113 protein-coding genes and 1 riboswitch (2 of these 114 only partly in view) are annotated in these 110,574 nt (G+C 64.9%); of the genes, 55 read left to right on the forward strand and 58 right to left on the reverse strand.

What is annotated here, in order from left to right:
- A protein-coding gene (locus tag JQ572_RS19210) for a winged helix-turn-helix domain-containing tetratricopeptide repeat protein (RefSeq protein WP_211384386.1) crosses the window boundary here: on the forward strand, positions 1-655 show its end. Its footprint begins 881 nt before the window's first position; 655 of the gene's 1,536 nt are visible here — the last part of the coding sequence; the start codon falls outside the window, past its left edge; its stop codon occupies positions 653-655.
- A gap of 208 nt (positions 656-863) precedes the next feature.
- Here the strand turns inward: JQ572_RS19210 and JQ572_RS19215 are convergent, their stop codons facing one another.
- The 6 genes from JQ572_RS19215 to JQ572_RS19240 form a co-directional block, all read right to left on the reverse strand.
- Positions 864-1,937, reverse strand: coding sequence for a hypothetical protein (locus JQ572_RS19215; RefSeq protein WP_211384387.1), 1,074 nt, complete (start codon positions 1,935-1,937; stop codon positions 864-866).
- Positions 1,938-1,978: 41 nt separating this feature from the next.
- The gene (locus tag JQ572_RS19220) at positions 1,979-2,428 is read right to left on the reverse strand and encodes a cupin domain-containing protein (protein WP_211384388.1); all 450 of its coding nucleotides are present in this window, start codon (positions 2,426-2,428) and stop codon (positions 1,979-1,981) included.
- Between the two features lie 134 nt (positions 2,429-2,562).
- Positions 2,563-3,642, reverse strand: coding sequence for a sensor histidine kinase (locus JQ572_RS19225; RefSeq protein ID WP_262047053.1), 1,080 nt, complete (start codon positions 3,640-3,642; stop codon positions 2,563-2,565).
- A gap of 212 nt (positions 3,643-3,854) precedes the next feature.
- Positions 3,855-4,025, reverse strand: a complete 171-nt coding sequence (locus tag JQ572_RS19230) for a hypothetical protein (protein ID WP_211384390.1) — start codon at positions 4,023-4,025, stop codon at positions 3,855-3,857.
- A gap of 34 nt (positions 4,026-4,059) precedes the next feature.
- Positions 4,060-5,901, reverse strand: a complete 1,842-nt coding sequence (locus tag JQ572_RS19235) for an ATP-binding protein (protein ID WP_211384391.1) — start codon at positions 5,899-5,901, stop codon at positions 4,060-4,062.
- 129 nt (positions 5,902-6,030) lie between these two features.
- Complete coding sequence (locus tag JQ572_RS19240) at positions 6,031-6,663, reverse strand: cupin domain-containing protein (RefSeq protein WP_211384799.1); 633 nt, start codon at positions 6,661-6,663, stop codon at positions 6,031-6,033.
- Between the two features lie 221 nt (positions 6,664-6,884).
- Here JQ572_RS19240 and JQ572_RS19245 point away from each other — a divergent pair, with 221 nt between their 5' ends.
- The 7 genes from JQ572_RS19245 (at position 6,885) to JQ572_RS19275 (ending at position 16,006) form a co-directional block, all read left to right on the forward strand.
- Positions 6,885-8,576 (forward strand): peptide ABC transporter substrate-binding protein, encoded by a 1,692-nt coding sequence (locus JQ572_RS19245; protein ID WP_211384392.1) that lies wholly within the window; start codon positions 6,885-6,887, stop codon positions 8,574-8,576.
- A 27-nt stretch (positions 8,577-8,603) separates the two neighbouring features.
- On the forward strand, positions 8,604-9,554 hold the full coding sequence (locus JQ572_RS19250; protein WP_211384393.1) for an ABC transporter permease: 951 nt from the start codon (positions 8,604-8,606) through the stop codon (positions 9,552-9,554).
- A 2-nt stretch (positions 9,555-9,556) separates the two neighbouring features.
- Positions 9,557-10,432 carry an ABC transporter permease gene (locus JQ572_RS19255; protein WP_211384394.1) on the forward strand — a complete coding sequence of 292 codons (876 nt, stop codon included), beginning with the start codon at positions 9,557-9,559 and terminating at the stop codon, positions 10,430-10,432.
- A gap of 52 nt (positions 10,433-10,484) precedes the next feature.
- Positions 10,485-11,813: an NAD(P)/FAD-dependent oxidoreductase gene (locus tag JQ572_RS19260; protein WP_211384395.1), complete on the forward strand. Its 1,329-nt coding sequence runs from the start codon at positions 10,485-10,487 to the stop codon at positions 11,811-11,813.
- Between the two features lie 13 nt (positions 11,814-11,826).
- The gene (locus JQ572_RS19265) at positions 11,827-12,753 is read left to right on the forward strand and encodes a 2-hydroxyacid dehydrogenase (protein WP_211384396.1); all 927 of its coding nucleotides are present in this window, start codon (positions 11,827-11,829) and stop codon (positions 12,751-12,753) included.
- A 201-nt stretch (positions 12,754-12,954) separates the two neighbouring features.
- The gene (locus JQ572_RS19270; protein WP_211384397.1) at positions 12,955-14,823 is read left to right on the forward strand and encodes an ABC transporter ATP-binding protein; all 1,869 of its coding nucleotides are present in this window, start codon (positions 12,955-12,957) and stop codon (positions 14,821-14,823) included.
- Between the two features lie 259 nt (positions 14,824-15,082).
- The gene (locus JQ572_RS19275) at positions 15,083-16,006 is read left to right on the forward strand and encodes a helix-turn-helix domain-containing protein (RefSeq protein WP_211384398.1); all 924 of its coding nucleotides are present in this window, start codon (positions 15,083-15,085) and stop codon (positions 16,004-16,006) included.
- Between the two features lie 61 nt (positions 16,007-16,067).
- Here the strand turns inward: JQ572_RS19275 and JQ572_RS19280 are convergent, their stop codons facing one another.
- Entirely contained in the window at positions 16,068-16,994 is a 927-nt protein-coding gene (locus JQ572_RS19280; RefSeq protein ID WP_211384399.1) for a catalase family peroxidase, read from the reverse strand.
- A gap of 108 nt (positions 16,995-17,102) precedes the next feature.
- On the reverse strand, positions 17,103-18,326 hold the full coding sequence (locus tag JQ572_RS19285) for a polyhydroxyalkanoate depolymerase (RefSeq protein ID WP_211384400.1): 1,224 nt from the start codon (positions 18,324-18,326) through the stop codon (positions 17,103-17,105).
- Positions 18,327-18,495: 169 nt separating this feature from the next.
- On the opposite strand from JQ572_RS19285, the gene JQ572_RS19290 reads away from it, so the two are divergent.
- Positions 18,496-19,152: a glutathione S-transferase family protein gene (locus tag JQ572_RS19290; RefSeq protein WP_211384401.1), complete on the forward strand. Its 657-nt coding sequence runs from the start codon at positions 18,496-18,498 to the stop codon at positions 19,150-19,152.
- Between the two features lie 279 nt (positions 19,153-19,431).
- Here the strand turns inward: JQ572_RS19290 and JQ572_RS19295 are convergent, their stop codons facing one another.
- Positions 19,432-19,656, reverse strand: coding sequence for a hypothetical protein (locus tag JQ572_RS19295; RefSeq protein ID WP_211384402.1), 225 nt, complete (start codon positions 19,654-19,656; stop codon positions 19,432-19,434).
- A 183-nt stretch (positions 19,657-19,839) separates the two neighbouring features.
- On the opposite strand from JQ572_RS19295, the gene JQ572_RS19300 reads away from it, so the two are divergent.
- On the forward strand, positions 19,840-20,196 hold the full coding sequence (locus tag JQ572_RS19300; RefSeq protein WP_211384403.1) for a hypothetical protein: 357 nt from the start codon (positions 19,840-19,842) through the stop codon (positions 20,194-20,196).
- A gap of 9 nt (positions 20,197-20,205) precedes the next feature.
- On the opposite strand, the gene JQ572_RS19305 is transcribed toward JQ572_RS19300, so the two are convergent.
- Positions 20,206-21,309 carry a mandelate racemase/muconate lactonizing enzyme family protein gene (locus tag JQ572_RS19305; protein ID WP_211384404.1) on the reverse strand — a complete coding sequence of 368 codons (1,104 nt, stop codon included), beginning with the start codon at positions 21,307-21,309 and terminating at the stop codon, positions 20,206-20,208.
- Positions 21,310-21,486: 177 nt separating this feature from the next.
- Here JQ572_RS19305 and JQ572_RS19310 point away from each other — a divergent pair, with 177 nt between their 5' ends.
- From JQ572_RS19310 to JQ572_RS19330, 5 genes are all read left to right on the forward strand, one after another.
- On the forward strand, positions 21,487-22,332 hold the full coding sequence (locus JQ572_RS19310) for an AraC family transcriptional regulator (RefSeq protein ID WP_211384405.1): 846 nt from the start codon (positions 21,487-21,489) through the stop codon (positions 22,330-22,332).
- 137 nt (positions 22,333-22,469) lie between these two features.
- A complete protein-coding gene (locus tag JQ572_RS19315; protein ID WP_211384406.1) occupies positions 22,470-23,396 on the forward strand; it encodes an SMP-30/gluconolactonase/LRE family protein in 927 nt (308 codons plus the stop codon).
- A 108-nt stretch (positions 23,397-23,504) separates the two neighbouring features.
- On the forward strand, positions 23,505-24,098 hold the full coding sequence (locus JQ572_RS19320; RefSeq protein ID WP_211384407.1) for a GNAT family N-acetyltransferase: 594 nt from the start codon (positions 23,505-23,507) through the stop codon (positions 24,096-24,098).
- A gap of 111 nt (positions 24,099-24,209) precedes the next feature.
- Positions 24,210-25,856, forward strand: coding sequence for a GMC family oxidoreductase (locus JQ572_RS19325; RefSeq protein WP_211384408.1), 1,647 nt, complete (start codon positions 24,210-24,212; stop codon positions 25,854-25,856).
- A gap of 54 nt (positions 25,857-25,910) precedes the next feature.
- A complete protein-coding gene (locus tag JQ572_RS19330; RefSeq protein WP_211384409.1) occupies positions 25,911-26,198 on the forward strand; it encodes a hypothetical protein in 288 nt (95 codons plus the stop codon).
- Positions 26,199-27,137: 939 nt separating this feature from the next.
- Here JQ572_RS19330 and JQ572_RS19335 read toward each other — a convergent pair.
- Positions 27,138-27,980 carry an AAA family ATPase gene (locus tag JQ572_RS19335; RefSeq protein WP_211384410.1) on the reverse strand — a complete coding sequence of 281 codons (843 nt, stop codon included), beginning with the start codon at positions 27,978-27,980 and terminating at the stop codon, positions 27,138-27,140.
- 92 nt (positions 27,981-28,072) lie between these two features.
- Complete coding sequence (locus JQ572_RS19340; RefSeq protein ID WP_027519717.1) at positions 28,073-28,318, reverse strand: GlsB/YeaQ/YmgE family stress response membrane protein; 246 nt, start codon at positions 28,316-28,318, stop codon at positions 28,073-28,075.
- Between the two features lie 123 nt (positions 28,319-28,441).
- Between JQ572_RS19340 and JQ572_RS19345 the strand changes: the two genes are divergently transcribed.
- The 3 genes from JQ572_RS19345 (at position 28,442) to sseA (ending at position 31,140) form a co-directional block, all read left to right on the forward strand.
- The gene (locus JQ572_RS19345) at positions 28,442-29,617 is read left to right on the forward strand and encodes a vWA domain-containing protein (protein WP_211384411.1); all 1,176 of its coding nucleotides are present in this window, start codon (positions 28,442-28,444) and stop codon (positions 29,615-29,617) included.
- 131 nt (positions 29,618-29,748) lie between these two features.
- Positions 29,749-30,162, forward strand: coding sequence for a rhodanese-like domain-containing protein (locus tag JQ572_RS19350; RefSeq protein WP_211384412.1), 414 nt, complete (start codon positions 29,749-29,751; stop codon positions 30,160-30,162).
- Positions 30,163-30,288: 126 nt separating this feature from the next.
- Positions 30,289-31,140 carry a 3-mercaptopyruvate sulfurtransferase gene (gene sseA, locus JQ572_RS19355; protein ID WP_211384413.1) on the forward strand — a complete coding sequence of 284 codons (852 nt, stop codon included), beginning with the start codon at positions 30,289-30,291 and terminating at the stop codon, positions 31,138-31,140.
- A 2-nt stretch (positions 31,141-31,142) separates the two neighbouring features.
- Here sseA and JQ572_RS19360 read toward each other — a convergent pair whose 3' ends face one another.
- Positions 31,143-31,988, reverse strand: a complete 846-nt coding sequence (locus JQ572_RS19360) for a hypothetical protein (RefSeq protein ID WP_211384414.1) — start codon at positions 31,986-31,988, stop codon at positions 31,143-31,145.
- 368 nt (positions 31,989-32,356) lie between these two features.
- Here JQ572_RS19360 and JQ572_RS19365 point away from each other — a divergent pair, with 368 nt between their 5' ends.
- Positions 32,357-33,544 carry a L,D-transpeptidase family protein gene (locus JQ572_RS19365; RefSeq protein ID WP_211384415.1) on the forward strand — a complete coding sequence of 396 codons (1,188 nt, stop codon included), beginning with the start codon at positions 32,357-32,359 and terminating at the stop codon, positions 33,542-33,544.
- Positions 33,545-34,266: 722 nt separating this feature from the next.
- On the opposite strand, the gene JQ572_RS19375 is transcribed toward JQ572_RS19365, so the two are convergent.
- Entirely contained in the window at positions 34,267-35,229 is a 963-nt protein-coding gene (locus JQ572_RS19375; RefSeq protein WP_211384416.1) for a D-2-hydroxyacid dehydrogenase family protein, read from the reverse strand.
- A gap of 130 nt (positions 35,230-35,359) precedes the next feature.
- Positions 35,360-35,575 (reverse strand): hypothetical protein, encoded by a 216-nt coding sequence (locus JQ572_RS19380; RefSeq protein WP_018454129.1) that lies wholly within the window; start codon positions 35,573-35,575, stop codon positions 35,360-35,362.
- A 232-nt stretch (positions 35,576-35,807) separates the two neighbouring features.
- On the opposite strand from JQ572_RS19380, the gene ettA reads away from it, so the two are divergent.
- Together ettA and JQ572_RS19390 are read left to right on the forward strand one after the other, a co-directional pair.
- Positions 35,808-37,457 carry an energy-dependent translational throttle protein EttA gene (ettA, locus tag JQ572_RS19385; RefSeq protein ID WP_211384417.1) on the forward strand — a complete coding sequence of 550 codons (1,650 nt, stop codon included), beginning with the start codon at positions 35,808-35,810 and terminating at the stop codon, positions 37,455-37,457.
- Positions 37,458-37,464: 7 nt separating this feature from the next.
- Positions 37,465-38,691: a lytic murein transglycosylase gene (locus JQ572_RS19390; protein ID WP_211384418.1), complete on the forward strand. Its 1,227-nt coding sequence runs from the start codon at positions 37,465-37,467 to the stop codon at positions 38,689-38,691.
- 99 nt (positions 38,692-38,790) lie between these two features.
- Here JQ572_RS19390 and JQ572_RS19395 read toward each other — a convergent pair whose 3' ends face one another.
- Together JQ572_RS19395 and JQ572_RS19400 are read right to left on the reverse strand one after the other, a co-directional pair.
- On the reverse strand, positions 38,791-39,075 hold the full coding sequence (locus JQ572_RS19395; RefSeq protein WP_211384419.1) for a hypothetical protein: 285 nt from the start codon (positions 39,073-39,075) through the stop codon (positions 38,791-38,793).
- A gap of 232 nt (positions 39,076-39,307) precedes the next feature.
- Positions 39,308-39,646 (reverse strand): hypothetical protein, encoded by a 339-nt coding sequence (locus tag JQ572_RS19400; RefSeq protein ID WP_211384420.1) that lies wholly within the window; start codon positions 39,644-39,646, stop codon positions 39,308-39,310.
- A gap of 588 nt (positions 39,647-40,234) precedes the next feature.
- On the opposite strand from JQ572_RS19400, the gene JQ572_RS19405 reads away from it, so the two are divergent.
- Positions 40,235-40,507 carry a (2Fe-2S)-binding protein gene (locus JQ572_RS19405; protein ID WP_195802814.1) on the forward strand — a complete coding sequence of 91 codons (273 nt, stop codon included), beginning with the start codon at positions 40,235-40,237 and terminating at the stop codon, positions 40,505-40,507.
- Between the two features lie 133 nt (positions 40,508-40,640).
- Entirely contained in the window at positions 40,641-41,129 is a 489-nt protein-coding gene (gene bfr / locus JQ572_RS19410; RefSeq protein WP_011089420.1) for a bacterioferritin, read from the forward strand.
- A gap of 70 nt (positions 41,130-41,199) precedes the next feature.
- On the opposite strand, the gene JQ572_RS19415 is transcribed toward bfr, so the two are convergent.
- Together JQ572_RS19415 and JQ572_RS19420 are read right to left on the reverse strand one after the other, a co-directional pair.
- On the reverse strand, positions 41,200-41,802 hold the full coding sequence (locus JQ572_RS19415; RefSeq protein ID WP_211384421.1) for an MSMEG_1061 family FMN-dependent PPOX-type flavoprotein: 603 nt from the start codon (positions 41,800-41,802) through the stop codon (positions 41,200-41,202).
- Between the two features lie 31 nt (positions 41,803-41,833).
- Positions 41,834-42,235, reverse strand: coding sequence for a DoxX family protein (locus JQ572_RS19420; protein WP_249129123.1), 402 nt, complete (start codon positions 42,233-42,235; stop codon positions 41,834-41,836).
- Between the two features lie 187 nt (positions 42,236-42,422).
- Between JQ572_RS19420 and JQ572_RS19425 the strand changes: the two genes are divergently transcribed.
- Entirely contained in the window at positions 42,423-43,838 is a 1,416-nt protein-coding gene (locus tag JQ572_RS19425) for a S8 family peptidase (RefSeq protein WP_211384423.1), read from the forward strand.
- A 44-nt stretch (positions 43,839-43,882) separates the two neighbouring features.
- Entirely contained in the window at positions 43,883-44,125 is a 243-nt protein-coding gene (locus JQ572_RS19430) for a hypothetical protein (RefSeq protein ID WP_211384424.1), read from the forward strand.
- A gap of 5 nt (positions 44,126-44,130) precedes the next feature.
- Here the strand turns inward: JQ572_RS19430 and JQ572_RS19435 are convergent, their stop codons facing one another.
- Both JQ572_RS19435 and JQ572_RS19440 read right to left on the reverse strand, forming a co-directional pair.
- Positions 44,131-44,484, reverse strand: coding sequence for a hypothetical protein (locus JQ572_RS19435; protein WP_211384425.1), 354 nt, complete (start codon positions 44,482-44,484; stop codon positions 44,131-44,133).
- A gap of 132 nt (positions 44,485-44,616) precedes the next feature.
- Positions 44,617-45,678 (reverse strand): alpha/beta fold hydrolase, encoded by a 1,062-nt coding sequence (locus JQ572_RS19440; RefSeq protein ID WP_211384426.1) that lies wholly within the window; start codon positions 45,676-45,678, stop codon positions 44,617-44,619.
- Positions 45,679-45,803: 125 nt separating this feature from the next.
- On the opposite strand from JQ572_RS19440, the gene JQ572_RS19445 reads away from it, so the two are divergent.
- The gene (locus tag JQ572_RS19445) at positions 45,804-46,070 is read left to right on the forward strand and encodes a DUF2277 domain-containing protein (protein WP_211384427.1); all 267 of its coding nucleotides are present in this window, start codon (positions 45,804-45,806) and stop codon (positions 46,068-46,070) included.
- Positions 46,071-46,166: 96 nt separating this feature from the next.
- Positions 46,167-46,376, forward strand: coding sequence for a hypothetical protein (locus JQ572_RS19450; protein ID WP_211384428.1), 210 nt, complete (start codon positions 46,167-46,169; stop codon positions 46,374-46,376).
- 3 nt (positions 46,377-46,379) lie between these two features.
- Here JQ572_RS19450 and JQ572_RS19455 read toward each other — a convergent pair whose 3' ends face one another.
- Positions 46,380-46,898, reverse strand: a complete 519-nt coding sequence (locus tag JQ572_RS19455) for a collagen-like protein (RefSeq protein ID WP_211384429.1) — start codon at positions 46,896-46,898, stop codon at positions 46,380-46,382.
- Positions 46,899-47,050: 152 nt separating this feature from the next.
- Between JQ572_RS19455 and JQ572_RS19460 the strand changes: the two genes are divergently transcribed.
- Positions 47,051-47,332 carry a hypothetical protein gene (locus JQ572_RS19460; protein WP_211384430.1) on the forward strand — a complete coding sequence of 94 codons (282 nt, stop codon included), beginning with the start codon at positions 47,051-47,053 and terminating at the stop codon, positions 47,330-47,332.
- Positions 47,333-47,341: 9 nt separating this feature from the next.
- On the opposite strand, the gene JQ572_RS19465 is transcribed toward JQ572_RS19460, so the two are convergent.
- Entirely contained in the window at positions 47,342-47,590 is a 249-nt protein-coding gene (locus tag JQ572_RS19465; RefSeq protein ID WP_211384431.1) for a helix-turn-helix domain-containing protein, read from the reverse strand.
- Positions 47,591-47,806: 216 nt separating this feature from the next.
- Entirely contained in the window at positions 47,807-48,574 is a 768-nt protein-coding gene (locus JQ572_RS19470; RefSeq protein WP_211384432.1) for an SDR family NAD(P)-dependent oxidoreductase, read from the reverse strand.
- Positions 48,575-48,852: 278 nt separating this feature from the next.
- Here JQ572_RS19470 and JQ572_RS19475 point away from each other — a divergent pair, with 278 nt between their 5' ends.
- Both JQ572_RS19475 and JQ572_RS19480 read left to right on the forward strand, forming a co-directional pair.
- The gene (locus JQ572_RS19475; RefSeq protein ID WP_211384433.1) at positions 48,853-50,415 is read left to right on the forward strand and encodes an outer membrane protein; all 1,563 of its coding nucleotides are present in this window, start codon (positions 48,853-48,855) and stop codon (positions 50,413-50,415) included.
- A gap of 171 nt (positions 50,416-50,586) precedes the next feature.
- Positions 50,587-51,072: a J domain-containing protein gene (locus JQ572_RS19480; RefSeq protein WP_211384434.1), complete on the forward strand. Its 486-nt coding sequence runs from the start codon at positions 50,587-50,589 to the stop codon at positions 51,070-51,072.
- A gap of 6 nt (positions 51,073-51,078) precedes the next feature.
- Here JQ572_RS19480 and JQ572_RS19485 read toward each other — a convergent pair whose 3' ends face one another.
- The 4 genes from JQ572_RS19485 to JQ572_RS19500 all read right to left on the reverse strand — a co-directional run bounded on the left by JQ572_RS19485 (position 51,079) and on the right by JQ572_RS19500 (position 53,104).
- Positions 51,079-51,717 carry a hypothetical protein gene (locus tag JQ572_RS19485; RefSeq protein ID WP_211384435.1) on the reverse strand — a complete coding sequence of 213 codons (639 nt, stop codon included), beginning with the start codon at positions 51,715-51,717 and terminating at the stop codon, positions 51,079-51,081.
- Between the two features lie 94 nt (positions 51,718-51,811).
- Entirely contained in the window at positions 51,812-52,063 is a 252-nt protein-coding gene (locus JQ572_RS19490; RefSeq protein ID WP_211384436.1) for a hypothetical protein, read from the reverse strand.
- A 241-nt stretch (positions 52,064-52,304) separates the two neighbouring features.
- Positions 52,305-52,565 (reverse strand): hypothetical protein, encoded by a 261-nt coding sequence (locus tag JQ572_RS19495; protein ID WP_211384437.1) that lies wholly within the window; start codon positions 52,563-52,565, stop codon positions 52,305-52,307.
- Between the two features lie 155 nt (positions 52,566-52,720).
- Positions 52,721-53,104 (reverse strand): RidA family protein, encoded by a 384-nt coding sequence (locus JQ572_RS19500; RefSeq protein ID WP_211384438.1) that lies wholly within the window; start codon positions 53,102-53,104, stop codon positions 52,721-52,723.
- A gap of 518 nt (positions 53,105-53,622) precedes the next feature.
- Between JQ572_RS19500 and JQ572_RS19505 the strand changes: the two genes are divergently transcribed.
- Entirely contained in the window at positions 53,623-54,057 is a 435-nt protein-coding gene (locus JQ572_RS19505) for a hypothetical protein (protein ID WP_211384439.1), read from the forward strand.
- 216 nt (positions 54,058-54,273) lie between these two features.
- Here JQ572_RS19505 and JQ572_RS19510 read toward each other — a convergent pair whose 3' ends face one another.
- Together JQ572_RS19510 and JQ572_RS19515 are read right to left on the reverse strand one after the other, a co-directional pair.
- Positions 54,274-54,969: a glutathione S-transferase family protein gene (locus JQ572_RS19510; RefSeq protein ID WP_211384440.1), complete on the reverse strand. Its 696-nt coding sequence runs from the start codon at positions 54,967-54,969 to the stop codon at positions 54,274-54,276.
- 66 nt (positions 54,970-55,035) lie between these two features.
- Positions 55,036-55,686, reverse strand: coding sequence for a glutathione S-transferase family protein (locus JQ572_RS19515; RefSeq protein WP_211384441.1), 651 nt, complete (start codon positions 55,684-55,686; stop codon positions 55,036-55,038).
- 160 nt (positions 55,687-55,846) lie between these two features.
- Between JQ572_RS19515 and JQ572_RS19520 the strand changes: the two genes are divergently transcribed.
- On the forward strand, positions 55,847-56,575 hold the full coding sequence (locus JQ572_RS19520) for an SDR family oxidoreductase (protein ID WP_211384442.1): 729 nt from the start codon (positions 55,847-55,849) through the stop codon (positions 56,573-56,575).
- A gap of 120 nt (positions 56,576-56,695) precedes the next feature.
- Here the strand turns inward: JQ572_RS19520 and JQ572_RS19525 are convergent, their stop codons facing one another.
- From JQ572_RS19525 to JQ572_RS19560, 8 genes are all read right to left on the reverse strand, one after another.
- Positions 56,696-57,241 (reverse strand): mismatch-specific DNA-glycosylase, encoded by a 546-nt coding sequence (locus JQ572_RS19525; RefSeq protein ID WP_211384800.1) that lies wholly within the window; start codon positions 57,239-57,241, stop codon positions 56,696-56,698.
- Between the two features lie 21 nt (positions 57,242-57,262).
- Positions 57,263-58,405, reverse strand: coding sequence for a CBS domain-containing protein (locus tag JQ572_RS19530; RefSeq protein WP_211384443.1), 1,143 nt, complete (start codon positions 58,403-58,405; stop codon positions 57,263-57,265).
- Between the two features lie 203 nt (positions 58,406-58,608).
- Positions 58,609-60,507, reverse strand: coding sequence for a phosphomethylpyrimidine synthase ThiC (gene thiC / locus JQ572_RS19535; RefSeq protein WP_211384444.1), 1,899 nt, complete (start codon positions 60,505-60,507; stop codon positions 58,609-58,611).
- 168 nt (positions 60,508-60,675) lie between these two features.
- Positions 60,676-61,284, reverse strand: coding sequence for a thiamine phosphate synthase (locus JQ572_RS19540; RefSeq protein ID WP_211384445.1), 609 nt, complete (start codon positions 61,282-61,284; stop codon positions 60,676-60,678).
- Positions 61,271-62,053, reverse strand: coding sequence for a thiazole synthase (locus tag JQ572_RS19545; protein ID WP_211384446.1), 783 nt, complete (start codon positions 62,051-62,053; stop codon positions 61,271-61,273). The genes JQ572_RS19540 and JQ572_RS19545 overlap by 14 nt, the downstream gene beginning before the upstream one ends.
- A 4-nt stretch (positions 62,054-62,057) precedes the next feature.
- On the reverse strand, positions 62,058-62,255 hold the full coding sequence (gene thiS / locus JQ572_RS19550) for a sulfur carrier protein ThiS (RefSeq protein ID WP_211384447.1): 198 nt from the start codon (positions 62,253-62,255) through the stop codon (positions 62,058-62,060).
- 7 nt (positions 62,256-62,262) lie between these two features.
- A complete protein-coding gene (locus JQ572_RS19555) occupies positions 62,263-63,282 on the reverse strand; it encodes an FAD-dependent oxidoreductase (protein WP_211384448.1) in 1,020 nt (339 codons plus the stop codon).
- A riboswitch (TPP riboswitch) is annotated at positions 63,270-63,397 on the reverse strand. (Overlaps the previous gene by 13 nt.)
- A 52-nt stretch (positions 63,398-63,449) precedes the next feature.
- Entirely contained in the window at positions 63,450-63,983 is a 534-nt protein-coding gene (locus JQ572_RS19560; protein WP_211384449.1) for a lytic transglycosylase domain-containing protein, read from the reverse strand.
- Between the two features lie 235 nt (positions 63,984-64,218).
- Here JQ572_RS19560 and JQ572_RS19565 point away from each other — a divergent pair, with 235 nt between their 5' ends.
- Positions 64,219-64,437: a hypothetical protein gene (locus JQ572_RS19565; RefSeq protein ID WP_211384450.1), complete on the forward strand. Its 219-nt coding sequence runs from the start codon at positions 64,219-64,221 to the stop codon at positions 64,435-64,437.
- Positions 64,438-64,439: 2 nt separating this feature from the next.
- On the opposite strand, the gene JQ572_RS19570 is transcribed toward JQ572_RS19565, so the two are convergent.
- Both JQ572_RS19570 and JQ572_RS19575 read right to left on the reverse strand, forming a co-directional pair.
- A complete protein-coding gene (locus tag JQ572_RS19570; RefSeq protein ID WP_211384451.1) occupies positions 64,440-65,768 on the reverse strand; it encodes an ATP-binding protein in 1,329 nt (442 codons plus the stop codon).
- A 13-nt stretch (positions 65,769-65,781) separates the two neighbouring features.
- Entirely contained in the window at positions 65,782-66,552 is a 771-nt protein-coding gene (locus JQ572_RS19575; RefSeq protein ID WP_211384452.1) for a response regulator, read from the reverse strand.
- 180 nt (positions 66,553-66,732) lie between these two features.
- Here JQ572_RS19575 and JQ572_RS19580 point away from each other — a divergent pair, with 180 nt between their 5' ends.
- Complete coding sequence (locus tag JQ572_RS19580) at positions 66,733-67,284, forward strand: hypothetical protein (RefSeq protein WP_211384453.1); 552 nt, start codon at positions 66,733-66,735, stop codon at positions 67,282-67,284.
- A gap of 223 nt (positions 67,285-67,507) precedes the next feature.
- Positions 67,508-68,044 (forward strand): PRC-barrel domain-containing protein, encoded by a 537-nt coding sequence (locus tag JQ572_RS19585; RefSeq protein ID WP_211384454.1) that lies wholly within the window; start codon positions 67,508-67,510, stop codon positions 68,042-68,044.
- A 192-nt stretch (positions 68,045-68,236) separates the two neighbouring features.
- On the opposite strand, the gene JQ572_RS19590 is transcribed toward JQ572_RS19585, so the two are convergent.
- From JQ572_RS19590 to JQ572_RS19625, 8 genes are all read right to left on the reverse strand, one after another.
- Complete coding sequence (locus tag JQ572_RS19590) at positions 68,237-69,448, reverse strand: ABC transporter substrate-binding protein (protein ID WP_211384455.1); 1,212 nt, start codon at positions 69,446-69,448, stop codon at positions 68,237-68,239.
- Positions 69,449-69,749: 301 nt separating this feature from the next.
- On the reverse strand, positions 69,750-70,580 hold the full coding sequence (locus JQ572_RS19595; RefSeq protein ID WP_211384456.1) for an ABC transporter permease: 831 nt from the start codon (positions 70,578-70,580) through the stop codon (positions 69,750-69,752).
- On the reverse strand, positions 70,577-71,839 hold the full coding sequence (locus JQ572_RS19600) for an ABC transporter permease (RefSeq protein ID WP_433996201.1): 1,263 nt from the start codon (positions 71,837-71,839) through the stop codon (positions 70,577-70,579). The genes JQ572_RS19595 and JQ572_RS19600 overlap by 4 nt, the downstream gene beginning before the upstream one ends.
- Before the next feature lie 221 nt (positions 71,840-72,060).
- A complete protein-coding gene (locus tag JQ572_RS19605) occupies positions 72,061-73,119 on the reverse strand; it encodes an ABC transporter substrate-binding protein (RefSeq protein ID WP_211384457.1) in 1,059 nt (352 codons plus the stop codon).
- Positions 73,120-73,186: 67 nt separating this feature from the next.
- Complete coding sequence (locus tag JQ572_RS19610; protein ID WP_211384458.1) at positions 73,187-74,296, reverse strand: ABC transporter ATP-binding protein; 1,110 nt, start codon at positions 74,294-74,296, stop codon at positions 73,187-73,189.
- Between the two features lie 129 nt (positions 74,297-74,425).
- Positions 74,426-75,988 (reverse strand): DUF4403 family protein, encoded by a 1,563-nt coding sequence (locus JQ572_RS19615; protein ID WP_211384459.1) that lies wholly within the window; start codon positions 75,986-75,988, stop codon positions 74,426-74,428.
- 201 nt (positions 75,989-76,189) lie between these two features.
- Positions 76,190-76,828 (reverse strand): Vgb family protein, encoded by a 639-nt coding sequence (locus JQ572_RS19620; protein ID WP_211384460.1) that lies wholly within the window; start codon positions 76,826-76,828, stop codon positions 76,190-76,192.
- 30 nt (positions 76,829-76,858) lie between these two features.
- On the reverse strand, positions 76,859-78,079 hold the full coding sequence (locus tag JQ572_RS19625) for a helix-turn-helix domain-containing protein (RefSeq protein ID WP_211384461.1): 1,221 nt from the start codon (positions 78,077-78,079) through the stop codon (positions 76,859-76,861).
- A gap of 162 nt (positions 78,080-78,241) precedes the next feature.
- Between JQ572_RS19625 and JQ572_RS19630 the strand changes: the two genes are divergently transcribed.
- Both JQ572_RS19630 and JQ572_RS19635 read left to right on the forward strand, forming a co-directional pair.
- A complete protein-coding gene (locus JQ572_RS19630; protein ID WP_211384462.1) occupies positions 78,242-79,036 on the forward strand; it encodes a DUF899 domain-containing protein in 795 nt (264 codons plus the stop codon).
- Positions 79,029-79,304 (forward strand): hypothetical protein, encoded by a 276-nt coding sequence (locus JQ572_RS19635; protein ID WP_211384463.1) that lies wholly within the window; start codon positions 79,029-79,031, stop codon positions 79,302-79,304. The genes JQ572_RS19630 and JQ572_RS19635 overlap by 8 nt, the downstream gene beginning before the upstream one ends.
- A gap of 58 nt (positions 79,305-79,362) precedes the next feature.
- On the opposite strand, the gene JQ572_RS19640 is transcribed toward JQ572_RS19635, so the two are convergent.
- Positions 79,363-79,782 (reverse strand): c-type cytochrome, encoded by a 420-nt coding sequence (locus tag JQ572_RS19640; protein WP_211384464.1) that lies wholly within the window; start codon positions 79,780-79,782, stop codon positions 79,363-79,365.
- Positions 79,783-79,890: 108 nt separating this feature from the next.
- The gene (locus JQ572_RS19645) at positions 79,891-80,598 is read right to left on the reverse strand and encodes a L,D-transpeptidase (RefSeq protein ID WP_211384465.1); all 708 of its coding nucleotides are present in this window, start codon (positions 80,596-80,598) and stop codon (positions 79,891-79,893) included.
- 274 nt (positions 80,599-80,872) lie between these two features.
- On the opposite strand from JQ572_RS19645, the gene JQ572_RS19650 reads away from it, so the two are divergent.
- The 3 genes from JQ572_RS19650 to JQ572_RS19660 all read left to right on the forward strand — a co-directional run bounded on the left by JQ572_RS19650 (position 80,873) and on the right by JQ572_RS19660 (position 83,550).
- Complete coding sequence (locus JQ572_RS19650; protein WP_211384466.1) at positions 80,873-81,925, forward strand: glycosyltransferase family 4 protein; 1,053 nt, start codon at positions 80,873-80,875, stop codon at positions 81,923-81,925.
- Between the two features lie 35 nt (positions 81,926-81,960).
- On the forward strand, positions 81,961-82,650 hold the full coding sequence (locus tag JQ572_RS19655) for a class I SAM-dependent methyltransferase (RefSeq protein ID WP_211384467.1): 690 nt from the start codon (positions 81,961-81,963) through the stop codon (positions 82,648-82,650).
- A gap of 240 nt (positions 82,651-82,890) precedes the next feature.
- A complete protein-coding gene (locus tag JQ572_RS19660) occupies positions 82,891-83,550 on the forward strand; it encodes a hypothetical protein (protein ID WP_211384468.1) in 660 nt (219 codons plus the stop codon).
- A 337-nt stretch (positions 83,551-83,887) separates the two neighbouring features.
- Here the strand turns inward: JQ572_RS19660 and JQ572_RS19665 are convergent, their stop codons facing one another.
- Positions 83,888-85,552, reverse strand: coding sequence for an aminotransferase class III-fold pyridoxal phosphate-dependent enzyme (locus tag JQ572_RS19665; protein ID WP_211384469.1), 1,665 nt, complete (start codon positions 85,550-85,552; stop codon positions 83,888-83,890).
- 35 nt (positions 85,553-85,587) lie between these two features.
- Between JQ572_RS19665 and asd the strand changes: the two genes are divergently transcribed.
- On the forward strand, positions 85,588-86,451 hold the full coding sequence (asd, locus tag JQ572_RS19670; RefSeq protein ID WP_211384470.1) for an archaetidylserine decarboxylase: 864 nt from the start codon (positions 85,588-85,590) through the stop codon (positions 86,449-86,451).
- Between the two features lie 66 nt (positions 86,452-86,517).
- Positions 86,518-87,084: an NUDIX hydrolase gene (locus JQ572_RS19675; RefSeq protein WP_211384471.1), complete on the forward strand. Its 567-nt coding sequence runs from the start codon at positions 86,518-86,520 to the stop codon at positions 87,082-87,084.
- Between the two features lie 78 nt (positions 87,085-87,162).
- Here JQ572_RS19675 and JQ572_RS19680 read toward each other — a convergent pair whose 3' ends face one another.
- On the reverse strand, positions 87,163-88,617 hold the full coding sequence (locus JQ572_RS19680; protein WP_211384802.1) for a FecR family protein: 1,455 nt from the start codon (positions 88,615-88,617) through the stop codon (positions 87,163-87,165).
- 186 nt (positions 88,618-88,803) lie between these two features.
- Complete coding sequence (locus tag JQ572_RS19685) at positions 88,804-89,580, reverse strand: DUF2147 domain-containing protein (RefSeq protein ID WP_211384472.1); 777 nt, start codon at positions 89,578-89,580, stop codon at positions 88,804-88,806.
- 193 nt (positions 89,581-89,773) lie between these two features.
- On the opposite strand from JQ572_RS19685, the gene JQ572_RS19690 reads away from it, so the two are divergent.
- The 8 genes from JQ572_RS19690 to JQ572_RS19725 all read left to right on the forward strand — a co-directional run bounded on the left by JQ572_RS19690 (position 89,774) and on the right by JQ572_RS19725 (position 98,361).
- Positions 89,774-90,652, forward strand: a complete 879-nt coding sequence (locus JQ572_RS19690) for a DUF2147 domain-containing protein (RefSeq protein WP_211384473.1) — start codon at positions 89,774-89,776, stop codon at positions 90,650-90,652.
- A 299-nt stretch (positions 90,653-90,951) separates the two neighbouring features.
- On the forward strand, positions 90,952-92,154 hold the full coding sequence (locus tag JQ572_RS19695; protein WP_211384474.1) for an extensin-like domain-containing protein: 1,203 nt from the start codon (positions 90,952-90,954) through the stop codon (positions 92,152-92,154).
- A gap of 1 nt (position 92,155) precedes the next feature.
- A complete protein-coding gene (locus tag JQ572_RS19700) occupies positions 92,156-92,743 on the forward strand; it encodes a histidine phosphatase family protein (protein WP_211384475.1) in 588 nt (195 codons plus the stop codon).
- A gap of 231 nt (positions 92,744-92,974) precedes the next feature.
- On the forward strand, positions 92,975-94,273 hold the full coding sequence (locus JQ572_RS19705) for a M20 family metallopeptidase (RefSeq protein ID WP_211384476.1): 1,299 nt from the start codon (positions 92,975-92,977) through the stop codon (positions 94,271-94,273).
- Positions 94,270-95,109 carry an ABC transporter permease gene (locus JQ572_RS19710; protein ID WP_211384477.1) on the forward strand — a complete coding sequence of 280 codons (840 nt, stop codon included), beginning with the start codon at positions 94,270-94,272 and terminating at the stop codon, positions 95,107-95,109. Before JQ572_RS19705 ends, JQ572_RS19710 begins: the two co-directional genes overlap by 4 nt.
- Positions 95,110-95,131: 22 nt before the next feature.
- The gene (locus tag JQ572_RS19715) at positions 95,132-96,142 is read left to right on the forward strand and encodes a taurine ABC transporter substrate-binding protein (protein WP_211384478.1); all 1,011 of its coding nucleotides are present in this window, start codon (positions 95,132-95,134) and stop codon (positions 96,140-96,142) included.
- Between the two features lie 63 nt (positions 96,143-96,205).
- A complete protein-coding gene (locus tag JQ572_RS19720; RefSeq protein ID WP_211384479.1) occupies positions 96,206-97,585 on the forward strand; it encodes an amidase family protein in 1,380 nt (459 codons plus the stop codon).
- A gap of 47 nt (positions 97,586-97,632) precedes the next feature.
- Complete coding sequence (locus JQ572_RS19725) at positions 97,633-98,361, forward strand: Crp/Fnr family transcriptional regulator (protein WP_211384480.1); 729 nt, start codon at positions 97,633-97,635, stop codon at positions 98,359-98,361.
- Between the two features lie 15 nt (positions 98,362-98,376).
- Here the strand turns inward: JQ572_RS19725 and JQ572_RS19730 are convergent, their stop codons facing one another.
- Positions 98,377-98,712, reverse strand: coding sequence for a DUF6665 family protein (locus tag JQ572_RS19730; protein WP_211384481.1), 336 nt, complete (start codon positions 98,710-98,712; stop codon positions 98,377-98,379).
- A 179-nt stretch (positions 98,713-98,891) separates the two neighbouring features.
- Positions 98,892-99,527, reverse strand: a complete 636-nt coding sequence (locus JQ572_RS19735) for a TetR/AcrR family transcriptional regulator (RefSeq protein ID WP_211384482.1) — start codon at positions 99,525-99,527, stop codon at positions 98,892-98,894.
- A 199-nt stretch (positions 99,528-99,726) separates the two neighbouring features.
- Between JQ572_RS19735 and JQ572_RS19740 the strand changes: the two genes are divergently transcribed.
- The 4 genes from JQ572_RS19740 (at position 99,727) to JQ572_RS19755 (ending at position 106,393) form a co-directional block, all read left to right on the forward strand.
- Positions 99,727-101,046 (forward strand): HlyD family secretion protein, encoded by a 1,320-nt coding sequence (locus JQ572_RS19740; RefSeq protein ID WP_211384483.1) that lies wholly within the window; start codon positions 99,727-99,729, stop codon positions 101,044-101,046.
- Positions 101,047-101,220: 174 nt separating this feature from the next.
- Positions 101,221-102,804: a DHA2 family efflux MFS transporter permease subunit gene (locus tag JQ572_RS19745; RefSeq protein WP_211384484.1), complete on the forward strand. Its 1,584-nt coding sequence runs from the start codon at positions 101,221-101,223 to the stop codon at positions 102,802-102,804.
- A 327-nt stretch (positions 102,805-103,131) separates the two neighbouring features.
- The gene (locus JQ572_RS19750) at positions 103,132-104,931 is read left to right on the forward strand and encodes an ABC transporter ATP-binding protein (RefSeq protein WP_211384485.1); all 1,800 of its coding nucleotides are present in this window, start codon (positions 103,132-103,134) and stop codon (positions 104,929-104,931) included.
- A 55-nt stretch (positions 104,932-104,986) separates the two neighbouring features.
- Positions 104,987-106,393: an MATE family efflux transporter gene (locus tag JQ572_RS19755; protein WP_211384486.1), complete on the forward strand. Its 1,407-nt coding sequence runs from the start codon at positions 104,987-104,989 to the stop codon at positions 106,391-106,393.
- A 403-nt stretch (positions 106,394-106,796) separates the two neighbouring features.
- Here JQ572_RS19755 and JQ572_RS19760 read toward each other — a convergent pair whose 3' ends face one another.
- Positions 106,797-107,846: an AraC family transcriptional regulator gene (locus JQ572_RS19760; protein WP_211384487.1), complete on the reverse strand. Its 1,050-nt coding sequence runs from the start codon at positions 107,844-107,846 to the stop codon at positions 106,797-106,799.
- Between the two features lie 47 nt (positions 107,847-107,893).
- Here JQ572_RS19760 and JQ572_RS19765 point away from each other — a divergent pair, with 47 nt between their 5' ends.
- On the forward strand, positions 107,894-108,298 hold the full coding sequence (locus JQ572_RS19765; protein WP_211384488.1) for a DsrE family protein: 405 nt from the start codon (positions 107,894-107,896) through the stop codon (positions 108,296-108,298).
- A gap of 103 nt (positions 108,299-108,401) precedes the next feature.
- On the opposite strand, the gene JQ572_RS19770 is transcribed toward JQ572_RS19765, so the two are convergent.
- Both JQ572_RS19770 and JQ572_RS19775 read right to left on the reverse strand, forming a co-directional pair.
- Positions 108,402-109,145 carry a sulfite exporter TauE/SafE family protein gene (locus JQ572_RS19770; protein ID WP_211384489.1) on the reverse strand — a complete coding sequence of 248 codons (744 nt, stop codon included), beginning with the start codon at positions 109,143-109,145 and terminating at the stop codon, positions 108,402-108,404.
- 137 nt (positions 109,146-109,282) lie between these two features.
- Positions 109,283-110,574 carry the 3' portion of an aminotransferase-like domain-containing protein gene (locus JQ572_RS19775; RefSeq protein WP_211384490.1) on the reverse strand. 79 nt of this gene lie beyond the right edge of the window, so only the last 1,292 of its 1,371 coding nucleotides appear in the window; its start codon lies off the right edge, out of view; it ends in the stop codon at positions 109,283-109,285.

Below are 110,574 nucleotides of genomic sequence, written 5' to 3' on the forward strand. Positions count from 1 at the left end.
GCCGGACTATTCGCACGGATTCGACGGATGGGCATGGACTCACCTGGTGGATGCTTCCGCTCTCGGTCGAATGCCGGTCGACGAAGCGTGCGACCTTAGCGAGCCGCTGGTGCGCAGGGCCTTGCAGCTTAACCCAGACAATACAGGCGCACGCACCCGACTTGCCCTGACGTTTCATCTGAGGGGAAACAACCAGGCGGCGATCGAGGAGACGGAAGCGGCGTTGGCCACTGTAGCGAACTGTGCGGATGCGTTTGGAGCGCAGGGAACGGCTCTCGTCTTCTCCGGCCGGCCCGGTGAAGGCCGGGTCGCCATCGAGAAGTTTCTCCGCCTCAGTCCGCGGGATCCGGCGAAGTCGATCAGGCTGTCTCAGCTTGCCGCTTCCTACTACTTCGAGAATGATTACGAGAATGCGCTACGCGTCGCGCGGCAGACGATTCGCGACTATCCAGACATACCGATGGCTTTCCGATGGATGGCGGCCGCACTCGGCCAACTCGGCCGTCGCGCGGAGGGCTGTCGTGTCATCGAGACTCTTCAAATGCGTCATGCGGCTTCAATCGCGGCCTATGTTAGCCGACCGCCCCGATATTTTCGCCTTCAAGATCACGAGCACTTAATGGAGGGATTGGGCAAGGCCGGGTGGCGCAAATGAGACGCTGCCGTGAGGTCAGGGACTGGTTGCGCTTTCAGGCGCCGGCCGGTTGCCCCCGACGATAGAGCGGCTCCTTCTGGTCCCTTGCGACCTTTGCTGCGGTTGCACAAAGGCGGTCGGTACCGAATCAAGCGGACATTGACGAAGAATTATGAGTACGCGCCTTAGCTCGTCTTGTCGGTGTGCCAAGCGGCGAGCAACCTGCCCCTCAGCGCGGCTTGATCTCCGCGTACTTCGCCATCGCCTTCTCGAACTTCCGGTTGAACAACCACATCGCGGCGAGAATCTCGCGGAAGCTCGCCGAAGTGCGCGCCCGGTCCGCCTGCCCGAATGCGAAGATGCTGTTGTTGCGCAAGTGCTTCATGATCGTCGGACTGGATACCCGGTAGTTCAGAAGATCTCCCGATTTAAGCGCGGACCGGGTCGGGGTGGGAACGATCTGGATCAGCTCGAACAGCTTCATCTGGTCGATCGGGTCGGGCAGCGTCTTCACGATGCCGGGGATCTCCCTGAAAACATCGGCGTGCGCGTTCATCAGGCCGTCGCGCACATTGGTCCAGTGGTTGAAGCGATAGTCGGTGCCGCGGGCACGCACCTCTTCCTTGTCGTCACGCGCGCTTAGCTCGGGATTGGCCGCGGCGATCTCGCCTTTGATCGCCTCCCATTTCCTGCGGCCGTTGCGGTCCTCGGACGGGCCGGTCTGGAAGCTGCCCATATAGGTGTTCGAGCGCCCGTTGCGGACGTTCTGCTTGCCGTTGGTCTCCGCAAAGAACAGCCCGAGGCTGATGCGTCCCGCAGCTTCGGCGTGAACCGGTGCAAGCCCCTTGGCGCGTGCGATTGCGACCGCGAGATCAACGACGTCCTTGAACGGCGTCGCCGAGTTCTGCGCTCCCGCCGGCGGCGCTTCCATGACCTCGAACAGCGCGGCATATTCGTCGATCAGTGGCTCGATGTCGGCATCGAAATAGGCCGGTGGTATCTCGAACTTGTTGGGCCTGCCGATCCGCGATGGCATGGCGTCGGTGAGATCCTTGTAGGTACTGATGACGGCGACGCGTGCGAGATAGATGGCCTGACCCGGCAGGTTCGGCAGCGGCTGCTTCGCGTCTATCTGCTTGCGCCGCTCGGCGAGTATCGCCTTGAAATCGCCGAGCGCGCGCTCGTAGGCCGCCTGTGCTTCCGATTGCTTCGCCGTGAGCGTTTGTGCCTGGCTCGTCGCGAATGTCGTCAAGATCAGCCCGAGCGCGGCGATGATGGCGATGACATGACGTCGTGCAGGCATGGCCGGTTCCCCCAACGATTCGTGCATCGGGAGATCGTAGCCTAGTCGTTGGCCTCCGGCGGCAGGAAGTCGACCTCGTGCTCGGCCGAGATGCGCACGACCTCGGCGGGGTCGGTCAGATTGTGAAGCTGGTTGAACAGCGCCTCCAGCTTCTGCATCGGCGAGACCCAGAACAGCGCGCGGGCCGGCTTGTCGGATTTGTTGAAATAGCCGTGCGGAATGCCGCGCGGCAGGCGCACGAGGTCGCCGGCATGGGCCTTGACCCATTGGCCGTCGAGCTTGAGGTCGAGCGTGCCTTCCTGCACCAGGATGAATTCGTCCTGGGTCGGATGGATGTGCACCGGGACGAACTGGCCCGGTTCGCTGTTGGTCTCGAACGCGAAGGTGGACTCGGTGACGGCCTTTGGGAAATAGACCTGGCCGAGGATGTTCCAGCTCTTGCCGCCATAGCCCGTGCCAACGGCGGTAATGCCCTTCTCGAGTGTCGTCATGGCTCGCCTCCAATGAATGTTCGATGGACGGAGCATCGGCCAGGAGCGACGCGCTGTCCATCCGTGAAACGAGGCCGGACGCATCGCTGGTGGAAGCCGGATACCGCATCCGCGGGCGGGCCTGCACTCGCGCGCTAGTCGAGGGTTGATGCCAGATTTTCGAGGGGCGCCGTCAGTCGGCAGACCAGCCCGCTGGATTCATAGGACACTTCGACCGAACCGCCGAAATCGTCCTGCAGAACCCGCGATATGAGGCGCGAGCCGAAGCCCACGCCGGCCGGCTTGGACGCAGGCGGGCCGCCGGTCTCACGCCAGACGAAAGTGAATTTCGGTTCGCCCGCCTGATCTTCGGACGCCCATGTAATCGACACGTGGCCACTTGCGGCGGTCAGAGCACCATATTTCAAGGCGTTGGTCGCGAGCTCGTGGATTGCCAGGGACAGAGCGAGGGCCTGCCGGGACTTGACGACAAGCGGAGGCCCCGACACCGTGAACCGGACGTCGCCTGCCCTGTAGGGACTGAGGGCCGTGCTGATCACGTCTGGAAGGGGTGCCGCCGCCCAGTTTGCTGCGGTCAGCAAGTCGTGCGCGCGTCCGAACGCGGCCAGCCTTCCTTGATATTTGTCGAGATCGGCCTTGCTCGATGCGTCGCGAAACGTTTGCGTGGCCACCGCACCGAGCACCGTCAGCGTATTCTTGACGCGGTGCTTCAGTTCCTCGTTGATGAGGTTCAGCGCTTCCTTTCCCATGTGCTCGGACGTGACGTCCTTGCAGACGACGAGCACGCCGCCGACCTTGCCTTCGAAATCGATCGGGCCAAAGCTGTACGTCCACCAGACATTCTCGCGACGGCCGTGGCGCGTCACCGGCACCAATTGGTCCTCGTGCCAGGTCGCTCCGTGGCCCGCCATGACGTACTCGATCTGGGGACCGATGATGTCCCAGATCTCCTCCCAGCACTCGCGGCCCCGCGCGCCCAGGGCGCTCGGATGCCGTTCGGGTCCCATCGTCTCGCGGTAGGCGTCGTTGTAGAACTGGATGAGGTCCGGTCCCCACCAGATGAACATCGGATGGCGCGAGGTGAGAACGAGCCGGACCGTCACCCGAAGACTCTGCGACCATGTGTCCGGGGAACCGAGCGCGGTCTTTGACCAGTCAAATTCTCGCGTCAGGGCGCCCATCTCGCCGCCGCCCGCCAGGAAGTCGCTGACCACGTCTCCACCCACGCACAACCTCACTCGAACATTGCAGCCAAGCCTATAGTCCGGCTTTCGCAAAGTACAATGGCGCCCCTGGGCCGAAGGCCGACGTCATGGATCGGCCGTCGAGCCGGCGGCTTGTTCGCATTTCGGCTTGCGGACGTAACTGCAGCATTCGAATACCGCGTCACCGTCGACAAGCCTGCAGGCGGTCGCAATGCCGCGCGTTAGGGCTGTTTTGAGTCAGTCGTCCATTGCGGATGGCAGCCGCGACGACCGCCGCCCTCGCAGACCATATGGCACGCGTCGTCCATCGCACAAGCGAGATAGAACCACACGACATACGAGGCGATGACGATGAAGGCGATCCACAAGGTCGCCTTGGTCGATCGATCCATGTTCGCACCAGGAATTTTGCCGAATCCTATCACGCTAACGGCGGTCGCGGTCGGACGTCTGCCTGCGGAGAAAGCCCTCGACATCGGCCTGCACCGAATAGGGCGTCGGGATCGCATCGCCCGCGGCGTCGACGGCGGTGTCGAGGCTGCGGCGCAGCATGCGCGCGAGCTCGGCCTTGCGATAGGGTTTCGTCAGAAGCGGCGCGCCCATCGTGCGGCCCTGCGCGTGCAGCGAATCGTAGGCATAGCCTGACGTGAACAGCACCCGCAGCGAGGGCCGCGCCGCCACCATCTGCTCGGCGAGCTCGCGCCCGTTGAGGCCGCCGGCCATGACGATGTCGGTGAAGAGCAGGTCGAACGGCGAGCCCTCGGCGGCGATGGCCAGGGCCTCGGTCGCGTTGGCCGCAGGGATGACCTTGTAGCCGAGGCTCTCGAGCTGGACCGTGACATATTGACGGACGTCGCGGTCGTCCTCGACGCACAGGATGGTTTCCGTTCCGCCCACGATCTTGCGCTCGTCATAGCCGGTCGGGCGAAGCGTGCTCGCCTCCGCCTTCGGCAGGTAGATCGTGAAGATCGTGCCGCTTCCTTCTTCGGACGTGACCTTGATGCCGCCGCCGGACTGCTTGACGAAACCGAACACCATGCTGAGCCCGAGACCCGTGCCCTTGCCGACGTCCTTGGTCGAGAAGAAGGGATCGAAGATCCGCTCCCGAAGAGCCTGCGGAATCCCGGTGCCGGTGTCGGCGATCTCGATCTCGACATAGTCACCGGCATAGCCGGCACCGACCGCGACGGCCTCGCGCACGCCGAACACGACGTTGCGCGTCGTCAGCGTCAGCTTGCCGCCATCCAGCATCGCGTCGCGGGCATTGATCGCGAGGTTGAGCAGCGCCGAGCTCAATTGGCCGCGATCGACGAGGGCGAGCCAGACGTTGCCGTCGAGCCTGGTGACGATCTCGATCTTCCTGTCGAAGGTCGCCAGCAGCAGTTTTGCGAGCTCTTCAAGGAGTTCGTTGACGTCGATCTCGGCCGGCCGCAGCGCCTGCTTGCGGGCAAAGGACAACAGGCTCGACGTCAACGCGGCGCCGCGATCGGCGGCCTCGCTGATCAGCTTGGTGATGGTCGCAAGCGGCGGATTGTCCTTCACGGCCTCGGCGAGGATCTCGATCGTGCCGGTGATCACGGTGAGCATGTTGTTGAATTCGTGCGCGATGCCGCCGGTGAGCTGGCCGACCGCCTCCATCTTCTGCGCCTGGATCAGCTGCTCCTCGGCCGCGCGCTTCCGGGTGACGTCCTTGACGAAATTGTTGATGATGGTGCGCCCGCCGATCTTGAGCGCGGTGCTCGACGCCTCGATCAGGATCTCCTCGCCCTCCCGGTGCAGCAGGGTCGCCTCGAACCGGATGCCGGTCGGCGTATTCGACAGCTCGGGCAGCAGCCGCATCATGCGTTGCCGAAAACCGTCGCGGAGCGGCTCGGCGATGAGGAGGTTGACGACGTCGGTGCCGAGCGCCTCCTTGCGCGTCCATCCGGTCAGGGCCTCGGCCTGAACGCTCCATTCCAGGACGGTGCCGTCTGCGTCGGTCTGAACGAAGGCATCGAGCGCGGTCTTGATCACGGCTTGGGTCATCTGGGCGCTGGCCTGCGCCTGCTCGGCCAGCTGCGCGGCGGTGCGCTGTTGCTGGGCCGTTTCGATCGCACGCGTACAGAGCCGCGCGAGCAGGACCGCAACCGCGGCGCTTGCGAGCAGTGCGATGAATTGGACCGGGCCGAACCCGGCGGCACCGGTCACCGCATACGAGGTCAGAAGGGCCGCCGCGGTCACGATGACCTGCGCAGCCATCGCGAGTGTCAGAAGCCCCCTTAGTTTCATGGTCTCACACCAATGCGTCAGTCACGGGCCCTCGCGTCCGCCCTGTCGATCAGTCCGGCTCCATGTGAGCTACAGACTCCGTGCGGCGGCGTCGAGGGGCAATTTGCGGTGGTGCCCGGCGGCGGCGCGTCAACCTGCCGGCGAATCGGCCTGGCGCAGCGTGGTCACCCAGATCACGCGCGCCACCTGCTGGGTGGGGTTGTCGAACATGTGCGGCACGATGCTCGGAAAGCGAAAGCTGTCGCCGGCCTCGAGCAGGTGGGCCTGGTTGTCGAGCCACAGCCGCAGGCTGCCGGACAGGATGTAGCCGGCCTTCTCGCCGGTGTGCTGTAGGAAGTCGGTGCCGGACGAGGCGCCCGGGTTGAGCGTGAGCTGATAGAGTTCGAGCTGGCCTTTGTCTGCCGGCGTCAGGGCTTCCTTGACGACGCCGCTGGCGGTGAGCCGCAGCAGGCGCCGGCTGTTCTTGCGCACGATGTAGCGCTGCACGTCGGCGGGATCAGTGGTCTCGAAGAAATAGGAGATCGGAACGTCGAGTGCGATGCTGAGCAGGCGCAGAGATCGGATCGACGGCATGGCGCGCGCGCGTTCGAGCTGGCTGATCATGCCGGTGGAGAGACCGGTCTTGTTGGCGACGTCCTGGATCGACAGCCCGGCGCGCTGGCGCAGCAGCCGCACGGTTTCGCCGAGGCGCTGGTCGACGGCATCGTCGGCCTCGATCGTCGGGGCGTCCTTCGGTCCGTTGGTATCGCCGCGACCATCCATGTCGCTCTCTCCCATGCATCATCTCAGCCCCGGACCGCATCGGTTCCAGGCTTTAGTCGGAGTGAAAAGGTCGCGCATCCTAGCAATGTGATTGACAGCTGTATTTAGTCATGATGAAATTTTGGTAGAAAAATTTAGAAGCACTAAAGCTCACTCCTGTCCCTTTGCCGGGGTCTCGGGGGCGCGGGAGATGGTGCCGCGTGCGAAAACGGAGAGTGGTCATGACAGACGACACCGGCAGGTTCGGCACTCCGGCACTGCATCCCGGCATTCCAAATCGCCGTCAGTTCTTTCAGCTCGGCGCCGGCGCCGCGGCGGGATGGAGCCTTGCTGGCAACGCCTTCGCCCAGACCGAACGCCCGACCAACCCGCCGGACAAGCCGCGCGGGCAGGTGATCGCGGCGCTGTCGCAGGAGCCGACCGTCTTTCATCCGCTGATGCCTGGCATCGAGGTCGATCAGGGCGTCTGGTGGCAGGTGTTCTCGCTGCTCTGGTTCATCGATCCCGACGGCAATTTCGTTCCCGATCTGGCGCGCGAAGTCCCGACCATCGAGAATGGCGGCCTGTCGGCCGACGGCCTGACCTGGAAGATCAAGCTGCGCAGCGACGTGAAGTGGCATGACGGCACGCCGTTCACGGCCGACGACGTCAAGTTCTCGCTCGAGCTGATCAACAACCCCGATTTCCGCGCGCGCAGCCGCGTCGGCCACAGCCTCGTGAAGGACATCAAGGTCGTCGCGCCCGACGAGATCCACTGGCGGATGGAAGCTCCCTATTCGCCCTACATGTCGATCCTGGGATCGCTGACCTTCATCGTTCCCAAGCACATCCTGGAGAAGGTGTCCGATCCGAACGCCTCGCCGTTCCACAACGCGCCCGTCGGCACCGGACCGTTCCGCTGGGGCGAGCGCGTGCCGGGCGACCACATCCTCCTGAATGCCAACACCGGCTATCACGGCAAGGGGCCGTACGTCGAACGCGTGGTCTTCAAATACATTCCCGACCTCACCGTGCTCTACACCCAGTTCCGCACCGGCCAGGTCGATTACACCGGCCTGCAAGGTATCCTGCCGAACTTCGTGCAGGAGGCGAAGACGCTGAAGGGGCGCAAGATCTTCGTGTCCTCGACGTCCTCGGTCGAGCACATCGCGCCCAACCTCGAGTTCGGCGCGTTGGCCGACCGCACGGTGCGCGAGGCGCTGTATTTCGCGATCAACAAGCAGGCGATCATCGACGCATTGAACTACGGCCTGCCGAGGCAGACCGAAAGCTTCGTGCCGCAGCAGGCCTGGTCGTTCCAGCAGGGGCTGCCGCAGCACAAATACGATCCTGCCAAGGCCAACGCGCTGCTCGATGCGGCGGGATGGGTGCGTGGCTCGGGCGGCGTGCGCGAGAAGGGCGGCGTCAAGCTCGAATTCACCAATTCGACGACGTCGGGCAACGCGGTGCGCGAGCAGACCCAGCAGCTGCTGATCCAGGACTGGCGCGCGATCGGCGCTGCGATGCGCGTCAACAACATGCCGGCCGCCGTGATCTGGGGCGACTTCTGGCAGCAGTCGAAATTCAATTCGGTGATAGTGGGCGTGAACTTCATGCTGGGCAGCGACCCCGACGTGACGCCGCGCTTCGGCTCCGGCGCCATTCCCGCCCAGGGCGGCCGCGGCTACAATACCTATCAGTACAAGAGCCCCGAGGCCGACCGCCTTCTCGCCGAAGGCGCCAGGCAGTTCGATCTCGCGCAACGCAAGACGATCTATGGCGATCTGCAAAAGCTGATCCGCAATGACCTCGCGATCCTGCCACTGTTCCAGGGTTTCATCGCCGAGGGGGTGAAGGAAGGGCTGCAAGGCTTCCGTCCCAACATCAACACCTCCATCAACAGCTGGAACATCCGCGAATGGTACTGGGCCTGATATATCCGGCTTGCTGGATCGCCTGAGATGGCCCGCTACGTCGCCAATCGCCTGGCGCAGGCGATCATGCTGCTTGTGATCGTCTCGGCGATCGGCTTTGCCATCCTGCATCTCGCGCCCGGCGGTCCGCTGTCGCAATTTGCCGCCTCCGCCCAGATGACGCAGGAGGATCTCGACCGCGTCACCAAGCAGCTCGGCCTCGATCGCCCGTTGCCGATCCAGTATCTCGACTGGTTCGGCCGCATGCTGAAAGGCGACTGGGGCCGCTCCTATCGCGACGGCGAGGCGGTGCTGTCGGTGATATCGTCGCATCTCGGCGCGACCCTGGAGCTGATGGCGACCGCGACGATCATCGCGGTGCTGCTCGGCTGCTGGATCGGCGTGCTCGGCGCGCTGCGCCGTTACTCGCTGTTCGATACGCTGGCGACCGTCGGCGCCATGATCGCGCTGTCGATCCCGACCTTCTGGTTCGGCCTCGTCACCATCTATGTGTTCTCGGTGAAGCTCGGCTGGCTGCCGTCCGGCGACCGCGAGACCGTCGGCGACGGTTCGGTGCTCGATCTCCTCCATCACCTCATTGCGCCGGCGCTGGTGCTGGCGCTGGTCGAGACCGCGATGTGGGGACGCTTCATGCGCTCCTCGATGCTCGAGGTCATCAACCAGGACTACATCCGCACCGCGCGCGCCAAGGGCATGCCGGAATGGCGCATCCTCACCGTGCACGCGCTCCGCAACGCGCTGCTGCCGATGATCACGGTGGCCGGCCTTCAGCTTCCGACGTTGCTCGGCGGCGCGCTGGTCGCAGAGACCGTGTTCACCTGGCCCGGCATGGGCCGGCTGTTCCTCGACTCCATCGGCTACCGCGACTATCCGGTGGTGATGGGCATCCTGATGTTCTCGGCGACGATGGTGCTGATCGGCTCGCTGCTCGCCGACATCCTCTATGCCGTCGTCGATCCGCGCATCCGGGTGGGCTAGGGATGACGACTGCCGCCCTCTCCACCGACCAACTTGCGCCCGGCCAGGCTGCGTGGCGGCGCTTTCGCCGGCACCGGCTCGCGCTCGCGGGGGCGGTGATCATTTTGGTCCTCGTCTTCGGGTCGGCGTTCGGTCCTTATCTCCTGCCGTTCGACGACACCTATATCGACATCATGAAACGGTTCGCGCCGCCGCTGTCCGGTGCGCATATCCTCGGCACGGATGAGCTCGGACGCGACGTGCTGGCGCGGCTGATGATGGGCGCGCGGGTCTCGCTGTCGATCGGCATCACCGCGATGGTGATCGCGATGGCGGTCGGAATCGCGGTCGGTGCCTTCGCGGGCTTCTATGGCGGCGTGGTCGGCGCGGTCCTGATGCGGCTCGTCGATGCCGTGCTGTGCTTTCCGACGATCTTTCTGCTGATCGCGCTGGCGGCGCTCACCGAGCCCGGCTTCGTCACCACCACCGTGCTGATCGCGGCGACCGCCTGGATGTGGGTGGCCCGCGTCGTCGAGGCCCAGGTTCGTTCGCTCAGGGAGCGCGAGTTCGCGGTCGCCGCCGTCGCCTTCGGCTCGTCGAACCTGCGGATCATGTTCCGCGAGCTCGTGCCCAACGCGATCGCGCCAATCGTGGTGGCGGCGACGCTGAACGTCGCCAAGGCGATCCTGCTGGAATCCTATCTCAGCTATCTCGGCTACGGCATCCAGCCGCCGGCCGCGAGCTTGGGCAACATGCTCAATAACGCCCAGATCTACCTCACCAGCGCGCCGTGGCTTGCGATCGCGCCGGGCGTCGCCATCACGCTGGCGGTGACGAGCTTCAACTTCCTCGGCGACGGACTGCGCGATGCGCTCGATCCGCGAATGAACATCCCATGACGAGCAATATCTCGATCGAACTGAAGTCCAGGCTGACGTTAAGGAGTGCCTCATGTCCCCGCCGCTCAACCGTATAAATAGCGACGAACGCCTGCCGGCGCAGGCGGACGTCGTCGTCATCGGCGGCGGTGTCATCGGCGTTTCCGCGGCCTATCATCTGGCGAAGAAGGGCCTCTCGGTCGCGCTGGTCGAGAAGGGGCATGTCGGCGGCGAGCAGTCGAGCCGCAATTGGGGCTGGTGCCGCCAGCAGGGCCGCGCGCGTGAGGAAATCCCGCTGGCCCGCGAGGCGTTGCGGCTGTGGGAGGACATGCAGAACGATGCCGGCGTCGATGCCGGGTTTCGCCGCACCGGGGTGCTGTTCCTGACCAAGAGCAAGGATGAGCTCGCCAGTTGGGAGCGGTGGGCCGCAACGGCGCGCGAGATGCAGGTGCACTCGACCGTCCTGACGCCGGCCGAGGTCGCCGAACGGCTGCCCGGCAATTCGGACAAATGGGTCGGTGGCCTGCACACGCCGAGCGACGGGCGCGCCGAGCCCTCGATGGCCGTGCCCGCGCTCGCCGCCGCCGCACGAAAACACGGCGTCACCATTCATCAGGGCTGCGCCGCGCGCGGGCTGGAGACGACCGGCGGACGCGTCAGCGCCGTCGTCACCGAAAAGGGGACGATCCGGACGCAGTCCGTGCTGCTGTCGGGCGGCGCTTGGTCGTCGCTGTTCTGCCGCCGCCACGGCATCGAGCTGCCGATCGGCCTCGTCAATGCCACCGCATGCCGGACCACGCCGGCGCCGGAGATCACCTCCGGCGCGCTCGGCACCGACTTCTACTGCATCCGCCGGCGGCTCGACGGCGGCTTCACGCTGGCGCTGCGCAACCGCGGCACTGTGGAGCTGTCGCCCGACCTGTTCCGCTACGCCCGCACCTTCTGGCCGACCTATCTGCATCGCCGCAACGGCCTGAAGATGTCGTTCGGAAAGTCGTTCTTCGACCAGCTCATGCGCGGCACCAGCTGGAGCTTCGACAAGCCGTCACCGTTCGAAACCGAGCGCGTGCGCGATCCCGAGCCCGACATGTCGCTGGTCAATGCGGCGCTGGCCTCGTTGATCAAGTCGAATCCTGAATTGAAGGACATCGAGATCGCGGAAGCCTGGGGCGGCACCATCGACTGCACGCCTGATACGATTCCCGTGATCTCGCCGGTGGATGCACTGCCGGGCTTCTTCCTCGCCACCGGCTTCTCCGGCCACGGCTTCGGCATCGGTCCCGCAGCCGGCAAGCTCGCCGCCGACATCGTGACCGGCGCGACGCCCCTGGTCGATCCCGCGGCCTACAGCCACAAGCGCATGATCGACGGCCGCCGGCTCGCGCCGGTCAGCCCGTTCTGAGAGTTTTGGTGGCATGACGGTTCTCTACAAGGCCAACATGGTTCGCGGCGCCGAATGGGCGACCTTCTTCGCGGAGCGTGCGCCCGACCTGCCGTTCCGGCTCTGGCCCGACATCGGCGATCCCGCCGAGGTGCGCTATCTCGTGGCGTGGGTGCCGCCGGATGACATCGGGGCGACCTTCCCCAATCTGGAGCTGGTCTTCTCGGTCGGCGCCGGCGTCGACCAGTTCGACGCCACGAAACTCCCGCTGCACATTCCGCTGGTCCGCATGCTGGAGCCCGGCATCGCCGAGACGATGGTCGAATACGTCACCATGGCCGTGCTCGGCCTGCATCGCGATCTCCTGCATTTCATCAGCCAGCAGAAGGAGCAGGTCTGGCGCGAGATCCGGATCACGCCGGCAAAGCGGCGGCGCGTCGGCGTGATGGGGCTCGGCCAGCTCGGCCAGGCCGTGCTCGAACGCCTCAGGGCGTTCGGCTTTCCGCTCTCGGGGTGGAATCGCTCGCCGCGCGAGATCGAAGGCGTCACCTGTCACGCGGGCATGGAGGCGTTGCCAGATTTCCTCGCGCAGGCCGACATTCTCGTCTGCCTGCTGCCGTTGACCGACGAAACGCGTGGCATCCTCAACGCCGACCTGTTCGCGCGCCTGCCGCGCGGTGCGGGGCTCGTCAATGTCGGGCGTGGCCCGCATCTGGTCGAGGCCGATTTTCTCGCGGCACTCGACAGCGGCATGTTGTCGGGGGCGGTGCTCGACGTCACCGAGCCCGAGCCGCTGCCTTCGGGTCATCCCTTCTGGAGCCACCCGCGCATCCTGCTGACCCCGCACAATGCCAGCATGACGTCGCCGGATAGTGCCGTCGATTTCGTGCTCGACGTCATCGCACGCCATCGCCGCGGCGAAGATCTGCCGGGGCGTGTCGACCGGACACGGGGCTACTAAGGGCGAGATGATGATGGTCGCATCGGTGCAGCCGCGGGCTCCCCTTACCTCTCCCGCTTGCGGGAGAGGTCGCGCCAGAGGCGCGGGTGAGGGTTCTCTCCTCTTGGGGGCCCTCGATTGTGGAAGCACCCTCTCCCCAACCTTCCCCCGCAAGCGGGAGAGGGGGCGCACCTTGGCTGCGGTATGTACTGAGGTCTTCGCATGAGCAGCGGCGCAAGCAGACCCGACCAAGTCGTTGCCGAAGCGCAGGCGCCGGTGCTGTCGGTCGCGGGCCTCACCACCTCGTTCATGCGCGAGCGGCAATGGCTTCCCGTCGTCCGCGACGTGTCGTTCGATGTCGCTGCCAAAGAGACGGTGGCGATTGTCGGCGAGTCCGGTTCGGGCAAGAGCGTCACTGCGCTGTCGATCATGCGGCTCATCCCGAAGGAGAGCGGCCGGATCGAGGGCCGCGTCACGCTCGCCGGCCGCGATCTCCTCGCGTTGCCCGAAGCGAGCATGACGGACATTCGCGGCAACGACGTCGCCATGATTTTCCAGGAGCCGATGACGAGCCTCAACCCGGTGCTCACCATCGGCTTCCAGATCGCGGAGGCACTGATCCAGCATCGCGGCCTGTCGCGCGCGGCGGCGGAGGCGGAGACCATCCGCCTGCTCGACCGCGTGCGGATACCCGCGGCAAAATCGCGCTTCCACGAGCATCCGCATCGCTTCTCCGGCGGCATGCGCCAGCGCGTGATGATCGCGATGGCGTTGGCCTGCAAGCCCAAGCTGTTGATCGCGGACGAGCCGACCACCGCGCTCGACGTCACCATCCAGGCCCAGATCCTGGAACTCCTGAAAGAGCTTCAGCAGGAGGAGGGGATGTCGATCCTCTTCATCACGCACGACATGGGCGTGGTCGCCGAGATCGCGGACCGTACCGTGGTGATGTATGGCGGGCAGGCCGTGGAGACCGACGTGACGGCGCGCATCTTCGCGGCGCCCTCGCATCCCTATACCCGCTCGCTGCTCGCAGCTGTGCCGCGCCTCGGCTCGATGGACGGGCGTCCGCGGCCGATGCGCTTTCCGATCGTCGACAAGGTCACGGGCACCTCGGATGAGCCGACCGAGACACCGGATACGGTCTCGGCCGCCGGGCGGCCACTGCTTGAAGTCGCGGGCCTCACCACGCGCTTTCCGATCCGCTCGGGCTTGTTCGGCAAGGTCTCGGGCCGGGTCCACGCGGTCGAGAACATCTCCTTCACATTGCGGGCCGGCGAGACGCTGGCGCTGGTCGGCGAGTCCGGATGCGGCAAGTCGACCACGGGCCGCTCCATCCTCAAGCTGACGGAGCCGGACAGCGGGACCGTCCTGATCGACGGTCAGGATGTGCTGGCCATGAATGCCCGCACCTTGCGTGATTTCCGCAAGCAGATGCAGATCGTTTTCCAGGACCCGTTCGCGAGCCTCAATCCGCGCATGTCGGTGGGAACGGCGATCGCTGCCCCGCTGCTCGCCAACGGGCTCGCCACGGCGGCGAAGGCGCGAGAGAAGGTCGCAGACCTCCTCGTGCGGGTCGGCCTGACCGCGGACATGGCCGCGCGTTTCCCGCACGAATTCTCCGGCGGCCAGCGCCAGCGCATCTGCATTGCCCGCGCGCTCGCCCTCGGGCCGAAGCTGATCGTCGCGGATGAGGCGGTCTCGGCGCTCGACGTCTCGGTCAAGGCGCAGGTGGTCAATTTGATGCTCGACCTTCAGGCCAGCATGGGTCTTGCCTATCTCTTCATTTCCCACGACATCGCGGTGGTCGAGCGCATGAGCCATCGCGTCGCGGTGATGTATCTCGGCGAGATCGTCGAGACCGGCCCGCGTGCCGCATTGTTCGGCAATCCGCAGCATCCCTACACGAAGAAGCTGATGGCGGCCGTGCCGGTGCCCGATCCAGCGCGCCGCGGCTCCAGGCGCGAGGTCTCGAACGACGAGATCAGAAGCCCGGTGCGCGCGCCGGACTACCAGCCGCCGGTCCGGCAGTATCGGGAAGTGTCGCCCGGCCATGTCGTCCAGGTGTGGGGCGAGGAATGGTCAGACTGAGGCAATGCCCCCAGCTGCAAATACTTTCAAGAACGCACGATGAAATCGCGCGGTCATTCGCCCAACAGGTCAACGGCGTTGTCCTTCGCGATGCCGAGCCTCTGAAATCGCAATGAATTCACCTCGTCGCGGTCGGCGCGACGGCCTGCCACAACACTTCATGTTGATGCCGTGGAGGTGGACCGTTGGCCATCGATCCGATAATGCGTCGATCGGAAAGGCCGACGGAGACGTGCCGTTCACTAATGGGTTTACTGAGATGACACAAGCAGGCGTCTACGGACAGAGACTCGGACAGGGCCTTCACTTGAAGCAGGCACCGGCGCTGATCACGCGTTCGCTGCACAGCGCCGAGCTCGCGGTCACCGAAGCCCGCAATGACGATCCGATGCCGGATTTGTCCGGCTCCTTGCCTGCGGAGGATGCCTATCTCGTCAGCCTGAAATTTCGCGACTATCCGGATTGCGAATGCTGGGAGGAGGGCCGCTGTGTCGCCAAGGCGGATGTTCGCGCAGGTGCGACCTATCTGTACGACCTCAAGCGCGACCCGCGCTATGTGATCGACAAGCCGTTTCACTCGCTCTTCTTCTATTTGCCGCGCTCGGCCCTCAGCGACATCGCCAGGCAGCCCGGCGGACCGCGCGTTGGCGAGCTCAGCTACGAGCCCGGTGTCGGCCATGACGATGCGACTATCCGGCATGTCGGCGCCTCGTTGCAGCAAGGGCTGCGCCGGCCCGAAGAAACCAACCAGCTTTTCGTCGATCACATGATGCTCGCGCTCACCGCCCATGTCGGCCAGACCTATGGCGGGCTGAAGCCCGCCGCAGAACCGAACCGCGGCGGCCTCGCGCCATGGCAGGTCAAGCGCGCCTGCGACCGGCTCGACTCCGATCTCTCGGGCAAGATCGCGTTGCAGCGGATCGCGACCGAGCTAGGCCTCTCGGTCAGCCACTTCTCTCGCGCATTCCGGATCTCCACCGGCCTGCCGCCGCATCAATGGCTGCTCCGCCAGCGCGTGAAGGCGGCGAAGCAGCTGATGACGGTCCGCGACCTCCCGCTGTCCGAGATTGCCATCTCGGCCGGGTTCGCCAATCAGAGCCATTTCACGCGGGTGTTCTCGTCCATGGTCGGCGTCAGTCCGGGCGCGTGGCGCCGGGAAACGGATGGCGGGCCCGACGAGTAGCGTTTTCGAGCGAAGTGGAGCCCGGTTGGCGTCAAGAAAACGCGTCCAAACAAGGATCTGATCAGCGGCGCTTCGCCAGCGAGATCGCATAGGCCGCGCGGCGCGCCGCAAAGATCTCGTCGGGCGGATGGCCGATACCGTCGGCAAGATGGGCCGGATTGAAGATGGACCCGTCGCAGGCATCGTCGGCTTCGAGACTGGTGATGACGATCGTCCCCAGCCGCATCTCCTCGCGCTTGTCCTCGTCCGGCCATCGCAGCGTTACGTCCAGCGTGGGATCGCCGGGACGGTCGAGCAAGGCCATGACGTTGAAGCGGACTTCGCCGGCTGCGATCTTCCGCGCGAGATCCTCGTGCAGGAAGTCGGCGGACTTCGTCCTGGCTTCGTCCTCGCTCAGCGTGACATCGCCACCGACAGGCGCGAGCTTGAACTTGATGAAGCGGGTCTCACCCGCGGCATTCGTGGCGGGAAAGGCGTGCACGCCCCAATAGGTCGTGCCGGCGAAGCTCGCGGGCAGCCGCCGCGCGGCGATGTAATGCGCCTGGTTCAGCGTCTCGGGGTTGGCCGCGGAGAACGCCTTGACCTTCTCTGCATCAGGTTTGCCGTCCGCGCCGGGAATGCGCGCCTCGAGGAAGGCGAGCATCTGGTCGAGCGTCCTTGCGAAATGCACCGGAGCGCTTTCCACCAAAATGTCCGAGCGATGGGCCTCGTCGCCAAGCCTGAAGCTGAAGCCGCGCAGCACGAGGTTGTTGGTATCGGCGACTTTCAGGTTGCCGCCGCCGACGGAGAAGCGCGCCAGCACGCGCGACGGTCTTGTGAAGCTCGGCGACCGCGTGATCTCACCGGCGCTCTCGGATTGGGTATAGGTGCCGCGTACGCATCGACCCTTGGCGAAGCTCGCGCGTACCTTTGGCGGATTGCCCGCAACCGCCTTCAGCGCGTCGACGATCGCGGCCGGCGTGGTATTAGGGGGTGGCAATTCGGACATGGCAGGGCCTCGGGCTCGAGCGACATGCCTTGCCTTAAGCCTGGTGCAGCGCTCGCGTCTTTCCCAAAGCCGCGACGCTTTGTCCGATCCTGCTGAAGGAATCCGGTCTTACGAATTCACGTGCACGAAATCCCGCAGCAGCGGGTAGATCTCGTTATTCCAGCGCTTGCCGGAGAACACGCCGTAATGGCCGACGCCGGCCTGCATGTGGTGGACGCGACGATAGGCGCGCACGCCGGTGCAGAGGTCTTGCGCCGCCAGCGTCTGGCCGATCGAGCAGATGTCGTCCTTCTCGCCCTCGACCGTCATCAGCCCCATGCGGCTGACGGCCTTGGTGTTCACCGGACGTCCGCGATGCATCAGCTTGCCCTGGGGCAGGAGATGCTCCTGGAAAACGTCGCGCACGGTCTCGATGTAGAACTCGGCCGGCAGGTCCATCACGGCGAAATATTCGTCGTAGAAGGTCTTGATGCTGGCCGCCTTCTCCTTCTCGCCCTTGGCGATGTGGTCGGCGAGATCCATGTGCTGCTTGATGTGGCGCTCGAGATTCATCGAGACGAAGGCGGTGAGCTGCACGAAGCCCGGATAGACCTTTCGCAGCGCGCCGCGGCACTGCACCGGCACGTAGTTGATCAGGTTCTGCTCGAACCAGTCGATCGGCCTGCTCTTGGCGAACTCGTTGACCCTGGTCGGCTGGATGCGCGTGTCGATCGGCCCCGCCATCAGCGTCAGCGTCGCGGGCCGCGAGGGATGGTTGCCCTCGCACATGATCGCGGCGGCCGCGAGCGCGGAGACCGAGGGCTGGCAGATCGCGACCATGTGCGGGCGCGGACCCAATTGGCCGAGGAAGTCGATCAGATGCTCGGTGTAGTCGTCGAGGCCGAAGCGGCCCTCGCTGCGGGGAATGTCGCGCGGGTTGTGCCAGTCGGTGATGTAGACGTCGTGGTCCTGGAGCAGCGTCTTCACGGTGCCGCGCAGTAGCGTCGCGAAGTGTCCGGACATCGGCGCCACCAGCAGCATGCGCGGCTGCTCGCCCACGCCCTCCTTCCTGAAATGCAGCAGCGAGCCGAATGGCGTCGCGTAGGCGATCTCCTCGGTGACGGCGACCTCGCGATTTCCGACCATGATGCTGTCGATGCCATAGGCCGGGCGATGATAGGTGAGGGTGGAGCGCGAGATCAGCTCCAGCGCCGCCGAGAGCCGGCCAACGACCTGATCCGACAGGCCCTGCGGCACCAGATGGAGGAATTTGAGCGCGGAGGACGCCCCCGCCCGCCACGGCGCCGTCAGGTCCATTTGGTTCTGAAACGCCTGATAATACATCGACATCATACTGGAGTGCCCACCTGTCCCATGTTGCCATGCAATATCGAAGCCAGACCTGAGTCAAATCGCCCGGAAAACTGGCACGTGGCTTGCTGCTGAACGGGTGGGAAGCACAGGTAATGGGCACGCCGCGGGCCGGACGGAGTGCCGGTATCAGGCGTGAGGGAAGGGCCAAATGGCGAAGGCGACACTGACCATCAGCAGCAAGAACTACTCGTCCTGGTCGCTGCGTGGCTGGCTGCTGACGAAATTTTCCGGGCTCGATTTTGAGGAGATCGTCACCGCGCCGGACGACGCGTCGGCGCGCGCCGAAATCCTGCTGCTGTCGTCGTCGATCCTGGTGCCGTGCCTGCGGCACGACGGCGCCACCGTCTGGGACACTCTGGCGATCGCCGAATATCTCAACGAGGCGATGCCGGATGCCGGCCTGGTGCCTGATGACCGCGTCCAGCGCGCACATTGCCGCTCGATCTGCGGCGAAATCCATTCCGGCTTCACCACGCTGCGCGCCTCGCTGCCGGTGAACCTGAAGGGACATTTCCCCGGCTTCAAGATCTGGTCGCGCGCGCAGGCCGACATCGATCGCGTCTGGGCGATCTGGCGCGACTGCCTGGAGAAGTCGGGCGGTCCCTTCCTGTTCGGCGAGAGGCGCACCATGGCGGATGCGATGTACGCCCCCGTGGTGACGCGCTTCGTGACTTATGACGTCAAGCTCGAGCCGCTTCTGAAGGCGTATGCCGACACCATCATGGCCATGCCCGAGATGAAGGAATGGATCGCGGCGGCAAAGGAAGAGCCGGCCGAGATCGAGGAGCTCGAGGTCGAATATTAGGCAGGCCTGGTGCCGTCCTGCCTGTTTTGGGAGCGGGGCCCTCGCCGCTCCAACCAGGGGCCATGTCATTGAAGCCGTTAACTTTCGGCGTCGGATCCGGCGCGGGCCTGCTCACGCGCTGCGCAGATATAGTATGCGCGCACCGGCGCGTTGCGACATCTAGCCGTGAACAGGCGTGGACACTGCCTTACGGCTGATTCGGACGTGATTCGTTCGGGCCGCGTTCCGAAGGTTAAGGCGAAGCGCGGCCCCGTTGCATTTTGACACAAACCCTGACGTTCAGGCCGCGCCCGAATGCTTCGAGCGCGGCACGCGCCAGCCGATCACGGTTGCTTCGACCGCGACGCCGGCGGTGTGGTTTTGCCAGCGTCCTTCGACATAGCGGCAGGCGAACGGCAGTTGATACGTTCCGCTGTGGTCTTCGCACAGCACTTCGACTGCAAGGCCGGGCGGCGGTTCTCCGGCGCCGTCGAATTCCGCCAGTCGTCTGTCGCGCGTTGCCATTCCAAAAATCTCCCCTAAACAAAGCCGCGGAAGGAGTGCCCACTTCCTCCGCATGCGGATCATTGCTCCCCGTCCGAGGGAACAGGCCAAGCTCAACGCGAGAATGCGGTACGAGTGTGGTAGCCTCCGGCGACCGCGCGCAAAAAGCGCACATTGCCGTGATTGAATCGACGAGGAACCTGCATGCTGCTTCGAAGCGCCGGCGTCTGTGTCGCGATGTTGCTGCTCGCCATGCTGGCGATTGCGCCGGTCCGCGCGCAGGACGTGCCCGGCATCGAGATCTGCACCGTCGAGAAGACCATGGAGCGGCGCACCAGCTGCCTCCAGAGCAACGTCGATTTCCTCCAGAAGACGATCACGAAGCTCAACCTCGATCACCAGCAGAAGCTGGATGCCGCGGCTCGCCAGATCGACGCGTTGAAGGTGACGGTTGCCGGCTTGCAGAAGACGCTCGGCGATCTCCAGGCCGCGCAGGCGAAGGTCGCCGAGGACGTGAAGAAGAAGCAGGACGCGCCGCCGCCGAAGGACGCGGCGAAATAGGCGCCGCGCTCACGCGACGCGATATCGCTCCATCACGCTGCGGTCGGGCTCATAGCCGAGCCCAACTCCAGTCGGCACCGCGACATGGCCGGTGGCATCGACATCGGCGCGGCCGCCCCAGAGGCAGGCCTCGCGCTTGAGATAGAACATCTCGACGAGGCCGTCGTCACGCGTCGCCAGCAGATGGAGCGTCGCGAGCAGACCCGGACCGAAATACGGGGAGTGCGGAACGATCTTGACGCCGAGCCCATCTGCGAGCGCCGCGACCTTCAGAAATTCCGTGATGCCGCCGACCTTGATCACCGACGGCTGGGCGTGGCTGACCGCGCCCGCATCCATCATCTGGCGGAATTGATATTCCGTGCAGGCGTTCTCGCCGGCGGCGACGCCGAGCCCGCCCTTGCTGCGGACCTCGGCGAGCGCTGCAAAATCCTCCGGCGGCCAGACCGGCTCCTCCAGGAACATCGGCTGCGCGTCCCGGCATGTCCTGGCGAACGCGATCGCCTGCTCGCCTGACAGCGGGCAGTTCATGTCCACCATCAGCGGAATTCCGGGCCCGATCGCTTCGCGCGCGGCAAACACCGCCGGTGCCGTGGTCTCGTGCAGCTTGATGGCGCCATAGCCGAGCGCACGCGCCTTCCTGCATTCGGCGGCGATGTTGTCGGGCGAGCCGATCCGCAACAGGCTCGCATAGGCCGGAATGGCCGGGCGCCTTGTCTCGCCGAGCAGGCGGTGCACCGGTACGCCCCTGATCCTGGCGGCAAGGTCCCACAGCGCGATGTCGAGTCCGGAGATCGCAAACATGGTGATTCCATAGCGGCCGAACAGATGCAGATTGCGCTGGATCTGCTCCATCACCGCGGGAATGCCGGCGGCATCGGGTACCTCCAAGCCGCGGGCCTGCGGTGCGATCATCTCCTCGACGGCGCTGCGCGTGGTGCGGGGACAGACATAGGCGAAGGCATCGCCCCAGCCGGTCAACCCGGCGTCGGTGGTGACCTCGACGATCACCATGTCGAGGGCGGTGATGGCGGAGGCGCCCTGGCGGAAGCTCGCGACACCGGCATCATAGGGGATGCGGATATGGTGCGCCCGCACATCGGTGATCTTCATGACGCGGTTCCTCCTGCTTTCTTGTGAGCGGTTTCAAGGACGCACCGAGTGTAGCCGTGAACGCCCGGACGTTGCCAGTGGCTGTTCCGGCGTTATCCTCTCGCAGGACCGCAACGCCGATCAAGCGAAGCAAGCGGGCTTTCGTGCATCATGGTCACGCTTCGAACGAGAACCACCATGAACCCAGCCCAGCGCGCGCTCTGGTACATCGAGAGCCATCTGGCCGAGCCGATGACGCTCGACGAGATCGCCGCGGTTTCAGGCGTGTCGCGGTTCCACATCGTGCGCGCGTTTGCCGCAGCCACTGGCTATCCCGTGATGCGTTACGTTCGCGCGCGGCGGCTGACCGAGGCGGCGCGCAGCCTCGCGAACGGCGCGCCGGACATCCTGTCGCTGGCGCTGGAGGCGGACTACGGCTCGCACGAAGCATTCACCCGCGCGTTCCGCGACCAGTTTGGCACCACACCCGAAGCGGTGCGGGCCGCGACATGCGTCAGCCATCTCAAGCTACAGGAGCCGATCCTCATGGATTCCACCATGCTCGATCATCTCGCCCCGCCGCGTTTCGAAACCACAAGCGCCTTCCTCGTCGCAGGCATCGACGAGCGCATCTCCTGCGACAACGGCGCGGCCATTCCCGGACTGTGGCAGCGCTTCCATCAGGAGGTCGCCGACATCCCCGCGGGCATCGGCCAAGGGAAAGATCAAGTCGCCTATGGCGTCTGCTGCAACGGCGATGATGCCGGCAATTTCGACTACATTGCCGGCGTCGAGGTCGCCGATTTCTCCGACCTGCCGCGCCGGTTCGGTCGCATCCGCATTCCCGAGCAGCGCTATGCGGTGTTCACCCATACCGAGCACGTCGCCTCGATCCGCCGCACCGTCAACACGATCTGGAATCAATGGCTGCCGGCGTCCGGGCTGAGAGCCGCCGATGCGCCGAACTTCGAGCGCTATGACGAAAAATTCGATCCTGCCACCGGCAACGGCGGCTTCGAGATCTGGGTGCCGGTGACGGAGTAGGACTGCAACGCTGGCATACCATCCCGCTTGCTTGGCAAGGCGGACCTGTTTTGCCATAACCGCAGGCAAATCTTGCGTGTGGGGCCCGTGCCGGACATCCCGTGCAAGTCATAACAAGCAGCCGGGAGGGTCACCACATGTCCAACGTCCGCGTTCTCGCCACCGACCTCGAATTTCCCGAAGGGCCGGTCGTGATGCCGGACGGCTCGGTTGTGCTGGTGGAAATCCGCGGCCAGCGCCTGACCCGTGTTTATCCCGACGGGCGGAAGGAGATCGTCGCCAAGGTGCCGGGCGGGCCGAACGGCGCGGCCCTCGGCCCCGACGGCAAGATCTACATCTGCAACAATGGCGGCTTCTCCTGGATCCCGACCGGCAAGATGATCATGCCGGGACCACAGCCGGACGATTATCTTGGCGGCTCGATCCAGCGCGTCGACCTGCAATCCGGCAAGGTCGAGACCGTCGTGACCAAATGCGGCGAGCACGATCTGCGCGGGCCGAACGATCTGGTGTTCGACAGGCACGGCGGCCTCTGGTTCTCCGATCTTGGCAAGCGTCGTCCACGCGAGATGGACGTCGGCGGCATGTACTATCTCAAGCCCGGCATGACCGAGATCGTCGAAGTCGTGCACGGTGTGCTGCCGGCCAATGGCATCGGCCTGTCGCCGGATGAAAACACCGTCTATATCGCGGAAACGCCGACGGGCCGGCTCTGGGCCTACGAGCTCTCCGCGCCCGGCACGCTCAAGCCGCGCGAGGTGATCTATCGCGGCGAGCGGGGCAAGCCGATCTGCGGCCTCGGCGGCTACCAGATGTTCGACTCGCTCGCGGTCGAAGCGAACGGCAATGTCTGCGTCGCCACCCTCGTTTCCGGCTGCATCTCGGTGATCGCGCCGGATGGTACCCTGGTCGAGCAGGTCCCGACCGGCGACCGCGTCACCACCAACATCGCCTTCGGCGGCCCCGAGCTGAAGACCGCTTACATCACGCTGTCCGGCAAGGGCGAGCTGATCGCCATGGACTGGCCGCGCGGCGGTTTGCCGTTGAATTTTTTGAACAAGTGAGCCAAGCCGTCATTGCGAGGAGCGAAGCGACGAAGCAATCCAGGCTGCCGCCGCGGTAAGATTCTGGATTGCTTCGCTTCGCTCGCAATGACGTAAGGAGACTTCAAAATGCCCTGGCCTGATCCCATCACCCTGCGCGGACAGCACGCCCGTCTCGAGCCGCTGTCGCATCAGCATCGCGAGGGGCTGGTCGAGGCCGTGAAGGACGGCGAGCTCTCGAAGCTCTGGTACACCGCGATTCCCCTGCCTGAGAACATGGGCAAGGAGATCGACCGCCGCTTAGGGCTGCAGGCCGCGGGCTCGATGCTGCCGTTCACCGTGTTCGACGCCGGCGGCAACATCGTCGGCATGACGACCTACATGAACATCGACGCCGCCAACCGCCGCGTCGAAATCGGCTCGACCTGGTACGGCAAGAGCGCGCAGCGCGGCCCGCTCAACACGCAGTGCAAGCTCCTGCTGCTGCGCCACGCCTTCGAGACGTTGGACTGCATCGCGGTCGAATTCCGTACCCACTTCTTCAATCACCAGAGCCGCCGCGCCATCGAGCGCCTCGGTGCCAAGCAGGACGGCATTCTGCGCAGCCACCAGGTCACGCCGAACGGCACGCTGCGCGACACCGTGGTTTACAGCATCACCGCCGCCGAATGGCCGACGGTGCGGACGCATCTCGAATATCAACTCAACGAAAAGCCGCGCTAGAGATGATGTGCACCGGATTGGCCGCGCGCTCGATCACCTCTCCCATAGGGAGAGGTGTCGGCCCGCGCCGCTGCAATTCACTCAATTTCACGACACGCTGGGGACGGACGAATGGACAGATTTGATTATGTGATCGTCGGTGCGGGCTCCGCCGGTTGCGTGCTCACCAGCCGGCTGAGCGAAGATCCCGGCACCAGCGTTTGCGTGCTCGAGGCCGGGCCCAGCGACTGGCATCCCTACATCCATCTGCCGGCGGGCTTCATCAAGACCTTCCACATGAAGAGCATCAACTGGGCCTACCAGCAGGAGGTCGGGCCCTGGACCGGCGGGCGCAGCATCTACGCGCCGCGCGGCAAGACGCTCGGCGGCTCGTCCTCGATCAACGGCCACATCTACAACCGCGGCCAGCGGATGGATTTCGACACCTGGGCGCAGATGGGCAATCGCGGCTGGGGCTATGCCGACGTGCTGCCCTACTTCAAGCGGCTGGAGAAGCGGGTCGGCGAGGGCGACAACACCTTCCGCGGCCGCGACGGCAAGCTCACGGTCACGACCATGGAGTGGCGCGATCCGCTCTGCGAAGCCTTCATGGAAGGCGCGGTCTCGCTCGGCATTCCCCGCAACCCCGATTACAACGGCGCGAAGCAGGAAGGCGTCTCCTACTGCCAGCGCACCATCGACAACGGCCTGCGCGTCTCCGGTTCGACCGCCTTCCTCAAGCCCGCGATGAAACGGCCGAACGTGCATGTGCACACGCACGCGCACGCGACCGAGATCATCTTCGAGGGCAAGCGCGCCGTCGGCGTGCGCTACATGAAGGGCGGCCGCAATGGCACGCCGGTCGAGGTGCGCGCCAACAAGGAAGTGATCCTCTCCGGCGGCACCTATAATTCGCCGCAGCTTTTGCAGCTCTCCGGAATCGGCTCGCCGGACCTGCTCCAGGCCCACGGCATTGCCGTGCGCCATGCGCTGCCCGTCGGCGAAGGCCTTCAGGATCACTACGCGCCGCGCACGGTCGCACGCGTCAAGGATATCAAGACCATCAACGAGCTGCGCCGCGGCCTCTCGCTCTGGATCGAGGCGCTGAAATGGGCGACCACGCGCCGCGGCCTGCTGTCGCTGTCGCCGACCATGGTCTATTGCTTCTGGCACTCCGGCGAGAGCGCCGACTCTTCCGACCTCCAGCTTACCTTCACGCCGGCAAGCTACAAGGAAGGCGTGCAGGGCCAGCTCGAGGACGAGCCCGGCATGACGGTCGCGTCCTGGCAGCAGCGCCCGGAAAGCCGCGGCTATGTCCGCATCCGCTCCAGTGATCCCTTCGCGCCGCCGATCATCCAGACCAACTACCTCGACGCCGAGCTCGACCGCCGCGTCATCGTCGGCGGCATGAAGCTCGCCCGCAGGCTTTTGAAGAGTGCGCCGCTGTCGCCCTATTACGCCTACGAGGATTTCCCGGGCCCCAACATCAACACTGACGACGAGTTTTTGGCCGCCGCCACCGAACGCGGCACCACCACCTTCCACCCCGGCTGCACCTGCCGCATGGGCCCGGCGGATTCGAGCTGGGCGGTGGTCGACGACCAGCTCCGCGTCCACGGCCTGGAGGGCCTCCGCGTCATCGATGCTTCGGTGATGCCGCGCATGATCTCGGCCAACCTCAACGCCTCGACAATGATGATCGCGGATCGCGCGTCGGACCTCATCCGCGGCAAGCAGCCGATGGAAGCGGCGCGGATTCCGGATGCCGCGGTGGCGTGATATTTCGTAGGGTGGGTTGCGCTTGACGGCCAAGCCGCCCTACGAGCTCCGTTCATGGAAACGCGGCAAATGCCCCAAATCAACGATGAGCGGCAATCTGTTGGCCAGATCGCCATCTGCGCGATCGTCTTTCTCTGTACCGCCATTCCGATTGGTTTGCTGTTGCGGGTAGGGTGGCGGGATTGGACCCTGTTGGTCGGTGCCTGGGCGGCAGTGTACTTCATGGGTGGAGTGCGATGGTTTCCTTGGGGCACCCCAGTTCGAAAGGCGTTTTCAACCGGTGTGTTTGTTGGCACGGTGCTTCCAGCTCTTGAGTGGGTCTCGACGTTGCAGACCCCGTAGCCCGGATGGAGCGCAGCGCAATCCGGGACGGCCCGTCGTTTGTGGCACGATCCCGGATTACGCTTGTGCTCCATCCGGGCTACTGGATCTCGTTGCCCGTCGGCCAAAACACCCCTCACCCCCGTCAATCCCTTCCCTCAAAAATATTCCACTTTACCGAAATTCGGAATTGCGTCATAACCCAAAACAGCCCGGCCCACGAAGAGGGGCGGTTCGCGAGTCGTTCGAAACGCGGGCCGGGTTGCGGTGGACGCGGCAGCGTCGTGCGCGAGAGGCGCGGGCAGGGCGGGTAGTCCCTGTGAGCCCGAGGCTTCGTGCGGACGAGCGGCGCCGAAGTCCGGCGAAGCCTCATGGCGAAGCCGGATGAGCTGCGTACGGCAAAACCGTGTGGTCCTGGCCGTCGTTGCTACGGTCAAGCCTTTGCGGAGATGTGCGCGAGCCCAACCGGGTGGACGGCATCGTCAATTCGCAGGGCGAGGGAGGCCAGCAGGAACTCGGCTCCCGGGAGAGCATGGCATAAGCCGTCCGACCACTGCGCAGGGAAGGCCGTGTGTTTGGCTTCACCTGTATGCCGCTGTGCAGTTTTTCTGCGTGTGCTTTCGCACAGCGGACCGTGGGTGCCAGCCGGCACCCGGCCTTCCCTGCGCCCTCTTTCTTTGGGGGGGCGACGGACAGAGCAAAGCTCGGGCGAAATGCGCCGCGAGGATGCGAAGGTTTGTCTGCGATTGCGATGCGGGTTGGAGAAGCAGCGATGCCCCTTGCTCCGTCATTGCGAGCGCAGCGAAGCAATCCAGTCTGCTTCCGCGGAGGGATTCTGGATTGCTTCGCGGCGCTCGCAATGCCGAGGTGGAGGGGGCATGCGCCCACACCTCGCTCTCGCGCCCCGGACGCAGCGCAACGCTCCTTCAGCGGTGCGCTGCAGAGCCGGGACCCAGAAGCCTAAACTTCCCGCCTGCTCAAGAACGCCAGCCGCTCGAACAGGTGCACGTCCTGCTCGTTCTTGAGCAGCGCGCCGTGCAGCGGCGGGATCAGCTTGCGCGGGTCGCGCTCGCGCAATTGCTCGACGCTCATGTCTTCGTTGAGCAGGAGCTTGAGCCAGTCGAGCAGCTCGGAGGTCGAGGGCTTCTTCTTCAGGCCGGGCACCTCGCGCACCTCGAAGAAGATGCGCAGCGCTTCCTCGACGAGGCGCTTCTTGATGCCGGGGAAGTGGACGTCGACGATGCGGCCCATCGTGTCGGCGTCGGGAAACTTGATGTAGTGGAAGAAGCAGCGGCGCAGGAAGGCGTCCGGCAGCTCCTTCTCGTTGTTGGAGGTGATCATCATGATCGGGCGCTGCTTGGCCTTGATCGTTTCGCCGGTCTCGTAGACATGGAATTCCATGCGGTCGAGCTCGAGCAGCAGGTCGTTGGGGAATTCGATGTCGGCCTTGTCGATCTCGTCGATCAGCAGCACCGGGCGCTGCTCGGCGGCGAAGGCGTCCCACAGCTTGCCGCGCTTGATGTAGTTCCTGATGTCCGACACACGCGCATCGCCGAGCTGGCTGTCGCGCAGGCGCGACACCGCGTCGTATTCGTAGAGGCCCTGCTGCGCCTTGGTGGTGGACTTGATGTGCCAGGTCAGCAGCGGCGCGTTCAGCGCCTTCGCCACTTCCTCCGCCAGCACCGTCTTGCCGGTGCCGGGCTCGCCCTTGATGAGGAGCGGACGCTCCAGCACGATCGAGGCATTGACGGCGACCTTGAGATCGTCGGTCGCTACATAGTCCTTGGTGCCGGTAAATTTCATTGCGCGTCCTTGTTGGTCGTCGGCCGGGGCTCGCCCCGGTCGCGACATGGGAACGGCCGCACGCGGCGGCCGTTCCTGGTTCGGTCAGGCTTTCAGACCCGTTTTATCAGCGAAAGGATGACGAGCACAATCACCGCGCCGATGGTGGCGTCCACGATGGCGCCGACCGTGCCGGTTGCGAGCTGGATGTGCAGCTGGGGCAGAACCCAGCTTGCCACGAGTGCGCCGATGATGCCGACGACGATGTTGCCGATCAGCCCAAATCCCGCCCCATGGACAATCTTGCCGGCAAGCCAGCCGGCGATCGCGCCGATGATCAGCGCTGCGAGAATTCCCATTGCAAACGTCCCCCAAACAACCCCGTGAGGCCGCCAATTCTAGAGCAAAAAGCCTCCCGGTCCAGCGCCGAGCAGTGGCCGCCGCCCCTTGACGTCCGCCACCCGACGGGCAATCTGTCACCCATGTTCCTGCAATTCTTCACTTCTCTGCGCGACGCGCAGGTCCCCGTGACGCTGCGCGAATACCTCACGCTGGTGGAGGCGCTCGACGCCGATCTGGCGGATTATTCGGTCGAGAATTTCTACTATCTGTCGCGCACCGCGCTGGTGAAGGACGAACGCAATCTCGACAAGTTCGACCGCGTCTTCGGCACCGTGTTCAAGGGGCTGGAAAGCCTGCTCGATGCCATGGAGGGGGCCGAGATCCCCGAGGAGTGGCTGAAGAAGCTCGCCGAGAAATACCTGACGGACGAGGAGAAGAAGCAGATCGAGGCCATGGGCTGGGACAAGCTCATGGAGACCCTGAAGAAGCGCCTCGAGGAGCAGAAGGGCCGCCACCAGGGCGGCTCGAAATGGATCGGCACGGCAGGCACCTCGCCGTTCGGCGCCCACGGCTACAATCCCGAAGGCGTCCGCATCGGCCAGGAGAAGAACCGCAACAACCGCGCCGTGAAGGTGTGGGACAAGCGCGAGTTCAAGGATCTCGACGGCAATGTCGAGCTCGGCATCCGCAACATCAAGGTGGCGCTGCGCCGCCTGCGCAAGTTTGCGCGCACCGGCGCGCCCGACGAGCTCGATCTCGACACCACCATCCGCGAGACCGCCAATCACGGCTATCTCGACGTGCACATGCGTCCCGAGCGGCGCAATGCGGTGAAGCTTCTGGTGTTCTTCGACATCGGCGGCTCGATGGACGCGCATATCGAGCAGGTCGAGGAGCTGTTCTCGGCGGCGAAGAGCGAGTTCAAGCACATGGAGTATTTCTACTTCCACAATTGCCTCTATGAAGGGGTGTGGAAGCAGAACAAGCGCCGCTTCACCGACCGTACCCCGACCTGGGACGTGCTGCACAAATATCCTCACGACTACAAGATCGTGTTCGTCGGCGACGCCTCGATGTCGCCTTACGAGATCATGGTGCCCGGCGGTTCGGTCGAGCACGTCAACGAGGAGCCCGGCTCGGTCTGGCTCGACCGCATCATCCGCACCTATCCGCATTCGGTGTGGCTGAACCCGGTGCAGCAGAAGCACTGGGACTATTCGGAATCGACCACCATCATCAAACGCATCTTCGCCAACCGCATGTACCCGATCACGATCGAAGGTCTGGAAGGCGCGATGAAGGAATTGACGCACTAGCCACACACGCCGTCATTCCGGGGCTTGCGCAGCGAGAACCCGGAATCCATCGGGCGGCAGTGTCAGTGGAGGAATGGATTCCGGGCTCGCGACTGCGTCGCGCCCCGGAATGACGAGAAGAGGAGAACCACGTGCCCCAGACCATCACCCGCGGCATCAAGGCGCTGATCGACGAGGCCAATGCCGAGATCGAGACGCTCACAGCGAAGGATGCGATCGAGATATCCAAGAACGGCGACGTCGTCATCGTCGACATCCGCGATCCGCGCGAGATCGAGCGCGACGGCCGCATCCCCGGCGCGTTCGCCTGCACCCGCGGCATGCTCGAATTCTGGATCGATCCGCAGAGCCCCTATGCCAAGCCGGTGTTCCAGGAAGACAAGAAGTTCGTGTTCCACTGCGCCGGCGGCCTGCGCTCCGCACTTGCCGCCAAGACTGCCCAGGACATGGGCCTGAAGCCCGTCGCTCACATCGCCGGAGGCTACGCCGCCTGGCGTGACGCCGGCGGACCGGTGCAGCAATGGGAGCCGAAGAAGAAGGGGTGAGGGGGCTCGCTCCGTCATTCCGGGGCGCGCGCAGCGCGAGCCCGGAATCCATTCATCCACCAACACCGCCGCGCGATGGATTCCGGGCTCGCCCTCCGGGCGCCACGGAATGACAAGGAAACACCGATGGCCACCGATCCCCTCGTCTCCACCGAATGGCTCGCCGCCCACATCAACGACGCCAACGTCAAGGTGCTCGACGCCAGCTTCAAGCTGCCGGGCGTGCTGCCTCTGCCGAAGGACGACTATCTCGCCGCGCATCTGCCGGGCGCGGCGTTCTTCGACGTCGATGCGGTGTCCGATCATTCCAACCCGCTGCCGCATATGTATCCGAGCGCCGAGCAGTTCGGCCGTGACGTCGGCAATCTCGGCATCTCGAATGCCGACACCGTCGTGCTCTACGATGCCGGCGGCTGGGTCGCAGCGCCGCGCGCGTGGTGGATGTTCCTGTCCTATGGCCACGCCAACGTGCGCATCCTCAATGGCGGCCTGAAGAAGTGGCGCGCCGAAGCGCGCGCCGTGGAGAGCGGCGAGGTCAAGCCGAAGCCGGCGAGCTTCAAGGCGAGTTATGATGCGAAGCGTGTGCGCAGCATGCAGCAACTGGTCGCCAACGTCGAAAGCCGTGCCGAGCAGGTGATCGACGCGCGCGCTGCCGACCGTTTCGAGGGCCGTGCGCCGGAACCGCGGCTGGGCATCCGCTCCGGTCACATCCCCGGCGCCCGCAACGTGCCCTACAATCAGCTGTTCGATGCCGCGACCGGAACGATGAAGCCGCTCGACGATCTCCGCGCTGCGTTCACCGACGCCGGCGTCCAGCTCGACGCCCCGATCGTGACGAGCTGCGGTTCGGGCGTGTCGGCCGGCGTGCTGACGCTCGCGCTCTATCGCCTCGGCATCACCGACACCGCGCTCTATGACGGCTCATGGTCGGAATGGGGCCAGGAAAAAGGCCCGCCGGTCGCGACCGGGCCGGCGTGAGATTATTGCCGCGCGCGCGTGGTCGTTGCGGCGAGCGTCGGCTGCGGCCGTCCGAACGGATCGAGCTGCTGAACCGGCGGCGGTGGGCGCCGTACGATGCGGCGGCGCTTCTTCACCTTATGCGCCCGCGGCTTGGCCGCCTTGCTCTCCGGCGTGCTGCTGCCGGTCTTGACCTTCGCCGGCGGATCCTTCCAGGCCGTGGTCGCGGGATCGTTAAGTACGGCCATCTTGCCCGAGGTGATGTCGCGTGCCGATGATGCAAGGGCGGCACTGGGGTCGGCCGCCGCCGGCGCGCTGGCGGCCGCGGCAGGCTTGGTCTCGGGGATCGGCGCCGCGGTATCGGCCGGGGTGAGCGTGTCGGCGGGAGCCGGCGCCGCAGCGTCCGTTGTCTTCTCGGGCCCGGTCGTCTCGGGCTCGGACGTCTCGGCCTTGGTCGTCTCGGGCTTGATCATCTCGGGCTTGATCGTCTCGGGATTGGCCGGCTCGGCGGCCGGGACCTCAGCCGGAGCCACAACAACTTGCAGCCGGGCGTCGGTCCCGGTCGTCACCGTGGCCACCTGTTCGGGCTCGCTCAACGGCAGTGCGATGGTCGGCACCTGGTCGCGCAGCGATGGCGACGGCGTCGGCTCAGCGGCCGCCTCCGGCTCGGCGCGGAGGACCGCGAGCACAGGCTGGGCGGGCTCGGGAGCTTGCGCAAACACCTTCTCCTGCGGGCCGTTCCGCCAGGAGGGGTTGCTGACATACTGCTCATGGCTCGCCCGCAGCAGCGCGGCGGCGCCCAGGCCGAACACCAGGATGGAGGCTGACAGCAGGATCGCGGCAAACAGGAAGCGAAAGCCGGGAAGCATCGAGAAATTGCGAATTTCCGCCCCGGCGGCGACGTGCCAGGGCCCATGAGCCATCTGAACGCGGTGACGATACTGATTGCCGCGTTCGCCACGCAGGGATTCTGAGCTCAAAGCGGTGGCGAATCAGGCTTATTCGAACATAGCGCAACGATTCCGCGCCGTTCCGTAAAAACCGCGCCGAAAACTCCGCCGATTTGCCGCAGGAGATGATTTTCGCCCCGTGATGCAACGGGGCAACGGTAGTGTTGCGGATCACAAATCGGCAAGTCCGGCGCAAATAAGCCCGATATGTCTTGAATGTGCCGCTATCTTCGGTCATCTGGCCGTTAACGGTCCGGACGGGGCCCGGGGACTATACAAGAGCGATGATGATCAAACATTTTCTGACGATATGCGCTGCCGCAACAGTCGCTGCGGCGGGAACCTCGCTCGCACAGGCTCAGAGCTATCCGGTCCAGCAGGCGCCGAGCTATGGGGCGCCGGCTGAATACCGCCCCGGCGACCGCGCCCCGAATTTCGACGCGCTGGAAGATGACGACGATGCGATGCCGCAGGCTGCGTTGCCGCCGCCCGGCCCGGTCGACGATCCGCGTTACGGCCGTCCGGCCGGCCCTCCGGTCTATTCGGCGGCCCCGCCGCAGGGGCCGGTGATGTCGCCGGATGATCCGCGTTATGGCCGTCCGGCTGGTCCCCCGGTCTACTCGGCGGCGCCGTCACAGGGCCCCGTGATGTCACCCGATGATCCCCGCTATGGCCGTCCCGCCGGACCGCCCGCGGTGATCTATGCCGATCGCCCGGGCCAGGCACCCGGCGGCGACGGCCTGCGCCCGCCGGAGGCCGTCGGTGGTCCCGCAGCGACTGGAGCGGTTCAGGCGCAGCCCCCCGTGGGCAACGATGGCCGGCCGATGGCGATCGCTTCGCTGCCGCCCGAGGAGCAGCCCGACGCTGCGCCGGCGCAGCTTGCGCCGAACCTGCGCCGCCAGGAAGTCTCGCTGGCGACCAAGGAGCCGGCTGGAACGCTCATCGTCGATACCCCGAACACCTACCTCTATTACGTGCTCGGCAACGGCCGGGCGATCCGCTACGGCGTCCGCGTCGGCCGCGATGGTTTCACCTGGACCGGCGTGCAGAAGATCACCCGCAAGGCCGAGTGGCCGGATTGGCATCCGCCGACGGAAATGATCGAGCGCCAGCCCTATCTGCCGCGCTTCATGGCCGGCGGCCCCGGCAATCCGCTCGGCGCGCGCGCGATGTATCTCGGCTCGACGGTCTACCGCATTCACGGCACCAACCAGCCCTCGACGATCGGCAAGTTCGTCTCGTCCGGCTGCATCGGCATGCTGAACGAGGACGTCTCGGATCTGTTTGATCGGGTCAAGGTCGGCACCCGCGTGGTGGTGCTGCCGGGTGGCCCGCCGCCGGGAACGGCGACCGCTTCCGCTGCGCCGACGCCGGGTGCTGCCGGGCCGGCTCCGATGGCTGCCCAGGCTGGCCCCGTCCCGGGTACCCAGCCGACGGTGGTGCCGCCGCTGCCAGCGCCGGTCACCGTGCGCTAACCTCGCGTGGAACAATTGGATTGATTGCGGCGCGTGTGCCTCGGCCACGCGCCGCAAATGTTTGTGGCGCTGACGATGACCGGCGAGTGTGTTCGTCGGGGTGAATCCCGGCACGCGTCGACTACCTCACGGAAGAATTGCGACGACGTGAGGAGCACAGGATGCGAATCTTTGTTGCAGGCGCGACCGGTGCGATCGGTCGCCATCTGGTTGCCATGCTCATCGCCAAGGGACACACGGTCGTCGGCTCCACGCGAGCCACGGAAAAGGCCGGGATGCTCATGGCATTGGGGGCCGAACCCGTTGTCGCCGATGGCCTCGACCAGCTGCACCACCGGCGCGTGCCGCTGATCGGCGATGGCGGTGGTTACTGGTCGTTCACTCACACCGAAGATGCCGCGTCTGCCACCGTCGCCGCAGTCGAGCGCGGCCGTCCGGGCAACATCTACAACATCGTCGACGACCACCCGGCACAGGTCAGGGAATGGCTGCCGGCGCTGGCCGAGTTGCTGGGTGCCAAGCCGCCGCTTCACGTGCCGGCATGGCTCGGTCGGTTGTTGGCCGGCGAGCATATGGTCTCGATGATGACGCGTGCGCGGGGCTTCCAACGCCAAGGCCAGGCGCGAACTGGATTGGCTCCCGGCTCATACCTCCTGGCGCGACGGTTTCGCCGACGTGGCAAGGCAGCCCGTCAGCCAGCGCTCCGCCGCGTAGCCGACCGTCTAGGCCAGCTTCCGCGGCAGCTCGCCGCCCTTGGTCCAGGCATCGATCGCCTCGACCATCTGGCCGTAATGGATGCGCAGGCCGTCCTCGGTCGCGTAGCCGAGATGCGGCGTCAGCACGAGGTTGTCGAGCTTGCGGAACGGATGGTCCGTCGGCAACGGCTCGACCGAGAACACGTCGATGCCGGCGCCCGCGATCTTCTTCTGCTGCAAGGCCTCGAGCAGCGCCTGCTCGTCCACGATCGGCCCGCGCGCGGTGTTGACGAGGAAGGCCGTCGGCTTCATCCGCGCGAGATCGGCACGGCCGACCAGCCCGCGCGAACGCTCGCTCAGCACCACATGGATGGTGATGATATCGGCCTTGGCGAACAGCTCTTCCTTGCTGGCATAGCCGACGCCGGCGTCCTTGCACTTCTCCGGCGTGAGGTTCGGGCTCCATGCGATCACGTTCATGCCGAACGCTTTCGCAATGCCCGCCATCTTGCTGCCGAGCTTGCCGAGCCCGACGATGCCGAGCGTCATTCCCTCGATCTCGACGCCGGCAAAGGCCTGCCAGGGCGCGCCCGCATGCATGCGGGCGTTCTCGCGGCCGATGCCGCGGGTCAGCTCCAGGATCAGGCCCATGGTGAGCGGCGCGGTGGGGTCGCGGGAATATTGCGTGCCGCCGATCGTGACGCCCCGCGCCTTCGCGGCCTCCATGTCGATCGAGGCATTGCGCATGCCTGACGTCAGCAGCAGCTTCAGCTTGGGGAGCGACGCGAACAGGCTCTTGGGGAATGCCGTGCGCTCGCGCATCGCGCAGATGATGTCGACGTCGGCGAGCGCGCTGGCCGCGGCCTGCTCGGAGGCGAAGGGATGGCTGAACACGGTGACATCGACCCGGTCGGACAGGCTTTGCCAATCGGCAACGTCGAGGGCGAGGTTGAAATAGTCGTCCAGAATTGCACAGCGCAGCCGCGTCATCAGCGTTCATCCATGGCAAGGGGCGATGGCACCGGCGGGAGCGCCATCATCGGAACCCGGCCATGGTTGCGCGCAATCACACCTGCGCGCAAGCCGCCGACATTTCAAAAATCCGCTAGGGAAGAAGCGCTCAGAGGTCGCGGGGCTTGAGCCGGAACGGCGCATTCATGCCGTGCTTGGCGCGCCAGGCCGGGCCGGGGCCGCGCATGTAATGCAGTTCGGGCCGGTAAGGGTTGAAAGCGGTGGCGAAGAAGCGCTTCCAGAAGCCCTTGATCTCCGAGGCGAACGCGGAGGCGCTGCCGGCTTCTGCCGGAACGGGAAGGGAATTGGTCTCGATCATGGCCATGACGCTGTCTCGCTGTGCTCCCGTTCATTCTGAGCGGGTGGCGCTGTTTCCGCGCGAAACCAAGCTTTGGCCTGATTTATTAAAAGAAGGTTTCAATTGTCCGGATCGGCGGCGGGATGGTGTCCGTCCCGTATTCATCCGTGGTGAACGGAGGGAAAACATTGCCCTTTGGGGGCGGGATCGCTACATCGGCGGCAAGCAAATTTCCTCAAATCGAAGGTTTTCGGGACCGATGGCGCGCCAGTTCATCTATTTCATGCAGGGCCTGACCAAGAGCTATCCGACCCGGAAGGTGCTCGACAACATCCATCTGAGCTTCTACCCGGACGCCAAGATCGGCGTGCTCGGCGTCAACGGCTCGGGCAAGTCGACGCTGCTCAAGATCATGGCCGGCCTCGACAAGGAGTATAATGGCGAGGCCTGGGTCGCCCAGGGCGCCCGCGTCGGCTATCTCGAACAGGAACCGCACCTCGATGCCAGCTTGTCCGTGCGCGAGAACGTCATGCTGGGCGTCGCCAAACAGAAGGCCATCCTCGATCGCTACAACGAGCTGGCGATGAACTATTCCGAGGAGACGGCCGACGAGATGACCAAGCTGCAGGACGAGATCGAGGCCCAGGGCCTCTGGGATCTCGACAGCAAGGTCGATCAGGCCATGGACGCACTGCGTTGTCCGCCCGACGATGCCGACGTGACGAAACTGTCCGGCGGTGAGCGCCGTCGCGTCGCGCTGTGCAAGCTGCTGCTCGACCAGCCCGAACTCCTGCTGCTCGACGAGCCCACCAACCATCTCGACGCGGAGTCGGTGTCATGGCTGGAAGGACATCTGCGCAATTATCCCGGCGCGATCCTGATCGTCACCCATGATCGCTACTTCCTCGACAACGTCACGAGCTGGATCCTCGAGCTCGACCGCGGCAAGGGGATTCCCTACGAGGGCAATTACTCGTCCTGGCTGGTGCAGAAGCAGAAGCGGCTCGAGCAGGAGGGACGCGAGGACGCCGCGCACCTGAAGACGCTGGCCCGCGAGCAGGAGTGGGTCGCCTCGTCGCCGAAGGCGCGTCAGGCCAAGTCCAAGGCGCGTTACCAGCGCTACGAGGATCTGCTCAAGCAGGCCAGCGAGAAGCAGACCCAGACTGCGCAGATCATCATTCCCGTCGCCGAGCGGCTCGGTGCCAACGTGGTCGATTTCGAAGGCCTCAGCAAAGGCTTTGGCGATCGCCTGCTGATCGACGATCTCACCTTCAAGCTGCCGCCCGGCGGCATCGTCGGCGTGATCGGCCCCAACGGCGCCGGCAAGACCACGCTGTTCAAGATGATCACCAAGCAGGAAGCGCCGGACAAGGGCACCATCACGGTCGGCGAGACCGTGCATCTCGGCTATGTCGACCAGTCGCGCGACGCGCTCGACGGCAGCAAGAACGTCTGGGAGGAGATCTCCGGCGGCAACGAGCTGATCCTGCTCGGCAAGAAGGAAGTGAACTCGCGCGGCTATTGCTCGGCCTTCAACTTCAAGGGCGCCGACCAGCAGAAGAAGGTCGGCGCGCTATCGGGCGGTGAACGCAACCGCGTGCATCTCGCCAAGATGTTGAAGTCCGGCGCCAACGTTCTGCTGCTCGACGAACCGACCAACGACCTCGACGTCGACACCCTGCGTGCGCTCGAAGAGGCGCTGGAGGATTTCGCCGGCTGCGCCGTCATCATCAGCCATGATCGCTGGTTCCTCGACCGCATCGCGACCCATATCCTGGCCTTCGAAGGCGACAGCCACGTCGAATGGTTCGAAGGCAACTTCCAGGACTACGAGAAGGACAAGATGCGCCGGCTCGGCCAGGACAGCATCATTCCGCACCGCGTGAAGTACAAGAAGCTGACGCGGTGATCCGGGCATGATGCGGCGGATGCTCATCGCTGCGGTGATCGTGATCACCTGCGGATGGTCGTCCGCCCGCGCCGCCGATGCCGCTTTCACGCAATTCATCGCCTCGCTCTGGCCGGAGGCGCAGGCCGCCGGCGTGTCGCGTGCGACGTTCGAGCGAGAGACGCGCGGGCTCGAGCCCGATTACAAGCTGCCTGATCTGATTTTGCCGGGACGGCCCGCGACGGGTGCGCCGTCGCAGGCCGAGTTCGTTCAGGTGCCGGCTGACTACGTCAAGGAAGCCTCGATCGCGCGGCTTGCGGGTGAGGGACAGCGGCTGATGCAAAAATATCGTCCGGCGCTGACGGAGATCGAGAGAAACTCCGGTGTGCCTGCGTCCGTCATGCTCGCGATCTGGGGTCGCGAGACCGATTACGGCCGCTACACGCTGCCTTACGACCTCGTGCGCGTGCTGGCGACGCAGGCCTATGTCGGCCGCCGCAAGGACACCTATCGCAACGAGTTCATCCTCTCGCTGAAGATCCTCGGCGAGGGCGCGGTGACGCGCAAGGACATGCGCTCGTCCTGGGCCGGTGCCACCGGGCTCACGCAGTTCCTGCCGTCGGAATATTACAAGCACGGCGTCGATTTCGACCGCGACGGCCGTATCGACATCTGGCACTCGGTGCCGGATGCGCTGGCATCGGCCGCACAGCAGCTCGTCAACAAGGGCTGGCAGAACGGCGTGCGTTGGGCCTACGAGGTGCAGGCGCCGGCGAAGGTCGATTGCACCGCCGGCGTGCCCGAGGTGACGAAGCCGATCGGCCAGTGGCTGCGCGAAGGCTTTGTGCCGGTCCGTGGACAAAAGCTCAGCGCCGCCGAGCAGGCGCAGCCGGCCTCGCTGCTCCAGCCGGAAGGCATCTACGGTCCGTCATTCCTGACCACGAAGAACTACTTCGTCATCAAGGAATACAATTTCTCCGACCTCTATGTGCTGTTCGTCGGCCATCTCAGTGACAGCATGACCAGCCCGTTGCCGTTCGCGACGGCCTGGTCGGCCTCCAAGCAGTTGCGCACCAAGGACGTCGAGACCATGCAGCGCGGGCTCACGCGCGTCGGGCTCTACAAGGACAAGATCGACGGCAAGGCCGGCATGCAGACGCGCGCCGCGCTCGGCGCCTATCAGAAGTCGGCAGGTCTCAAGGTCGATTGCTGGCCGAGCGAAGAGGTGCTGCGCTCGATCCAGGCGGCGCGGTAGCGACGCAGCTCTTCGCCAAAGAAAAAAGCCCGGCCGATGGTTTCGGCCGGGCTTCGATCGCGGCGCGGAGGCGCCTGACGATCAGATCTTGCGATCAGATCAATAGCAAACGCGAACCGGGCGAACGACCCAGCCATAGCCGTCCCAATAGCGCTGGCGCTGCCAATAGCAGGGCGGGGGCGGCGGGCCGGGCTCGGCCACGTAAACCGGACCACCATAGGCCGGACGGCTCGACGCGATGGCGCCGCCGACGATCGCGCCGCCGATCAGGCCGGCCGCGATGCCGACACCGACGCCGTCACGGGCCTGGGCGGACGGCGTGGCGGTCACCAGCGAACCGGCGATCGTCGCAACCGTGAGGGCGGCAACTAAAGTCTTCTTCATGCTCTTGGCTCTCCTGAGAGGTGGACGCTCCTTGTTAGAAGCGCCCGGGGTTCAAAGGTTCACGCAGACTCTGATGGGATTGGCCTTGCAGCTAGGAAGCGCGCAAATGGTCAATCCGCGGTAAACGCACACGGAGCTGTGACGAGAAAAAGCGGTCTTTTTCAGGCCCCGAGATGAACGGCGCATCCGTAGTGAACCGGACCAGCAAGCGGTTTAAGCGGTTCAAGTCGCCTCAGCCACAGACTCTGACGCGGCGGACGCGCCAGCCATAGCCGTCCCAGAAGCGCTGCTTCTGCCAGACGCAGCCGTTGCCGTAATAGTCGTCGGCGACATAGCCGGGACCCGGCGCGTAATAGCGGGGCGGGTAGTAGCCGGGGCCATAGCCCGGACCATATCCGTAGGCGGGACCGGGTCCGTAATAATACGGAGAAGCCAGCGCCCCGCCGACAATGGCACCGCCGATGATTCCGGCGGCCACGCCCGCAGCGACGCCGCGCTGCGCGTGGGCTGGCGTTACGGCCGTCAGGGCCAGGGTGGCGACGGCAGCGACCGCCAGGAGCGACTTCTTCATTGGCTTGACCTCTTCATACGCGGAACTCTTTGGGGACCAGAGTTCCATACTTCGTTTGAATGATCAATGAACGGCACCTTTGCCGGGTGCGACCAAATAATATGGATCGGGCACTCCGCCAGGCGGGGATGATGGGCAATACGATGATGAATGCTTTGATCGCCGCCGGGATCGCGTTCGCGATCGGCTACGGCTGGTTCACCCACCTCCAGAACCGCGTCCGGCGCTCCCGCGCTGCGACCGGTGGCGATGGGGAAGCAGCGAGAGCTATTCGGGAACCAGCGACGGCTTCTCGCTTGGAAGCTGGTTCTCCAGCGACAGTTCGGGAAGCTCGACCGACGGCGGCAGCTGTTCCACGAGCGATGGCGGCAGCAGTGGCGGGGATTGCGGAGGTGGCGACGGTGGGGGAGGCGGTGGCGGCGACTAGGTCCTCCGCAATCTTGATCCAGCGCAACTCGCTATTTTAGAGCCGTTCTAGGCTGTTTCCGGGCTAGTTTGGAATAGCTTCAAATTCCGGTTTTTCCTTTTGCATCCGGGCGGCCCCTTAAATATCGATGATGGCGCATCACCGAAGGGCCTTCCGCTTCCATGATCGTTTGTTCCTGTAACGTGCTGAGCGATGATGACATCCGCGCCGCCGTCGCCGAGTCCGACGACGCCGTGCGCCATGCCAAGCAGATCTACGGGTGCCTCGGCTGCAGCGCCGAATGCGGCCGCTGTGCGCGGACGATCAAGACCATCATCGACGAGGCGCTCGGCCCCTGTGCCAAGTCTTGCTGCTCCGGCTGCCCGCACAGCCACACGGTAGCAGCCAACGACGAGACGGCTGAGCCTGCCCAGTTCGCCCTCGCGGCCTGCTGAAATCTTCCGCCCCTCGGCTGAGCTTTTCCCCCGGCTGCGTCCCCGTAGCCGGTTGCTCCCATCTTTAAACTCATTTAGAAGCGTTCTAAATTCGGTTTAGGGCCGATTTGGACTGCAAGAGCTGGAGTGAACCATGCAGGGCGACGCAAAAGTTATCGACTATCTCAACAAGGCACTGCGTCACGAACTGACTGCGATCAACCAGTACTGGCTGCACTACCGCTTTCTCGACAATTGGGGCCTCCTCGACATGGCCAAGGTCTGGCGCAAGGAGTCCATCGAGGAAATGGAGCACGCCGACAAGCTCACCGCGCGCATCCTGTTCTTCGACGGCTTCCCGAACATGCAGGTGCTCGATCCCCTGCGCATCGGCCAGAACGTCAAGGAGATCATCGAGTGCGACCTCGCCGCCGAGATGAGCGCGCGGGCCCTGTACCAGGAAGCGGCGACTTACTGCCACGGCGTCAAGGACTACGTCACGCGTGACCTGTTCGAGAAGCTGATGAGCGACGAGGAGCATCACATCGACTTCCTCGAAACCCAGCTCGACCTGATCGGCCGCATCGGCCTCGAACTCTACACCCAGAAGCACGTCGGCGGGCTCGAGGGCGAGGGGCACTGAGCCCTGAGGTCGCCACACACTCCCGTATCGTCCCGGCCTCGCCGGCACGACACAAAGCTGGCTGCGCCGCCTACAGCTGCGCCTTGTAGCGCCCTTCCACGATCTCCTGACTGTCCGGCTCGCCGAGGCTGGTCTGGTCGTGGATGATTTCGGTGATGCTCGGCATCACCGAGCGCGGCACCTTCTCCGGGGACCATAGCTTCGAGCGCATCAGCGCCTTGCCGCAGTGGAAATAGACTTCGCTGACGGCGACGTTCAGCACCGCGCGCGGCGGCTTGCCGAACTCCACCATCGAGGCGAGCAGGTCCGGATCGGCCGACAGCGTGCCGCGTCCGCCGACCCGCAGCGTCTCGTCGATGCCGGGCACGAAGAACAACAAATGTACGAAGCCCGAGCCTTCGACGACGTTGCGAAAACTGTCGATCCGGTTGTTGCCGGAGCGGTCGGGCATCAGCAACTGGTTGGGGCCGGCGACGTGGACGAAGCCGATGCCGCCGCCGCGCGGCGACGCGTCCACGCTGCCATCGGTGCCAGAGGTCGCGAGCACGCAGAACGGCGACATCTCGATGAATTTCTTCGCATGCGCATCTATCGCGGGACGCGCTTTGGCGATCACGCGCGGGCTCGGCTTGGCATAGATGGTGGCGAGGTCTTCGGCGCAAAGATCAGTCACGAAGGTCTCCCTGATTGGAGGCTCGAGGATATCATTCCCCGGCCTGGTCGCTATCCCATTTCTCACGGCGCCACGGCCAGTCGACCACGCCAGCACAATACAGAGCCCACCAGATCAGGACCGGCTGAAGCACCAGCCGTGGCCCGTGGTACAGCCAACTGTTGGGGATGGGTGGCAGGTCGATGCCCTGCAGGGCGTGCCTGATGTTCGCCGGCCACACACAAAGCGCATAGAGCGCAAGTGCGACGCCCGCCCACCAGCGCAGCGGCTTCGTCACCAGCGCGATGGCACCTGCGATCTCGCAGACGCCGGTGACGAGGATGACCTGCATCGCAAAGGGGACCCAGCGCGGCGTGATTGCGAGCAGCTTGTCCGGAACCCAGAGATGCGCGATGCCCGCAGCCAGATAGAATGCCGCGAGAACGAAGCGCATGACGGTGCGTGTCCGATCGTTGGTGCGATTGATATCCATCAGCCGAAATAGCATGCGCGGCAGGGAGTGACCACCGAATGTCGCAGCGAGCGGGAGTAGCACAATCGGATGGTTCAGGTAGCGTTGAATACCAATTTCGCTTATAACGCGTGAGATAATTTTTCGATTTTAAAGAAAGGAATTCGCCATGGCCCCCACGCAGGCAATGCGGGTCGCGGGCGATGGGCCGCGCCGTCGCAAGCACGTCCCGGGACAGTTGATCGTTCGGTTGAAGCCGTCCGCCTTGCGGCAGATCGTGGCGATGTCACTTCAGGCGACGACGCCGCGTGCGCTGATGGCCGCGATGCCCGATGAAGTCAGAGGTCCGATCGATTTTCTGCACGACAAGCTCGGGCTTCAGTCGATGAAGCCGCTGTTCGTGGTCGATGGTGGTGATGCACCCGCGCGGCCGCAGGCGATGGCTTTGGCCGCGGTTCATCGCGCGATGGCACGCTCCGCAACGGCGGCTCCGCGGGAGGCGCTGGCCGGATTTCAGATCGTGCAGGTGAAGGACAGGAAGATGGACGAAGGAGTCCTGAAGCGCCTGCGTGCCTCCAGGGCGGTGGACCTGATCGAGCCCGTTCCCAACCGATGGCTCAGTGCCGCGGCCGATCCCATGAAGATTCGGCAGTGGGGCCTTCGCGCCATCAGGTGGTTCGACAGACCGCGGCCAGGTGCGGGGCGGGTTCACGTTGCCGTGCTCGACAGTGGTGTCGACGCCCGACATCCCGATCTCGCAGAAACGATCGAGGAATATCGTCACGACGGCAACGTCGCGCGCGATTTCCTCGGCCATGGCACCCATGTCAGCGGCACGATCGCGGCCGTGGTCAATAATTCGGCCGGCATCGCAGGCGTGGCCAATTGCCGTCTGCATTGCTGGAAGGTGTTTGACGATCCCAAGCGCCCAGGCGACGACGAGAACTTCAACTTCGAGTTCTACAGCAAGGCGCTCGCGGCTGCGCTCGATTCCAGCATCAAGGTCATCAACCTCAGCATTGGGGGTGAGGACCATTCGAAGGCGGAAGCGACGATCTTCGCCGAACTGATCGATGCCGGCGTCGTCATCTCCACCGCCATGGGCAACGAGTTCGAGGACGGCAACCCGAAGGAGTATCCGGCGGGCTACGCGGACACGATCGGAGTTGGCGCCGTCGACGAGTCCCATCGGCGCGCCTCGTTCTCCAACACGGGGAAGCACATCAAGCTGGTCGCCCCGGGGGTCAACATCCTGTCGACGGTACCCCGGGTGAAGGCAAGCTTCGCCGACCATACCAGCTACGATTCCTGGCCCGGAACGTCGATGGCAACGCCGCATGTCACGGGTGCCGCCGCACTCGTCTATATCAACAGGCCGAAATCCAGGGCGGCCGGGCTTGCGGTCGCCAGGCGCCTGATCGCGACCGCGACGAAATTGCCGGCGATGCGGGGAAGGGATTTCACGCAAGAATATGGTGCCGGCCTCCTGGACGTTGCCGCTGCGCTCGGCCGTGCAAAGACGGGCAGGAAAATCGGCAGGAAAACCGGCAAGAAAACAGCCAAAGCGAGGAAGGGACGAAAATAGGTCTGCGACCTTGAACGGGCGCCGCGAACGGCTAGCTTCTCGGTATGTCCGTGCAGTTCAAATTCCACGATCGTGTCGATCAGCGCCGGCGGCGCATGATCATCAAGACGCTCGGCGATGCCGGCTATGTCGCCGAGAACCTGTTTCCGGGCCAGAAGCGGCAAAACCTCGCGGCGATCTTCACCGTCGCTGAGGCCGACGCCAAGTCCGTTCGCGCCGCGCTCGTCGATTTCGGCGATGACATCGAATATGTAGAGGCCGCGCCCAGGCGAGACCTCAAGGCCTGAGTGATCTACACCGCATCCGCCGGCACGAAGCAGCTGATGATGATGGCGCCGCGGTGGTGGACGTACCACACGACGGCCTGTCCGACCGGATTGCCGCGGTCGCGGATGATGGCGCGGTCGGGCACCTCCATCCATTGTCCCTCGATCGGCACCCAATAGTTGCCGCCCCGCACATCGTACTCGGTACGATGGCCGTCGGAAATGTCGCAGCAGGGCACGCCGTTCGGTGCGATCACACTCTTGAACCAGGCGCGGATGTCGGGCGGCACGTGGTCGTGTTGGCCATTGTCGAACGCGAACGTGGCGCTCGTCAGCGCCATCGTCGCGGCCAGCCAAACGCACAGCGCGAGCCTGTGCATGCGATCCTCCGTCGCGTTCGATTCGTGTCGTTGATGCGATTAAGCCCGAGCTGTCAGCTCATTGCATGCTCAAATAATATGCGGCGCCGAGGCGCCGCATATGATGCGTTGCGATACGAGCGGCCTGCCGCGTTACATCGTCCGCTGCGGTGCGGTCTGCAGCAATTGCCTGATCTGCTCGACATAGAATTTCGCGTTGCCGGTGGTACCGTGGCCGCGGGTCTCGGTGCTTGCGGGGATCAGATACAGCTTGCCGTTCTTGACCCGCTTCATCGCAGCGTCCGTGATGCCGGTCTCGGGCGGGTTGCGCTCGTCGTCGGCGGAATTGATCAGCAGCAGCGATGCCTCGATCTGCTCCAGCTTCTCGCCGGCATTGTAGTCGTGCGAGGACTCCCATTGATAGACGAAGTCGTTCGCATCAGCCGTGATCGGCGTCGCCAGCCGTTCGTCGACGATCTTGTCGGCCTTGGCCGCCGTCGGCGCCTGCGATTGATAGGCCAGCGTTCCGCCGATGCTCGCGATGCCGTAGGCGGTGACGGCGTATTTCATCATGCGCGGCTGGCTGGTGTAATTGCCGCCATTGTAGTCGGGATCGCTGCGGATGGTGTCGAGCATGATCCGCCGCAGCATCCAGTTGCGCGACGCCATCTCGGTCGGCTGCGAGGCCATCGGGACCAGCGCGTCCATTGCCTTCGGATATTTCTCGCCCCACAGCCAGGTGTGCATGCCGCCCATCGAATTGCCGATGACGAGCCGCAGATGCTTGACCCCGAGCCCTTCCGTCACCAGGCGATATTGCGCCTCGACCATGTCGTCGTAATCGTATTTTGGGAAGCCCGCCTTCATCCCGTCGGACGGCTTCGACGATTTGCCATGGCCGATATTGTCGGGGATGATGATGTAATATCTGGACGCGTCGAGCGGCTGCCCCGCGCCGAACAGCTCGCCGGCAAAGGCGGGCGACAGCATGCTCGCGCCCGAGCCGCCGGTGCCATGCAGCACCAGCACCGGCTGGCCGGTCGGCTCTCCGACGGTGGTGTAGTGCAGCTTCAGTTCCGGCATGGTCTCGCCGGTGTGGAACTTGAAATCCCTGGCGATCCAGTCGCCCTGCTTGGGCGCCGGGTAGTCGGCGGCCATGGCGGGTATTGCGATGGACAGCAGGATGGCCGACAGCGCTGCGCAAGAAGCTTTCATGTTTCTCTCCCCATGCGGCTCGTATCCGGCGGCCGCGTTGGGGCGGAACTTAGCAGAATTGTCCGGAAGGATGTAGGATTTCCCTTCCGCCGATCGTCCTCGAGGGAAATGTCCGGAGAGCCTGCATGTGCCGCAACATCAAGACGTTGTTCAACTTCGAGCCACCCGCGACGGAGGACGAGATCCACGCCAGCGCGATCCAGTTCGTGCGAAAACTGTCCGGCTTCAACAAGCCGTCGCAGGCCAACCAGGCCGCCTTCGACCGCGCCGTCGCGGAGGTCTCGGAGGCCGCGCGAAAACTCCTGACGTCGCTGCACACCCATGCGCCGGCGCGCGACCGCGAGATCGAGGCGGAGAAGGCCAAGGAGCGTTCGCGGCTGCGCTTCGGTTAGGCGGATCGAACGTCCGTTCCGTGACCTGGCTCACGGTCTGGAGCGCCTCAACTTGCAATGATGCTCGCCGGGGTTTTGACAGCCCGGAGCACGATCATGAACCGCCCCCTTCTTCCGCTGAAAGCAGGTGCCATCGCCTTCACGCTGCTGTGGACCGCGTGGATGATGTGGTGGAGCGGTTCGTTCTCGAGCGCGAACGTCGTGATCCTCGCCCTGTGCGGCGCGGCGGTCGGCTATCTCTGGTACCGCGCCATGCGCTGGCAATTCGAGCGCATGGGCATGCTGCCGCGGCGTGAGGACCAGTAGCCGCTAATCCTTGTTGCCGTGCTTCTTCTTTTTCTTCTTTTTCCTGTGATCGTCGCCTTCGCTGCCGTCGTCCTCGTCATCGAGGGGTACGTCGTCGGCCTCCTGCACGGCGGCCTCCAGCGCCGCGCGCTCGGCAGCTTCATGCTCGCGCTGGCGGCGGCGTTCATCCCAGGCGTCGAAAAGCTGATCGAGCCACGGCAGCACCTGCTCGATCGACGGCAATGGGCCGGGCGGCCCGGGTTCGCCGCGCGGGCCTTGCGGCCCCGCCGGTCCCTGCGGTCCGATCGATCCCTGTGCTCCGGCGGCCCCGCGCGGGCCGGCTTCGCCCTGCTTGCCCTGCGGACCGGGCTTGCCCAACGGTCCGGCCTTTCCGATCGGGCCCGGCTTGCCCTGCGGTCCCGGCTTGCCGCGCGCGCCATCCGGCCCCCGCTTGCCCGGATGACCCTGCGGGCCCGGCCGACCCGGTTCGCCCTGCCGCCCTCGCGGTCCCTGAGGTCCCTGCCGTTTCTGTTCGTCTGCCACGCCACTGCTCCCTTGACCGGAAGCAAGCTACTTAGCGGCGTTTGACGACGGCAGCAATTCCGCCCGGGCAATGCGCAGGGCTTGATCAACATCAATCGGCGGCACGAGGCGCCGTGTCATTGATCGTGCGCAGTCCCGGCAAGGAGCGACCGATGCGCGTAGCGTGGAACGTCTTTTGCCTGTTCGCTGTCATCCTCGTGGCCGCGCTCGGCCTCGCTCACCTGCTGGTGCCAGACATCGTGCCGGTCGCATTCGCCGAGGAGCCGCAGCCGACATGGGCGGTCATGACGGCCTTCCTGCTCCGCACGATCGAGATGATCGCAGCGGCGGTTGCGATCATCTCACTTGCACTCTTAGCCGTCGCACATCTACGGCACGAGCTGCGACGCTGGTCGCGCGGTGCATCGTCACGCAAGGCGTCGCAGGCGGACTGACGTCACGCGCTAGTCGTGATAGGCAGGCACCTCGATGCCGGAAGCGGCATAGATCCTGATCTTGTTGCGCAGCGTCCGCACCGACAGGCCGAGCACGCGCGATGCGCGCGTCCGGTTGCCGTCGCAGCGCGCAAGCGTCTGGAGCACGAGCTCGCGCTCGACCTCGCCGACGGTCGCGCCGATCAGCAATGGAACGATCTGGTTGGGTGCAAGGAAATACGCGCCCGGTTCGGACGCAGCGACATGAACAGTGGTCATCGACTCACTCCCCGATCAACGCCCGCTTCCGTCTTTGGAAGCGGATCGAGAACAAACGACCCCCAAGCCGTAGATCTACGGTGGGCGGGTTTGGTTAACGAAAGGTTAACCGCGGGCGATCGCACCAATTGACCTCAGGAATACCCCGAAGCCGCCGCGATTGGCACGGATTGCATATTCCCGCGAGCATACTTCGCGTCAAAAAGCAGCCATCGCTCACACCGTTCGATATCCGCCATCCACCATCACGATCGTTCCCGTGACGTAAGACGACAGGTCCGAGGCAAGGAAGACTGCGGGGCCAACGATGTCCTCGGGCTTGCCGGTGCGCGCCAGCGGGGTGTGGTCGACGAAGGCCTGCACCAGCGCCGGATTGGTGGCGCGCACATTGGCGTTGATGTTGGTCTCGATGAAGCCGGGCCCGATCGCGTTGACGCGCACGCCGTCCCTGCCGAGCTCGACCGCGAGCGCCTTGGTGAAGCCGAGCACGCCGTGCTTCGAGGTGGTGTAGGCCGCCGAGCTCGGCGTGCGCAGATGCACGAAGGACTGGATCGAGCCGATATTGACGATACGGCCCTTGGCTGCGCGCAACGGGCTGAGGAACGCCTGCGTCATATTGAAGACGCCGTTGAGATTGAGCGAGATGATGTCGTTCCAGTCCTTCGCCACCGTCTCGGTCTCCGCGGTGAAGGCGTTGCGGCGGGTGATGCCGGCATTGTTGACGAGGATCGAAACCTGCCCGACCTTGTCGGCGACTTGCTTTGCCAGTGCAAAGCAATCCTCGCGTCTTGTCACGTCCAGCGCAAAGCTCTCGGCCCTGCCGCCGGCCTTGCGGATCTCCGCGGCGGCTTCCGCGACGGTGTCGGCGTTGACATCGAGCAGCACCACTTGCGCGCCCTCGCGGGCGTAGCCGGCCGCGATGGCGCGGCCGATGCCGGACCCGGCGCCCGTGACGACGGCGATGTGGTTTTGGAGAAGCGGCATGGGGTTTCCTCGGCTGTTTGTTTTTGAATGTTGGCGGCAAGACTAGTTGAAAACCGAAGCGACGAAAACGTCGCGCGGCGCTCGCGCCTCATGCAATCGCGGCGAGGACACCCCTGTGTATGTGGCAAAGATGCCACGCCACCGCAGAAAGGGCGCCGGTTCGTGCCTGTCCAATCCGCGGTCGTTTGCGTCCAAGAAGTCTGGAGCCGCTGGCCTCACATCTTGTTCCGGACATATGGGGCCGCGACGATTCCGCGCGCCGATGGGGACAGGGGCGCATGAAGAAAGTCACATGCGGAAGTGCGGCGCTGATCGCGCTCGCGGTGATGGGGCCTGCCCTGGCGGCGGATATCGGGGCCGCGCCCGCCGACAAGGCCCCGCCGGCAGCAGCGTCGCCCTGGAGCGGCTTCTATGCCGGTCTCGGGTTTGGCTTCCGCGCCTCGCGCACCGACGCCACGACGGCATCGGAGACGATTGCCGGCATCCCGCAAAATCTGGCGGATGGCCGGCCAACCGCCGCGTCCTTCGACGGGCTCGGCTTTCGCACCAGTTCCAATGTCGGATTCAACTGGCAATTTGCCCCGCAATGGGTCGCAGGCCTTGAGGGCGATGTCGGCTTCGCCGACCAGTCGACCACGCGCCAGTCGCAGGCGTTCTCGCCCGGCTTCAGCTTCTTTGCCCGGCCGCCCGATAGACTGACGGTGAAGACCGATTGGGACGCCAGCCTGCGTGCGCGTCTCGGCTTCCTGCTCACACCCGCCACGCTGGCCTATGCGACCGGCGGCGTCGCCTGGCAGCGCAGCGAATTCAGTTCGATCTGTGCCATCGACGGCTGTCTTGACTTTGGCCTCTCGCCCTCCGTGATCTCGGCCTCACGCATCCAGGCCGGCTGGACCGTCGGCGGCGGCATCGAGACTGCGCTTGGCGGCAACTGGATTGCACGTGCCGAATATCGCTATGCCGATTTCGGCGCGACGCCTTTCACCATTGCACGAACCGGCCCTTCCGGTTCACCCCTCAATCCGACCTCGGACAATTTCGATCTGAAAATGCGGACTCACAATGCCTCGTTCGGCGTGGCCTACAAATTTGGCGACCCGATCGTGGCAGGAGCGCAGGCAGCGATCACCAAGGCAGCGCCGATCGCGACGTCGTGGACCGGCCCCTATCTCGGTCTTGGTCTCGGTGCCCGCGCGCTGCAGGCGAATGCGGCGGCGAGATCGGAAGTGTTTGGCGGTGCGCCGATCCCGATTGCTGAGCATATCGTGCCGTTCAACGGCACCGCGTTCCGCGCCAGCCCCTATGCCGGCGTCAACTGGCAATTCGCGCCCAAATGGGTTGCCGGTATCGAGGGCGACGCCGGCTTTGCCGACCGGAGCGCCACGCTTGCCGGATATCCGGTGTCGCCTGCCTTCGGCACCTTCCACGAGGCCGCCGATTCCCTTGTGGTGAAGACAACATGGGACGCGAGCCTGCGAGCGCGTCTCGGCTTCCTGGTGACGCCGGCGACGCTGCTATTCGCGAGCGGCGGTGCTGCGTGGCAGCATGACGAGGTGATCTCGACCTGCGGGAGCGCACCCTGCCGGACCTTGTTCAATCTATCGCCGTCGGTGATAGCGAATTCCACGACGAAGCTCGGCTGGACCATCGGCGGCGGCCTGGAGACGGCGCTGGGCCATCACTGGCTGGCGCGCGCCGAATACGGCTTTGCCGATTTCGGCACGTCGACTTACAGGATCAGCCGAACGTCGCACTTCGCGCCCAGCAACACCGTCGACACTTTCGATGTTACGCTGCGCAGCCACGTCGCGACCTTCGGTCTCGCGTATCAGTTCAATTGACCGGTGCGGGCTCCGGCCGCTTATCCGGTGGGTGGCGTGACGACGGCGATATGGTTAGCGAGCAATGCCATGACAATTTCGCTTCTAAGTTTCATGAAAAGCTAACTCGAAATTAAGGGGTCGGAAACGGCGGCCTTGGCATACTGTTCTTGATTGCTAAACGTTGCGCGCATGATGGAACGGCTTGAATCCTGGAAACTCGCTCTCGAACGCCTGCGGTCGGCGCAGCCGGCTGATTGGGCCGAGGCGGGCCGGCTCGTCGCCGAGATCGCGCGGATGAGCACCGACACCATGCTGCGCCAGGCGGCCGAGCAGGCGCTTCCGGTGCTGCGACAGGCCGCGGACAATGACGATCACGGCATCGCGCTGGCGGCCCAGCGCCGCATCGGCGTGGTTCTCGACGTCGTTCATGATCTGACCGCGCCGCGCTTCGGCCGCCGCAATGCCAAGCCGAAGAATCTATCCAGCGAGGATCGTGCCCGCAAGATGCTCGGCCTGCCGCTCGCGGTGCAGCTCACCTGCGAGGACATCAACCAGGCCTATCGCCGCGCCGCCAAGGGCATGCATCCCGACCGGGGCGGCAGCGCGGAAGCCTTCATCGATCTCGCCGCCGCGCGCGATATCCTGATCCATCCCGGCGCGCACAAGGACGCGTGAGAGCGCTCAGCTCTTGTTCACGCAGCTCGGATAGGGCGCAGCTTCACCTGCGACGATCAGGCAGAGCTCGATCGGGCTGAGCTCGCGCAGACGCGCCTGCCAGCGCTCGTCATTGACCGGCGGCTCGTCGCTTTCGGGGCCGCGCTCGGCCCATTGGATGGTGTAGTAGTCGCTCGCGCCCTTGAGCGTGACCAGCAGCGCGGTCTCGGTGTGCCGGGTCGGGCCGCTATCGATGCGGCCGCAGCCGATCACCGCGACAAAACCTTCGAAGCGGCCGAAATTCGCGGCGCCGAGCGATTTTGCCGCGAAGCTGTCGGGGCAGGCGGATATGAAGCCGCCGGCGATCGAGCCCGCGAATTTCTCCGGCGATGCACCCGGCGTCAGCGTCATGCCCTTCTCGCCTGTCACGGTGATCATCTGGGTCCAGCGCTCGGGCGTCTCGCCCTTCAGCACCGCCTCGCGGATGTAGTGCCCGCCCTTGGTGTTCTCGAACACAACGACGAAATTCGACGGCATCGCGAAGCTGACGAGCTGACCGAAGATCGGCGAGATCACGCGGAAGGATTGCGGCGCCTGCGCCTGGCTTGCGGAGGCGAGTGCGAAAGCAACGCCGAATATGGCGGCCGTCGTGGTGAGCGTGCGCATCGATTGATCCCGCAAGGAGTGGCTGGAAACGCGATCGGGCAAGGACGCTAGCATCGCATCCTTGCCCGACCCTTGTCGTCCGCCGATCGAAATCTTACCAGCTGCAGTGGCCGTCCTTCAACGCATGGTCCTTCAACATGAGCGCGTCGCCGAAGGTCGGCACGGTGGCGCTGACGCGAGCGTAGTCGGAGGGCCACGGTGTGGTCGGGATGCTCTCGTCCCAGATCTGGCAGAAACCGCCGTTCTGCCAGCGGATCAGATGATAGCCGGCTTCGGCCTGGCTGGTGGCTGCGAAGGCCGCAAGGGCAAGGCCCGCAGCAGCGCACAGCACGGAAATACGACGCATGATCAGCTCCTCAAATGAAAGTTGTGATGCGCCTCCCGACAATGACGGGGAGGGGTGGTGCGGGACGCTTTGGGGGTGCGCGCCCCGGACAAGATGTGAGTAGTTCCATCGGCGGGGCAGGTTCAAAGCGCGTGCGCCGGAAATGGGTGATTTGGCCCGGGAAAACCAGCGGCCCGTCGAAAGGAAAAAGGGCGGACCGCTCGCGCGATCCGCCCCTTGAATTCGATCTGGCGCGTCAGGCTCAGAGCGTGCAGCGGCGCTCCGCGCGCAGCTTGATCTGGAGGTCCGAGGCCGCGGTGAAGGTCGGGAGCGGCTTGCTGACGACCTTGTAGGTCGACACGCCCCACTGCAGCGGCTTGTACTTCAGGTCCTCGTTCCAGACCTGGCAGATGCCGGTGTTGTCCCAGCGGATCACGTAATAGCCGACCTTGGCCGAGGCCGGCACGGCGAAGACGGAGGTGGCGATGCCGGCAACGGCACAAAGGGCGAGAACGCGACGCATGAAATAATCTCCTTGTGGGGAAGGGTGACCCGAAAATTCGTGCGGTAAAAGCAGGTGCTTTGCAAGCCGGGGAGCGGCAGTTCACGGATATGTCAGATAGAGCCGCGCACTTGGTTTGGCCGAGTGCCCGGCAAGTCACACGTGCAAGGCGTGACTCACTTCGCCAGCGACGCCACTGCCTCGATCTCGATCAGCATCGTCGGACCGGGCAGCGCCTGCACCACGCAGGTGGTGCGTGCAGGGTAGGGCGGTGGGCCGAACGCGCCGGCATAGAGCGCGTTCATGGCGGCAACGTCCGAGGCGCGGGTCAGGAGCACGTTGACCTTGACGAGGTCGCGAATGCCAGCGCCGGCCTCGTCCAGCACGCGCTTGATGTTGACGACGACGTTGGCGAACTGCGCCTCGAACCCGTCGGGCAGCGCGCCGGCTGCGTCGAAGCCGGGAATGCCGGAGACGAACAGGAGATCGCCGGCGCGCGTCGCAAAGGACAGCGGCGGCGCCTTGACGTGCGGCGGGGGCGCGAAATGCTGGATCGGCATGGGATCACCTCGGATGGGACGGTCGCGTGGCCCGCATCAGCGTAGCGGGATGCGGGGCAGTTGCAATCGGGATCGGGAGGGCCGGCGCAGGGGCAAAAGTAGAAAATGCGAAAACAACCCCATGCACAGTAGAGAAGTCGCTGGATTTCCTCGAATTCATTTAATCCGAAATATCGCTTGACCCGTCGGGCAAAGCAGGAGCAGAATGGCATGATCGCGATGGTGCCGGTGTGGGCGGGAGTTCGCCTCTCCCCGCGTGCGGCCCTCCGGGGGAGACGCCGGCATCCATCCGCACCCGTCATTGCGAGCGCAGCGAAGCAATCCAGACTGCCACCGCGGGAAGATTCTGGATTGCTTCGCTGCGCTCGCAATGACGGAGAATGAGGACTTTCCGCGAACTCAAGTCAGCACCGCACTTGCGGAAACTCATACCATCATGTTGCCGCCGCGATCCATCGGATAGATTCGACCCGTCTGATTCGATTCCCTCCTTGAAAAATAGCCCCCGGAGACGCCCCATGAAGTTCGCATCCACCTTCCGCGCCGCGCTGGTCGCAATTGCCGCCCTTGCCGGGCTCTCGACCTCGGCAATGGCCGATGGCGGCACCGTGGTGCTGACGATCTACAAAGCGGGCTGGATCATCGGCGGTTCCGGCGGCTCGGGCATGCTGAACTTCCGCGGCCGCTCCTATTCGCTCTCCACCGGCGGGCTCGACTACGGCCTCGTGTTCGGCGGCTCCAAGACCGTGCTGCGCGGCCGCGTCTCCAACATCAACCGCCCCTCCGACGTCGCCGGTGTCTACGGCGCCGCCGGTGCCGGCCTCGCTGTCGGCCGCGGCGCCCGCGCCATCGTGCTGACCAACCAGAAGGGCGCGGTGCTGGAGCTGTCGGGCTACCAGACCGGCCTGATGGCGAATGCGGATCTCAGCGGGCTTGCGATCACGATGCGGTAGGGCACGCGGTGCCGTAGGGTGGGGAAAGGCGCGCAAGCGCCGTGCCCACCATCATCTCCGTCTCCGCAATTACAGGCCTCATCCTGAGGAGGCTGCGGAGCAGCCGTCTCGAAGGATGGCCGCGGGCGAAAGGGACGGTGGGCACGCTTCCGCCTTCGCTCTTCGAGCTACGGCGGACAAGTCGCTTTGCCCACCCTACGAGATACGAAGCCCGGCCTACGCTCCCGTCACCGCCGCATGAATCCGCGCGCAATGCGCGACGAGATTTCTCTGCGCATCGACGAAGGCCTTCAGCGGCGTCGGGATTGGAAAGAAGAAAATGTTGGCGATGAAGCCGTAGATGCCGGCATCGACGCTGGTCGGCCGCTCGCCATGGACGAAGCCGTTCGCCGGCACGATCTCGGCCAGCACCTGCAAATCGGCGAGCCCTCGCGCGTAGGCCTGATCGGGCGTGTAGCGGCCGATGCCCTGGTAATGATAGCGCTGTGCATTGTACGCCTTCGCCTTCTCGAATCCGTCCGCGTCGATCTGCGGATGCTGCGCGATGAAGCCGTCGCGGAACGCCGGATAGAAGCGATCGTCCTTCCAGCGCGAATACGACATCACCCAGTAGAGGTCGTCGAGCATGCGCGTGACGAAATGATTGGTGCGGCGCTGCTCCGGCGATAATGCGGCATCGATGCCCAGGCGATATTTCGCGGTCGCGTGCGCGATGATGGTCTCGCTGTCGCCGATGGTCTCGCCGTCGTCGACGACGTAAGGCAGCTGCCCGCGCGGCGCGGCGGAGGCATCGAAGACGTGCTCGTGCACGAACGGCACGCCGGCGAGCTTGAGGAAGGCGTAGACCTTGAGGCCGTAACCGTTGTTGTCGGCGACGCCGAACAGTTCGGGATAGGAGTAGAGGGTCAGCATGGGACGCTCCTCTGCGTTGGGGATAGCATGCAGGGGAGCCGTGGCGGACGCAATGAGGGAGTGCCCCTACGAACGCGACGCCGCGGTGAACACCGCCAGCTGCGCATCGAACGCCCGCCTGAACGCCGGCCGCGCTTCGCCGCGGGCGACATAGGCGGCGATGTCAGGATATTCGTCCAGCAGGCCCGATGTGTGCAACCGGCGCAGCACGGTCACCATCATGAGATCACCGGCGCTGAACGCGCCGTCGAGCCAGTCGGCCGCGCCGAGGCGGCGGGACAATTCGCCGAGCCTGACACGGACGCGATCCTGCAGCATGGGCAGTCGCTCCGCGTACCAGCTCCTGTCGCGCTCGAACAGCATCGCCATTCCGAGCTCGACGACCGGCGGCTCCAGCGTGCTCAGCGCGGCGAACATCCACGCGATCGCGCGGCTCCTGGCGTTGGCGTCGTCGGGCAGCAGCCCGGCATGACGCTCCGCGATATGGAGCACGATCGCGCCGGACTCGAACAGGGTGAGAGTGCCGTCCTCATAGGTCGGAATTTGCCCGAACGGATGCAACACAATGTGCGCGGGTTCCTTCATCGCCTTGAACGATACGAGGCGCACATTGTAGGGCTGGCCGACCTCTTCCAGCGCCCAGCGCACCCGCATGTCGCGGGCCTGTCCCCGGCCGCGGTCGGGAGAGCTTTCGAAGGCGGTGATGGTGGGATGCATCTGGGAACTCCGGAGTGAATGCGATTTGTCCAAAGGACGAACGGCCGACGCGGATTCCGACATGATGAGGCTTTGCCCGCGCGACAGTTTGGCGGCGTGATCCACTTCGCCAGGTCGCCCTGGATCGCTATACTGCCAATCTCAGCAGGATGGTGTGCCCATGGGAAACGAATTGGAAGGCAAGGTTGCCGCCGTGACCGGGGCCGCGTCCGGCATCGGATTGGCAAGCACCGAGGCGATGCTGGCCGCGGGCGCGCGCGTGGTGATGGTCGACCGCGACGCCGCCGCGCTCGAGGCGCTCTGCAACAAGCACGGTGACGCGGTGATTCCACTGGTCGTGGACCTGCTGGATCCAAAAGACTGTGCATCGCTGCTGCCGCGCGTTCTGGAGAAGACAGGCAAGCTTGACATCCTGCATGCAAATGCGGGGACCTATGTCGGCGGCGACCTGGTCGATGCCGACACCACGGCGATCGACCGGATGCTGAACCTGAACGTCAACGTCGTGATGAAGAACGTGCACGACGTGCTGCCGCACATGATCGCGCGCCGGACCGGCGACATCATCGTCACGAGTTCGCTGGCGGCGCATTTTCCGACGCCATGGGAGCCGGTCTATGCGTCGTCCAAATGGGCGATCAACTGCTTTGTCCAGACGGTGCGGCGCCAGGTCTTCAAGCACGGCATCCGCGTCGGCTCGATCTCGCCCGGCCCGGTCGTCAGCGCACTGCTCGTGGACTGGCCGCCCGAGAAGCTGAAGGAAGCCAGGGACTCCGGCAGCCTGCTGGAGGCCAGCGACGTGGCCGAGGTCGTGATGTTCATGCTGACGCGGCCGCGCGGCATGACCATTCGAGACGTGGTGATGCTGCCGACCAATTTCGATCTTTAGTGTCCAGGATGCGTAGCTCTCGTAGGGTGGGCAAAGGCGCGCTCTTCGCGCGCCGTGCCCACCGTTTTGCCGGATTTGTGGAGAGATGGTGGGCACGGCGCAAGAGCGCCTTTGCCCACCCTACCAAGCGATCCACTTCGCCAGCTCCCGCCACGGCTCCAGCGTCCAATGCCCGGACGCCGCACCCGACGGCGAGGGCAGCACGAACACCTCGGGCAGACTTTCGTCACGCAGCTGCCGCCCGAGCGCAATCCCGCTCGACGGCTTGCCATAAAACAAGCTCGCCGCCTTCTTGCTCGTGAACGCAATCGTCCGCGGCCGATACGTCTCGATCTTCGCTCTGAAGCCGGGCACGTCGATCGTCTCCGCCGCGATCTGGTGATCCATCCCCGCCCCCGACTTGGAGAGATCGGTGAAGCCGATGCCAATCTCGAGCAGCGATGCGAACTCGCCCGGCTGATAGCGCCTCGGCGTGATCCCGGCCTCATGGACCGCGCGCCAGAAGCGGTTGCCGGGATGGGCGTAGTAGTGCCCGAGCTCGGCCGAGCGTGTGCTGGCCGCGGTGCCGACGAAGACGAGGCGGAGGTTGGGGCGGAGTTGGTCGGGGAGGCGGTGGGAGGCAGTCTTAGATAAGGCTTGGGCGTCGACTTCGAGCGGGGAAAGGATTGGGGTACGAATTTGAGACAATTATCGACTTGGGATATATTCGTAAAGATGCTGCATGAAACGCGCGGTACGCTTTAGCGTATCTAACTGATCCTTCGTCATCGGATCTCTATCGAAATGCATAACCTCATTCCGGATCTTTCGGACTTGATCGAGTAGTTGGACAAATTCGGTGGCGTCGATGCTGAGTGCGAGCTTCGTCCAAACGTCTGGATGTTGAAGAAGCCTGATATACTGCCCAAGGGTTAGTTCTTCAATTTGACTTACTTTACGATTTGCCGGCGCAGCCGCTTCAAGAATTTGGAAATCGGATGCAGTGACCTTCGTCCCTAGGATTCGCCGGATATGAAGTTCGATTTCTCTCAAGAGCAGAAATGGCTCGGAAAGGGTCTGGAATTGAAGGCTTAGATCGCTCGCTGTTATGATGCCGGTTATGCGCCGATTCTGTTGATCTCGCACGAGGGTATAACCAAACTCGACAATAGTTGGGATCGCCTCGAACAGGGTTCGGTTCGAATCAATAATTCTTATTTCTTCACGACAATCGCCGACCGACGAACATTTTTGCCCCATCGCTAGCTTCAGGCCGATCGACTTCCAAGTTATGACACCTTTCACCTCTCGTTCTCCCTGCATGACGGGAAGTTGCGAAAAGTCGTACTGCAGCATCAATGTGATAGCCCTGGTGAGCGGAGCGTCATTGCTTATTGTTATCAGCGTCTTGTTTGCAGCAGGAAGGCTACCGATTCGAAACGTTGGGTCCTCTCCAGAAATACCATCGGGAATTTCCGAACGAGTTGGAGTATCGGGGGCGGCGGATGTGAGTGGGGGTTCGGCCAGATCGGGAGTGGGAGTCAGCGGTGTTGCTGTACCTTCGAATTCCGCGTCTTCAGCCATTTCATCGATGATGATATCCGAAGCCACCTTAGCTTTGGCTCCGTCCTTAAGCTTCAACCAGATCGGTTCATCGATCCAAGCTAACTCAAAGTTCGGGACAGTCGTGAGGTTCAAAGCATCGAGGACCTCTTGGATTTCTTGAACTTTTATTGAACCGCGCCGCTCTGCTCCAAAGATACCCAAAAAGTCCCGCACCGTGATGCGATTGACACGCCTACCAGCGTTCAAGCGATCGGCGATCCGTCGCATATAGTCGGGAATCAACATCGTGCCCCACCAATGTTTTGCGCACCTGCAGATTAGAGCTTATTGACGCAGCACACTGGATGCAAGCAAAGGTTGATTTTGTCTGGTGCTGCCCGCGGCCATGTCCCGAGACGTGCGAAGAGCACGCTCTCGACTGTGAGGTCGCGCGACACTCGTTTAAGTGCCGTGCGGCCTTTGTCAAACGCAGGCTTCGGCGTCACCCCTCACAACACCCGATTGCTCTCTTTCACCTTCTCCGCATCCAGATACACGCTTGAGCCCATCTCCTTGAACTTCGCGCTCATCTGCTTCATGCCGTCCTCGGCGGTGCCGCTCAGCGACATGCCGATCGAGTTCGGATCGTTCAGTGTCGCCGCATAATCCCGCACGTCCTGCGTGATCTTCATCGAGCAGAATTTTGGGCCGCACATCGAGCAGAAATGGGCGACCTTGTGGGCTTCCTTCGGCAGGGTCTCGTCGTGGAAGTTCTTGGCGGTATCGGGGTCGAGACCGAGGTTGAACTGGTCGCTCCAGCGGAAGTCGAAACGGGCGCGGGAGAGGGCGTCGTCGCGCAGTTGCGCGGCCGGGTGGCCCTTGGCGAGATCGCTGGCGTGGGCTGCGATCTTGTAGGTGATGACGCCGACCTTGACGTCGTTGCGATCGGGCAGGCCGAGATGCTCCTTCGGCGTGACGTAGCAGAGCATGGCGCAGCCGAACCAGCCGATCATGGCAGCACCAATGCCTGAGGTGATGTGGTCATAGCCCGGCGCGATGTCGGTGGTCAGGGGCCCGAGCGTGTAGAACGGCGCTTCGCCGCATTCCTTGAGCTGCTTGTCCATGTTGATCTTGATTTTGTGCATCGGCACATGGCCGGGGCCCTCGATCATGACCTGGCAGCCCTTGTTCCACGCGATCTTGGTCAGCTCGCCGAGCGTCTCCAGCTCCGCGAACTGCGCGCGATCGTTGGCGTCCGCGATCGAGCCCGGACGCAGGCCGTCGCCGAGCGAGAACGAGACGTCATACTTGCGCATGAGGTCGCAGATCTCGTCGAAATGCGTGTAGAGGAAGCTCTCCTTGTGATGCGCCAGGCACCACTTCGCCATGATCGAGCCGCCGCGGCTAACGATGCCGGTGACGCGGCTGGCGGTGAGGTGGATGTAGGACAGGCGCACGCCGGCGTGGATGGTGAAATAGTCGACGCCCTGCTCGCACTGCTCGATCAGCGTGTCCTTGTAGAGCTCCCAGGTCAGCTGCACCGGATCGCCGTTGCACTTCTCCAGCGCCTGGTAGATCGGAACGGTGCCGATCGGCACCGGCGAATTGCGCAGGATCCATTCGCGGGTGGTGTGGATGTTGCGGCCCGTCGAGAGGTCCATCACGGTGTCGGCGCCCCAGCGGATCGCCCACACCATCTTCTCGACCTCTTCCTCCACCGATGACGTCACCGCCGAGTTGCCGATATTGGCGTTGATCTTGGTCAGGAAGTTGCGGCCGATGATCATCGGCTCGAGTTCGCTGTGGTTGATGTTGCAGGGGATGATGGCGCGGCCGCGCGCGATCTCGCTGCGGACGAACTCCGGGGTGATGAAGGCGGGGACTTCCGCGCCAAAGCTCTCGCCGTCGGCGAGCGCTGCTTCGGCGCGTTCGAGCTGCTCCTTGCGGCCGAGATTTTCGCGGGCGGCGACGTAGATCATCTCCTTGGTGATGATGCCGGCGCGGGCGAATTCGAGCTGCGTGATCTTGTGGCCGTCGAGGCCGCGCAAGGGCTGATGATAGGCCGAGAAGGCGCGCGCGGCTTTGTCGGTGGAGACGCTGCCGTTGTCTTCCGGCTTGATCTGGCGGCCCGCATATTCCTCGACGCCGCCGCGTTCCAGCACCCAGGCCTTGCGGCCGCGCGCGAGGCCGGCGTTGACGTCGATGGTGACGGACGGATCGGTGTAGGGACCGGAGGTGTCGTAGACCGGCAGGTTCGGCTCGCCCGCACCCTCGGACAGGATGATCTCGCGCAGCGGCACGCGCAGCTCGGGCGCGGCGTCGGGGGACGCGAAGATTTTTCGCGACGAGGGGAGCGGGCCGGTGGTGACGGCGGGGACGGTCTTGTCGGGATTGGAGCGGATGTTCATGGGATCCTCCGGTTTAATTCTGGTGGGCGTGCGTACGGGCAACGCCGGTGAGTTCTTGTTCCGTCATTGCGAGCGCAGCGAAGCAATCCAGAAATGCTTCCGCGGAAGCAGTCTGGATTGCCTCGTCGCAAGTGCTCCTCGCAATGACGGGTGGAGAGAGAGTGGGCATCACGCCGCCTCCGCGGACAGGCCGAGCCATTGTTTGACCCGCGCGTCCGGGTCGGCATTCTGGGTGACGTCGCTGACGACGGCGATGGAATCCGCACCCGCGGCAAAGATCTCCGTGGCGTGCTCGAACTTGATGCCGCCGATCGCGACCAGCGGGATGCTGCCGATACGCTGCTTCCATTCCGCGATCTTCGGAATGCCCTGCGGCTCGAAGCGCATCGATTTGAGGGTGGTGAAGAAGATCGGGCCGAGCGCGACGTAGTCGGGTTCTGCGGCGAGCGCGGTCTCGAGCTCCGTATCGTCATGAGTGGAGACGCCGAGGAGAAGGCCGGCCTCGCGAATGGACTTGAGGTCCGCATCGGCGAGGTCTTCCTGGCCGAGATGCAGGTACTTTGCACCGGCGACGATCGCCGCACGCCAATAGTCGTTCACGACGAGCTTTGCCTGCGTGCCGTTGGTGATGGCCAGCGCGTCGGTGACGATCTGGAGCGCCTCGGCGTCGTTCAGATCTTTCGAGCGCAGTTGGATCGTACCGACGCCGAGCCTGGTCAGGCGCTCGACCCATGCGAGGCTGTCGACGACGGGATAAAATCGATCAGGATACGGCATGCCAGAACGGGGTCCCAACGACAGGGGTGGAAGGGGAGGCGAAGTCGCGGGCGTTCATCAGCCCGGCCTCGAAGGCGGTGCGGCCGGCCTCGATGCCGAGGCGGAAGGCATTGGCCATCGCGACGGGATCGGCGGCTTTGGCGATGGCCGTGTTGAGCAGCACGGCGTCGTAGCCGAGCTCGAGCGCCTCGGCCGCATGGCTCGGCGCGCCGATGCCGGCGTCGACCACCAGCGTGATGTCGGGCAGCCGCTCGCGCATCAGCTTGAGCGCGTCGCGGTTGGTGATGCCTTTCGCGCTGCCGATCGGGGCGGCCCACGGCATCACCACCTTGCAGCCGGCATCGACCAGGCGGTTCGCGACCGACAGATCCTCGGTGCAATATGGGAACACCTCGAAGCCGTCCTTGATGAGGAGGCCTGCTGCCTCGACCAGGCCGACCACGTCGGGCTGCAGCGTGTCGTTGTCGGCGATGACCTCGAGCTTGATCCATGAGGTGCCGAACAATTCGCGTGCGAGCTTTGCCGTGGTCACCGCCTCGCGCACGCTGCGGCAGCCAGCGGTGTTCGGCAGCACGGCGACGTCGAGCTCGCGGATCAGCTTCCAGAACGCGTCCCCGGTCTTGCCGCCGGCGGCCTCGCGCCGCAGCGACACCGTGACGATGTTCGAGCCTGAGGCGCGGATCGCCGCCTGCATGATCGCAGGCGAGGGATAGAGCGCGCTGCCGATCAGCAGGCGCGAGGCGAAGGTCTTGCCGTAGAAGGTCACCATGTTCTCACCCTCCCTGCCGCGGCGTGATGATCTCGATCTCGTCGCCTGCCTTGAGGTGGGTCTCGGCCCAGCGGCTTTTCGGCACGACGTCGAAGTTGAGCGCAATCGCGAAATGGGTGCCCTCGTAATCGAGCTCGGACAGCAGCGCATCGACGCTGGCCGAGTTCACCTCGCGCTGCTCGCCGTTGATGATCAAACGCATTGGACGATCACGCGCATTGCATCACCTCATTGTCGATCTGGCCGCGCTGGACGTATTGCAGCGTCAGCTCGGCGAGCGCGGGCGCGATCAGGAAGCCGTGGCGATAGAGCCCGTTGACGCTGATCCTGCTGCCGCGAATGCCGATACGCGGCAGATTGTCGGGGAAGGCCGGCCGCAGGCCCGACCCGAATTCGACGATGCGGGCCTCGCCGAAGGCGGGATGCACGGCATAGGCCGCGCCGAGCAGCTCGAGCGCCGAACGGACGCTGACGCCGGTGTCCTCGGCCTCGATCGAGGTCGCACCCAGCATGAACAGGCCTTGCTCGCGCGGGATCACATAGAGCGGCCAGCGCGGATGGATCAGACGCACCGGGCGCGAAAGCTCGACCTCGCCGGTCTCGATCAGGATCATCTCGCCCTTGACGCCGCGAAGCTCCGGCTGCTCGTCGCGCGCGGCCAGGCCGCGGCAGTCGATCACGATGCCGTCGACGTCTTGCAGATCTTGGGCGGAAACGTCGCTGGAGAATTTGATGGTGCCGCCGGCAGCTTTGATGCGCTCGTGCAATTTGGGCAGCACGCGGCGCGGCTCGACATGGCCCTCGGTCGGGAAGAACAGCGCGTCGCGGAAGCGGCCCTCCAGCGACGGCTCGAGCTCGGCGAGGCCGGCGGCGTCGAGCCGGCGGTGTCCCCCGGTCATCCGGGCAAAGCGCTCGAAATCGTTGCGCTCGCGCGGGTGGGCGACGACGAGCGAGCCGTTGAACGGCGTATCCGGCAATTCGCGCCGCCAGATGTCGAGCGAGCGCAGGCCGAGCCTGGAAATGACGGGTTCGGCGACCTCCGCCTCGCACCAGGGCGCCAGCATGCCGCCGGCCCAATGGCTGGTGGCGTCGGTCATCGCCGCGTCACCGCGCTCGTGTAGCGTCACGGCATGGCCGGCCTGCGCGAACAGCAGTGCCTGCCATGCGCCCGCAATGCCTGCGCCGATGATGGATACCGGGGAATCCGGTCGCTTGGTCGTCTGCAACATCCCTGTCCCTTCGCCGGCATGACCCGGATCAGGTTCAAAGGGTCACCGCGGTCCTGGGCGGATTGCCCATTTAGCGGTATCTCAGCTCCTCCTCGGAGCACCCCTCGGAACGGCTCTAATGTATGCCAGTGGGGCGTGGTGTCAATGTATGTTGCCGGGAACCGGGGTTACTTCGGCGCCTGGGCGCGAGCGTTGCGGACGCGCTGGGCGAGCTTCCTGTGCGGCGTCGCGCCGAACATGGGCTGCGGATTGCCGTTCGGCTCGAGCCAGGTCTCGCCGACATTGGCGACCTGCACGGCCTCCTGCCGCTGCCGTTTTGCGGCATAGTAGTAGCCGCCTGCGAAATAGCGCACGGCGCGGGCATGGTCGCCATTGGCGGCGTGATAGGCGCCGGCGAGGTATTTCACGGCATAGGTCAGGTTGGTGTTGGGATCGCGCAGCCCGGCGGCATCGCCGGTGTAGCCAACCCCGCGAGCGGTCGCGAGCTTGATCTGCATCAGCCCGATGGTGCCGCCACGGCCGACGAGGCCGGGCTGATAGCGGCTCTCGCGCATGATGACGCGATGCACCAGCGCCTCCGGCACGCCGTTGGCGCGGGCATGGGCCGCGACCATCTCGGCGTATTCGGCTTCGCCCGCGAACGCGGCCTGCGGTAACACCAGTCCGGCCGCGAGCAGCGCGGCAACGCGTAAAATTTTCATCGGATATCCCGGATGTCCCTGAGCAACCTGCGCCCGGCCTGCCGTTAGGCCTTCCGAACGCGGCGATGATGTGGCCAAACGCCGTCGTTCTCGTTTTCGCAGCGCCGAGCCGCTATTACGACTCAATGCCGGCGCTAGAGTTCCCTCAGGCAGGACAGCTCGCGACAGCACGCCTGTCTATTCGCGCAAGCCTGCGAAAGCGAGTATGCAAGCGCTGCAAATCGGGAGAGGTGCCATGACAAAAGCAACCATGGTCGAAGCCAGCACCGGCGACATCCCCAAGCAGAACCCCTGTGCCCAGTGCGGCGCGCCGATCGCGCAGCCCGACTGGATCGAGCCGGGCGAGGGGCGCGTCTCGTATCTCTGGACGTGCCACGCCTGCAGCTATCGCTTCGAGGCGATCGCGATCTTCGATGAGCCTGCGGCCATCGCGTATCCGCCACTCGCAGCCTGAGATCAAGCCGCCAGCCGCGGCTGCTGCCACACCGGCAATTGCATCCGCACGATCAGGCCGTGCGGCTCGCGGTCGTGCAGCGAAAGCTCGCCGCCATGGGCGATCGCGATCGCGCGCGCGATCGACAGGCCGAGCCCGAAGCCGGTGGACTCGTCCATGGTGCGCGCGTCGTCGCCGCGCACGAACGGCTCCAGCATCTCCTGCTTGCGCGCATCCGAAATGCCGGGACCGTCGTCCTCGACGTCGATGACGAGTTTCGTGCCCGACATCTGGAGGCGGATCGTGACCTCGGCGCCGAAGCGCACCGCGTTCTCGACGAGGTTGGTGACGCCGCGATGCAGATCGTCGGGCCGCGCCGCGGCGGTCGCGGAGAGCGGGCCGTCATAATGCACGACATGGCCCATGTCGCCGAACTGGTCGGCGATGAGCTGCAGCGTGCTCGCGATGTCGACCAGCGTCACCGCCTCGATCTTGCGGTCGTTGCGCAGCAGCGACAGCACCGATTCCAGCATCGAGCGCATCTGGTCGAGGTCGATCAGCATGCGCTTGCGGTTGCCCTCGTCCTCGATGAACTCGGCGCGCAGGCGCAGCCGCGTGATCGGCGTGCGCAGATCGTGGCTGATCGCGGCCAGCATCCTGGTCCGATCCGACATCAGCCGCGCGATCCGCTCGTGCATGCGGTTGAGCGCGCGCGCGACCGAGCGGATCTCCTCCGGACCGCGCTCCGGCAGCGGCTCGCCGGCGACGTCGAGACTGAAATTTTCCGCGGCCTTGGCGAACGACGACAGCGGCGCGGCCAGCGCATAGGCCGCCCAAAGGCCGAGCATGGTGACGCTGATCAGCGCGAACAGCAGCGTGATCATCCACGGGCCGCCCCAGAATCGCGGCGGATAGGGTCCCTGCTCGACCCGGCCCGCGATCATGGTGCCGTCGGGCAATCCGATCGCAATCCGGTGCGTGCCGGCCTGCGGCGCCAGCGCCGTGACGCTGTATTGATGGCCGAGATGCCGGCGGACGTTGTGCACGTGCGGGCCGTCGCTGTCGCCGGCGACCGAGGCGGTCCCTGGCGCCAGCAGCTCGATCCCGGCCTTCGGGAACGCTCGCGCGATATCGGCGAGGATGCGTGGCCGCTCGCCGGCATCGGCGCCGTCGAGGAGGAGGGCCGCATCGGCGAGCTGATGTGCGCTGTCGGGCGGTGGATCAGCGCGGTCCGGCCGGCTGATCAGGAAGCTGACGGTGAGGATCAGATGCAGCGCGACGATCGACGCCACCACCAGCGCGGCGATCTGTCCGCCGATGCTCTTGAGGTGGAAGAAGCGGAACGGCATCATGAGGGCCGCCCCACTAGTTGCCCAGGGGCGCCGCGATCGCTTCGTTGCTCGCCGCTTCAGTTCCAGCAGCTTCAGTTCTTGGCGTGAACAGATAGCCGCCGGAGCGCACCGTCTTGATGATGGTCGGATCGGCCGGATTGGGTTCGATCTTGCGGCGGATGCGGCTGACCAGCACGTCGATGGAACGCTCGAACGAGCCGGTGTTGCGGCCCTGCGTCAGGTCGAGCAGGCTGTCGCGCGACAGCACGCGGCCGGGCCGCTCGCAGAACGTGCGCAAGAGATCGAACTCGGCGCTGGTCACCGCGACGCGGGCGCCTTCCGGATTGCGCAGCTCGCGCAGGCGCAAATCGATGCGCCAGCCTTCGAAGGCGAGCGTGGAGGCCCCCTCGATCGAGCTCGCCGCCTGAGCGGCGGCCTGCCGGCGCAGCACCGCGTTGATGCGCGCGAGCAGCTCGCGCGGGTTGAAGGGCTTCGACAGATAATCGTCCGCGCCCATCTCGAGGCCAACGATGCGATCGACGTCCTCGCCCCGCGCGGTCAGCATGATGATCGGCGTCTGCCCCTCCGACCGCACCTTGCGGCACAGGCTGAGGCCGTCCTCGCCGGGCAGCATGACGTCGAGGATGATGAGGTCGACGCGATGATCGGCCATCGCGCGCGACATCTCGCGGCCGTCGCTCACGGCAGTGACGTTGCAGGCGTTGTTGCGCAGGTACTTCGCGATCAACGTCCGGGTTTCGCGGTCGTCCTCGACGACCAGGATGTTGGGATTGGGAATGGCCATGCGCTTTGTTTGTCCAAGATTCGGGCCAAATGGCGAAGATTTTTGTTTCGGATTGTTTCCATGGTCCACGCCGCAACACCGGGACACGACCTGGTCGTGGAGCGGCAAGGTCTCGTTAAGCCCGTTAACCATACCGTGACGGCGTTTGCTACGAAACCCCGCAAAACCCACGGAGCCATGATGACCTCGATTTCGGCGGCCTCCGCCGGTAACTACCAGTCGCCGCTGCAGCGACTGCAGCAGGAACTGCAATCGGAAGTTTCCGCCGGCACGGTTTCGTCGTCGGACCAGTCGGCGCTCTCGACGGCGCTGACCGACATCGACACGGCCTTGCAGTCGAGCCGGTCCAGCGATCAGTCGAGCGGCACGCCTCCCTCCAAGGACGAGCTTCAGTCGAAGATCGACGACCTCATCTCCAACGAGGTGTCGAACGGGACGCTGACCTCGGACCAGGCCGACGAGCTCAAGAACGTGTTTCAGTCCGCCTTCGCGAGCGGTCCCGGCGGCGCAGGCGGGCCGCCGCCCGGTCCGCCTCCGGATGACAGCTCTTCGGATTCGTCGTCGACGGATTCGACCAGCAGCACGTCGACCGACTCCACCACGGCGGAAATTCTCCAACAGTTCCTCCAGGCGCTGCAGCAGTCGCAATCGTCATCGTCGTCCTATGGCGCCAGCGGCAGCTCATCCGGCAGCTCGGATTTCTCGGCGCTTCTGATCGATTACAAGAGCTGACCTGAGCGACGCGGGTCGGCGCGTTCCTCGCCGCGGTCGGGCTTCACCCAGGGCGCACGGTCGTCGGCGGGGAACGGTGCGCTGCAAATGTTCCTTAGTGATTCTGGAACAATCGCACGCGTTCACTCGCGCGCATCGCGCGACGAAATTGCAGCACGCAAGGAACTGCGAGTGATCAGCGCTGTTTTCTCCGTATCAGTTTTTTGCTGAAGGAGAGAACAATATGTTGATGAAATCGATCGCGGCCGGCCTCGCCGGAACCGCACTGCTCGCAACCGTTGCGTTCGCACAGAATCCGACCGCGACCACTGACAAGGCTCCGGCTGCCGTCGCCACGACGACGACCACGAGCGCGTCCGGGCAGTGGCGTACGTCCAAGATGGACGGCGTCAAGGTCTACAACGAGGCCAACGAGAACATCGGCTCGATCAACGACCTGCTGATGGACAAGAGCGGCGCCATCAAGATCGCAGTCATCGGCGTCGGCGGCTTCCTCGGCATGGGCGAGCATCTGGTTGCCGTGCCCTACGACAAGCTGAAGTTCGTCAATGAGGCCGTGGCCTATACCGGCGCGGCCGGCGCAAATCCGAACGCCAAGCCGGCCACCACCACGACCACGGGTGCTGCGACCGGCACCGAAAAGACCACGACCACGACCACGACGACGACGGCCTCGTCGAAGTGGTATCCGGACCACGCCGTGTTCAACGCGACCAAGGACGAGCTGAAGAACATGCCCGAGTTCAAGTACTCGGAGTAATGCGGCTCTGACTGGCTAAACGAAGCGCGCCCGGTCTTGCCGGGCGCGCTGTCGTGTTTTTTCGTCTCCCGTCATCGCGGAGCACTTGCGACGAAGCAATCCGAAGCGGATGGATTTCTGGATTGCTTCGCTTCCGCCTTCGCTCTTCGAGCTACGGCGGACAAGTCGCTCGCAATGAAGGAGGATGCTGGTTCAGTGCGTCACCAGCGGGCAGCCGCCCTTGTCGAGCGGACGGAACGCCTCGTCGCCGGGCACGGTGGCGATCAGCTTGTAGAGGTCCCACTCGCCCTTGGATTCCTCGGGCTTCTTCACCTCGAACAGATACATGTCGTGGACCATGCGGCCGTCGATGCGGATCTTGCCGTTCCTGGCGAAGAAGTCGTTGACCGGCGTGGCGCGCATCTTTTCCATCACCTTCGGCGCCTCGTCGGTCTTGATGGCCTCGATCGCCTTCAGATAGTGCATGGTCGCCGAATAGAGGCCGGCCTGGATCATGGTCGGCATGTGACCGACCTTCTCGTTGAAGCGCTTGGAGAAGGCGCGCGTCTCCTCGTTCATGTCCCAGTAGAAGGCGTCGGTGATGATCAGGCCTTGCGTCGCCTTGATGCCGAGCGAATGAACGTCGGTGATCTCCATGAGCAGCGCGATCATCTTCTGGCCGCCTTGCACGAGACCGAACTCGGCCGCCTGCTTCAGCGCATTCGTGGTGTCGCCGCCGGCATCGGCCAGCGCGACCACCTTGGCCTTGGAGGCCTGGGCCTGGAGCAGGAAGGAGGAGAAGTCCGAGGAATTGAGCGGATGACGGACCTCGCCGAGCACCTTGCCGCCGCTCTCCGTGACGACGTTGGCGGCGTCGCGCTGCAGCGCCATGCCGAAGGCGTAGTCGGCGGTGATGAAGAACCAGCTGTCCTCGCCGCGTTTCACCATCGCCTTGCCGGCGACGTTCGACAGCGCATAGGTGTCGTAGGTCCAGTGCACCGTGTTGGGCGAGCAGGCGACGCCTGTGATGTCGGACGAACCGCCGCCGGAATTGATGTTGATCTTGTTCTTCTCGCGCGTCAGCGCCGAGATCGGCAGCGCCACCGACGAGGTCGGCACGTCGAAGATCGCATCGACCTTGTCGTTGTCGTACCAGTTGCGGGCGATGTTGACGCCGACATCGGGCTTGTTCTGGTGATCGGCGGCGACCACTGCGACAGGCTTGCCGGCGACCTTGCCGCCGTAATCGGCGACGGCCATCTCGACGGCGGCCAGCGAGCCTTTGCCGGTCGCGTCGGCATAGAGGCTCGACATGTCCGTGAGCACGCCGATCTTGACGACGTCGTCGGAAATCTGCGCCTGCGCGGCGCCTGACGTGGCGGCGAGCGCGAGACCGGCCGCGACGGCGGCGATGAGTTTTTGCATGGTTTTTCTCCCCGTGTGTTGTTGTTTGGGTTTTGTTGCGGGGACTGTTCTAGCGACAAACGGTCGCGGCAGCTAAGCCAAAGATGCGTGAGGGGGTGGACAAATAAGCAGGGGGCGACGGTGTTCTAGCCCTCTCCCCTTGTGGGAGAGGGTGGCTCGCCGCATAGCGGCGAGACGGGTGAGGGGTTCTTGCCGCATGCAACCATCTTGCATTCGTACTTGCGGAGGCAACCCCTCATCCGGCGCTTCGCGCCACCTTCTCCCACAAGGGGAGAAGGAAGAAGAAAAAGTGCGCCGCCGGTCAGGCGCTGCTGCCCTTGAGCCGTTCGTTGCGTCGGCGCAAGCCTTCCAGGGTGGCCAGGAGGATGACTGACACCGTCGTCAGGATCACCGCTGCCGCCGTGATGGTCGGGCTGATGTTCTCGCGGATGCCGCTGAACATCTCGCGCGGCAGGGTGCGCTGCTCGGGACCTGCCATGAACAGCACGATCACGACCTCATCGAAGCTGGTCGCGAAGGCGAACAGCGCACCTGATGCCAGGCCCGGCAGGATCAGCGGCAGGATCACGCGGCGGAACGCGTCAAGCGGCGAGGCGCCGAGCGAGGCGGCGGCGCGCGCCAGATTGGTGTCGAAGCTTTGCAGCGTCGCGCCGACCGTGATCACCACAAAGGGCGTCGCCAGCGCGGTGTGGGCCAGGATCAAGCCGAGGTAACTGCCGGTCAGTCCGATCGGCGCGAAGAAGAAATACAGGCCGACCGCGGTGATGACGCCCGGCACGACCACCGGCGACAGCACGAAAGCGAGCACGAGCGGTTTGAGCCGGCTCTTCCATTGCGCCAGCCCCAGTGCGGCCAGCGTGCCGAGCACCATCGACAGCAGGGTCGAGGCGACGCCGATGATCATGCTGTTCTTCAGCGAATTCATCCAGCGCGGCGAATTGATGAAGTCGCCGTACCAGCGCAAGGAAAGGCCGGGCAGCGGATAGGTCAAATAGGAGCCTGAGCTGAAGGACAGAGGCATGATCGCCAGGATTGGCGTGATCAGGAAGATGAACACCAGCGTGGAGACAACGATCGTCGCGGTCCACGCGATGCGCTGGCTGGGTGTGCGGAGGGAAGGAGCTTCGCTCAATTCTTCATGCCTCCGGTGACCTGCTGGCCCTGCACCAGCTTTCCGTAGACGAGAGCGAGCAGAACGGTGGCCAGCAGCAGCACAGCACCCAGCGCCGAAGCGAGGCCCCAATTGGCCGTCTCGGTGGTGTAGAGCGCGATGAAATAGCTGATCATCTGATCGGCGGCGCCTCCGACGAGCGCCGGCGTGATGTAATAGCCGAGCGCCAGGATGAAGACGAGCAGGCTTCCGGCGCCGATACCGGGCAGCGTCTGGGGCACGTAGATCCGCAGGAAGGCGGCGAGCGGCGGCGCACCGAGCGAGGCGGCGGCACGCATGTAGGCGGGCGAGATCGCCTTCATGCTGCTGTACAGCGGCAGGATCATGAATGGCAGGAGAACGTGGGTCATGGCCACACAGACACCGAAGCGGTTGTAGATCAGGCGCAACGGCTCGTCGATGATGCCAAGCCAGTGCAGGCTGTCGTTCACGACGCCTTTGCTCTGCAACAAGACGATCCAGGCGCATGTGCGGACCAGAAGCGACGTCCAGAAAGGAAGCAGCACGCAGATCATCAGCAGGTTGGACCGGCCCGGCGGCAATGTCGCCAGCAGGTAGGCGACCGGGAAGCCAAGGATCAGGCAGAGCACCGTGACACTGAGGCTGATGAGGAAGGTGCGGGCGAAAACGCTGCGGTAGATGGCCTGATCCGGCGGGGCTGCGGCGATCGCGCCGTCCACGTTCCGCGTCAGGTCGAGCGCTGCCAGAAGGTAGAAGCCGGTCACGGGGCCACTGGCGTCCTTGATCGTCGTCCAGGTGGAGCGTTCGCGCCAGGCCGGGTTGATCTTGCCCAGCGTCTCCCTGGCGGTGCCGGGCTCCGGCACCGCCTTCAAATTGCGTGCGGTGCTGATGAGGATCGTGCGAAAGCCGTTCAGTGCGTAATTGAGCCGCTTGGCCGCGATGGCGATGGTGCCGGACGCGCGCGCCGCCAGGATGTCGCCTGCCAGCGCTGCGTAGGCCTTTTCGTCCGGCAGGTCCTTGCCGTCCCAACTGGCGAGAGCCGCGACGGTTTGAGGCAGAGCCTGACGCACCTCGCGGTCATCGACGGCGCGCCACAGCATGCCGGCGATCGGGCCCGCGAAGGTGAAGAGCAGGAAGACGAGAAGCGGCAGCACCAGCGCCAATGCCTTGACCTGGCGTGTCCGCTCTGCACGCCTCAATCGGCGCTTGAGCGGCACCTCGGTCGACGAACTGGCGCCGGCTAGAGACATTCCTGTCATGGAGTGAGCCCTTCGGAGCGGCCCGAGCAAGCGCCTCGTCCTTCGAGACGACCGCATCGCGGTCTCCTCAGGATCAGGCTCTTCGACGATGGTGCCCGTAGAGTCACTGCCGCAAACTCAGACCTCATCCTGAGGGCCCGCCGTAGGCGGGCGTCTCGAAGGATGCGCCGCAGGCGTGCTATCTGCCACGTCTTTGCCTCAGCGCCCATTTCGGCCGCGCGCTATTTCGCGGCCCATTTATTGAAGCGCTCGGTCAGGCGGTCGATGTTCTCGAGCCAGAAGGCAACGTTGATCTCGACCGCGTTCTTGATGTTGTCAGGCGCTGTCGGCAGGTCCTTCAGCACGGCGGGCTGCAGCTTGGCGGCGGCGTCCTTGTTCGAGGTCCCGTAGGCAATGTTCTCCGACAGCTTCGACTGGTTCTCGGCCTTGCCGGCGAAGTCCAGGAACTTGTAGGCCGCGTCCTTGTTCGGGCTGCCCTTCAGGATGACCCAGCTGTCGAGGGTGAAGAGCGCTCCGTCCCACACCATGCCAAAGTTCTTCTTCTCGTTCTTGTTCGCGGTATCGATGCGGCCATTGTAGACCGAGGTCATCGCCACCTCGCCGGAGGCGAGCAATTGCGGCGGCTGCGCGCCGGCCTTCCACCAGACGATGTCGCTCTTGATGGTGTCCAGCTTCTTGAAAGCGCGCTCGATGCCCTCGTCGGTCGCCAGCACCTTGTAGACGTCCTTCGGTGCGACGCCGTCGGCCATGAGGGCGATCTCGAGCGTGGTCTTCGGGCCCTGACGCAGGGCGCGCTTGCCCGGAAACTTCTTGGTGTCGAAGAAGTCGGCCCAGCCTTTGGGGGCGTCCTTCAGCTTGTCCTTGTCGTAGCCGAGCACGAAATCGTACAGGATGGCGCCGACACCGCACGGATTGACCGACGGCTGTATGTAAGCGGCCTCGCCGCCGATCTTGGAATAGTCCAGCTTCTCGAACAGGCCTTCCTCGCAGCCGACCGCGAGTTCGTCGCTCTCGACCTGGACGACGTCCCAGGTGGCGGCGCCGCCCTGGACCTTGGCGCGCAGCACGCCGACGCCGCCGTCCCAGGACTCGTCGTTCATGGCAATGCCGGCCGCCTTCTTGAACGGCTCGAAATAGACCTTCTTCTGGGCGTCCTGATACGCGCCGCCCCATGACACGACGGTGAGGTCACGCGCCTGCGCGACTGTCGCCAGCCCGGCGCTGGCAGTGAGTGCCGCGGCGAAACCCAGAGCAATCTTGCCAATCTTGCGCTTCAGCATGGTCCTTGTTCCTTCTTCATCTGCGTTACGTTGAGGTTGATCGGTGCGAGTGCCGCTTGCGTTGGGATCAGACGGGATCGAGGGCGAGGCAATCCTCGGGGCGGAAGGTGATGAACACGCTTTCGCCGTGTCGCAGCCTATCATGCGCCCCCGGCTGAAGCTTGACCATGAACTCGGCGTTGCCGGCGACATCGAGCACGGCCAGCGCGTGGTCGCCGAGGTAGATGGTGTTCTGCACCTTGGCCGGCAGCCGGTTCGGTCCGTCGCTGGAGGTGCTGTCGGGGATAATGGCGATCCGCTCCGGCCGCACCGACAACGCGGTCGATGCGCCTGCGCCTGATACGTTGACCGCACGGGCCATGACGGAGCCGCCGGCCGCCAGCGCGACGCGGCAATAGTCCTTCTCGATCGTCTCCACGGTGCCGGCCAGCACATTGTTCTCGCCGACGAAGTTGGCGACGAAGCTGTTGACCGGATGCTCATACAGCGCATCGGGCCTGTCGATCTGCTGCACGATGCCGTCGTTGAACACGGCGATACGGTCCGACATGGTGAGCGCTTCGCTCTGGTCGTGGGTGACGTAGACGACGGTGATGCCCATCGTCTCGTGCAGTTGCTTGATCTCCAGCTGCATCTGCTCGCGCAGGCGCTTGTCCAGGGCGCCCAGGGGCTCGTCCATCAGCACGAGTTGCGGGTTGAAGACCAGCGCGCGGGCCAGCGCCACGCGCTGCTGCTGGCCGCCGGACAGTTGCCCGGGCCGCCGCTGCGCCAGGGTTTCCATCTTGATCATCCGTAGCGCTGCCTTGACGCGCGCTTGCGTTTCCGCCTTGTTGACCTTGCGCACGGACAGCGGAAAGGCGACGTTCTCCTCGATCGTCAGGTGCGGAAACAGGGCGTAGTTCTGGAACACCATGCCGATGTCGCGCTTGTGCGGCGGCACGTTCTTGATCGGCCGCTCGGCGAGGTAGATCTCGCCATGCGTCGGAACCTCGAAGCCAGCCAGCATCATCAGCGTGGTCGTCTTGCCCGAGCCCGACGGGCCAAGCAGGGTCACGAACTCGCCCTTCCTGATGTCGAGATCGAGGTTCTTCACCACGAGATGCTCGCCATCATAGGTCTTCTGAATGCCGGAAAAGCGCACCAGTGCCGGTGCTGGCGTGACCATACCGGCTTCCATATTTTCCTCGCGTTGTCAGCTACAGTGCTGTCGGGACCTCGTCCGAGGTTGCGAAGAACAGCTTAGCAGCCTCCGACAAGAATGCCAGCGGCGGAAGCGATTTGCGCGGGCCCGGTGGGTGAAAGCGCGCTACATTCCCGACAGCTTGCTCACGGACACGTTCAGCGAGCCGCCGGCTTCGGCGACGATGCGCAGCGTCTTGGAATCGAAGGCGATGTCGGCCAGCGTCAGGCTGTCGATCTTCGCCTCGACCTTGAGGCCGTCCTCGTTCCTCTGGTAGTCGGCGATCGCGGCGGCAATCTTCTCGCGGGCGTTGGCGGCGATCGGCTTCAGATCGAGCGTCGCCTTCTGCACCAGCGCTTGCTGCATCTGCGGCACCACCGCGCGTGCGGCGGCGCCCAGCAGGCCGAAGGCCGCCTCGGATTCCACCGCGAGCTGGATGTCGGCGAGGCGCAGCGTCTGCTGTGCCTGGTCCAGCATCGGCCGGCCCCAGATGTGCACATTTGCTTCGGCGCCGAGACCGAGCCAGCTCTTCTTCTCCTTGGCGCGCACCAGCAGCGAGATCAGAAGGCGCTCGCCCGACGGGACCACGTTGACGCTCTTGACGGTGACGTCCACCGGGCCGGAGCCGTCCTCGGGATAGGTGTGGCCGACCATCTGCGCCGCGATCAGCTTGTTGATCTCGGTGAAGGGCACGTCGATCGGCACGCCGATGTTCACGCCGGTGCCGGTCGGCGGCACGATCGAGATCTTGTCGGGAAACGGGCAGTCCGGCTTGGTCGGCGTCGACGTGACCCGCGTCTCGGCCTCGAGGCCCAACAGCAGCGTCACCGCCTGCGCGTCGACGCGCGGCTGCGCCGCGATGGCGCGGATCGGCTTCATCTCCAGCCAGAGCGGCGGCAGCGCGGCCGAGGAACCTTGCAGCGGAATCGAGCGGCAGGCCTTGGCCCATTGCAGCTTCGCATTCTCGCGCAACGAAGGATCGTTGCGGATGCGCTCGGAAACAATATTGATCTGCTCGCCGACGTTCTTGTCGATCAGCGGCTTGACCTGCGCCGGCACGTTGACCTTGGCGCCGGCGACGTTGAGGTTGGTGTCGCCGAGATTGACCTGGGCGCCGAGATTGGGCTCGAGATGCCAGTTGGCCGCGAGCTTCGGCCGCGAGGTGACGACGACGTTGCCCCTGATCTCGGCGCTGGCGTTCAGGTTCTTGATGTTGACCGCGCCGATCTGTTTGGCGGCATTGCCGCCGAGCACGCTGCCGAGCGCCTCGCCGAGGGCGCCGGTCGCTTTCGACGACAGCGAGCCCGTCACGTTCAGCTTGCCCGTGAGCGGCGTCGACAGCGTCAGCACGTCCTTGTCGCCGGCCGCCGACATCGGTCCGCGCGCCGCCGTCCAGCCGATGTCGGCATCCTGCAGGATCTGCGAGATCGGGTTCTCGGCCTTGCCGGCGAAATTGCGCGGCGAAGCCTTCTCGGCCTGCTCGCGGATCGCCGACAGCGCGATCGCGACCGGCGCCACCACGATCGAGCTCTTCGAGACCGGCGGCAGCGGCGGCAGTTGCGCGACCGGCGGCGCGGAATTCGTCGCTCGCGGCGACAACCAGTCCATCGCCTTCAGGCTGATGAAAAACGACGCCGCGAGCACCGCGACGCCGATCAGGATAGTCTTCAGGTTCAACGTCAGACGCATCTTACCCCCAAGCCGCCCAACGGGGATTTTACAGGGCAGGCGAGCAGGGCGCTAGAGCGCACCGATGGGGTGGAATTGGGGCGAATGGGTTAACGGCGGCGAACGCGCCGTTGCCGTGCATTCAGGCCATCATCGCGCCTAAAGCTGTTGTTTGAGCATGATCTTTTCGGAAAACCGCTTCGCACTTTTCCGGATCATGCTCTATGTGCGCTTGGGACGGCGGACCGCTCTCACCTTGCCGGCGCTTCCCCCACCGCAGAAGAAGCGGTCGCCGCCGTCGGATTCCAACCCTGAAACCATCGTGCCGGCGGGCAGGTCGAGCTGCTCCAGCACCTTGCCGTTCTCGGGGTCGATCCGCCTCACGTCACTCTCTTCGCCCTCCCAGGTGCCGTGCCAGAGCTCGCCGTCCACCCAGGTCACCCCGGTGACGAAGCGCTTGCTTTCGATGGTGCGGAGAATCTTTCCCGACTGGGGATCGACCTGATGGATCTTGCGCTCGCGATATTGACCGACCCAGAGCGAGCCCTCGGCCCAGGCCAGTCCGGAATCGCCACCGCCGCCGGGCGCCGGGATGGTAGCAAGCACCTTGCCGCTCGCCGCGTCGATCTTCTGGATTCGGTCCTCGGCGATCTGGAACAGGTGCCGGCCGTCGAACGCCGTTCCCGCATGCGCGGCGACATCGATCGAGCGCGCAATCTTGCCGTCGGCCGGATCGACCGCATTCAACCTGTCGCCGGACGCGAACCACATATGGCTCCCGTCATAGGTGACGCCGTGCACGGCTTCGACGCCCGCAAAGGGCCCGTATTCCCTGACGATCTCGGCTGCTGAACGCTTCATGTTGCTCGATCCCTGTGAGACGATCCCACCTTACGTCTTCAGGAGCGGGCCGGGGAGTAACAAGCCTGTCGGGAAACCCGGGACGGGTGGGGTCATCCAGCGTCTTGCCCGGCCATGGCCGAAGCACTGCACTTTGTGCGACCGCGCCAGCTCTTCGAGAGACCTCTGCACGGTGCGCGCGCTCGTTCCCAGCGCGAGCGCGAGCGCCGAGCTAGACCAGGGTTCGCCATCGGAGAGGAAGGCGAGCACCGCGGCGTGCTTTTCCTCGACGGGCCGCGCCAGCACGAGGACGTCTCTTGTCCTGCGCGGTGTCAGCGCAAAGCCCTGCCTGGTCGCGCTGACATCGGCGAGAGGCTTGAGCTTGGTGCGGAGCCGCCCGATCTCGACCCGCAGGCGCGCGCGATGCGATTCATCGACGTGCCTCGCCTGAAACGCCCCTGTGATCAACGCCTCCCGGGAGACATCCGCGGGCCAAGCCTGCGCGAGGATGCGGGCGAGCGCGAACAGTACCGGCCGCCTTCCGAGCGCCACCACGGTGCCTCGCCGGCGCACCGAGTGATGGAACGTGTCCACCAGCAGCGCCTGCGATGTCGCGAGTTCCTCGACCTCCTCGAGCCGTAACGGCCGCTCGTGCCCGCGCGTGATCAGCCGCGCTGCCGGCGTATCGAGCACGCGGTTCGTGCTTTCGACCTCGGCCGCGAGCGCAGGGATGCCGGCCTGCTGTGCTGCGCGATAGGCGCGCTCGAGCGCCGTGCGCGCATCCTTCGTTCGCAGGCGCCTGATTGCGATGCCCGCGACGACGAGCTCACGGGCGACCTGGGAGGCAGGTGGGAGCGATGCGGTACCGAGCACCGCCAGCGTGCGCTCGGCCTCGTCGAGGCGTCCGAGAAGGAGAAGACGGCGCGCCTCGATGTGGCCCGCATGGGCGGCGTTGGCGAGATCGCCGTGCCGTTCGAGCGTGGCTCGCGCAGCCGCGAGCGTGTTCGCCGGCCAGTTCAGGTCGCGCGAGACGAGCGCGATCTCGGCCTCCGCCACGACGCACCTTGCGCGCGCGACCGCCTCTCTTGGACCGAAGGCGCGTGCGGCGCTCCGCAGCAGCGTCTTCGCCTTTGCGAGATCGCCGAGCTGCGCCATCGCGATGCCGCGCAGCGCCAGCGACGGTGCATCGTTGCGCAGCGCAACGCGGTTCAGCGCGCCGAGCGGATCGCCGGCTTCGAGCGCGCGCGCCGCGGCCGTGATCAGCGACTCCATTCAAATCCCGCCACACTTGTTACTCCCACCGCGCAACCGTCCGATGCCACAAATCGTTGACCGCCGGCAACATGCGGTAAGGGGCGAGCGGTTCCGCGTCTGTCATAGCGACCCGCGGAGAGCCCGCCCAGACAAGAGATTTGGCAAGAGGTTTGGAGAGCCATGATGACATCAGCAGAAAAAGCAGGAACGAACGGACAGACCGCCATGCAGACACCGCCGGTGGTGTCGCCGCAGGACTGGGAGGCAGCCCGCCAGCAACTGCTCGTGAAGGAAAAGGCGCATACCCGTGCCCGCGACGCCCTGGCCGCCGAGCGCCGGCGCATGCCGTGGATGGAAGTGGCCAAAACCTATGCGTTCGAGGGGCCCGGCGGCAAGGTCAGTCTGCACGACCTGTTCCAGGGCCGCCGGCAGTTGATCGTCTACCGCGCCTTCTTCGAGCCTGGTGTGTTCGGCTGGCCCGATCATGCCTGCCGCGGCTGCTCCATGGTGGCCGACCAGGTCGCTCATGTTTCGCATCTGAACGCCCGCGACACCACGCTGGTCTTCGCCTCGCGCGCGCCGCAGGCCGACATCATCAGGCTGAAGAAGCGGATGGGCTGGACCATGCCCTGGGTCACCGTCACCGACAGTTTTGACGTCGATTTCGGCGTCGACGAATGGCACGGGACCAACGTGTTCTACCGCGACGGGAATCGCATCTTCCGCACCTATTTCGTCAAGAGCCGCGGCGACGAGCAGATGGGCGGTACCTGGAATTATCTCGACATCACGCCGCTCGGCCGCCAGGAGGTCTGGGAGGATTCACCGAAGGGCTATCCGCAGACGCCGACCTACAAATGGTGGAACTGGCACGACACCTACGCGGAAGGCGCCGCGCCCGACAAGAAATGGGTCGAGATCTCGGACGCCGGCGAAAAGGCCTTTCGCGAGGAGGCGGCGGAAGGACGTGACTAGTCCCCTCAGCGCGGCTGGCAACGCCAGCCGCGACGGCGCCATCGCCGCGCGGCGCCTCGCCAGATGGCTGGGCCTCGCCGCCACGCCGACTTTCGCAATCATGGCCGCGCTGACGACCATGATTGGCGGCTCCGCCGACATGCTCTGCTCCGCCGGACATGGCTCTTTGCTGGGCGGGATGGTGCCGATGTATCTCCTGATGAGCGCGTTTCACTCGGCGGCGTGGCTGAAGCTGATCGCGGAGCGGCGGGGTGGAGGTGGGAGGTGAGGTGCGAAGTCCCACATTGCCCCCGCCGCAACCGCATCGTAACGACGCGCCAGGGCCGTTACTGCGAACTCACCGCCTGCAAATATGCAATCACCTTCGCAGCCTCGTCGGCCGAGACGCCGCCGTAGGGCTGCATCTTGTTGCCCGACACGACCTCGTCCGGCCTGAGCATGAAGCGGGTGAGCTTGTCCTGGTCCCAGACGAAGCCGGCTTCTTTCATGGACTGGGAGTAGTTGTAGTTCGGCAGCGAGCCTGCCTTGCGGCCGACGATCTTGCTGAGATTGGGACCAAGGCGATTGTCGCCTTCCTTGACCGAGTGGCAGGTGCGACAGGAATTGTTGAAGGCCTGCTGGGCTGCGTCGGCGCTCGCCGGCTGCTGCGCGAGCGAGAAGGGCGTGGACAGGAGCAGCGCCAGTATTCCGGCGCAGGCGATGGCGTGTAGCCATGGGCGTGGCAACGTTTGCATCTGCGCCTCCATGAGAAATTGCGCTCGTGCTCTCGGGGGCGAAGTCGGCCGGAGAGCTCCATGCAAACGAAAACGGCCCCGGTGGGTTCCGGGGCCGTTTGCGTCACAATGTCCTGTCGCTTACCGCAGCGTGCGGCCAAGCTCGGCGCGCCGCTCCGTCATCGGCAGCACGATCACCTTGGTGCCGACGTTGACGCGGGAGTAGAGGTCGCTCACGTCTTCATTGGTCAGGCGGATGCAGCCGGAGGAGACGTGCTTGCCGATCGTGTCGGGAGCGTTGGTGCCGTGGATGCGGTAGATGGTGCCGCCGAGATACATGGCGCGGGCCCCTAACGGGTTGCCGGGGCCGCCGGCCATGTGGCGCGGCAGATAGGGCTGGCGGGCGATCATCTCCGGCGGCGGGGTCCAGTCCGGCCACTCGGCCTTCTTGGTCACCGACTGGATGCCGGACCAGGTGAAGCCGTCGCGCCCGACGCCGATGCCGTAGCGCACCGCCTGGCCGTTACCGAGCACATAATAGAGATAGGTATTGGGCGTATCGATGATGATGGTGCCCGGCGCCTCGCGCGTCGCGTAGGCGACGGTCTGGCGGCGGAAGCGGGCCGGCATCACGGCCGGGTCCTCGTCTTCGGACGGCGCGGTCTGGTACGGCGTCGCCTGATAAGGCTGGTAAGGCTGCGGCGCGGTCATCGTCGGCAGCGGCTGGAAGAATGGAAACAGTTGCACGGGCGCGGCCTTGGCCGGGCCGGCAAATGCGATCGCGGCAACAGCCACTGCGCCCAAAGCAACGGCGCGCGAATACGTCTTGAACGTGTCCAGATTGAACATGTGATCGCCCCTGTTTGCTCGGTGTTTTTGTCCACCGCGGCACCATTGCGGTGCTCCGTTGGGTCAATCACTACCGGCAATAGGTTTCGGGACGTTTGCGCGGAAAACCGAAAACGGTTTCATCGCGGCAAGGATTGTTTCATGACAGTTTCGTGGCCGCGTCGCCCCGTTAACGAACAAAACAGCGGGCCGACACTTATGTGACGTCACACGCCTGAAATATCCGTGGTTGATGGTCGTAAGCCGAGAATCATCAAACTCTCGGGATTTTCCGATGCGGGTATTAATCGCGACTGACGCCTGGCATCCGCAGGTCAACGGTGTGGTCCGGACGCTGACCTCGCTGGCGAACGCGGCCAAGGCCCTCGATGTCGAGATCGACTTTCTGACGCCGGACGGCTTTCCGTCCTGGCCGCTGCCGACCTATCCGGGCCTGCGCATCGCGCTGCCGAGCCGCAAGGAGATCGCGCGGCGGATCGAGAAGGCGGCGCCGGAAGCCCTGCACATCGCGACCGAAGGCCCGATCGGCTGGGCCGCGCGCGCCTATTGCCGCCGCAACCGGCTCGCCTTCACCACCTCCTACACGACGCGCTTTCCGGAATACGTCTCGGTGCGGACCGGCATCCCCGATGCCGTCGGCTATGCCGTGCTGCGGCACTTCCACGATGCCGCCGCGATGACCATGGTGGCGACACCTTCGCTGCGGCAGGAGCTCTCCGAGCGCGGCTTCAAGCGGCTGGGATTCTGGACGCGCGGCGTCAACACCGAGCTGTTCCATCCTGATTCCCCGGCCAGGCTCGATCTGCCGGGACCGATCTTCATGACCATGGGCCGCGTCGCGGTGGAGAAGAATCTCGAAGCGTTCCTGTCGCTCGATCTGCCCGGCACCAAGGTCGTCGTCGGCGACGGCCCGCAGAAGGCGGCGCTCGAAAGGAAGTATCCGGACGTCGTCTTCCTCGGCGAGAAGAAGGGCGCGGATCTCACCGCGCATCTCGCCGCCGCCGACGTGTTCGTGTTCCCGAGCCTGACCGACACGTTCGGCGTGGTGCAGCTCGAAGCGCTGGCCTGCGGCACGCCGGTTGCGGCGTTTCCGGTCACGGGTCCAAAGGACGTCATCGCCGATCACCCGATCGGCGCGATCGACCATGATCTGCGTACTGCGTGCCTGCGTGCACTGACCATGTCGCGCGAGACTTGCCGCAACTTCGCGCTGGAGCGCTCCTGGGAGAACAGCGCGCGCCAGTTCGTCGGCAACCTCACCTCACTTCAGCCCAGCCGCATCCTGCGCGCCTCGCCGGTCATGGCGCGGCGGCCCGTGCGCGGCTGATCCTCACGTCCTGACCCAAAGCGAGAACCACACCGATGTCCAAGATCATGAACCTTGACGGCACCCAGCAGCTTGACCTCACCCGTGGCACGGTCGAGCAGGCCTATGACCGCTGGGCGCCCGTCTACGACCTCGTGTTCGGAGGCGTGTTCGCCAAGGGCCGGCAGGCGGCGATCGCGGCCACAAACAAGATCGGCGGCCGCGTGCTCGAAGTTGGCGTCGGCACCGGCATCTCGCTGCCGCTCTATGCGCCGCACCTGCGCATCTTCGGTACCGACATTTCGGAAGCGATGCTCGACAAGGCGCGCCAGCGCGTCACCGAGGGCAATCTGAAGAACGTCGAGGGTCTCGCGGTGATGGACGCCGAGAAGCTCGAATTCCCCGACAATTCCTTCGACGTCGTGATGGCGCAATACGTCGTCACCGCCGTGCCGAATCCGGAAGTCGCGCTGGACGAATTCGCCCGCGTGCTGCGCCCGGGCGGCGAGCTGATCATCCTCACCCGCGTCAGTGCCGATACCGGCATGCGCCGCTTCATCGAGCAGAAGCTGCAGCCGGTGGTTCGTCCGCTCGGCTTCCGCACCGCCGAGTTCGCCTGGTCGCGCTACGCCAAGTGGCTGTCCGGGGCCAAAGGCATCGAGCTTGCCGAACGCCGCCTGATTCCGCCGCTCGGTCATTTCTCGCTGGTGCGCTTCCGCAAGATCGACGTCGCCAAGGCAGCGTAACTGCTGCTCCTCATGGTGAAGAGGCGCGGTAAGCGCCGTCTCGAACCATGAAGGCCCGTGCAGATGCACCTCGGCCTTCATCTTCGAGACGCGCGTTCCGCGCTCCTCAGGATGAAAGGATAAAGAGTACCCCGTGCGTCACCGCGCCGCTGCACATCGTCATATGACAAAATGATGATGTCACACGGCCTACATCGAATCCCTGTAAATCCTGAACCCGAAAGCATTTTGGGGGAGAGCATGATCAAGAATTATCTGGAGCAGCTGCGGATCCAGCGCTGGGACGACCATCGCTACTATCACCACAGCCGCATCAATCAGAGCCTGCACTTCGTCAGCGCGCTGAGCTTCCTGTTTGCCTATGTCTGGCTGTTCGTCGATCCCATGATCTCCGCGCTGGTCGGCTGGCTGGTCTCGATGACCTCGCGCCAAGCCGGCCACTTCTTCTTCGAGCCGCACGATTACGACCACATCAATCAGGCCACCCACGAGTACAAGGAAGACATCAAGGTCGGCTACAACCTTCAGCGCAAGGTGGTGCTGATGGCGATCTGGGCAGCATCCCCGCTGGTGCTGTTCGCCGATCCGACTGTGTTCGGCCTGTTCACGCCCTGGGCAAGCGCGACCGACTTCATGCGTCAGGTTGCCAAGATCTGGCTCGTGATCGGCGGCGGTGGTCTGCTGTTCCGCACCGTGCACCTGTTCTTCATCCGCGACGTCGAGACCGGCCTCGTCTGGATGACCAAGATCCTGACCGACCCCTTCCACGATCTGATGCTCTATCGCAATGCGCCGCTGGCGCTGATGCGCGGCGAATTGATGGATCCCGGCCTGCACCTCAATCCCGAGCACACGCTGGGCCTGATCGGCGAGCCCGCGCTCGAAGAGCAGCACGCCTGAACGCGCTGCGCACACAAGACACTCCGATGTCTGATGGTTGCGTCATGCCCGGCCTCGTGCCGGGCATCCACGTCTTGGGGATATCTTTAAAGTGACTCAGTGGAGCCGCGCGCTCTCTTCACCTCGCCCCGCCTGCGGGGAGAGGTCGGATTTGCGCATAGCGCAAAGCCCGGTGAGGGGGAGTCTCCGCGGGGGCGCTGCTAGCGGATCGTGCGCCAACGCTCACCGTGCGCGCGGAGAGTCCCCCTCACCCCAACCCTCTCCCCGCAGGCGGGGAGAGGGGGAGGAGAGGGCGGTGTTCGTGGTGCTCGCGGCGCGGGGTGCGTGTGGTGAGGCCTCAGCGCCCCAGGCGCTTGGCCAGCATCTCTTTCAGGATCTGGCGCTTGATGTTCTTGTTGGTGAGCACACCGTCGTGCCACCAGAAGCCGTCGGCCTTCATCTTCTCCGCGGCGCGGACGAAGCGTTCGGCCACCTCGGTGAAGTCGGCGTCGGTGTAGTTGAGGCTGAAGATCAGCCGGCCGGTGCCGACCCAGCTCAAGGACAGGCCTTCGGCGCGCAGGTAGTATTGCAGCATCCAGTTGTAGCGGGACGGCGTGGTGTATTTCACCGTCCAGATCGAGGAGAAGTTGGCGAACCGCACCGGCAGGCCGGCATCGGTCATCATCTGATTGAGCTTTTGCGCGCGGCCGTTCCAGGTCGCGTCCAGCCCGTCATAGATCGCGCGGAAGTTCGGGCTGGCGAGCCGGCTCAGGAACTCGTCCATGGCCGTCATGACGTAGGGATGCGAGTTGAAGGTGCCGCGGGCGAAGCAGACGTCGGCGGGACGATCGTCGCGGAAGCGGCGCATCAGTTCGCGCTTGCCGCAGACCACGCCGACCGGCAGGCCGCCCGCGAGGCTCTTGCCGTAGGTCACCATGTCGGCGCGAACGCCGAAATATTCCTGGGCGCCGCCGGCGGCGAGTCGGAAGCCGACGAAGACCTCGTCGAAGATCAGAACGATGCCGCGCTCGGTGCAGACCTCGCGCAGCTTCTTCAGCCACTCGGTATAGGCCGCACGATCGAAATTGCCGCCGCGGGAGGAATCGACCAGCGAGGAATCGCCGGGCGCGTTGGCGTTCGGATGCAGCCCCTGCAGCGGGTTGACCAGCACGCAGGCGATATCCTTGCGCGTGCGCAGCACATGCAGCGTCTTCTCGGACATCTCGGCGAGGGTGTAGGTCTCGTGCGCGGGAATCGGATTGCCGACGCCGGGCTGCACGTCGCCCCACCAGCCGTGATAGGCGCCGGCGAAACGGACGAGATGCGTGCGCTTGGTGTGGTAGCGCGCGAGCCGCACCGCCTGCATCACGGCTTCGGTGCCGGACATGTGGAACGAGACTTCGTCGAGGCCGGAGATCCGGCAGAGCCGCTGCACGTTATCGAGGATGACGGGATGGTATGGGCCGAGCACCGGTCCGAGCGCATGCGCCCGCTTCTCGGAGCCTTCGATGCACTCCTTGTAGAAGTCGTTGCCGAAGATGTTGACGCCGTAGGACCCCGTGAGGTCGTAGGAGGTGTTGCCGTCGACATCCGTGACGGTGACGCCGCGCGAGGACTCCATGAAGGTCGAGGTGCCCAGGTGCTCGCGGACGAGGCGCGAGAACTGGAACGGCACGCGGTAGGTCTCGGTGAAGTGCAGGTCGGAGATCTTGTCCGCCGCCTCCTTCGTCATCGCGCGACCCTTGGGGTAGCGATCGGCGTAGAGTCGCGCGAGGCGGAAGAAGGCGTCCTTGCGCTGCAACACCACGTTGGCCGGTGCGCCGTCGCAGCCGAAATACTTGTCGCCTTCGAACTCGTAGAACGGGAGCAGCCGGGCCACCCGGCGCGACATCTTGGAATGCCCGGCGAGCGACCGGTGCTTGGCGCGGGACAATTCGAGCCGCGCCTTGATCTTCGGGAAGGCGGCGGCAGCGGACGCTGCGGCGGCCACGGAAAATGAGAGAATCGGGAGTGTCGTTTCCATGACAACAAGCGCTAATACTGCGAGCTGACAGATTCATGACAGTCAAAGCCCTCATCGCCTCTTTCACCCAGCAGGAAGACCTCAACTTCCTGTTGACCAATCGCATCCCGCGCGCCGCGCTGACCCGCTTCATGGGCTGGTTCTCCAAGATCGAGAACCCGCTGGTGCGGGACGGCTCCATCGCGCTGTGGAAGCTGTTCTCCGACCTCGATCTGTCGGAGGCACACAAGACCCATTTCAGGAGCCTGCACGACTGCTTCACCCGGGAGCTCAAGCCCGGCCTGCGGCCGTTTGATCCGGACCCCGCGGTCGTCGCCAGCCCGTCCGACGGCATCGTCGGCGCCCACGGCCGGATCGCCGACACCGAGCTGTTCCAGGTCAAGGGCGCGCCCTATTCGCTGCTCGACCTGCTCGGCGATTCCGCGCTGGTCGATCAGCACCGCAACGGCTCCTTCGTCACGTTGCGGTTGACCTCGAGCATGTATCACCGCTTCCATGCGCCCCATGACGCGCATATCGAGCGTGTCACGCTGATCCATGGCGACGTCTGGAACGTCAACCCGATCGCCTTGAAGCGGGTCGAGCGGCTGTTCTGCAAGAACGAGCGTGCGGTGATCCGCACGCATCTGTCGACCGGTGAAGCCGTGACGCTGGTGCCGGTCGCCGCGATCCTGGTCGCGAGCATCCGGCTGCACTTCCTCGACATGGTGCTGAACGCGCAGACCCGCGGCCCGGTCAATTTTCCTTGCAACGTCAACGTGACCAAAGGCGAGGAGCTCGGCTGGTTCGAGCACGGCTCGACCATCATCATCCTGGCACCCGGCGATTTTACCTTCTGCGACGGCATCGCCGAGGGCACGCGCATCCGTGCCGGTCAAGCGCTGCTGCGAAAAAACTAGCCTTCAATCCGCCGTTCCGGCCGCCTATATCCTCGGTGGGACGGCTGGATCGACACGGATTTAGTGATGGCGCGGGCGCCGGTGCTGGCGGCGGGTGGTATTGTGCTGCGGCGGGGTGCGCCGCCGCTGATCGCGGTCGTGCGCCAGCGCAAGCGCAACGAGTGGGTTTTGCCCAAAGGCAAGCTCGACGACGGCGAAACGCCGAAGCAAGCCGCACATCGCGAGGTGCTGGAAGAGACCGGCCACGAGGTCGCGATCCACGAATTCCTGGGCACGCTGGTCTATCAGTCCGGTGGCCGCTCCAAGGTCGTGCATTTCTGGCGCATGGAGGCCGGAAGCGGGCCGGTCCGCAAGCTGATGAACGACATCAAGGCGGTCGACTGGCTGACGCTGGACGATGCGCTCGTGCGCCTGTCGCGGGAATATGAGCGCGCCTTCCTGGTCCAGGTCGGTCCGATCGCACTCGCTGCCGCAGGCGTTGCAATCGCCGAAGCCGACGTCACACCGCCGCTCGCAACCGAGGATGTCGATGCAGCCTTGCAGACGCTGACGCCGGCCGAAGCCGTCTCCGTCGACGAACTGCGCCATGGCCTGTTGCAAAAGGTGAAGGCCTGGCTGCGCGGCGAGGCGTGAGCCGTCGCTTTCTTTACCTCGCCCCACTCGTCTCCCCGTAACAACGGAGAGAGGGAGCGCGCCGGTGCGCACTACACTTTACCGCTGCTCCCTTTTCTCCTTCGGAGCCGGCACCGGCTTGCGCGGTGCTGCTGGGCGTTGTGCGCCCGGCACGCGCTGCTGGAATCCGCCATGGCGCTGGATGCTGCCTGGTTGCTGAGTTGCGGGTGGCTGGCCGGGTTGCAGTCCCGTGCGCGGCGTTTGCGGTTGCTGCGGAACGGTCACGCCCGGCTGAGGCGGCGTCGCTGTTGCGGGCTGCGTCGGAGCTTGTCCGTTGCGCTGTGGCTGTGCCTGCGTCGCACTGCCCGGCTGCGCGCCTTGCCCGGTGCGTGGCCGGCCTGCCGGCTGTCCCGCACGTTGCTTCTGCCCCTGACCCACGCGCGGCGTGCCCGGCTGCACCGTGCCGCCTTGTCCTTGGCCCTGCCGCTGCGGCGGCTGGCCGCCTTGTTGGCCACCTTGTTGGCCGCCTTGGCGACCCGGCGCGCCCGGCTGCTGCCGATCCGGCCGGTTGTTCTGGCCGGGTTGAACGTTCGGCCGCTGCGGCTGCTGGCCTGGCGCCGTCGCCGGCCGCAATTGTTGCTGCTGCGGCATCTGGGTCGGACGCGGAATGCGGCTGATCGCGGTCGGATTGGCGCGGCGGAAGTCACGCTGCTCGGTGACGATCTGGCGGCCTGTGGTCTGCGCCAGATGCACCTGGCTGACGAAGCCGCGGTCGCGTGCGATCTGCTGTGCGGGAATGACGATCGGCACCGCGGCAAAGCGCATGGGGCCGGCGGCGCCCGCGCCGGGCCGGATCGCAAAGCCGCTCGCGGCTTGCGTCAGCGCGCCGAGCCGCGTGCCGCTGGTGCGGTCGTCGACGTCGATGTGCCCGACACGGCCATCCGCGTCGGGATAGAGCTTGATGTTGACGTTGCTTGCGCTGCGCGCCGCAGCGCCTTCGGGCACGTCGACGACGCCGGTGGTGCCGCGGATGCCGAGCGTCGCGGTCGGCGTCGTGATCTTCATGTCGCCGGTCTTCGCCACCGCCGCCGCGACGAAGGCGACCGTGCCCTTGCCGACGTCGAAAATCGCCGAGTTCTGCTTGCCGCCATCCTCGTACACGTAGTTGTCGATGGTGATTTTTGCGCTGGCGGAGAGATTGAACGTGGTCGCATCGTTGAAGGTGATGCCGAGCGCGGAGTTCGACGAGGTCTGCACGACGTCGTTGAGATAGATGTCGTCGCGCACGCGCAGCGGATAGGAATTTCTGTCGCGGATCACGGTCGCGATTCCCGTCACGGTCGCGACGTTGCCGATCGGCTCGACGGCGGCGGGCTGCGCGTCTGTTGCCGGTGTCGGCGAGGCTGATGGAATCGGGGAAGGCGCGGGTGCCGGCTGCGATTGTGGTTGCGCCTGTGCAAGCTCGATCGCGTCGGATGCGCATGCCGCGGGCGCGCCGGCCAGCGGCAAGGCCAGCAGGGCAAGCGCGACGACGAAGCGGCGCCAGGCAATCATTGAAGTCACGAGGGGGGTCCCGGTGAGAACGCGAAGGCGAGGTCGGCGGATTTCAGCCCGATGGAGCTGAATGGTGGATGAACATGTGTCAGGGGAGGGGCGAACGTTCAAGCGCCACGTCCTCGTGTCAGGGACGTGGCGCCATCTAAGAACAAGAAGGCTGGACGCTGCGGCGAGTGACCGGCTTCAGCTCACGCGCTTCCAGGTCTGGCCGCCGCAGAACATGCCGCCGAAGGCGCAGCCCTGCACGCGCATCGCATTCGGGCCCTTCATCGCGATGGTGGAGTCGTAGTTGCGGCCGGAGTCGGGATCGTGGATGCGGCCGCTCCACTTCGCGCCTTCGGGCTTCATGTTGATCAGGATGCGCTCGTTCGACTTCACGGCATAGCCGCAGAGATTGGCGCCGCATTGTTCGACGCGGACGTTGCCCTTGTTCTCCTCGGTCGCCCAGACGCCGATCGGCGTGTTGGCGGCCAGGACAGGCGCAGCAGCCACCGGAGCGGGAGCGGGCGCCGGAGCAACCGCGACCGGCGCGGGCGCAGCAACGGGAGCAGGAGCCGCGACCGGCGCCGTATTGTCGTAGCTGGCGGCCGGAGCAGCGGCAATTGTCGCGGCCGGAGCGGCGGGGGCAACAGCGGGCGCGGTCGCCTGGACCGGGGCCTGCTGCACGGGCTGCTGCTGCACCGGAGCCGGCGCGGGCTGCGCGGTCGTGGCCGGAGCCGGCGTGGTGTCGACGTCGTCGTCCTTGGATCCGAGGCCCTTGAGGTTGATGTTGTTCAGCTTGATCGGCTTGTCGGACAGGCCCGGCGCGACGATGGTGATGCAATTGAGCGAGGCGCAGTTGCGCGGCGTCTCGATGCGGATGTGCTGGCCCTCGACCTGGAACGAGATCGAGTTGCCGGCATGTGCGGCGGCGGTCGAAGCGAGGAAGAGTGCCGTGGCGGCGATGGTGAGCTTGTTCATGACAACCTCCGAAAAATGTGGGTCCCGATATGGACTGAAGTCGCTGGTGGATGAAGCGTGGTTCGACCCTATGCCGGGCCGGTCAGGGGTTCTGTGACGGACGTCACAACGGCTCGCGGCCGCTCGGTGAGGCGGCGCACATTCAGCCGCTATCCGTCTGCGTAACCTCGTCGCGACACAAAGGGAGGCGCCGATGACGCGGCTTGTGACTTCGCTTGGCATCGTGATCGCACTGACGGCGATGGCGCCCGCGGCCCAGGCCGGTTCCTACGCCTTCTCGGTCGGCGGCCACCGGTTCCATATCGAAGCGGCGCGCAATTGCCGGTCCAGTTCCTGTGTTTCGATTTCCAGTCGCAGCCTGCGGCCAGCGGAAGATGTCGGCACGACACCGCCCCCGCCACCTGCGCCCGCACCAATTGTCCAGGCGCCGCAGCCGGTCTATCCTGTCGCCCCGGTCAGGCCGGTGCAGGCAAGCGTGGTCACCCCGCCACCGGCGCCGCCGGCCCCCGTCCTTGCCGCCGCGACTTCGCAGCCCGTCGCGCCTCCGCCGGCACCAAGATTCGAGGCGCCAACGAATGAGCCGCTGAGCCCCAATCCGCCGCGGATTGATTTCCAACGCGTCGAGCCGCCGAAGGCTGTTACGCTCGCTCCGCCGGTTGTCGCTTCGAGTCCCGAGATCAAGGAAACGTCGCCGATCGCACAGCGCAGCGACGACGAGCCGGCTTATCTGCCGCTCGGCGAATGGGAGAGCACCGGCGCGAAAGGCACGGTTCGGATCGAACGCTGCGGCCCGGCGCTGTGCGGTTTCGCGCTTACTGAAGCGTCGAGCCGGGGCGAGAGCGTGCTCGTCAACATGAAGCCGAAAACGCACGATGTCTGGACCGGCAGCATCTACAGCCGCTCCAGCGGCAGCACCTATTATGGGAAGATGACATTGACGAGCACCGGCAAGCTCCATGTCGAGGCTTGCGCATTCGGCCGCTTCTGGTGCTCCGGCAACGATTGGACGCGCGTCGAGGAGCGGCAGGAGAAACTGGTCACGACGTCGGGGCAGTGGAGCGCGCGATCATGAAGCGCGGAACCAAGTGATGCGGCGGCGCGATCTAGATCATGCCGAGCACGATGGCGCCGACGAAGGCCATGGCGAGGTACGCGGTGATAACGCTCAGTCTCCCTGTGAACGTCATGAGGCGCTCCCTCCGTCGCGCGGCCTTCGCGCGGGAATGGTTAACAGAAAGTCTCTTTCGGAAAAAGTCAGCCTTGCTGTCGCTCGTCTCCGCCGGGGTCCGGGCGTTTGCGCCCGGCATGGTTAAAGAAGGCTGAAATCAACACGTTGAAGAGTCTTTAAGTAAATTCACCGAACGTGCGTGCATGACGCGCGGAGTTCGTTTGTATCTCGTCGGCTCCATCGTCCTTGTTTCGCTAGCGGGTTGCGGACGCGGCTTCTTCCAGGCCGAACGTGAACCGTGGCGGGCCGAGGCCGAAGCGGCGTGCCTGAAATCGGGCGCCGTGAAAGAGGGGCCGGATCTCGTCCGCATCGACCCGATCTCCGGGCCCGGCCAGTGCGGCGCCGAATTTCCGCTCAAGGTCGCCGCCCTCGGCGAAACCTCGAGCAGCTACGGCTTTGCCGATGAGGAACTGCGCCCGCCCGGGACCGTCGGCAACCAGCCGCGCTGGCCGGTGACGCAGCCGCGATCGAATTACCCGCAGAGCCAGACTTATCCGGCCTCGTCCTATCCGCAGCGGTCGAACTATCCCGAGAGCGCGGTGCGCCAGCCTTCCGGCTACGGCGCGCCGTCCGGTCCGGTGTCGCTGAACGCGCCCGGCGTGGCGCCGCAGGAGGACGAGATCGACCTGCCGCCCGAGGGCATCGATGCCGCGGGCGCTACGCGCTACATGAATGCGCCGAGCTATCCCGCCCGGCCGGCGCCTTACTCACAGGCGCCCGTGCAGCAGGCATTGCCGCGTCTTGGTCCGGCGCAGGGTAATCCCGTCACCGCCGTCGGCCCCGTCGCGATCAAGCCGGTTGCGACGCTGGCCTGTCCGATCGTCTCCGAGCTCGACCGCTGGCTCGCCGACACGGTGCAGCCCTCGGCGATGCGCTGGTTCGGCGCGCGCGTCGTCGAGATCAAGCAGATCTCCGCCTATTCCTGCCGCGGCATGAACGGCAATTCGCATGCTCACATCTCCGAACATGCCTTCGGCAACGCACTCGATGTCGCCGCCTTCGTACTCGCCGACGGCCGCCGCGTCACGGTGAAGGACGGCTGGCGCGGCATGCCGGAGGAGCAGGGGTTTCTGCGCGACGTGCAGTCGGGCGCGTGCGCGCATTTCACCACCGTGCTGGCGCCGGGCTCGAACGTCTATCACTATGATCACATCCACGTCGATCTGATGCGCCGCGCCAGCCGCCGCCTGATCTGCCAGCCTGCCGCCGTCTCCGGCGAAGAGGTTGCCGGGCGGGCCCAGCAGCGCAATCCTTACGCCGGCAGGCGCGATCCCTATGTCACCGGATCGCTCGGCCGCAAGAGCGCGCCGCGCAAGCACGAAGAAGACGAGTACGCCGACGAGTGAGATGACCGCCGACATCGTCCGCTATCTCACCCACCCGCAGGTGCAAATCGACCCTCACGTGCCCGTGCCGCAATGGGGCCTGAGCCCGGTCGGACGCGCGCGAACCGAGACGGTGGCGCAGGCGGGCTGGCTTGCTAACACCACGCAGATCATCTCGAGCGGCGAGCGCAAGGCGATCGAGACCGCCGGGATCATCGCGGGCCCGCTCGGGATCATGATCGAAATCCGGGAGGCCATGCATGAGAACGACCGCTCCGCGACCGGCTTCCTGAAGCCGGCCGAGTTCGAGCAGGTCGCCGACCGGTTCTTCGCAGAGCCGTATCTCAGCGTCCGCGGCTGGGAGCGCGCCGTGGATGCGCAGGCGCGCATCGTGCGCGAGGCCGAGGCGGTGCTGGCGCGCAATCGTCCCGGCGACATTCTCTTCGTCGGCCACGGCGCCGTCGGCACGCTGCTGTTCTGCCATTTTAGCGGGCATCCGATCGATCGAGTCCATGATCAGCCGGCTGGAGGCGGTCATTGCTTTGCGCTTGCAAGGCAGGACAGGAGCATTCTGCACGCATGGTGCAGGATGGAAGAGATCGTCTCATAGTGTGACGGATTTCCCGCGATCGCGAGGGCGGCCGCAGGCAACGAGCGCTGCGTCTTCGGCAAAGCAATTCTCCCGCGCAAAAATTTGCGCAGTCGGGATTTTCCTCCAAGGCATTGAACTGTCATCACTAATCGTGCCCTGACGGGTTTCACCGGCGGTTGGCACAGTCGCTGCAATGAGAGTGCTGCAACGAAGCGGTGCGGCCGGCGCCGTGAGCCATCGGAACCCGTCATGCAGATGTCCGTCACCCCGCCTTGCTCCGATCTCGAACAGCGCGTGCTGTCGCGCATCACGGAGGAGCGTTGGCTAGCGTTGGCATCCGAGCTGATCCGCACCGGCCAGCCGCGCTCCGGCAATCCGCTCGATCCCGATCTGCCGCCTGCCGAGGAGGAAGCCATCTCCATGCTGGTCGCGGGAAAGCTCGAAGCCCTCGGCATGGAGGTCACCAAGCATAGCGCGCAACCGCACCGGCCGAACGTGCTCGGCGTGCTGAAAGGGCGGGAAGGCGCGCCGTCGCTGATCCTCAACGATCACCTCGACACCTATCCGGTGGCCGAGCCCGAAAAGTGGCACATGACCGATTTCGATCCGTTCAAGGCCACGCGCCACGGCGATCTGCTTTACGCGCGCGGGACCTCCGACACGCGCGGCAATCTCGCGGCGTCATTGCTCGCGGTGCAGGCGCTGATCGAGGAGGGTGTGAAATTCGATGGCACCCTGATGTGCTGCTACACCGTCGACGAGGAGCGCAACGGCACCGAGGGCTCGATCTACATGCTGAACCAGGTCGGCCTCACCGCCGACTACGAGATCACCGCCGAGCCCACGGCCTGGGGTGATGTCAGCAAGGACTGGGGCATGAACCTCTCGGTGGCCAATTCCGGTCACTGCCTGGTAGAGGTCACGGTCGAGGGCATCAAGTCGCATATCTGGCGCCCCGACATCAGCGTGAACGCCATCATGGAAGCGGGCAAGCTGCTGCCGAAGCTGAAGGAGATGGCGTTCACGCATGTGCCGAGCAAGTTCATGGGACATACGCCGCCCTGCTGCTCGGTGGTTCGCATCCGCGGCGGCCTTCCCGGCGAGATGCAGTTCTCGCCCGATGCCTGCACGATCACGCTCGCGGTTGTCGGCATCGTGCCGGGCATGACGCTTGGAAGCGTGATCTCCGACATCGAGCGGCTCGGGCAGGAAACATTTGCAGGCGTCAACGACGTCAAGGTCGGGGTTCGTCAGGTCCCCGGCTCGCTGTTCGTCAACGCGACCGAACCGGTGCCGGTCGAGGAAGAGCCTTGCCGCTCCTTGCGCGCGGTCTATCGGCGCCTGATGGGCCGCGAGCCCGGTGTCAATCGCAAGAACGCCTTCAACGACACCATCCGTTTCCGCGAGGCCGGCATCAACGCCGTGACCTTCGGTCCGGGCGAGGATGGCTGGGCCGTCGACAACGAGAACATCTCGATCACCAAGTCGGTGATGGCGACTCGAATTTACGCGCTGACCATCATGCAGATCCTGGGAGTGCGCGCATGAGCGCCGAGGCGAGCCCCATGGCCATTCCGATCCCGGCCGATCGCACCCGAAGGGGCACCCTGCGGCTGCCGAGAGTCTCGCGATCGATGCTGCTCTCGACGCTCACGGTTGCCGTGCTGCTTGCCGCTTGGGCCATCGTCACGGAGATGGGCTGGGCCAACGAGTTGTTTCTGCCGAAGCCGCAGGCGGTGTGGGCCGCATTCATCAAGACCATGACCAAGGGATATCAGGGCGCGACGCTGCTCCAGCATCTCGGTGCCAGCCTGTACCGCATTCTTACGGCGTTCGCGCTGGCGTGCCTCGTCGGCATTCCGCTCGGCGTTCTCATGGGCGTGTCGCGCAACGCACGCGCACTGCTCAATCCGCTGATCGAGTTCTACCGGCCGCTGCCGCCGCTCGGGCTCTACACGCTGCTGGTGATGTGGCTCGGTATCGGCGAGAGCTCGAAACTGTCACTGCTGTTCCTCGCCGGTCTGCCGGGCATCGTGATCTCGACGATCCAGGCCGTCACCAGCGTCGATCCGGTCTATGTGCGCGCCGCGCAGTCGCTCGGTGCAAACAGGCGCCATCTGCTGTTCCACGTCTATCTGCCCGCGGCGGGACCCTTGATCCTCGCCGGCATGCGCATCTCGCTCGGCTTCACCTACACCGTTCTCGTCGCCGCCGAGATCGTCGCAGCCTCCGCCGGAATCGGCTGGATGATCTGGGACGCTGCGAAATTCCTGCTGTCCGACGTCGTGATCATGGGCCTGATCGTGCTCGGCCTCACAGGCGTCGTGCTCGACCTCATGATGCGGGGAATCGCCAGATTGTTGATGCCGTGGGCCCGAACCTGATCCTGATCGAGGAGAGATCGATATGATGAAGAGACTGATTGCGACCCTTGTTGTTTCCACGTTTGCGCTCACTGCGGCGGCGCGGGCCGAGGACAAGCCGGCGAAGGTGACCGTCGGCTATCTGAACCTTGTGAACGCGCAGCTCGTCACCAAGCATCTCGGCCTGCTGGCCAAGGAGATGCCGGGCGTCGACATCAAATACGTCAAGGTCGGTGGCGGCGGCGACATGCTGCGGGCTATCGCCGGCAACGACGTCGACTTCGGCGGCCTCGGCAATCCGCCGACCGCGATCGGCGCAACCCGGGCGCTGCCGATCAAGGGCATCCTGGTGATCAACCTGCTCGACTATGTCGAGGCCATGGTGGTCCGCACCGACAAGAACATCACGTCTCTCAAAGACCTCAAGGGCAAGACAGTCGCGGCGCCGTTCGGATCGACGACGCATTATCTGCTGCTCCAGGCCCTGAAGGACGAGGGCGTCGATCCCGCCTCGATGAAGATCCTGGACCTCGCGCCGTCGGACATCGCGGCGGCATGGCTTCGCGGCGATATCGATGCCGCCTGGTTCTGGGAACCCAACCTCGACAAGGCCGTCAAGAACGGCGGAAAGATCCTCATCACCTCGGGCGAGATGACGAAGCGCGGCTATCCGACCTGGGACATCGGCGTCGTCATGAACGCGTTCGCGGAGAAATATCCATCGTATGTCGAGAAGTTCATCAAGGCCGAGTGCGAGGGGATCGATTTCTGGCTGAAGAACCCGGAGAAGACGGCCGAGATCATCGCGGAGGAGCTGTCACTGCCGCTTCCCGACGCGACGCGGATGATGAAGGGGACCGGCATGGTTCCGTGTAACAAGCAGATCACGGAGGAGTATCTCGGCACGTCCGCGAAGAAGGGCAAGTTCGTCGATACGCTGATCTCGACGGCGGATTTCCTGGTGAAGCAGGAACGGCTGCCCAAGTTGCTGCCGCGCGCGGACTTCGAAGCCTTCATCCAGCCGGCCTATCTGGAAAAAGTAACCGGCCACTGAGGCCGAGAGCCGGCGAGGCGGGCCTCGCCGGCTCCTTCCCATTCCCACCAGTACGTGACCGACATGAATCTCGCGCCTAGCCACCTTCGCGTCGCCTACCGCAGCGGCGAGTTCAAGCCGTCCGATGTCGCCGCGCACGTGCTGTCGCGTTTGAACGACGCCGACCAGAGCGGCGTCTGGATCTCGACGGCGAATCCCGAAAGCGTCATGGCCGCCGCGCGCGCTCTCGATGCGCGCATCGGCGAAATCGATGCGCTGCCGCTCTATGGCCTGGTGTTCTCGGTCAAGGATTGCATTGACGTTGCAGGCGAGCAGACCACGTCGGCCTGTCCCGAATTTGCCTATCTCGCGAAGGACACGAGCCCGGTGGTGGCCGATGCCATTGCCGCCGGCGCGATCTATGTCGGCAAGACCAACATGGATCAGTTCGCGACCGGCCTCGTCGGTGTGCGCTCGCCCTATGGCGTCGCCCGTAACCCGCACAATCCCGATTACATTCCCGGCGGCTCCAGCTCCGGCGCGGCGGTGTCGGTCGCGACCGGGACGTCGTCCTTTGCATTCGGCACCGACACCGGCGGATCGGGCCGGGTGCCGGCGTCCTATTGCGGCGTCACCGGCTTCAAGCCGGCACCGGGCGCCTTCAGCCAGCGCAGCATGGTCTACGCATGCCGGAGTTTCGATACCATCTCGCTCTACACGCAGCAGCCGGACGATGCCTACGACGTCTATCGCGTGCTGGCGCGGCACGATCCCGATGACTGCTTTTCGCCGGTCGAGTTTGCCGGTTGGACGGAGCAGGCATCGCCGCCGCGGCCGCTGAAGATCGCAACGCCGCGCGTGGATCAGCTCAAGTTTTTTGGCAATACCGAGACGGAGAGGCTGTTCGGCGATGCGCTTCACAGGCTGAGGCAGCTCGATCTGCCGGTCGCTCCGGTCGATTTCTCGCCGTTCACCTCGATCAACGATCTGATGTTCTTCGGGCCGTTCCTTGCCGAGCGGGATGTCTCGGTCGGTGCGTTCCTCGATGTCAATCCCGATGCCGGCGTCAGGATCGTGCGCGATCTCGTCATCGGCAGCCGGAAGTTCACCGCGGCTGATACCTACCGTGCGCTCTATGAGGTCAGGGAAGTCCAGCGTTCGCTTCGTGAATTCTGGGAGACGCACGATGCGCTGGTCGTTCCGACGGTCGGCACCATCCTCAGCATCGCGGACGTTGCGCGTGATCCGCTGACGTCCAATTTCAACAACGGCTACTACACCAACTACGCCAATCCGCTCGGGCTCGCCGCAATCGCCGTGCCGAATGCGGTGACCGGAGCCGGCGTGCCCTATGGCGTCACGTTTCTGGCGCCGGCCGGAAGGGAGCGCCTGCTCACCGATCTGGCCTGCGCCTTCATGGAGGCGGCAGCCGGCCCCGAACATCTGCGCCGCGTTGCAATCTGATCGGAGACCTCCTAGCCTTCGAGCCGTCACTCGAAGGGAGACCGATCGTGGAGCGCAGCGATGCGCATGAGGTGGCCGATCCAGCCGAGTCGCGCGCCGAGCTGTCACGGCCCGGGACCGGACGTTACGTGCTGAAGGCGTTGGACAAGCCCGATCTCGATCTGGTGATGCGCACCGGCAGGCTAGCCACCTACCAGAACCGCGAGTATCTGCTGCGGGAGGGCGAGCCCGCGAACGGCATCCACATCATCCTGAACGGGATCGTCGAAAGCACCCATGCGGGCACGCAGGGGCGCGAGCTGATGCTGTCGACCTGGGAGGCTGGCGATTTCGTCGGTGCCCCCTACATTCTCGGCGATCATCGGCACAGTTGGTCGGCCCGCGCGCTCGGCCGGGTCGAGGCGCTGCATCTCGATCAGGACGCCGTCCGCCGGCTGATCGCCCAGTCGCCGTCGTTTGCGGTCGCGTTGATCGAATGCCTGGGCTTCAAGGGCGAGACCTATTCGATGCTGGCGCAGATGCTGGCGGGGCAGAAGGCGGCCGAACGGCTGGTGCTGCTGCTGGTCAAGCTGTGCGAAAACGCAGCGCAGGACGAGAGCGGCCCGATCTCGCTCGGCCGCATCACGCAGGCCAATCTCGCACGTATGATCGGCGCGACGCGCCAGTCGATCAGCCTGATCCTCAACCGTCTCCAGGACGACGGCATCATCGCGACCGGCCCCACCAAGATGGTCGTCAATGATCTCGCGGCGCTGAGGAAGCAGGTGACAGACTAGCGCGCGCTGCCGTAGTCATGACGAGCCCAGCTTCGACGGGACCAGCCCCATGCACCGCTGCACCTCGCCCGGGACGTTGTAGGTGCGCATGATATGGCGGCTGTCGCGCAGGCCGGTCGCCTCACGTTGCACCACGAGCATCCAGAGCGCCTGGCCGGCTTCCATCACCAGCTTGTGCCTGATCGGCTGCACCGAGGCCGGCGTTTCCGGGAGCGCGTGAACGGCATCGAACTCGCGCAGGCGCGCGAGCGCCTGTTCGAGCGCGCGGCCCATGCGTCCAAGCGCGGAGGCCTGTTCCTGGACGATCTCGTAATGGAGGATATCGACGGGCGGGCGAAGATCACGAGGCATGAGCCCAAATATAATGCTGAGACTTCTACAGGTGCAACTCAGCCGTCATTGCGAGGAGCGAAGCGACGAAGCAATCCAGAGTCTTTCCGCGAGGGATTCTGGATTGCTTCCGCCTTCGCCAAAGGCTTCGGCGGACAAGTCGCTGCGCTCGCGATGACGGCAGAGCTTGTTCTGCGCGGTTACCTCGCCCGGTACGCCGCCAGAAACATCCGCGTCGCGCTGTCGACCACCTCGGTCATGCGTTCTTCCGACGGTGCCGGTGCGGCCTGGAACACGAAGGGCAGGAAGAGCGAGGCCTTGCACAGCTCCATGAACTGCGAGGCGGCAAGATCGCAATCGTCGATCTTCAGATCGCCGGAGGCGGCATGGGCTTTGAGATAGTCGGAGAGGCGGTTGATGGTCTTGTCCAGCACCCGCGCATAGTAGCGGCGGCCGACGTCGGGCATGCGCTCGGCGATCGCCATCACGGTGCGGATCGCCGACCCGCCGCCGGGCCGGCACAGCAGATGGATGTAGGCCTGGCCGAACTCCTTCAGCGTGGTCTCGGCGTCGCGCGCGGGATCGAAATTGAACACGACCTGGCCGTGCTGGAGCGCTTCCTGCTCGAGGATGGCTTCGAACAGCGCGCATTTGTCGGCGAAGTAGACGTAAAGCGTGCCCTTGGAGACCTGCGCCGCACGCGCGATCTCGCCCATGCTGGCACCGTCGAAACCGAGATCCATGAACACCTTGCGGGCCCCGTCCAGGATCTGGCGGCGCTTGGAGCTGTCCTCCTCTTGGATGACGTGCAGATGTTCGCGGCTGGCTACAACCATTGGTTCAGGGTCTCGGAAGGTTTCTCGGCGGGGCCCCAACTATGAAACGCAATTAAAGGATTCGGGCCAGTAGGGTCCCGCCCGGGAACATTATGTATATTGACCGAACCGTTCGGTCAATGGTATTTGGGGTGAGCGAGAGGGAACAGTGCCGCAGGTCGGCCGTCCTTGATCGCGCCTTTATAGTGGGGAGGCCTTTATGGCCGTATCGAGAGACCAGGCCGCGCGCGTCCTTCGCCAGGAAGCGGTGGAGACGATGCCGGCGAATGGTGAAGCTGCGACCGAGACAGCCACCCCCCTTGCCGAGCAGTTGCGCTCCCATGTGGTCGAGGAAACCAAGCGACGCACCGGTGAGGCGCCGGAGAAGCCCGTGACCGACAAGCCGGCTGCACCAGCGCCAGAGGCGACCGCCGCTGCGGGCGCACCGAAGTCCGGCAAGCGCAAATTCGTCATGATGGGAATCGGCCTCGTGCTGGCGCTCGCGGCTGCCGGCTACGCCGGCTATTACACGCTGGTCGGCCGCTTCTACGTCTCCACCGACGATGCCTATGTCCGCGCCAACAACACCATGCTGGGCGCGCGGGTTGCCGGCCACATCTCCTCGATCCTGGTCGGCGACAACGCTCTGGTGCGCGCCGGCGATATCGTCCTTCGCATCGACGACGGCGACTACAAGATCGCGCTCGATGCCGCCGCGACCCGGATCGCGACCCAGCAGGCCACCATCGATCGCATCGGGCGTCAGGTCGCGGCGCTCGAAAGCCAGGTCGCACAGGCCAAGGCGCAACTCGTCTCCGCGGAAGCGGGCCTTAAGCGCGCCGATCTCGACTATGAGCGCCAGCAGGCACTGAACAAAAAGGGTTTTGCCTCGCGCGCCACCTTCGAAACCTCGGAGGCCGGACGTGACCAGGGTGCGGCCGCGGTCAAGGCCGCGCAGGCCGCCTATGACGTCGCGGTCAGCAATGTCGACGTCGCCAAGGCGCAGCAGGCCGAAGCCCAGGCCCAGCTCGCCGAGCTCAAGACCACGCTGGCCAAGGCGGAGCGCGATCTCGCCTTCACCGCGGTGCGCGCGCCGGTCGACGGCACGTTCTCGAACCGCCTCGTCAGTGCCGGCGACTTCGTTGCGGTCGGCCAGCGGCTTGGCAACGTCGTGCCGCTCGACAACGTCTATATCGACGCCAATTTCAAGGAAACGCAGCTCAAGCGCATCCGCCCCGGCCAGCCCGTGACGATCAAGGTCGACGCCTATGGCATGCGGAAGTTCTCGGGCGTCGTCGACAGCATCGCGGCCGGCGCCGGCTCGGTGTTCACGCTGCTGCCGCCCGACAACGCCACCGGTAACTTCACCAAGATCGTGCAGCGTGTGCCGGTCCGCATCCGCGTGCCGAAATCGGTGGCGAAGCAGAACCTGCTCCGCGCCGGCATGTCGGTCTACGCCACCGTCGATACCAACAAGGGCGCGGCCGACGCCGACAGCGAGGTCGATCTCGACGATCCCACCGCGATCCACCCGCAGTAGGATTTGGTGACATGAGCCGCGCCGCCGCCTCTCACGCAGGTGCGCTCCCTCTCCCGCTTGCGGGAGAGGGCTGGGGCGAGGGTGCCTCCGCAACGGGACAATCCCCAAGCGGAGGGAGCCGTCACCCGGCGCTTCGCGCCGACCTCGCGGCTTGCTTCAGTCAGAGCTGACACAATGGCCAACGCCACCACCGCTTCACCCGCCATGATGGCGAACCCCGCTTCGGAGCGCATCGCGCCGAAGCGATTGTTCGCCTTCATCATCATGGTGTTCGGGATGTTCATGTCGATCCTGGACATCCAGATCGTCTCGGCCTCCCTTAGCGAGATCCAGGCGGGCCTGTCGGCGAGCTCCAGCGAAGTCTCCTGGGTCCAGACCGCCTATCTGATCGCCGAAGTCATCGCGATCCCGCTGTCGGGATTTTTGTCGCGCGCTTTCGGCACGCGGCTGTTGTTCGCGATCTCTGCGGCCGGCTTCACCGCCTCGAGCCTGCTCTGCGGCTTCGCCACCACCATCGAGGAGATGATCCTCTGGCGCGCGCTCCAGGGCTTTCTCGGCGCCGGCATGATCCCGACGGTGTTCGCCTCGGCCTACACCGTCTTCCCGCGCTCCAAATTCCATATCGTCGGTCCCATCATCGGTCTCGTCGCGACGCTGGCTCCGACCATCGGGCCGACCGTCGGCGGTTACATCACCGATCTGATGTCGTGGAACTGGCTGTTCTTCATCAACGTCGTGCCCGGCATCGGCATCACTCTGGGCGTGCTGGCGCTGGTCGATTTCGACGAGCCGCATTTCGAACTGCTCGACCGTTTCGACTGGTGGGGGCTGCTGTTCATGGCCGGCTTCCTCGGCACGCTGGAATATGTGCTGGAGGAAGGCCCGCAATATGAATGGATGCAGGACACGTCGGTTGCGATCTGTGCCTGGATCTGCGCGATCTCGGCGATCGCCTTTTTCTGGCGCGTCTTCACGGCGGCCGAGCCGATCGTCAATCTGCGCACCTTTGCCAACCGCAATTTCGCGATCGGCTGCCTGCTGCAGTTCTGCATCGGCATCGGCCTCTACGGCCTGACCTATATCTATCCGCGCTATCTCGCCGAGGTGCGCGGCTACAGCGCGCTGATGATCGGCGAGACCATGTTCGTCTCGGGCATCACCATGTTCCTGGTCGCGCCGCTGGTCGGCCGTCTGATGGTGAAGTTCGACATGCGCTACATGATCGCGTTCGGCCTCGTCGTGTTCGCGATCGGCTCCTACCAGATGACCTGGATCACCCGCGACTACGATTTCTACGAGCTTCTGGTGCCGCAGATCCTGCGTGGCGTCGGCATGATGTTCGCGATGGTGCCGACCAACAACATCGCGCTCGGCACGCTGGCGCCCGACCGGGTGAAGAACGCCTCCGGCCTGTTCAACCTGATGCGCAATCTCGGCGGCGCCGTGGGCCTCGCCGTCATCAACACCGTGCTCAACGACCGCACCGATCTGCACATCAGCCGCCTCCAGGAGCGGGTGACCTGGGGCAATGCGACCGCGACCGAAACCCTGACCATGTTCATGCAGAAATTCCAGGGGCTCGGCGATTCCACGCTGATGGCGATGAAGCAGCTCTCGCAACTGGTGCACCGACAGGCCGTGGTCATGAGCTTCGGCGATGCCTTCTTCATGCTGACGCTGTTCTATCTCGGCCTCAGCCTGCTGGTGACCCTGCTGAACAAGCCGGCCTCGATGACCGGCGGCGGCGACGCGCATTAATTTGCAACACTCGCGCGTGATCTCGCGCGAGCCCCGTTGCAAATCCCCGGCGACGCATCTATAAAGCGCACCTCATTCACTCGAACCGGGAGGATTTGCATGATTTCGTCGCTTTCGCAGATCGTACGCCCGCGCTCGGTGATGTTCTGGCTCGGTACGTACGCGGCCTGTTAGAGGCCATTTCCGCCAGCTTCGATTGGGCTCCAAGTCCCGATCGCCCGATTTCCCAACCCAAAGCCACCTTTAGCTGACGCCGTCTCGGCCCGTCGTGGCCGGCCTGCGTCCATCGATGGAGCCGGCCCGCGCCAAAAGCGGCCGGATGATGCCATGACCGCTCTGTCAAAAAAGCCCGCGGCGATACGCGTGGTGCTGCCTTTCGTGTTCCGGCACTGGCTGAAGCAGCCGGGGCCAACGCTTGCCGTCGTCGGCAGCCTGATAGGGGCGACGGCCGCCGACCTGTTCATGCCGCTCTTTTCGGGGCATCTGATCGATGCGCTGACGCGCGGGCCGTCCAATCCCGACGCGCGTCACGCGGCGCTGGTCGCATTCGGCGCCATCGTGGCGCTGGGCGCGGCCTCGATGGTGCTGCGGCTCGCAGGGCTGCAGGCGATCGTGCCGTTCACGCTGAAGATCATGTCGGAGGTCGCTCAGGACGCGTTCATGCGCGTGCAGCGATTCTCGACCGATTGGCACGCCAACTCTTTCGCCGGCTCCACCGTGCGCAAGATCACGCGCGGCATGTGGGCGCTCGACCTGTTGAACGACACCATCCTGCTGGCGTTGTTGCCCTCGCTGGTCGTGCTGATCGGCTCGATGGTCCTGCTCGGCTTGCACTGGGCCTCGCTCGGCGGGGTGATCGCGCTCGGCGCGCTGGGCTATGTCACGATGACGGTGCTGTTCTCGACGCGATACATCGCGCCGGCCGCGCGAATCTCCAATGCCTGGGACACCAAGGTCGGCGGAACACTGGCGGATGCGCTGACCTGCAACGCCGTGGTGAAATCATTCGGCGCCGAGCTGCGCGAGGATGCGCGGCTTGCCCGCGTCGTCAGCCGCTGGCGCGTGCGGGTGCGGCGGACCTGGTTCCGGTACAACTACACGGCCATGTCGCAGCTCTCGCTGCTGCTGTGCCTGCGTGCGTCCGTGATCGGAGGCTCGGTGTTGCTGTGGATGTCGGGGCACGCTTCGCCCGGTGACGTCACTTACGTGCTGACGAGCTACTACGTCATCCACGCCTATTTGCGTGACGTCGGCATGCACATCAACAATTTGCAGCGCTCGGTCAACGACATGGAGGAGCTGGTGGCGATCCATGACGAGCCGATCGGCATTGCCGATGCTGCCGACGCGGTGCCGATCGCGATCGAGGGCGGCGAGATCGTGTTCGACGACGTCACGTTCCAATATGGCGGCCACCGCACGCCGCTCTATGACGGCCTGTCGGTGAGGATCCGTGCCGGCGAACGGGTCGGCCTGGTCGGCCGCTCCGGCTCCGGCAAGACCACCTTCGTCAAGCTGGTGCAGCGGCTCTACGACGTCACCGGCGGCCGCGTGCTGATCGACGGGCAGGACATCGCGCTGGCGACGCAGCAATCGCTGCGCAGCCAGATCGCGATCGTGCAGCAGGACCCGATCCTGTTTCATCGCACGCTCGCCGAGAACATCGCCTATGGCCGGCCCGGCGCCAGCCTGGAGGCGATCGAGCAGGCGGCGCGGCTCGCCAATGCGCACGACTTCATCCTGCGCCTGCCGAAGGGTTACGGCACCCTCGTCGGCGAACGCGGCGTCAAGCTGTCGGGCGGCGAGCGGCAGCGCGTCGCGCTGGCGCGCGCGTTCCTGGCGGATGCGCCGGTGCTGATCCTGGATGAGGCGACCTCGAGCCTCGATTCGGAATCGGAGGCGCTGATCCAGCAGGCGATGGAACGCCTGATGAAGGGCCGCACCTCGATCGTGATCGCGCACCGGCTGTCGACGGTGAAGAGCCTCGATCGCATCCTGGTGTTCGACCGCGGCGAGATCGTCGAGCAAGGCACCCATGCCATGCTCGCGGGCAAGCAAGGCGGCATCTATCGCGGCCTGTTCGAGCGCCAGGTGGTGGAGCTCGGACACATCGCAGCAGCGGAGTGAGGCGCGTGGCAGCAGGGCGGACGTCCCGCCGTCACGGCGTCAAGGATGGAATGACATGAAAGACCTGACAAACGGCTCCATCGTGAGACACATCCTGGCCATGACGCCGCCGATCATGGCCGGTATGATCTCGATCATGATCTGCCAGCTGGTCGATCTGTATTTCGTTTCGGGATTGGGCGATGCCGCCGTTGCGGGTGTCGCCGCGGCCGGCAACGCCGGCTTTCTCGTCAACGCGCTGATGCAGGTACTCGGTGTCGGCACGGTGGCGCTGATCGCGCATGCGGTGGGACGCAAGGATCGGCCGGATGCCAATTTGATCTTCAACCAGGCGGTCGCGCTGTCGGCGCTGTTCGGCCTGTTGACCCTGGTCGCGGGATCGGCGCTGTCGCGCCTCTACATGCGTTCGATCGCCGCGGACCAGGCCACGATCGAGGCGGGAACCATTTATCTGTTGTGGTTCATGCCCGCGCTTGCCCTGGAGTTCGTCATGCAAGTGATTGCATCCGCGCTGCGCGCGACCGGCATCGTGCGCCCCGCCATGTTGGTGCGGGTTCTCGCGGTCATCATCAACATCGCGCTTGCGCCGGTGTTGATCTCGGGCTGGGGCACGGGCTACGCGCTCGGCGTTGCCGGCGCGGGGCTGGCGAGCTCGATCGCGGTCGCCATCGGCGGCCTGATGCTGCTTGCGTATTTCCGCAAGGTCGAGCGCTATGTCGCCTTCAATCCGGCGCAGTGGTGGCCGCAACCGCGCCATCTGAAGCGCATCCTCAACGTCGGCCTGCCGGCCGGCGGCGAGTTCGCGATGATGTTCATCTTCATGGCGGTGGTCTACTACGTCATCAGCGATTTCGGCGCCGCGGCGCAGGCGGGATTCGGTATCGGGCAGCGGATGCTCGGTCTGATCCAGATGCCGGCGCTCGCGGTGGCCTTGGCTGCCGGTCCGATCGCCGGCCAGAACGTCGGCGCTGCCAATGGCGCGCGCGTGCGGGAAACGTTCGTCAAGTCGGCGCTGATCACCACCGTCGTGATGGTCGGCTTCATGATCCTCGCGCAGGTGAAGCCGGAGCTGCTGCTCGCAGGGTTCTCGAACGACCAGGAGACGATGGCGATCGCCTACCTGTTCCTGCGGATCATCTCGCTCAACATGGTGGCGCAGGGCCTGATCTTCACCTGCTCGAGCATGTTCCAGGGCCTCGGCAACACCAAGCCGGTGCTGCTGAGCTCGGTGACGCGCGTGTTCACCTATTCGCTGCCGGCGATCTGGCTGTCGACGCGGCCGGGCTTTCGGATCGAGCATGTCTGGTACCTGTCGATCGCAGCGACGACGCTGCAGGCGGCTTTGAGCCTGTGGCTGCTGCGCCGCGAGTTCAAGAAGCGCCTGGTGGTGGTCCGGCACGAGGAGGCGTCAGACCAGGCTGCGCCGGAGCCCGTGGCGTCGCCTGCACGTGCGCCCGCGTAGCGATACCTTGTCCTGTCCCCACGGCTGCGGCTAATTTGCGGGGCCGTCGGAACGGGGATTGGGTATTTTCCGCGTTCCTGGTGTCCTGCACGGCGCTGATGCTCTATTCGTTCGCCGTCGCGATCAATCCCGCGCTGTCGCTGAAACTATGTCTGTCGCGCGACCGTGGCGAAGTTCGACGGCGACCATGAGCTCAGTGCCGTTGAGAACGAAGTCAGCGGCAGGGGACGCGGCTGGAGTTCTGGCGCAATTCAGTCGGCTTTGTCGCTGCCGCGCCGTTGTTCGGTCATGGCACCGGTGCGACCCGCGGTCTGGCTCCCTGGATTGTCCTCCTGGACGTGGTGCATAACATGCCGTCCTCGCTGCTCAACGCGCATCTTTTCGATTTCGCCGCGGGTTGGATCTACGTGTTCGGCGTCGGCGTCGCCGACGGCATGGTGCTCGACGGGCGGCGCAGCATGTTGCTTGCGGCGGCCGGCGATGTCGAACGCGCGCGTCTTCTCCAATCCCCCGGCGGTACGCCGAAGTGGCGCCTGAAGGCCCGACTGAACGACGCCTCCGACTCGTAACCGGTCTGGCAGGCGATGGACTTGATCGGTGTCGCAGTCGATGTCAGGGCGTGCGCGGCCAGCCGCAGGCGCCAGTGACCGAGGTATTGCATCGGTGGCTGATCGAGAAAGTGCTTGAAGCGGCCGGCCAGCACGCTGCGCGAGACCCCGACGCGACGCGCCAGACTGTCCACGGTCCAGTGGTGAAACGGCATGGCATGCATGTGCCTCAAGCCGGCGCCGGCAACCTGGTCATTGATGGCGGCGAACCAGCCGATTTCGTTCGCCGGAAGCTCCTGCATGTACTTGCGAAGGATTTCAACGAACATCAATTCGGTCAGGCGAGGCAGCAAGCTGCGTGACCCCGGCCGCAGGCTGCTCGCCTGCGCCGCGGTGTGGCGGACGGTGCTGGCCAGCCATTCGTCGGCGGGACATGCGGGGCTGACGTGCAGCAATCTGGGCAGGTGGCACAGCACGGGGTGGAACAGCAACTCGTCACATTGAAGAAATCCGCAAATGATCCGTGTGTTGGGACCGGCGCCGCCATGCTCGATGACGACAACGTCCGTCCAGGGCGGGTTCGGCAACAGGCTGCCGACTTGCATCGGCAGGACGGGCTCTCGTCCGCGGAGCCGATGACTGTCGCCGTACGGAAGAACAACGACGTCGCCCTCGCTCAACCGCACCGCCGGATGCTCGTTCAATTCCATCCAGCACTCACCTGATGCGATGATGTGAAAGGGAATGACCCGTTCGGTCCGCAGCGGCAGCAGCCTGGCAAGCTGGCACGCCTCCGGTGTCGTGACCGCCCAGGGCTCCCGAAACTCGGCGCGGAACAGCACGGTGCCCGCAAGATGCATGCTGCCCAGCACGTCCGACAGAAGGTCAGCCGGCGTTTCGGTCAAGACTTGCGGAGCCCTGGTCATGTTCGGCCGGTGCTCAGACACATAGGATGCAATCTCGCAAACCGATTGAAAGGGTATTCAACTTGAATAACGAGGCACGTGATCTGGTCGTGGTCATGACACATGGTACCGACCACGAATTGTCGTCCGTTGGCGTGACCATAGCTCTCGGCGGAATGACGGCCGGCCTTAAGGTCTCCATCTTCCTGACCAGCGCCGGTGTCGACATCGTGCGACGCGGCGCGGCCGATCTTACGCAGGTCAAGCCGCTCGATCCACTGGCCGACATGCTCCGTGACTTCATGGGCAGGGGAGGGAAACTCTGGGCTTGCACGCCCTGTGTCAAAAGCCGCGGCTATGTACAAGAGGACCTGCTGGATGGTGTCGTCATCTCCGGTGCGAGCGTGATGCACGAACTGATCAAGGGCGGCGCGGCGACGCTCAGCTTCTGAACCGGAAGAAGGCGCGCCACGATCTTCTTCCTAACCCAATAGGAATGATTCCGGTCTGCCGCATCCTCCGATTGGGGGATGCGGACATGCCGGCAAGCACGAGTCAGTGCGGCCCCAGCATGCTCCAGACGAGGCCGAGGCCCGACAGGAACAACAGGCCGAGCACGACGTCGCCAAAATGCTTGTCGCTCAGCGCGTGATAGACGCGGGCGCCGGCCCATGCGCCGATCAGCGTGCCCGGAAAGGCGACAGCTGCGAGCCAGACGACCTTCAGCTCGACGAGGCCTGACGCCGTCTGCAACACCAGTGCGGTCGCGAGCACGGTGAAGTTGAACAGCTGGAAGATGCCGCGCCGCTCATGCTTGTTCCAGCCGCGAATATTGGCCCACAGGATCGGCAATGGCCCGGACAACCCGGCAAGGCCGCCGAGGATGCCGCCGGCAAAGCCGATCGCGCCGTCGGCGATCCGTCCGCCGAAGGTGATGGCGAGCGGCTTCTTGTTCAGGTACAGCGCGCTCGAGAAGATCAGCAGCAGCACGCCGACGCTCAGCTTGAACACTTTTGGATCGGCTGAGGCGACCAGCATGGTGCCCAGCGGCACGCCGATCAGTCCGCCGATCAGGAACGGCCAGACCAGCGAGAGATCGAAACTCTTCCACATCGACGGCAGCGTCGAGGTCTGCGCGATCACCGAGCAGATCAGCACCAGGGGCACCGCGAGCGAGGGCGGCAGCACGTAGAGCCAGATGCCGAGCGCCATCAGTGCCGTGCCGAAGCCGGCAAGGCCCGAGACGAAGCCCCCGGCCAGTGCGCCGAGCAGCAGCAGCGCGTAGGTGAGCGTTTCCAACAGATTGTTCCGTTCGCCAGAGCGATCTCGTACTCTTGATCGCCATCGCTCGCATAGCACAGCTGCGGCGGTGCAGGTCAATTTCAAAACTCCACGCAAGCGTGATCGCCGACGGCGAGCGTTGGCGAAAGACGGGCCTAGACGATCTGCCTGGTGTCGGCGGGCCTGTGCAGCGCGCCGACCAGGATGCGCAGCGCTTCGGTCAATTCCGCCCTGTTGCGGGCTGCGCCAAGCGATACGCGCGCCGCATGTGGCGGTGTCCCGTCGACGGTGAAGGCATCGCCGGCGACGACCGCGAGTCCATTGCGCAACAGATGTGCCGCCACGTCGGGGCGCCCCTCCGGCAGCCTTAGCCACAGATGATGGGCTGCGGGCTTGGCCAGGAACTGAAACCCTTTCAGTGTTCGTTGCGCGAGTTGCTGGCGGCCGATTGCCTCGTTGCGGATCGCGGTGATGATGCGATCGGCGATGCCGGCCTCGATCCAATGCGTCACCAGCGCGACCATCAGTGGCGCCGGCATCTGCACGGTGGCCTGCAAGCAGCTGCGCATCTGAAGCTGTGCGCCGGCGTCGGGCGTCACCAGATAGGCTACCCGCAGCGCCGGCGCGATGCATTTTGACAGCGTGGTCGCCAGATAAGTCCGCTCCGGAATGAGGTTCGCGATCGGTGATGCCGAGCGATCGAGCAGCCCGTAGGCGTCGTCCTCGATCAGAATCGTATCGGCGTCGCTGATGATCCTTGCGATGGCGCTGCGCCGCTCGGGGGCAAGCGTCGCCGTGGTCGGATTGTGCAGCGTCGGAATGAGGTAGACGGCCTTCGGCCTGTGCGCGCGGCATGCTTTCGCCAACGCATCGGGCAGGATGCCGCCGTCATCCATCGCGACGCCGACGAGCTTGACGCCGAGCTGCGCCGCGGCTGCCTTGATGCCGGGGAAGGTGAGAGCTTCCGTCAGCACGACGTCACCAGGACGCGCAAGGTGTGCGAGCAGGTTGAACAGGATCGTCTGCGCGCCGGGAAAGATCACCAGCCTGTCGGCATGCGCGTGCGGGACGCGTGCGCGCATCCAGCGCGCCGCGACCTCGCGTTCATGCACGCTGCCGCCCGGCGGCTGGTAGTTCAGGAAGGCGGTCAGTCCCGATTGCGCCCGGAGGGCTTCCAGCCCCGCGACGATGCGTTCGTCGAGCTGCGCCTCGAGCGGATGCGGCGGCACGTTCATCGAGAGGTCGATCGCGACGGGATGCGGCAGGTCGACCGCGCGGCGCGCGCTGGTCTCCGACACGAACGAACCCTGGCCGACGCGGGCCTCCATGATCCCGCGGCGCCGCGCCTCGGTGTAGGCGCGCGTCACCGTGGTGAGGTCGATGCCGAGCGCTTTTGCCAGTGCGCGCTGTGTGGGGAGCTGCTGGCCGCGCACCAGCCGGCCGGCGG

It is taken from the genome of Bradyrhizobium sp. SZCCT0153 (assembly GCF_018129995.1).
Classification (GTDB): domain Bacteria; phylum Pseudomonadota; class Alphaproteobacteria; order Rhizobiales; family Xanthobacteraceae; genus Bradyrhizobium; species Bradyrhizobium japonicum_G.

Excerpts from the sequence above, each read along its gene's own strand:
- JQ572_RS19620 (WP_211384460.1), bottom strand. The coding sequence starts at position 76,828 with ATGAAGCGTTCAGCAGCCGAGATCGTCAGGGAATACGGGCCCTTTGCG.
- JQ572_RS19250 (WP_211384393.1), top strand. The coding sequence starts at position 8,604 with ATGGCCCGCTACGTCGCCAATCGCCTGGCGCAGGCGATCATGCTGCTT.
- JQ572_RS19445 (WP_211384427.1), top strand. The coding sequence starts at position 45,804 with ATGTGCCGCAACATCAAGACGTTGTTCAACTTCGAGCCACCCGCGACG.
- JQ572_RS19480 (WP_211384434.1), top strand. The coding sequence starts at position 50,587 with ATGATGGAACGGCTTGAATCCTGGAAACTCGCTCTCGAACGCCTGCGG.
- JQ572_RS19740 (WP_211384483.1), top strand. The coding sequence starts at position 99,727 with ATGGCCGTATCGAGAGACCAGGCCGCGCGCGTCCTTCGCCAGGAAGCG.
- JQ572_RS19325 (WP_211384408.1), top strand. The coding sequence starts at position 24,210 with ATGGACAGATTTGATTATGTGATCGTCGGTGCGGGCTCCGCCGGTTGC.
- JQ572_RS19390 (WP_211384418.1), top strand. The coding sequence starts at position 37,465 with ATGATGCGGCGGATGCTCATCGCTGCGGTGATCGTGATCACCTGCGGA.
- JQ572_RS19625 (WP_211384461.1), bottom strand. The coding sequence starts at position 78,079 with ATGGAGTCGCTGATCACGGCCGCGGCGCGCGCGCTCGAAGCCGGCGAT.
- JQ572_RS19505 (WP_211384439.1), top strand. The coding sequence starts at position 53,623 with ATGAAGTTCGCATCCACCTTCCGCGCCGCGCTGGTCGCAATTGCCGCC.
- JQ572_RS19405 (WP_195802814.1), top strand. The coding sequence starts at position 40,235 with ATGATCGTTTGTTCCTGTAACGTGCTGAGCGATGATGACATCCGCGCC.
- asd (WP_211384470.1), top strand. The coding sequence starts at position 85,588 with ATGACAGTCAAAGCCCTCATCGCCTCTTTCACCCAGCAGGAAGACCTC.
- JQ572_RS19435 (WP_211384425.1), bottom strand. The coding sequence starts at position 44,484 with ATGCACAGGCTCGCGCTGTGCGTTTGGCTGGCCGCGACGATGGCGCTG.
- JQ572_RS19230 (WP_211384390.1), bottom strand. The coding sequence starts at position 4,025 with ATGGATCGATCGACCAAGGCGACCTTGTGGATCGCCTTCATCGTCATC.
- JQ572_RS19720 (WP_211384479.1), top strand. The coding sequence starts at position 96,206 with ATGAATCTCGCGCCTAGCCACCTTCGCGTCGCCTACCGCAGCGGCGAG.
- bfr (WP_011089420.1), top strand. The coding sequence starts at position 40,641 with ATGCAGGGCGACGCAAAAGTTATCGACTATCTCAACAAGGCACTGCGT.
- JQ572_RS19365 (WP_211384415.1), top strand. The coding sequence starts at position 32,357 with ATGATCAAACATTTTCTGACGATATGCGCTGCCGCAACAGTCGCTGCG.
- thiC (WP_211384444.1), bottom strand. The coding sequence starts at position 60,507 with ATGAACATCCGCTCCAATCCCGACAAGACCGTCCCCGCCGTCACCACC.
- JQ572_RS19700 (WP_211384475.1), top strand. The coding sequence starts at position 92,156 with ATGACCGCCGACATCGTCCGCTATCTCACCCACCCGCAGGTGCAAATC.
- JQ572_RS19220 (WP_211384388.1), bottom strand. The coding sequence starts at position 2,428 with ATGACGACACTCGAGAAGGGCATTACCGCCGTTGGCACGGGCTATGGC.
- JQ572_RS19240 (WP_211384799.1), bottom strand. The coding sequence starts at position 6,663 with ATGGATGGTCGCGGCGATACCAACGGACCGAAGGACGCCCCGACGATC.
- JQ572_RS19500 (WP_211384438.1), bottom strand. The coding sequence starts at position 53,104 with ATGCCGATCCAGCATTTCGCGCCCCCGCCGCACGTCAAGGCGCCGCCG.
- JQ572_RS19690 (WP_211384473.1), top strand. The coding sequence starts at position 89,774 with ATGACGCGGCTTGTGACTTCGCTTGGCATCGTGATCGCACTGACGGCG.
- JQ572_RS19295 (WP_211384402.1), bottom strand. The coding sequence starts at position 19,656 with ATGGCAACGCGCGACAGACGACTGGCGGAATTCGACGGCGCCGGAGAA.
- JQ572_RS19615 (WP_211384459.1), bottom strand. The coding sequence starts at position 75,988 with ATGCGTCTGACGTTGAACCTGAAGACTATCCTGATCGGCGTCGCGGTG.
- JQ572_RS19490 (WP_211384436.1), bottom strand. The coding sequence starts at position 52,063 with ATGCGTCGTATTTCCGTGCTGTGCGCTGCTGCGGGCCTTGCCCTTGCG.
- JQ572_RS19565 (WP_211384450.1), top strand. The coding sequence starts at position 64,219 with ATGACAAAAGCAACCATGGTCGAAGCCAGCACCGGCGACATCCCCAAG.
- JQ572_RS19300 (WP_211384403.1), top strand. The coding sequence starts at position 19,840 with ATGCTGCTTCGAAGCGCCGGCGTCTGTGTCGCGATGTTGCTGCTCGCC.
- JQ572_RS19575 (WP_211384452.1), bottom strand. The coding sequence starts at position 66,552 with ATGGCCATTCCCAATCCCAACATCCTGGTCGTCGAGGACGACCGCGAA.
- JQ572_RS19560 (WP_211384449.1), bottom strand. The coding sequence starts at position 63,983 with ATGAAAATTTTACGCGTTGCCGCGCTGCTCGCGGCCGGACTGGTGTTA.
- JQ572_RS19450 (WP_211384428.1), top strand. The coding sequence starts at position 46,167 with ATGAACCGCCCCCTTCTTCCGCTGAAAGCAGGTGCCATCGCCTTCACG.
- JQ572_RS19460 (WP_211384430.1), top strand. The coding sequence starts at position 47,051 with ATGCGCGTAGCGTGGAACGTCTTTTGCCTGTTCGCTGTCATCCTCGTG.
- JQ572_RS19520 (WP_211384442.1), top strand. The coding sequence starts at position 55,847 with ATGGGAAACGAATTGGAAGGCAAGGTTGCCGCCGTGACCGGGGCCGCG.
- JQ572_RS19395 (WP_211384419.1), bottom strand. The coding sequence starts at position 39,075 with ATGAAGAAGACTTTAGTTGCCGCCCTCACGGTTGCGACGATCGCCGGT.
- JQ572_RS19710 (WP_211384477.1), top strand. The coding sequence starts at position 94,270 with ATGAGCGCCGAGGCGAGCCCCATGGCCATTCCGATCCCGGCCGATCGC.
- JQ572_RS19765 (WP_211384488.1), top strand. The coding sequence starts at position 107,894 with ATGCAATCTCGCAAACCGATTGAAAGGGTATTCAACTTGAATAACGAG.
- JQ572_RS19585 (WP_211384454.1), top strand. The coding sequence starts at position 67,508 with ATGTTGATGAAATCGATCGCGGCCGGCCTCGCCGGAACCGCACTGCTC.
- JQ572_RS19570 (WP_211384451.1), bottom strand. The coding sequence starts at position 65,768 with ATGATGCCGTTCCGCTTCTTCCACCTCAAGAGCATCGGCGGACAGATC.
- JQ572_RS19275 (WP_211384398.1), top strand. The coding sequence starts at position 15,083 with ATGACACAAGCAGGCGTCTACGGACAGAGACTCGGACAGGGCCTTCAC.
- JQ572_RS19580 (WP_211384453.1), top strand. The coding sequence starts at position 66,733 with ATGACCTCGATTTCGGCGGCCTCCGCCGGTAACTACCAGTCGCCGCTG.
- JQ572_RS19605 (WP_211384457.1), bottom strand. The coding sequence starts at position 73,119 with ATGCTGAAGCGCAAGATTGGCAAGATTGCTCTGGGTTTCGCCGCGGCA.
- JQ572_RS19330 (WP_211384409.1), top strand. The coding sequence starts at position 25,911 with ATGGAAACGCGGCAAATGCCCCAAATCAACGATGAGCGGCAATCTGTT.
- JQ572_RS19590 (WP_211384455.1), bottom strand. The coding sequence starts at position 69,448 with ATGCAAAAACTCATCGCCGCCGTCGCGGCCGGTCTCGCGCTCGCCGCC.
- JQ572_RS19315 (WP_211384406.1), top strand. The coding sequence starts at position 22,470 with ATGTCCAACGTCCGCGTTCTCGCCACCGACCTCGAATTTCCCGAAGGG.
- JQ572_RS19335 (WP_211384410.1), bottom strand. The coding sequence starts at position 27,980 with ATGAAATTTACCGGCACCAAGGACTATGTAGCGACCGACGATCTCAAG.
- JQ572_RS19530 (WP_211384443.1), bottom strand. The coding sequence starts at position 58,405 with ATGTTGATTCCCGACTATATGCGACGGATCGCCGATCGCTTGAACGCT.
- JQ572_RS19305 (WP_211384404.1), bottom strand. The coding sequence starts at position 21,309 with ATGAAGATCACCGATGTGCGGGCGCACCATATCCGCATCCCCTATGAT.
- JQ572_RS19695 (WP_211384474.1), top strand. The coding sequence starts at position 90,952 with ATGACGCGCGGAGTTCGTTTGTATCTCGTCGGCTCCATCGTCCTTGTT.
- JQ572_RS19420 (WP_249129123.1), bottom strand. The coding sequence starts at position 42,235 with ATGCGCTTCGTTCTCGCGGCATTCTATCTGGCTGCGGGCATCGCGCAT.
- JQ572_RS19510 (WP_211384440.1), bottom strand. The coding sequence starts at position 54,969 with ATGCTGACCCTCTACTCCTATCCCGAACTGTTCGGCGTCGCCGACAAC.
- JQ572_RS19320 (WP_211384407.1), top strand. The coding sequence starts at position 23,505 with ATGCCCTGGCCTGATCCCATCACCCTGCGCGGACAGCACGCCCGTCTC.
- JQ572_RS19425 (WP_211384423.1), top strand. The coding sequence starts at position 42,423 with ATGGCCCCCACGCAGGCAATGCGGGTCGCGGGCGATGGGCCGCGCCGT.
- JQ572_RS19610 (WP_211384458.1), bottom strand. The coding sequence starts at position 74,296 with ATGGAAGCCGGTATGGTCACGCCAGCACCGGCACTGGTGCGCTTTTCC.
- JQ572_RS19730 (WP_211384481.1), bottom strand. The coding sequence starts at position 98,712 with ATGCCTCGTGATCTTCGCCCGCCCGTCGATATCCTCCATTACGAGATC.
- JQ572_RS19260 (WP_211384395.1), top strand. The coding sequence starts at position 10,485 with ATGTCCCCGCCGCTCAACCGTATAAATAGCGACGAACGCCTGCCGGCG.
- JQ572_RS19755 (WP_211384486.1), top strand. The coding sequence starts at position 104,987 with ATGAAAGACCTGACAAACGGCTCCATCGTGAGACACATCCTGGCCATG.
- JQ572_RS19265 (WP_211384396.1), top strand. The coding sequence starts at position 11,827 with ATGACGGTTCTCTACAAGGCCAACATGGTTCGCGGCGCCGAATGGGCG.
- JQ572_RS19475 (WP_211384433.1), top strand. The coding sequence starts at position 48,853 with ATGAAGAAAGTCACATGCGGAAGTGCGGCGCTGATCGCGCTCGCGGTG.
- JQ572_RS19660 (WP_211384468.1), top strand. The coding sequence starts at position 82,891 with ATGATCAAGAATTATCTGGAGCAGCTGCGGATCCAGCGCTGGGACGAC.
- JQ572_RS19245 (WP_211384392.1), top strand. The coding sequence starts at position 6,885 with ATGACAGACGACACCGGCAGGTTCGGCACTCCGGCACTGCATCCCGGC.
- JQ572_RS19745 (WP_211384484.1), top strand. The coding sequence starts at position 101,221 with ATGGCCAACGCCACCACCGCTTCACCCGCCATGATGGCGAACCCCGCT.
- sseA (WP_211384413.1), top strand. The coding sequence starts at position 30,289 with ATGGCCACCGATCCCCTCGTCTCCACCGAATGGCTCGCCGCCCACATC.
- JQ572_RS19645 (WP_211384465.1), bottom strand. The coding sequence starts at position 80,598 with ATGTTCAATCTGGACACGTTCAAGACGTATTCGCGCGCCGTTGCTTTG.
- JQ572_RS19735 (WP_211384482.1), bottom strand. The coding sequence starts at position 99,527 with ATGGTTGTAGCCAGCCGCGAACATCTGCACGTCATCCAAGAGGAGGAC.
- JQ572_RS19340 (WP_027519717.1), bottom strand. The coding sequence starts at position 28,318 with ATGGGAATTCTCGCAGCGCTGATCATCGGCGCGATCGCCGGCTGGCTT.
- JQ572_RS19685 (WP_211384472.1), bottom strand. The coding sequence starts at position 89,580 with ATGAACAAGCTCACCATCGCCGCCACGGCACTCTTCCTCGCTTCGACC.
- JQ572_RS19375 (WP_211384416.1), bottom strand. The coding sequence starts at position 35,229 with ATGACGCGGCTGCGCTGTGCAATTCTGGACGACTATTTCAACCTCGCC.
- JQ572_RS19310 (WP_211384405.1), top strand. The coding sequence starts at position 21,487 with ATGAACCCAGCCCAGCGCGCGCTCTGGTACATCGAGAGCCATCTGGCC.
- JQ572_RS19680 (WP_211384802.1), bottom strand. The coding sequence starts at position 88,617 with ATGATTGCCTGGCGCCGCTTCGTCGTCGCGCTTGCCCTGCTGGCCTTG.
- JQ572_RS19665 (WP_211384469.1), bottom strand. The coding sequence starts at position 85,552 with ATGGAAACGACACTCCCGATTCTCTCATTTTCCGTGGCCGCCGCAGCG.
- JQ572_RS19215 (WP_211384387.1), bottom strand. The coding sequence starts at position 1,937 with ATGCCTGCACGACGTCATGTCATCGCCATCATCGCCGCGCTCGGGCTG.
- JQ572_RS19515 (WP_211384441.1), bottom strand. The coding sequence starts at position 55,686 with ATGCATCCCACCATCACCGCCTTCGAAAGCTCTCCCGACCGCGGCCGG.
- JQ572_RS19675 (WP_211384471.1), top strand. The coding sequence starts at position 86,518 with ATGGCGCGGGCGCCGGTGCTGGCGGCGGGTGGTATTGTGCTGCGGCGG.
- JQ572_RS19545 (WP_211384446.1), bottom strand. The coding sequence starts at position 62,053 with ATGGTGACCTTCTACGGCAAGACCTTCGCCTCGCGCCTGCTGATCGGC.
- JQ572_RS19360 (WP_211384414.1), bottom strand. The coding sequence starts at position 31,988 with ATGCTTCCCGGCTTTCGCTTCCTGTTTGCCGCGATCCTGCTGTCAGCC.
- JQ572_RS19430 (WP_211384424.1), top strand. The coding sequence starts at position 43,883 with ATGTCCGTGCAGTTCAAATTCCACGATCGTGTCGATCAGCGCCGGCGG.
- JQ572_RS19255 (WP_211384394.1), top strand. The coding sequence starts at position 9,557 with ATGACGACTGCCGCCCTCTCCACCGACCAACTTGCGCCCGGCCAGGCT.
- JQ572_RS19750 (WP_211384485.1), top strand. The coding sequence starts at position 103,132 with ATGACCGCTCTGTCAAAAAAGCCCGCGGCGATACGCGTGGTGCTGCCT.
- JQ572_RS19600 (WP_433996201.1), bottom strand. The coding sequence starts at position 71,839 with ATGACAGGAATGTCTCTAGCCGGCGCCAGTTCGTCGACCGAGGTGCCG.
- JQ572_RS19380 (WP_018454129.1), bottom strand. The coding sequence starts at position 35,575 with ATGGCCATGATCGAGACCAATTCCCTTCCCGTTCCGGCAGAAGCCGGC.
- JQ572_RS19280 (WP_211384399.1), bottom strand. The coding sequence starts at position 16,994 with ATGTCCGAATTGCCACCCCCTAATACCACGCCGGCCGCGATCGTCGAC.
- JQ572_RS19235 (WP_211384391.1), bottom strand. The coding sequence starts at position 5,901 with ATGAAACTAAGGGGGCTTCTGACACTCGCGATGGCTGCGCAGGTCATC.
- JQ572_RS19470 (WP_211384432.1), bottom strand. The coding sequence starts at position 48,574 with ATGCCGCTTCTCCAAAACCACATCGCCGTCGTCACGGGCGCCGGGTCC.
- JQ572_RS19440 (WP_211384426.1), bottom strand. The coding sequence starts at position 45,678 with ATGAAAGCTTCTTGCGCAGCGCTGTCGGCCATCCTGCTGTCCATCGCA.
- JQ572_RS19345 (WP_211384411.1), top strand. The coding sequence starts at position 28,442 with ATGTTCCTGCAATTCTTCACTTCTCTGCGCGACGCGCAGGTCCCCGTG.
- JQ572_RS19655 (WP_211384467.1), top strand. The coding sequence starts at position 81,961 with ATGTCCAAGATCATGAACCTTGACGGCACCCAGCAGCTTGACCTCACC.
- JQ572_RS19715 (WP_211384478.1), top strand. The coding sequence starts at position 95,132 with ATGATGAAGAGACTGATTGCGACCCTTGTTGTTTCCACGTTTGCGCTC.
- JQ572_RS19630 (WP_211384462.1), top strand. The coding sequence starts at position 78,242 with ATGATGACATCAGCAGAAAAAGCAGGAACGAACGGACAGACCGCCATG.
- JQ572_RS19465 (WP_211384431.1), bottom strand. The coding sequence starts at position 47,590 with ATGACCACTGTTCATGTCGCTGCGTCCGAACCGGGCGCGTATTTCCTT.
- JQ572_RS19705 (WP_211384476.1), top strand. The coding sequence starts at position 92,975 with ATGCAGATGTCCGTCACCCCGCCTTGCTCCGATCTCGAACAGCGCGTG.
- JQ572_RS19555 (WP_211384448.1), bottom strand. The coding sequence starts at position 63,282 with ATGTTGCAGACGACCAAGCGACCGGATTCCCCGGTATCCATCATCGGC.
- JQ572_RS19270 (WP_211384397.1), top strand. The coding sequence starts at position 12,955 with ATGAGCAGCGGCGCAAGCAGACCCGACCAAGTCGTTGCCGAAGCGCAG.
- JQ572_RS19485 (WP_211384435.1), bottom strand. The coding sequence starts at position 51,717 with ATGCGCACGCTCACCACGACGGCCGCCATATTCGGCGTTGCTTTCGCA.
- ettA (WP_211384417.1), top strand. The coding sequence starts at position 35,808 with ATGGCGCGCCAGTTCATCTATTTCATGCAGGGCCTGACCAAGAGCTAT.
- thiS (WP_211384447.1), bottom strand. The coding sequence starts at position 62,255 with ATGCGTTTGATCATCAACGGCGAGCAGCGCGAGGTGAACTCGGCCAGC.
- JQ572_RS19495 (WP_211384437.1), bottom strand. The coding sequence starts at position 52,565 with ATGCGTCGCGTTCTCGCCCTTTGTGCCGTTGCCGGCATCGCCACCTCC.
- JQ572_RS19540 (WP_211384445.1), bottom strand. The coding sequence starts at position 61,284 with ATGCCGTATCCTGATCGATTTTATCCCGTCGTCGACAGCCTCGCATGG.
- JQ572_RS19285 (WP_211384400.1), bottom strand. The coding sequence starts at position 18,326 with ATGATGTCGATGTATTATCAGGCGTTTCAGAACCAAATGGACCTGACG.
- JQ572_RS19290 (WP_211384401.1), top strand. The coding sequence starts at position 18,496 with ATGGCGAAGGCGACACTGACCATCAGCAGCAAGAACTACTCGTCCTGG.
- JQ572_RS19640 (WP_211384464.1), bottom strand. The coding sequence starts at position 79,782 with ATGGAGGCGCAGATGCAAACGTTGCCACGCCCATGGCTACACGCCATC.
- JQ572_RS19400 (WP_211384420.1), bottom strand. The coding sequence starts at position 39,646 with ATGAAGAAGTCGCTCCTGGCGGTCGCTGCCGTCGCCACCCTGGCCCTG.
- JQ572_RS19650 (WP_211384466.1), top strand. The coding sequence starts at position 80,873 with ATGCGGGTATTAATCGCGACTGACGCCTGGCATCCGCAGGTCAACGGT.